104 protein-coding genes (1 of these 104 running past the window's edge) are annotated in these 115,343 nt (G+C 40.5%); 63 read left to right on the top strand and 41 right to left on the bottom strand.

The genetic code is table 11. The features are described 5' to 3' along the window. The 7 genes from U3A58_RS04785 to U3A58_RS04755 form a co-directional block, all read right to left on the bottom strand. Window positions 1–40, bottom strand: the 5' end (the start) of a protein-coding gene (locus U3A58_RS04785) for a short chain dehydrogenase (RefSeq protein WP_323822255.1). It extends 560 nt beyond the left edge of the window; the window shows 40 of its 600 coding nt (coding positions 1–40); its start codon is at window positions 38–40; its stop codon lies off the left edge, out of view. Between the two features lie 12 nt (window positions 41–52). Then, the gene (locus U3A58_RS04780) at window positions 53–601 is read right to left on the bottom strand and encodes a cupin domain-containing protein (protein WP_323822254.1); all 549 of its coding nucleotides are present in this window, start codon (window positions 599–601) and stop codon (window positions 53–55) included. A gap of 91 nt (window positions 602–692) precedes the next feature. Continuing rightward, window positions 693–1,493 (bottom strand): helix-turn-helix domain-containing protein, encoded by an 801-nt coding sequence (locus U3A58_RS04775; RefSeq protein WP_323822253.1) that lies wholly within the window; start codon window positions 1,491–1,493, stop codon window positions 693–695. A 1,228-nt stretch (window positions 1,494–2,721) separates the two neighbouring features. Continuing rightward, window positions 2,722–3,120 (bottom strand): type II toxin-antitoxin system VapC family toxin, encoded by a 399-nt coding sequence (locus U3A58_RS04770; RefSeq protein WP_323822252.1) that lies wholly within the window; start codon window positions 3,118–3,120, stop codon window positions 2,722–2,724. Beyond that, entirely contained in the window at window positions 3,117–3,359 is a 243-nt protein-coding gene (locus tag U3A58_RS04765) for a hypothetical protein (protein WP_323822251.1), read from the bottom strand. Before U3A58_RS04765 ends, U3A58_RS04770 begins: the two co-directional genes overlap by 4 nt. 84 nt (window positions 3,360–3,443) lie before the next feature. Next, entirely contained in the window at window positions 3,444–3,881 is a 438-nt protein-coding gene (locus U3A58_RS04760) for a hypothetical protein (protein WP_323822250.1), read from the bottom strand. A gap of 89 nt (window positions 3,882–3,970) precedes the next feature. Then, on the bottom strand, window positions 3,971–5,437 hold the full coding sequence (locus U3A58_RS04755) for an nSTAND3 domain-containing NTPase (protein ID WP_323822249.1): 1,467 nt from the start codon (window positions 5,435–5,437) through the stop codon (window positions 3,971–3,973). Between the two features lie 651 nt (window positions 5,438–6,088). On the opposite strand from U3A58_RS04755, the gene U3A58_RS04750 reads away from it, so the two are divergent. Further along, a complete protein-coding gene (locus U3A58_RS04750; protein ID WP_323822248.1) occupies window positions 6,089–6,928 on the top strand; it encodes a reverse transcriptase domain-containing protein in 840 nt (279 codons plus the stop codon). An 11-nt stretch (window positions 6,929–6,939) separates the two neighbouring features. Further along, window positions 6,940–7,182, top strand: a complete 243-nt coding sequence (locus U3A58_RS04745; RefSeq protein WP_323822247.1) for a group II intron maturase-specific domain-containing protein — start codon at window positions 6,940–6,942, stop codon at window positions 7,180–7,182. 372 nt (window positions 7,183–7,554) lie between these two features. Here the strand turns inward: U3A58_RS04745 and U3A58_RS04740 are convergent, their stop codons facing one another. Continuing rightward, window positions 7,555–8,016, bottom strand: a complete 462-nt coding sequence (locus U3A58_RS04740; RefSeq protein WP_323822246.1) for a hypothetical protein — start codon at window positions 8,014–8,016, stop codon at window positions 7,555–7,557. Between the two features lie 573 nt (window positions 8,017–8,589). Between U3A58_RS04740 and U3A58_RS04735 the strand changes: the two genes are divergently transcribed. Next, the gene (locus U3A58_RS04735; RefSeq protein ID WP_323822245.1) at window positions 8,590–9,465 is read left to right on the top strand and encodes a carbon-nitrogen hydrolase; all 876 of its coding nucleotides are present in this window, start codon (window positions 8,590–8,592) and stop codon (window positions 9,463–9,465) included. Between the two features lie 7 nt (window positions 9,466–9,472). Then, window positions 9,473–10,546, top strand: coding sequence for an agmatine deiminase family protein (locus U3A58_RS04730; protein ID WP_323822244.1), 1,074 nt, complete (start codon window positions 9,473–9,475; stop codon window positions 10,544–10,546). Window positions 10,547–10,991: 445 nt separating this feature from the next. Here U3A58_RS04730 and U3A58_RS04725 read toward each other — a convergent pair whose 3' ends face one another. The 3 genes from U3A58_RS04725 to U3A58_RS04715 are packed head-to-tail and all read right to left on the bottom strand — an operon-like array spanning window position 10,992 to window position 14,040. Then, entirely contained in the window at window positions 10,992–11,675 is a 684-nt protein-coding gene (locus tag U3A58_RS04725; protein ID WP_323822243.1) for an ABC transporter ATP-binding protein, read from the bottom strand. After that, a complete protein-coding gene (locus U3A58_RS04720) occupies window positions 11,672–12,928 on the bottom strand; it encodes an ABC transporter permease (RefSeq protein ID WP_323822242.1) in 1,257 nt (418 codons plus the stop codon). The genes U3A58_RS04725 and U3A58_RS04720 overlap by 4 nt, the downstream gene beginning before the upstream one ends. After that, window positions 12,925–14,040, bottom strand: a complete 1,116-nt coding sequence (locus U3A58_RS04715) for an efflux RND transporter periplasmic adaptor subunit (RefSeq protein ID WP_323822241.1) — start codon at window positions 14,038–14,040, stop codon at window positions 12,925–12,927. The genes U3A58_RS04720 and U3A58_RS04715 overlap by 4 nt, the downstream gene beginning before the upstream one ends. A 158-nt stretch (window positions 14,041–14,198) precedes the next feature. Between U3A58_RS04715 and U3A58_RS04710 the strand changes: the two genes are divergently transcribed. The 3 genes from U3A58_RS04710 to U3A58_RS04700 all read left to right on the top strand — a co-directional run bounded on the left by U3A58_RS04710 (window position 14,199) and on the right by U3A58_RS04700 (window position 15,858). Beyond that, complete coding sequence (locus tag U3A58_RS04710) at window positions 14,199–15,050, top strand: alpha/beta hydrolase (RefSeq protein WP_323822240.1); 852 nt, start codon at window positions 14,199–14,201, stop codon at window positions 15,048–15,050. 106 nt (window positions 15,051–15,156) lie between these two features. Continuing rightward, window positions 15,157–15,450, top strand: coding sequence for a type II toxin-antitoxin system HigB family toxin (locus tag U3A58_RS04705; protein WP_323822239.1), 294 nt, complete (start codon window positions 15,157–15,159; stop codon window positions 15,448–15,450). A gap of 12 nt (window positions 15,451–15,462) precedes the next feature. After that, entirely contained in the window at window positions 15,463–15,858 is a 396-nt protein-coding gene (locus tag U3A58_RS04700; protein WP_323822238.1) for a helix-turn-helix domain-containing protein, read from the top strand. 15 nt (window positions 15,859–15,873) lie between these two features. Here U3A58_RS04700 and U3A58_RS04695 read toward each other — a convergent pair whose 3' ends face one another. The 4 genes from U3A58_RS04695 to U3A58_RS04680 all read right to left on the bottom strand — a co-directional run bounded on the left by U3A58_RS04695 (window position 15,874) and on the right by U3A58_RS04680 (window position 22,012). Then, window positions 15,874–16,290, bottom strand: a complete 417-nt coding sequence (locus tag U3A58_RS04695) for a type II toxin-antitoxin system VapC family toxin (protein WP_323822237.1) — start codon at window positions 16,288–16,290, stop codon at window positions 15,874–15,876. Window positions 16,291–16,427: 137 nt separating this feature from the next. After that, window positions 16,428–18,947 (bottom strand): replication restart helicase PriA, encoded by a 2,520-nt coding sequence (priA, locus tag U3A58_RS04690; protein ID WP_323822236.1) that lies wholly within the window; start codon window positions 18,945–18,947, stop codon window positions 16,428–16,430. Window positions 18,948–18,950: 3 nt separating this feature from the next. Continuing rightward, window positions 18,951–20,987 (bottom strand): thioredoxin domain-containing protein, encoded by a 2,037-nt coding sequence (locus U3A58_RS04685; protein ID WP_323822235.1) that lies wholly within the window; start codon window positions 20,985–20,987, stop codon window positions 18,951–18,953. A 47-nt stretch (window positions 20,988–21,034) separates the two neighbouring features. Next, a complete protein-coding gene (locus tag U3A58_RS04680; RefSeq protein WP_323822234.1) occupies window positions 21,035–22,012 on the bottom strand; it encodes a GSCFA domain-containing protein in 978 nt (325 codons plus the stop codon). Window positions 22,013–22,322: 310 nt separating this feature from the next. On the opposite strand from U3A58_RS04680, the gene U3A58_RS04675 reads away from it, so the two are divergent. Both U3A58_RS04675 and U3A58_RS04670 read left to right on the top strand, forming a co-directional pair. Next, a complete protein-coding gene (locus tag U3A58_RS04675) occupies window positions 22,323–22,832 on the top strand; it encodes an RNA polymerase sigma factor (protein WP_323822233.1) in 510 nt (169 codons plus the stop codon). Beyond that, entirely contained in the window at window positions 22,819–23,412 is a 594-nt protein-coding gene (locus tag U3A58_RS04670; RefSeq protein ID WP_323822232.1) for a hypothetical protein, read from the top strand. The genes U3A58_RS04675 and U3A58_RS04670 overlap by 14 nt, the downstream gene beginning before the upstream one ends. A gap of 34 nt (window positions 23,413–23,446) precedes the next feature. Here U3A58_RS04670 and U3A58_RS04665 read toward each other — a convergent pair whose 3' ends face one another. The 8 genes from U3A58_RS04665 to U3A58_RS04630 form a co-directional block, all read right to left on the bottom strand. Next, entirely contained in the window at window positions 23,447–24,196 is a 750-nt protein-coding gene (locus U3A58_RS04665; protein ID WP_323822231.1) for a DUF1835 domain-containing protein, read from the bottom strand. A gap of 7 nt (window positions 24,197–24,203) precedes the next feature. Next, window positions 24,204–24,620 (bottom strand): DUF1801 domain-containing protein, encoded by a 417-nt coding sequence (locus tag U3A58_RS04660; RefSeq protein WP_323822230.1) that lies wholly within the window; start codon window positions 24,618–24,620, stop codon window positions 24,204–24,206. A gap of 13 nt (window positions 24,621–24,633) precedes the next feature. After that, the gene (gene gloA2 / locus U3A58_RS04655) at window positions 24,634–25,023 is read right to left on the bottom strand and encodes an SMU1112c/YaeR family gloxylase I-like metalloprotein (protein WP_323822229.1); all 390 of its coding nucleotides are present in this window, start codon (window positions 25,021–25,023) and stop codon (window positions 24,634–24,636) included. Between the two features lie 4 nt (window positions 25,024–25,027). Beyond that, window positions 25,028–27,142 (bottom strand): S9 family peptidase, encoded by a 2,115-nt coding sequence (locus U3A58_RS04650; RefSeq protein ID WP_323822228.1) that lies wholly within the window; start codon window positions 27,140–27,142, stop codon window positions 25,028–25,030. A gap of 151 nt (window positions 27,143–27,293) precedes the next feature. Next, a complete protein-coding gene (locus tag U3A58_RS04645) occupies window positions 27,294–28,601 on the bottom strand; it encodes a D-alanyl-D-alanine carboxypeptidase (protein ID WP_323822227.1) in 1,308 nt (435 codons plus the stop codon). 74 nt (window positions 28,602–28,675) lie between these two features. Then, on the bottom strand, window positions 28,676–30,088 hold the full coding sequence (locus tag U3A58_RS04640) for a SusD/RagB family nutrient-binding outer membrane lipoprotein (protein ID WP_323822226.1): 1,413 nt from the start codon (window positions 30,086–30,088) through the stop codon (window positions 28,676–28,678). 19 nt (window positions 30,089–30,107) lie between these two features. Next, window positions 30,108–33,194, bottom strand: coding sequence for a SusC/RagA family TonB-linked outer membrane protein (locus tag U3A58_RS04635; RefSeq protein ID WP_323822225.1), 3,087 nt, complete (start codon window positions 33,192–33,194; stop codon window positions 30,108–30,110). Window positions 33,195–33,645: 451 nt separating this feature from the next. Beyond that, complete coding sequence (locus tag U3A58_RS04630) at window positions 33,646–35,889, bottom strand: sodium-translocating pyrophosphatase (RefSeq protein ID WP_323822224.1); 2,244 nt, start codon at window positions 35,887–35,889, stop codon at window positions 33,646–33,648. 497 nt (window positions 35,890–36,386) lie between these two features. Between U3A58_RS04630 and U3A58_RS04625 the strand changes: the two genes are divergently transcribed. Next, complete coding sequence (locus tag U3A58_RS04625) at window positions 36,387–36,995, top strand: HD domain-containing protein (RefSeq protein ID WP_323822223.1); 609 nt, start codon at window positions 36,387–36,389, stop codon at window positions 36,993–36,995. Window positions 36,996–37,008: 13 nt separating this feature from the next. On the opposite strand, the gene U3A58_RS04620 is transcribed toward U3A58_RS04625, so the two are convergent. Then, window positions 37,009–37,944 carry a serine hydrolase gene (locus U3A58_RS04620; RefSeq protein ID WP_323822222.1) on the bottom strand — a complete coding sequence of 312 codons (936 nt, stop codon included), beginning with the start codon at window positions 37,942–37,944 and terminating at the stop codon, window positions 37,009–37,011. A 131-nt stretch (window positions 37,945–38,075) separates the two neighbouring features. On the opposite strand from U3A58_RS04620, the gene U3A58_RS04615 reads away from it, so the two are divergent. Together U3A58_RS04615 and U3A58_RS04610 are read left to right on the top strand one after the other, a co-directional pair. Then, on the top strand, window positions 38,076–38,369 hold the full coding sequence (locus U3A58_RS04615) for a hypothetical protein (protein WP_323822221.1): 294 nt from the start codon (window positions 38,076–38,078) through the stop codon (window positions 38,367–38,369). A gap of 191 nt (window positions 38,370–38,560) precedes the next feature. Beyond that, the gene (locus U3A58_RS04610) at window positions 38,561–38,788 is read left to right on the top strand and encodes a hypothetical protein (RefSeq protein WP_323822220.1); all 228 of its coding nucleotides are present in this window, start codon (window positions 38,561–38,563) and stop codon (window positions 38,786–38,788) included. Window positions 38,789–38,913: 125 nt separating this feature from the next. Here U3A58_RS04610 and U3A58_RS04605 read toward each other — a convergent pair whose 3' ends face one another. Next, window positions 38,914–39,372, bottom strand: a complete 459-nt coding sequence (locus U3A58_RS04605) for a GlcG/HbpS family heme-binding protein (RefSeq protein ID WP_323822219.1) — start codon at window positions 39,370–39,372, stop codon at window positions 38,914–38,916. 120 nt (window positions 39,373–39,492) lie between these two features. Between U3A58_RS04605 and U3A58_RS04600 the strand changes: the two genes are divergently transcribed. Beyond that, window positions 39,493–40,593, top strand: coding sequence for a Gfo/Idh/MocA family protein (locus U3A58_RS04600; RefSeq protein ID WP_323822218.1), 1,101 nt, complete (start codon window positions 39,493–39,495; stop codon window positions 40,591–40,593). Between the two features lie 246 nt (window positions 40,594–40,839). Continuing rightward, window positions 40,840–41,019 carry a histone H1 gene (locus tag U3A58_RS04595; protein ID WP_192350681.1) on the top strand — a complete coding sequence of 60 codons (180 nt, stop codon included), beginning with the start codon at window positions 40,840–40,842 and terminating at the stop codon, window positions 41,017–41,019. Between the two features lie 138 nt (window positions 41,020–41,157). Here U3A58_RS04595 and U3A58_RS04590 read toward each other — a convergent pair whose 3' ends face one another. From U3A58_RS04590 to tamL, 4 genes are all read right to left on the bottom strand, one after another. Beyond that, entirely contained in the window at window positions 41,158–42,303 is a 1,146-nt protein-coding gene (locus tag U3A58_RS04590) for a BamA/TamA family outer membrane protein (protein WP_323822217.1), read from the bottom strand. Between the two features lie 704 nt (window positions 42,304–43,007). Continuing rightward, the gene (locus U3A58_RS04585) at window positions 43,008–43,586 is read right to left on the bottom strand and encodes a phosphatase PAP2 family protein (protein WP_323822216.1); all 579 of its coding nucleotides are present in this window, start codon (window positions 43,584–43,586) and stop codon (window positions 43,008–43,010) included. Beyond that, on the bottom strand, window positions 43,583–44,494 hold the full coding sequence (gene hemF, locus U3A58_RS04580) for an oxygen-dependent coproporphyrinogen oxidase (protein WP_323822215.1): 912 nt from the start codon (window positions 44,492–44,494) through the stop codon (window positions 43,583–43,585). Before hemF ends, U3A58_RS04585 begins: the two co-directional genes overlap by 4 nt. Before the next feature lie 17 nt (window positions 44,495–44,511). Then, window positions 44,512–46,875, bottom strand: a complete 2,364-nt coding sequence (gene tamL / locus U3A58_RS04575; RefSeq protein WP_323822214.1) for a translocation and assembly module lipoprotein TamL — start codon at window positions 46,873–46,875, stop codon at window positions 44,512–44,514. Window positions 46,876–46,954: 79 nt separating this feature from the next. Between tamL and U3A58_RS04570 the strand changes: the two genes are divergently transcribed. Both U3A58_RS04570 and U3A58_RS04565 read left to right on the top strand, forming a co-directional pair. Beyond that, window positions 46,955–47,704: a TrmH family RNA methyltransferase gene (locus U3A58_RS04570; RefSeq protein WP_323822356.1), complete on the top strand. Its 750-nt coding sequence runs from the start codon at window positions 46,955–46,957 to the stop codon at window positions 47,702–47,704. Further along, window positions 47,701–48,687 (top strand): bile acid:sodium symporter family protein, encoded by a 987-nt coding sequence (locus U3A58_RS04565; protein ID WP_323822213.1) that lies wholly within the window; start codon window positions 47,701–47,703, stop codon window positions 48,685–48,687. Before U3A58_RS04570 ends, U3A58_RS04565 begins: the two co-directional genes overlap by 4 nt. Before the next feature lie 73 nt (window positions 48,688–48,760). Here U3A58_RS04565 and U3A58_RS04560 read toward each other — a convergent pair whose 3' ends face one another. From U3A58_RS04560 to U3A58_RS04515, 10 genes are all read right to left on the bottom strand, one after another. After that, window positions 48,761–49,021 carry an acyl-CoA-binding protein gene (locus U3A58_RS04560; RefSeq protein WP_323822212.1) on the bottom strand — a complete coding sequence of 87 codons (261 nt, stop codon included), beginning with the start codon at window positions 49,019–49,021 and terminating at the stop codon, window positions 48,761–48,763. A gap of 136 nt (window positions 49,022–49,157) precedes the next feature. Further along, the gene (locus U3A58_RS04555; RefSeq protein ID WP_323822211.1) at window positions 49,158–50,444 is read right to left on the bottom strand and encodes a citrate synthase; all 1,287 of its coding nucleotides are present in this window, start codon (window positions 50,442–50,444) and stop codon (window positions 49,158–49,160) included. A 240-nt stretch (window positions 50,445–50,684) separates the two neighbouring features. Then, window positions 50,685–51,107: a BrxA/BrxB family bacilliredoxin gene (locus U3A58_RS04550; RefSeq protein WP_323822210.1), complete on the bottom strand. Its 423-nt coding sequence runs from the start codon at window positions 51,105–51,107 to the stop codon at window positions 50,685–50,687. A gap of 27 nt (window positions 51,108–51,134) precedes the next feature. Continuing rightward, window positions 51,135–51,479: an iron-sulfur cluster assembly protein gene (locus U3A58_RS04545; RefSeq protein WP_416377282.1), complete on the bottom strand. Its 345-nt coding sequence runs from the start codon at window positions 51,477–51,479 to the stop codon at window positions 51,135–51,137. A gap of 4 nt (window positions 51,480–51,483) precedes the next feature. Next, window positions 51,484–51,915, bottom strand: a complete 432-nt coding sequence (locus U3A58_RS04540) for a SufE family protein (protein ID WP_323822208.1) — start codon at window positions 51,913–51,915, stop codon at window positions 51,484–51,486. Next, complete coding sequence (locus U3A58_RS04535) at window positions 51,912–53,135, bottom strand: cysteine desulfurase (protein ID WP_323822207.1); 1,224 nt, start codon at window positions 53,133–53,135, stop codon at window positions 51,912–51,914. The genes U3A58_RS04540 and U3A58_RS04535 overlap by 4 nt, the downstream gene beginning before the upstream one ends. Before the next feature lie 3 nt (window positions 53,136–53,138). After that, window positions 53,139–54,407: a Fe-S cluster assembly protein SufD gene (gene sufD / locus U3A58_RS04530; RefSeq protein ID WP_323822206.1), complete on the bottom strand. Its 1,269-nt coding sequence runs from the start codon at window positions 54,405–54,407 to the stop codon at window positions 53,139–53,141. Window positions 54,408–54,429: 22 nt separating this feature from the next. Beyond that, a complete protein-coding gene (gene sufC, locus U3A58_RS04525; protein WP_323822205.1) occupies window positions 54,430–55,194 on the bottom strand; it encodes a Fe-S cluster assembly ATPase SufC in 765 nt (254 codons plus the stop codon). Window positions 55,195–55,235: 41 nt separating this feature from the next. Further along, entirely contained in the window at window positions 55,236–56,681 is a 1,446-nt protein-coding gene (gene sufB, locus U3A58_RS04520) for a Fe-S cluster assembly protein SufB (RefSeq protein WP_323822204.1), read from the bottom strand. A 231-nt stretch (window positions 56,682–56,912) separates the two neighbouring features. Beyond that, entirely contained in the window at window positions 56,913–57,386 is a 474-nt protein-coding gene (locus tag U3A58_RS04515; protein ID WP_323822203.1) for an Lrp/AsnC ligand binding domain-containing protein, read from the bottom strand. A gap of 352 nt (window positions 57,387–57,738) precedes the next feature. Between U3A58_RS04515 and U3A58_RS04510 the strand changes: the two genes are divergently transcribed. Further along, window positions 57,739–58,290, top strand: a complete 552-nt coding sequence (locus U3A58_RS04510; protein WP_323822202.1) for a hypothetical protein — start codon at window positions 57,739–57,741, stop codon at window positions 58,288–58,290. Between the two features lie 214 nt (window positions 58,291–58,504). Here the strand turns inward: U3A58_RS04510 and U3A58_RS04505 are convergent, their stop codons facing one another. After that, window positions 58,505–59,299, bottom strand: coding sequence for a thymidylate synthase (locus tag U3A58_RS04505; protein ID WP_323822201.1), 795 nt, complete (start codon window positions 59,297–59,299; stop codon window positions 58,505–58,507). 94 nt (window positions 59,300–59,393) lie between these two features. After that, entirely contained in the window at window positions 59,394–60,437 is a 1,044-nt protein-coding gene (locus U3A58_RS04500; protein ID WP_323822200.1) for an endonuclease/exonuclease/phosphatase family protein, read from the bottom strand. Between the two features lie 455 nt (window positions 60,438–60,892). On the opposite strand from U3A58_RS04500, the gene U3A58_RS04495 reads away from it, so the two are divergent. From U3A58_RS04495 to U3A58_RS04270, 46 genes are all read left to right on the top strand, one after another. Continuing rightward, window positions 60,893–61,468: a DUF2911 domain-containing protein gene (locus U3A58_RS04495; RefSeq protein WP_323822199.1), complete on the top strand. Its 576-nt coding sequence runs from the start codon at window positions 60,893–60,895 to the stop codon at window positions 61,466–61,468. 134 nt (window positions 61,469–61,602) lie between these two features. Then, window positions 61,603–64,026 carry a penicillin acylase family protein gene (locus U3A58_RS04490; protein ID WP_323822198.1) on the top strand — a complete coding sequence of 808 codons (2,424 nt, stop codon included), beginning with the start codon at window positions 61,603–61,605 and terminating at the stop codon, window positions 64,024–64,026. Then, complete coding sequence (locus U3A58_RS04485; protein ID WP_323822197.1) at window positions 64,023–64,397, top strand: hypothetical protein; 375 nt, start codon at window positions 64,023–64,025, stop codon at window positions 64,395–64,397. Before U3A58_RS04490 ends, U3A58_RS04485 begins: the two co-directional genes overlap by 4 nt. 191 nt (window positions 64,398–64,588) lie before the next feature. Beyond that, entirely contained in the window at window positions 64,589–65,026 is a 438-nt protein-coding gene (locus U3A58_RS04480; RefSeq protein WP_323822196.1) for an ArsR family transcriptional regulator, read from the top strand. A 153-nt stretch (window positions 65,027–65,179) separates the two neighbouring features. Then, on the top strand, window positions 65,180–67,801 hold the full coding sequence (locus U3A58_RS04475; protein ID WP_323822195.1) for an SLBB domain-containing protein: 2,622 nt from the start codon (window positions 65,180–65,182) through the stop codon (window positions 67,799–67,801). A gap of 18 nt (window positions 67,802–67,819) precedes the next feature. Further along, window positions 67,820–69,139, top strand: a complete 1,320-nt coding sequence (locus U3A58_RS04470) for a UDP-glucose dehydrogenase family protein (protein ID WP_323822194.1) — start codon at window positions 67,820–67,822, stop codon at window positions 69,137–69,139. Between the two features lie 59 nt (window positions 69,140–69,198). After that, a complete protein-coding gene (locus tag U3A58_RS04465; RefSeq protein ID WP_323822193.1) occupies window positions 69,199–69,813 on the top strand; it encodes an acetyltransferase in 615 nt (204 codons plus the stop codon). 69 nt (window positions 69,814–69,882) lie between these two features. Continuing rightward, entirely contained in the window at window positions 69,883–70,956 is a 1,074-nt protein-coding gene (locus U3A58_RS04460) for a GNVR domain-containing protein (RefSeq protein ID WP_323822192.1), read from the top strand. Window positions 70,957–70,963: 7 nt separating this feature from the next. Then, a complete protein-coding gene (locus U3A58_RS04455; RefSeq protein WP_323822191.1) occupies window positions 70,964–72,091 on the top strand; it encodes a DegT/DnrJ/EryC1/StrS family aminotransferase in 1,128 nt (375 codons plus the stop codon). Then, complete coding sequence (locus U3A58_RS04450; RefSeq protein ID WP_323822190.1) at window positions 72,088–72,660, top strand: acyltransferase; 573 nt, start codon at window positions 72,088–72,090, stop codon at window positions 72,658–72,660. Before U3A58_RS04455 ends, U3A58_RS04450 begins: the two co-directional genes overlap by 4 nt. Before the next feature lie 2 nt (window positions 72,661–72,662). Then, window positions 72,663–73,631, top strand: a complete 969-nt coding sequence (locus tag U3A58_RS04445; protein WP_323822189.1) for a Gfo/Idh/MocA family protein — start codon at window positions 72,663–72,665, stop codon at window positions 73,629–73,631. Window positions 73,632–73,752: 121 nt separating this feature from the next. Then, window positions 73,753–74,904, top strand: coding sequence for a dTDP-4-amino-4,6-dideoxygalactose transaminase (gene rffA, locus U3A58_RS04440; RefSeq protein ID WP_323822188.1), 1,152 nt, complete (start codon window positions 73,753–73,755; stop codon window positions 74,902–74,904). Further along, window positions 74,894–76,036, top strand: a complete 1,143-nt coding sequence (locus U3A58_RS04435) for a TDP-N-acetylfucosamine:lipid II N-acetylfucosaminyltransferase family protein (RefSeq protein WP_323822187.1) — start codon at window positions 74,894–74,896, stop codon at window positions 76,034–76,036. The genes rffA and U3A58_RS04435 overlap by 11 nt, the downstream gene beginning before the upstream one ends. Next, the gene (locus U3A58_RS04430; protein WP_323822186.1) at window positions 76,036–77,502 is read left to right on the top strand and encodes a lipopolysaccharide biosynthesis protein; all 1,467 of its coding nucleotides are present in this window, start codon (window positions 76,036–76,038) and stop codon (window positions 77,500–77,502) included. The genes U3A58_RS04435 and U3A58_RS04430 overlap by 1 nt, the downstream gene beginning before the upstream one ends. Before the next feature lie 25 nt (window positions 77,503–77,527). Next, window positions 77,528–78,625 carry a glycosyltransferase gene (locus U3A58_RS04425; protein WP_323822185.1) on the top strand — a complete coding sequence of 366 codons (1,098 nt, stop codon included), beginning with the start codon at window positions 77,528–77,530 and terminating at the stop codon, window positions 78,623–78,625. Further along, window positions 78,622–79,869, top strand: coding sequence for a glycosyltransferase (locus U3A58_RS04420; RefSeq protein ID WP_323822184.1), 1,248 nt, complete (start codon window positions 78,622–78,624; stop codon window positions 79,867–79,869). Before U3A58_RS04425 ends, U3A58_RS04420 begins: the two co-directional genes overlap by 4 nt. Beyond that, window positions 79,866–81,149: a glycosyltransferase gene (locus U3A58_RS04415; RefSeq protein ID WP_323822183.1), complete on the top strand. Its 1,284-nt coding sequence runs from the start codon at window positions 79,866–79,868 to the stop codon at window positions 81,147–81,149. Before U3A58_RS04420 ends, U3A58_RS04415 begins: the two co-directional genes overlap by 4 nt. Continuing rightward, window positions 81,142–82,302, top strand: a complete 1,161-nt coding sequence (locus U3A58_RS04410) for a hypothetical protein (RefSeq protein WP_323822182.1) — start codon at window positions 81,142–81,144, stop codon at window positions 82,300–82,302. The genes U3A58_RS04415 and U3A58_RS04410 overlap by 8 nt, the downstream gene beginning before the upstream one ends. Before the next feature lie 31 nt (window positions 82,303–82,333). Further along, window positions 82,334–83,329, top strand: coding sequence for a glycosyltransferase family 4 protein (locus U3A58_RS04405; protein ID WP_323822181.1), 996 nt, complete (start codon window positions 82,334–82,336; stop codon window positions 83,327–83,329). Continuing rightward, entirely contained in the window at window positions 83,326–84,921 is a 1,596-nt protein-coding gene (locus U3A58_RS04400) for a glycoside hydrolase domain-containing protein (RefSeq protein ID WP_323822180.1), read from the top strand. Before U3A58_RS04405 ends, U3A58_RS04400 begins: the two co-directional genes overlap by 4 nt. After that, a complete protein-coding gene (locus tag U3A58_RS04395) occupies window positions 84,914–86,002 on the top strand; it encodes a DUF1972 domain-containing protein (protein WP_323822179.1) in 1,089 nt (362 codons plus the stop codon). The genes U3A58_RS04400 and U3A58_RS04395 overlap by 8 nt, the downstream gene beginning before the upstream one ends. 62 nt (window positions 86,003–86,064) lie before the next feature. Further along, complete coding sequence (locus U3A58_RS04390) at window positions 86,065–87,690, top strand: capsule assembly Wzi family protein (protein ID WP_323822178.1); 1,626 nt, start codon at window positions 86,065–86,067, stop codon at window positions 87,688–87,690. A gap of 265 nt (window positions 87,691–87,955) precedes the next feature. Next, window positions 87,956–89,260: a nucleotide sugar dehydrogenase gene (locus tag U3A58_RS04385; protein ID WP_323822177.1), complete on the top strand. Its 1,305-nt coding sequence runs from the start codon at window positions 87,956–87,958 to the stop codon at window positions 89,258–89,260. Between the two features lie 146 nt (window positions 89,261–89,406). Then, window positions 89,407–90,135 carry a polysaccharide biosynthesis/export family protein gene (locus U3A58_RS04380; RefSeq protein ID WP_323822176.1) on the top strand — a complete coding sequence of 243 codons (729 nt, stop codon included), beginning with the start codon at window positions 89,407–89,409 and terminating at the stop codon, window positions 90,133–90,135. A gap of 12 nt (window positions 90,136–90,147) precedes the next feature. Then, window positions 90,148–92,517 (top strand): GumC family protein, encoded by a 2,370-nt coding sequence (locus tag U3A58_RS04375; protein ID WP_323822175.1) that lies wholly within the window; start codon window positions 90,148–90,150, stop codon window positions 92,515–92,517. A 60-nt stretch (window positions 92,518–92,577) separates the two neighbouring features. Continuing rightward, entirely contained in the window at window positions 92,578–94,377 is a 1,800-nt protein-coding gene (locus tag U3A58_RS04370) for an ABC transporter ATP-binding protein (RefSeq protein ID WP_323822174.1), read from the top strand. Then, entirely contained in the window at window positions 94,374–95,471 is a 1,098-nt protein-coding gene (locus tag U3A58_RS04365) for a glycosyltransferase family 4 protein (RefSeq protein WP_323822173.1), read from the top strand. Before U3A58_RS04370 ends, U3A58_RS04365 begins: the two co-directional genes overlap by 4 nt. Before the next feature lie 7 nt (window positions 95,472–95,478). Continuing rightward, the gene (locus tag U3A58_RS04360; RefSeq protein ID WP_323822171.1) at window positions 95,479–96,486 is read left to right on the top strand and encodes a glycosyltransferase family A protein; all 1,008 of its coding nucleotides are present in this window, start codon (window positions 95,479–95,481) and stop codon (window positions 96,484–96,486) included. A gap of 3 nt (window positions 96,487–96,489) precedes the next feature. Then, window positions 96,490–97,155 (top strand): CatB-related O-acetyltransferase, encoded by a 666-nt coding sequence (locus U3A58_RS04355; protein WP_323822170.1) that lies wholly within the window; start codon window positions 96,490–96,492, stop codon window positions 97,153–97,155. 16 nt (window positions 97,156–97,171) lie between these two features. Beyond that, window positions 97,172–98,554 carry a hypothetical protein gene (locus tag U3A58_RS04350; protein ID WP_323822169.1) on the top strand — a complete coding sequence of 461 codons (1,383 nt, stop codon included), beginning with the start codon at window positions 97,172–97,174 and terminating at the stop codon, window positions 98,552–98,554. Window positions 98,555–98,563: 9 nt separating this feature from the next. Next, a complete protein-coding gene (locus U3A58_RS04345) occupies window positions 98,564–99,712 on the top strand; it encodes a glycosyltransferase family 4 protein (RefSeq protein ID WP_323822168.1) in 1,149 nt (382 codons plus the stop codon). Further along, a complete protein-coding gene (locus U3A58_RS04340; protein ID WP_323822167.1) occupies window positions 99,705–100,826 on the top strand; it encodes a glycosyltransferase family 4 protein in 1,122 nt (373 codons plus the stop codon). The genes U3A58_RS04345 and U3A58_RS04340 overlap by 8 nt, the downstream gene beginning before the upstream one ends. 5 nt (window positions 100,827–100,831) lie before the next feature. Next, entirely contained in the window at window positions 100,832–101,887 is a 1,056-nt protein-coding gene (locus tag U3A58_RS04335; protein WP_323822166.1) for a glycosyltransferase, read from the top strand. Window position 101,888: 1 nt separating this feature from the next. Continuing rightward, the gene (locus tag U3A58_RS04330; protein WP_323822165.1) at window positions 101,889–103,358 is read left to right on the top strand and encodes an O-antigen ligase family protein; all 1,470 of its coding nucleotides are present in this window, start codon (window positions 101,889–101,891) and stop codon (window positions 103,356–103,358) included. Between the two features lie 124 nt (window positions 103,359–103,482). Then, on the top strand, window positions 103,483–104,661 hold the full coding sequence (locus tag U3A58_RS04325; RefSeq protein WP_323822164.1) for a glycosyltransferase family 4 protein: 1,179 nt from the start codon (window positions 103,483–103,485) through the stop codon (window positions 104,659–104,661). Beyond that, window positions 104,642–105,454, top strand: coding sequence for a glycosyltransferase family 2 protein (locus tag U3A58_RS04320; RefSeq protein ID WP_323822163.1), 813 nt, complete (start codon window positions 104,642–104,644; stop codon window positions 105,452–105,454). Before U3A58_RS04325 ends, U3A58_RS04320 begins: the two co-directional genes overlap by 20 nt. 3 nt (window positions 105,455–105,457) lie before the next feature. After that, entirely contained in the window at window positions 105,458–106,537 is a 1,080-nt protein-coding gene (locus U3A58_RS04315) for a hypothetical protein (RefSeq protein ID WP_323822162.1), read from the top strand. Continuing rightward, window positions 106,537–107,457: a glycosyltransferase family 8 protein gene (locus tag U3A58_RS04310; protein ID WP_323822161.1), complete on the top strand. Its 921-nt coding sequence runs from the start codon at window positions 106,537–106,539 to the stop codon at window positions 107,455–107,457. The genes U3A58_RS04315 and U3A58_RS04310 overlap by 1 nt, the downstream gene beginning before the upstream one ends. Window positions 107,458–107,481: 24 nt before the next feature. Beyond that, on the top strand, window positions 107,482–108,474 hold the full coding sequence (locus tag U3A58_RS04305; protein WP_323822160.1) for a Gfo/Idh/MocA family protein: 993 nt from the start codon (window positions 107,482–107,484) through the stop codon (window positions 108,472–108,474). Continuing rightward, complete coding sequence (locus U3A58_RS04300) at window positions 108,471–109,166, top strand: acylneuraminate cytidylyltransferase family protein (protein ID WP_323822159.1); 696 nt, start codon at window positions 108,471–108,473, stop codon at window positions 109,164–109,166. Before U3A58_RS04305 ends, U3A58_RS04300 begins: the two co-directional genes overlap by 4 nt. Window positions 109,167–109,281: 115 nt before the next feature. Next, window positions 109,282–110,076 (top strand): SDR family oxidoreductase, encoded by a 795-nt coding sequence (locus U3A58_RS04295; protein ID WP_323822158.1) that lies wholly within the window; start codon window positions 109,282–109,284, stop codon window positions 110,074–110,076. A gap of 13 nt (window positions 110,077–110,089) precedes the next feature. Then, window positions 110,090–111,133, top strand: a complete 1,044-nt coding sequence (locus U3A58_RS04290) for an N-acetylneuraminate synthase family protein (protein ID WP_323822157.1) — start codon at window positions 110,090–110,092, stop codon at window positions 111,131–111,133. 25 nt (window positions 111,134–111,158) lie between these two features. Then, the gene (neuC, locus tag U3A58_RS04285; protein WP_323822156.1) at window positions 111,159–112,301 is read left to right on the top strand and encodes a UDP-N-acetylglucosamine 2-epimerase; all 1,143 of its coding nucleotides are present in this window, start codon (window positions 111,159–111,161) and stop codon (window positions 112,299–112,301) included. Next, a complete protein-coding gene (locus U3A58_RS04280; protein ID WP_323822155.1) occupies window positions 112,264–113,133 on the top strand; it encodes an NAD-dependent epimerase/dehydratase family protein in 870 nt (289 codons plus the stop codon). Before neuC ends, U3A58_RS04280 begins: the two co-directional genes overlap by 38 nt. A 1-nt stretch (window position 113,134) precedes the next feature. Further along, entirely contained in the window at window positions 113,135–114,208 is a 1,074-nt protein-coding gene (locus U3A58_RS04275; protein ID WP_323822154.1) for a nucleotidyltransferase family protein, read from the top strand. Then, entirely contained in the window at window positions 114,205–115,197 is a 993-nt protein-coding gene (locus U3A58_RS04270) for a GDP-mannose 4,6-dehydratase (RefSeq protein WP_323822153.1), read from the top strand. The genes U3A58_RS04275 and U3A58_RS04270 overlap by 4 nt, the downstream gene beginning before the upstream one ends. Window positions 115,198–115,343: the final 146 nt, after the last annotated feature.

Below are 115,343 nucleotides of genomic sequence, written 5' to 3'. Positions count from 1 at the left end.
CTATGGTGCCTGTGGCACCGATTATTACTGTTTTTTTCATACTTGTTTTTTATTATTTTAGAAATGAGATTCCGTGGTTTCCGCATATTTTTGCAACCTTTTCAAAATCGGGTGGTCCGGGAGGTAACTCTGCTAATTCGTTAAACATTACTTCAATCCCAGCAGGGAAAGCACTTGTAATCATTTTTGCTTTTTCTGTTCCTATCACTTTCCAAGAATGGGGAATATTTTTTGGGGCAAAGGCTGTATCTCCGGCTTCTAAAACGGTGGATTTGCCATCTACTATGATTTCAACTTGGCCTTTAATAACCCTGAAAATCTCGTCCTCCTTGGTGTGGATGTGAGGAGGAATACCAACTCCCGGTTCTACATCATCAACCCATTCCACGATTTGATTATTAGTTTCACTACCAACCAACTTGTGGGTCTGTACGTCACCAAGAACATTCAGGACTTTACCCTCTTTGTTCTTAATGATTTTAGGATTGAGATTGCCAACAGGTTCTATTTTTTCAAAAAGTTGCTTACTGTTCGCTATGCCAGGAACTAATGCGAGTCCCAGCCCTAACCCCGATGTTTGAATGAATTTTTTTCTGTCCATAACTTACTAGTTTTTGTTTGGACAAAGGTAGAGGTGGAGTAAGCTTCGGATGTTGCGAAAAATACAGTAAACTCTTAGAATTTCGGAGAAATCAACTCTTTCGTAGTTGCGAAGGGGTGGAACCTGTATGTTTTTTGACAAAATAACTGAAATAATCAGGAGAGGTAAAGCCCAACTCGTACCCCACTTCTTTGATGGTTTTGTCAGTGAATTTCAAGTTGTGGCGGGAACGCATAACCAGTTGTTCATCTATAAGGTGCTTGGCGTTTACACCCAAAACACCCTTTACACATTCATTTAAGTATTTGTCTGATACATTGAGGATGTTGGCATAATATCCTACCTCGTGATATTGAGTTATGTGCTGGTTAATGCTTTTTTTGAATTTATACACCAAAGCCGATTTTGAATTGTTGTCTGTGATGACAGATTTGATATTGCACTTCCCGTCGCAGTAAACAAAAAAAGTGTTCAGTAGGGCAAGTATAGCATCTTCTCGATGATTCAGCTTGGTGCTAAGCAGCTCGTCAATCATCTCAAGAATAGATTGTATGCGAGTTTCGATACCTGGAGAAAGGTTTATTTTGGGTATTTCATCGGCACTAAAAAAACGAACTTCGGTAATGTGAAGGTTTTTGAAAGTGGGATGATTTAAAATTTGTTTTGGGATTAATAGTACGTATCCTGAAGATGTAGATGTGTCTTTTTTTAAGATTTTCCAATTAAAAGTTGGGTTTAAGAAAAAGACTGCATTTGATACGTTCTTGTAGAGGGTTTTATTTATTTCTATTCCCCCCACTTCATTTTGAATCCAGAAAACTGCATAACAATTATCGTTTTGCCGAGATGTCGTTTTGCTGAGAATACGTGATATTTTTATTTCTTGTTCCATATTTCGCATGGAGTCATTTTTAGGCTGACCGCTATCGTCTCGTATAAAAACAGTGCAAGCTGGCGACTATGATTGTCCGCAGGTCAATCCGCTAAGCAAGCGAGCGCAGAGTTTCAATTCAAGACTGATTTGAGCATTGTTTTTATATGTTGTGTGTGCCTTGCATGGTGAATATAGGTCAAAACGATGACCGTTCCAACGGGTGAAATGCGAAGCATTTATGAACACTATTGAATGCAAATACTTCGTGAATAAAGTCCCTTAAGCGCGGGAGTTCCCGATAAAAATCGGGACAGGCTGTTACCCGAAGGTAAGCAAATGGCAAGGTGGTTTGCCGTGAGAGGATCGAGCGTAAAAAAAACTTTCTGTGAAAGTTTTTAGCGAGGGGCCGGCTTGCAGGGTGGATAAAGCCCTGAAGTCTCAGGATATTCTATAAGTCAACCCGTACTGCCTGTCTCGAGAATCGGGATACGGTGGTGTGAGACCTGTGCGCCGTGGCGTAGGCGCACCGTTGGCCTATGGCTCACGGCCGTCTACTCGATGTGTGCTGTGTAAGCTATGATAAAGATGAGGGCAGGCTCCTTGGTGAGGGTTTTCAGGGAAACTCACCAAACCACTTCTATGATGCATCTGCGGTGACAAGGATGTGTGAAGCGATAGAAGAAAAGGCTGTTTAAACAGTCAGGTAAGGATAGAAGAGATGAGCGAAAGCGAACCTTCCGATGAAGTGACGAAATGACCAGTCGTTGTCAAAATCCGGTCTATATCGAGAGATCGGTGATAAGTATGGAAGTCACCTAATTACTGTCTATGCGGCAACCGTCATAAAGGGGGCATGACTTCTATTCAGGCTTTATAGTGGAATCACAGGAAACCTATATGCTATGCCAAAAGGAAAACACAAGCAGGCAGTACCTGTGAGTTTTATTATTTGCATCATCGATTGATCAGGTGGATTCTGAACAAGTACCAGAGCTTCAAAGGAAGCAAGGTCAAAGCAGTTAAATGGCTTAGACAGGTTACTGTCTCTTATCCAAACCTGTACTATCACTGGGAACTGGGATACAAATTAGTCTAAGATAACGGACTATAACCGACTGCATAATAAGAGCCGTATGAATTGAGAGATTCACTGCCTGTCCCGATAGCAAAGCGTATCGGGATACGGTTCTGTGAGAGGTTTAGGGGTGGATTTCCCCTTTACCTACTCGACTAGCGAAAGTTTATCTTATCTCTTTACCCAGTTTTCTAGTTGGATTCCAGATAGTCTTTCAAATTCCTTTCGGTTTTCTGTCACCATGATCAGACCCTTATCCACTGCGGTACATCCGATTAATAGATCAAAATCGCTTATCATCTGTCCTATTGACCTTAATCGGGCTTTCTCTTTTCCATAAATGTATATGGCACTGAAAATCGGAAGGATAAGAATTTGATTGGTAAAAACTTCTATTAACTCAAGATTCTTTTTGGGATTAGTGCTGTTTTCTGCTCCAAATACTAGTTCAGCAAACGTAACTTCAGAAATAGCAAAATTTTCCGTTCCTATCTCCTGAAACTTTTCTATCATCCCAAACTTTCCTCTTAAAAAATGGATGCAGATATTTGTGTCTAAAAGGTATTTCATTCGAAACCAGGATTTTCTACTTTTTCTATTCTGGATTCTCTGATTTCTTTAATGATTTCATCGGAATCTTTATCATCTTCCCATGCTCCAAAAAGTGTTCGCAAATCTACCTTCTCTTCTTTTATATCAAGAGACTCGGTCAATTTAATGATCAGTTTTTTCTTGGAAAGATTATCCAAACCTTTCAATAGACCGAAATACTTTTCTAATGTCTTGTTGTTTAAAGTGAGGTTTGCCATAATATTTTTTCTTCAATTTACGAAATTAATGGTTTAGTGGTCAAAAGATTTGGATAATTAAATACCTAATTCTCTTTTCTTTTTCTAAATCAAGTCTCCCATTTCACTCAAATCTTTAATTAATCCAGATGCCCTGATAAATTTGTTTTCGGTGTTAAACCAATAGACTTTATTGTCTCCTTTAAATTTATATAAAGGAGGATAAATAAACTGCATTAGAGAAAGGGATTCCACTTCCATCCAATTTATTTTTTTCTCTCCACCCCCATTTTTTATGGTTAATGTTTGACCTCCCAATTTAACTGTCACAAATTTATCTTTGACAGCAATAAATATGGGAAAGGAAACAATTCCAATCAATCCAAAAACTAAGGTAGCTAAAATACTACGTTCCATTTGCTCACCATTAAACCAAAATAATTTTGGAAAGAACCAAGATACTATGGATGTAATAACCATTATTATTCCTAAACCAAGGAATAAATATTTAATAAAATAATGATTTAGTTTAATGCTTTCCATTGGTTATTTGATTTTTCGCTAACGGTTAGTATAACAAGCGTAGCATCCCGCAGGGTTCTATGATTTCATATACAGTGTTGGGTGCCGTTTTATTCTAGTTTTTCCCAAATTTTAAACACTATCTGATCCTGTGTTTCTTCTTGCCAACTTATATTTTCCTCATCCCATTCATATTTGATTCCAACGATATCATCAGGAATGCCCACAAAGATTGTATCATCCAAGTATATTGGAATAACATCCCCATTTGGAACTCTTTTTTTGAAGCAATCGCGCTCAAATGTTGGCCAGATTTTTTCTTTATGAAATGAGTCAAGTAAACAAACAACATATCTAGAATCTGTAAGAAAAATTCTTTCAAATTCTCTACTCCATGCTTTACCGAGATAATTTGACTCATATAGTTCATCATAAAAAACGGGAACATCAATTAGTTCGAATTGCTCAGCTATATATTTGGCTAATTTTCTATTCTCACCTGCAAATGAAATTGCAATTTCAAATTCCTTAGTTTCAATATCATCTCTAAAGCCACAGTCTTTTCTTATTTCTTCCCAATCAACATGCTTCATGTAATAAAACAAGGCGGGGTCTTCTATAGCAAAGTTTTTATTTTCAGAATTATAGAAAAAGTATCGACTACAAATTGGCTTAGACTCCAATAAAATATTCAATCTTCGTTCTTTAATCCCATTTATACTTGCTCTCATGTCTTCGTTGGCATTTGCCAACTCATTTAAGTCTACAATCGAACCTTTTTGAGACGATATTATTCTTAATAGTTTAAAGTATGGGTCATTACTAGGTCGAAACCTTCTTCCTCTTGAGAATTCTTTAACTGGCTCCTTGTAAGAATGAGAGAGTTTCCTTACCATGGATTGCCTTATTTCTTCTAATTGAAAGTCGATAATTTCAACCTCATCTTGGAAATTAAGTATGTCATTTTTGGTGCAAATAGTCTGACAAAGAGTTTGTGTTAGCCAATAATCTCCTTTGCTTTCTTCATAAATTCTTGCCGGATTATCAAATTGAATGTTGAGCTTTTCTGTACCAGAGTTTATAAGGTTTATAATAATTTCTTCACTACCCGGCTCAATTCTGTGAATTCCACATCTTTTTGCAATATCATGAACCATGTTTATTAATGATGCTCCTACTTGATTAATACCTATGATAATTAGCTTGGGGAGTTTTTCATCTTGGGTTTCAGCAGCTGTTTTGGCGATATTTGCTAACCCTTCTTGCAAATCATTTGAAAGGCGGTGAAAATCATCAATTATATAATAACCAGCCTCTTTTGTTTTAGTAATTTGTATGATTTTTTCTAAGTCAGTTGCTTGTCTTGCCGTTAAATAATTAACATCAATATCAGACGATAATTGGTTAATTATTCGCTTAGCTGTTGTTGTTTTGCCAGTTCCAGATTGACCTTCAATTATTACAGGTTTACCCTTTCGTCTTATGTCCAACAATATTTCATTGTAATTTGGAGGCTTCACAAAAGTATATTGTGGAATACCTTCGGTTACAAATATTTCTTCCAGTAATAATTTCATCCTTATTTTTTTTGATGGCACCTATCGGTCTCGGCTATGAGTAGTTGCGTGGTTTGGGACTTAACTCTGCAAGGACACACCAAACTGAAAATCCGTGAGGATTTTCAGAAGTAGGCGAGAACAAGCAATTACTTATAGCCATTGTGTGTGCCTTGAATGGTGAATATAGGTCAATTAGTTGACCGTTCCAACGGGTGAAAGTCCCTTAAGCGCGGGAGTCGTTACCCGAAGCTAAGCAAGTGGCAAGGTGGTTTACCGCGAGGTATGCACTGAAGTAAGCCAGACTGCGGTGTCTGTACTGATAGCCTGTCCCGCAAGGCGGGAAACAGGAACTCTATACGGAGGCTATGAGGCTGGATGAGGTAGCACATCATGCCGAAGTCCTAAACTCTGATTTCCGGAGATAAGCCAAAATAGTAGATAGAGCAGCGATAGGCACAAGGATATTCACCTTACCGAGGGAGGTCTCTGGACGTCTGGAACGTCCGAGAGAAGTCAGCAGAGGTCATAGTAGTTGTCGGGAACGAGCTGTAAATACTGCAGAGGTCTCACTGGATAATGAAGGACCGAACATTGAATTGCGTCCTAATTCGGATAGGAATCCCGCTCCTGCGGAATAGCCTACCCTAAGCGGACAAGGAGAACAAAGTAATGATAGAAAAAGTACTACAATCCAAAAACCTTTATAAAGCCTACCGCCAAGTGGTTGGCAACAAAGGCTCATCGGGAGTGGATGGAATGCAGGTGACCGAATTGAAGTCTTTTATAGACCAACACAGGACAGCTGTATTAACCGACATCCTGAAAAGGAGGTACGTACCTAAAGCTATCAGAGGGGTAGAAATCCCCAAGAGTAACGGAAAAACCAGATTACTCGGAGTCCCATGTGTAGTGGATAGATGGCTTCAACAGGCGGTTAGCCAGCAATTAGCCAGTCGATTCGAACTAACCTTCGAAGAAGAGAGCTATGGTTTCCGGCCTGGAAAGAACCTTCACGGAGCAGTAACACAAGCCCTGAAACACATCAATGATGGCTATCAGGATATTGTGGACATTGACCTGAAAGGATTCTTTGATGAGGTGCAACACTACAAGCTACTCCAGTTAATCTACAACAGGGTAAAATGTCCTACAACCCTGTGGCTGATCCGAAAGTGGCTGAGAGCACCGATCCAGATCAACGGAAAGCTGCACAAGCGCAGAAAAGGTGTGCCACAGGGAAGTCCCCTGAGCCCATTGCTGTCCAATATATTGTTGGATGGACTGGACAAGTATCTCAAAAGTAAAGGGATGAAATTCGTGCGCTATGCCGATGACTTCAGTATCTATACTAAGTCCAAAGCAGCCGCCCAAAAAGTAGGAAATGAAGTCTATCTGTTCCTGAAGAACAAACTGGACTTGCCTATCAACAGGGACGCCCGAGAACGGGAGTGCGAAGGGGGCGCACGCAGTGCTGCGGAATCCGAAGACCTTCCGACTTTGAGCTTTTAGGCCATGGCTTCGTGCCAACCTACAAAAAGGGGGAAAAGGGCAAATACCAACTGGTAGTGAAGAAGCAGAGCTGGGAAAACCTGAAACGTAAGCTCAAACAGCTTACCAAGAAGACCAAACCGTACAGTTTTGAGGAACGGCTACAAAAGCTTAGAGAGGTATGGATGGGATGGGTAAATAATTACCGACTGGCCAGTATTCAGGCCAAGCTCAAACAACTCGATGAATGGCTGAGAAATACGCAGTATTCATGAACACAATTGAAAATAAACTCAATGTGAATAAACCGACTCAGATATTGCATCTGGTCCGCCGCGGCGGAGAAGAAACCTGAGCGGAAACGTAAAAACCTTATCAGATTAGGAGTGGATCAAGACCATGCGTATGCATGGAGTAGAACAAGAAAAGGAGGATGGGCTGTAGCTCAAAGCCCGATTCTCATTACTACAATAACTCTATCACGACTTAGAAGAAAAGGATACGAATCGATGCTTTCCTATTACCTCAAATCGCAACCTACAATCCAGTGAACCGCCGTATACGAGACCCGTACGTACGGTGGTGTGAGAGGCGCACCTCGTCAACTTAACGGTTGGCGAGGCCGTCTACTCGATTGGCACACGTACTTATTTTATCTCAATTATTTCTTTCAAAAAATCATTCAAGTCTTCCGTTGTCTCAATATTCGTTTCTGTTCCGAGATTCAAAAGCAAAGGTTGATTATTCACGGAGCCGTATACAATAATTCTGTACGAAGTTTCCCCTTGGTTTTTCATTGTGAACTTGTACCCCGTCAATTCGGAGCCGAATGATTCAACTTTTATTTCTTTCTTTTTCTTAGTCGTCTTTTGATTCGTAAACTGTTCCATAAATTGATCTGGGACTGTCTTCAACATTTCTTCATTGAGATAAAGCCATTGTATAGAAATTCCGTCACATTCCAACAGCTCATATTCCGATTTTGTCTGACAGTTCTCTGGAACCGCGATTTTCATTTTAGCATAGCTCAGTGAATCAATTTTATTCTCCGTTTGTCCAAATGAGTTCATTGTCAAGGTAACGAACGCTGAAAAGATAATTTTTTTCATCTTAGATTCTGATTTTTTGTATGTGTGCCAACGTGTTATAACCGCAATTGCGGTTATTTTTTTTTATCTGATTTTTCAAATGCCCCTAGATATACTGATATAGGACTTTATCCGATGGTAGCCGTGTGTAATCGTTTTTCTCTCTACTCTCCCTGATCCATCAATTCTGGTCGAATTTTTTCGGTTTTACTCTCCAAAAATCTTGAATTGTACCCCTTTGAAAAATTTGATATCCCTAATAAAAGTATTTTGAACTATAAATTTATACTCTGTACAGAGTATTTTTGGAATTTGACTCCCATCCCTTCCAGAGGCAGGCACTCAGGATGGCATTTCGGGAGGCTCAGAAAAAGATAGTGTTTTATGATGACACAAACCACGGCGTTAGATTCCTTTTCCGACTCTGGCGGATCGGAATGACCGACCTTTTGAACTATCTGAATCTTTTCCAACAATCTTCCGTTACTCTGATCCCTCCTTTCAAAATATCCCAATGTGAATTTAAAAATCTTCATTTGGGTTTAGCGACGGGCGAAAGTATCTTTGTAACCAATTCATTAAAACCGATCTATTTTGGCAAATAAAACCGTAAAAGTTGGCTTAGTCCAGTTGAGTTGCTCTCCGGATGTGCCCGAAAATATGACCAAGACCATCGCGGGAATCCGTGATGCAGCTGCCAAAGGCGCGCAAGTGGTTGTCCTGCAGGAACTTTTTAGATCGCTTTACTTCTGCGATGTGGAAGATTACGAAAACTTCAAACTTGCCGAAGCGATTCCCGGTCCGTCCACAGATACACTTGGCGACTTGGCTAAAGAACTGGGTGTAGTGATCGTCGCTTCTCTTTTTGAGAAAAGAGCGGAGGGATTGTATCATAACACCACCGCAGTTTTGGATGCAGATGGAAGCTACTTAGGCAAATACAGAAAAATGCATATTCCGGATGATCCTGGATATTTTGAAAAATTCTACTTCACTCCGGGAGATTTGGGTTACAAAGTTTTCCCAACCAAATTCGGTAAAATTGGTGTGTTGATCTGTTGGGATCAGTGGTATCCGGAAGCAGCCAGAATTACTGCCTTGAAAGGTGCAGACTTCCTGGTTTATCCTACCGCCATCGGCTGGCACAAGGATCAAGCTTCCGATGTCAATGACGAGCAGTACGGCGCTTGGCAGACAATTCAGCGTTCTCACGCTGTGGCAAATGGGATTCCTGTGATATCTGTCAACCGTTGTGGTCACGAAGGGGATATGAAATTCTGGGGAGGTTCTTTTGTATCCAATCCGTTTGGCAGAGTTATCTTCAAAGCCAGCCACGATGAAGAGCAAATCCATGTGGAGGAACTTGATTTTGCCAAATCTGATCAGTATCGTACCCACTGGCCTTTCTTAAGAGACCGTAGAATTGACTCTTACCAACCCATTACCAAACGATTCCTTGACGAAGAATAGGGCCATCATGACAGATATCTTTGCATTAGCCAAATCGGGAGAAAAAACTCCTGCTGAGTTGGGATACTATTTTCCTGCTGAATTTGCGCCACATACTTCCACTTGGCTGAGTTGGCCACATAAAGAAGGTTCTTGGCCAGGGAAACTGGAAACAATCTTTGCTCCCTATTCCGAGTTTATCAAGTATGTAGCATTAGGTGAAATCGTCAATATCAACGTCTCTGATGAAGAGATGAAGGCTTTTGCTTTGGCACATTTAGAAAAAGCCGGGGTGAACTTGGCCAATATCCGATTTCACTTTTTTCCAACAAACGATGCCTGGTGCAGAGACCATGGGCCTGCATTTCTGATCAATCCGGATGCAGAGGTGAAGAAAGTCTTGGTTAAATGGAATTACAACGCATGGGGAGAGAAATATCCTCCTCACGATTTAGATAATCAGATTCCCATCAAGATCGCTGAGGAACTGAGGATTCCATGTTTCAATCCTGGGATGGTTATGGAGGGAGGTTCGGTGGAATTCAATGGAAAAGGAACGCTGTTGACCTCAGAGGCTTGTCTTTTGAATGAAAATAGGAACCCACACCTGAAGCAGGATAAAATCGAACGATACCTGCAGGATTATTATGGGGTAAATCACATCCTTTGGGTAGGAGATGGGATAGTGGGTGATGACACTGATGGACACATCGATGATATCACACGCTTTGTCAATGCTGATACAGTGGTGACCGTGGTGGAAGAAAATAGTGTAGATGAAAATTATCAGCTACTTCAGGAGAATTTGAAGCGCCTTCATAAAATGCGTTTGGAAAATGGTAAGCAATTGAATGTGGTTGAACTTCCTATGCCGGATCCGGTGATTTGGGATGATCAGCGGCTGCCGGCTTCCTATGCTAATTTTTATATAGCCAACCATGCTGTTGTCGTGCCGACATTCCGAGATAAAAAAGACCAGCAAGCGCTGGCTATTATTTCGGATTGTTTTCCTGATCGAAAGGTCGTTGGAGTTGATTCGACTGATATTATCTGGGGTTTAGGCAGTTTTCATTGCTTGAGTCAGCAGGAGCCAGCGGTTTAGCGTCATTGCAATCCGCCGCAGGAGGAGAAGTAAGCTCGTTTTAGTACAGCGTATTGTGATACCGTCATTGCGAGGCACGAAGCAATCTGGTTTTAGTACAGCGTATTGTGATATCGTCATTGCGAGGCACGAAGCAATCTGGTTTAGTACAGCGTATTGTGATATCGTCATTGCGAGGCACGAAGCAATCTCGTTTAAGTACAGCGTATTGTGATATCGTCATTGCGAGGCACGAAGCAATCTCGTTTAAGTACAGCATTTTGTGATACCGTCATTGCGAGGCACGAAGCAATCTGGTTAGAGTACAAGGTACTATTGTTCCGTACTGAGATTGCTTCGTTGTTCCTCCTCGCAAAGACGGTAGCCAGTCTGAGACTGCTTCTTTCCCGACTAAAGTGCGGGACAGGCAATTCTTCCTCAAAATGACGCAACAAACTGACTCGCATTAAATAATTCTTCCGTCTTCCATTTCAATAATCCTGTCAGTGCCTGCGGCAAATTCGGGGTCATGAGTGACGATGAGCATGGTTTGTCCAAACTCCTGTGCGAGTTCTTTAAACTTGTTGTAAACAATATCTGAGTTTTTCTTGTCCAAATTCCCAGTAGGTTCATCTCCCATAATCAGCAAGGGGTCATTGATCAAAGCTCTTGCAATCGCAACCCGTTGTTTTTCGCCTCCGGAAAGTTGGTTAGCTTTTTTCAGGGCATGTTCTTCCATCTCAAAGATCTTCAGTTTTTCCATGGCTTTGTGCTCCAATTCTTCTCTGGAAAACTTGCCCAATTTCAGTCCTGGGATCATGATGTTTTCGAGAACTGAAAATTCATTGAGAAGGTAATGGAACTGAAAAACAAAGCCGATTTTTTCATTTCGAAGCTTTGCCAAGTAATTCGCTGGTTTGCCCGTGATCATTTCCTGATCCAGCCAAAGTTCTCCTGAATAATCAGTATCCATAGTAGAAAGAATGTACAAAAGCGTAGATTTTCCACAACCACTTTTGCCGACCACTGAGACAAATTCACCTTTTGGGATAGTAAAAGTGATTTCTTTCAACACCTGAGTTTCCTTGGGATTATAAAAAAACTTATCAATGTTTCGGGCTTCCAAAACAGTGTTATTTTGTTGTTTCATTTCCCTCTGATTATATCCACCGGATCCACACTGCTGGCTTTTCTTGCCGGGAAAAATCCTGCCAGATAGGTTGTCACTAAACTGAAAATGCCACCAATTAGGTAATACTTAGAGCTGAAATCCACAGGAAATGTTTTTATAGTAGGAAGTGCTTCCGTCTCAAAGGGGATTTGTTCTATTCCTAAGCAGGCCAAATAGCCAAAGAGTAGCCCGACTCCTCCTCCTAAAACACCAATGGAAAGCGCAATTGTGATGAAAATCCGCTTGACATCTGAGCTGTTGAACCCAATTGCTTTCAAAATCGCAATGGTGTCTAATTTCTCATAGATCATCATATTAAGAATATTGTATATCCCGAAACCCGAGACCACTAATAGGGTAATTCCTACTGCATAACTTATAAGTGTCCGGATACTCGTTCCGGTTTCAAACTGAGCATTGACAGTCTGTATGTCATCAGCCTCTATTTCAAAAATGTCTCGATATTCATCAGCGAAAGCGGGGGCTTGATTGAAGTCAACCAGTTTTACCTGAATATCCGTCAAGTAGGAAGCTGGTTCTCCCATCATTTTTTGGACGGTATTGATTGAGGCGAAACTGTTCGCATTATCAAATTCAGCCAATCCCGATTGATAATAACCCACTACTTTAAGCTGTGCCCTATTGCCTTTGGCAGTGGTCACTTGGATCACATCACCAATGTCTGCCAGCATCCGCTCCGCCGCACCTTTTCCCAAAATAATGCTGTTTGTTTGAAGTAATTCGGCTGGATTTCCATCAGTGACATAATCTTGAAAGGCAAATAGTTCACTTTCCTTTACCGGATCTATTCCGTTTACCACTCCAGTGAGATCTATGCTTCCTATATTATAAAAGACCTGAGAGGCTATTTTTGCACTCACTCCTCTTACCCGAGGGTCCTTTTCCAGCGTTTTTAAAATTGGCTCAGAATTATAAATTGAAATTCTGGAATTATTGGGTTTGATGGATCGTATGATGTTGATCCCAGAGCCAAACTCCGGAGAAAGATCAATGGGTTGATTGGGATTAGGTTTGACTTGATTGTAGAATCTGATGTGGGGAGTCCTATTGAGCACTAAGCCATCCAGCATGGTGTTGAGGCCATTCATAAAGCCAAGCAAAGCAACGAACATCGTAATGCTAAAGGTCACACCGACAGCAGCAACAACTGTCTGCTTCACTCGTGCAAGCATTAAAGCTCTTGCCAACTCGATAATCAAGGACCATTTCATAAGCCTGGCTTGATGATTTTGGTATCGGTAGTGATTCCTTTTAGAATCTCAGCATATTGGTAATTCTTAATCCCGACTCTTACCGGTAGCGTATCCTCCTCTGTATTGATCACCAAAGAATCTGCTATCAAATAGGATCTTAGAATTACCAAGGCATTTTCCCGAACTTCCGTGATAATATTGGCTTCCAAACTCAGATTAGGATAGAGCTGAGGAGGGGATTTGGTGAACGTGGCTTCAACTTTAAAACTTTTGGTTTGCGTATTCATGAGAGGATAGATTTTTTTCACTACTGCCGCAAAAGCCTGTCCTTTGTAACTATCCATCGACACAGAGACTACTTGCCCGACTTTCACTTTAGATATATCATACTCATCCACTTGAAGTTCCAGGAGGAAATCATTGGCACTTCCTAAAACAGCCAAAGCCACTTGTGGCGTGACCATTTCACCTTTTTCTTTCAGCAAGGCATAAACCTTTCCATTGATTTTGCTTTTCAATACATAGTCACTTTCCAAGACGCGACTTATCGCTAGGTTTTTAGATGCGCTGCTAGAATTAAATTGGATCTCCCTTTTTAAATCATTGTATCGGATAACTGAGGATTCAAAAGCTGTTTTTGAATTTTCCAAATTCAGCCGTTTTTGCTCAAACTCCACTGTAGTCCCGATATTTTGGTCGTGCAAGTTCTTTTGGCGCAGATAAAGAAGAGAATCGTTTTGCATCTTACTTTTTGCAAGATCTATGGTGAGTTGGAGGTCTTTCAATTTGGATTGATTAGCCTGCAAGTCGGCATAGGCTTTTGTGATTTCTGCATTTTCACGGCTCAATTTTTCCCTTTCGCTGAAGACTGCCAATAAGGGAGTGCCGATGGAAACTGAGTCTCCTTCTTCTACAAAAATCTCCTGAATGGGTCCGCTGGCATTGGTGAAGGCATCGTATTGATCGACAGCCCTGATATTACCAGATGCATAGACAGATTCAGTAATCGTTTTTATTTCAGGTTGGATGTTTCCGTCATAATCAGATCCACAACTAAAAAAACTTATACCGAGGAGTGCAAAACCAAAAATTGATACATATTTTGGACACTCAAACATGAGCTTTTTCATAGGTATTCTTTGTGTGAAAGAATGAAAATGACTCTTCAAATTAAGGACAATATTCAGATAAGACCAGATAATTTAGGCAAAGGATCATTTTACTTCGTATTTAACCAAAGCTGGGTTCCTGACAACTCAAAATTTAAATTCTTTCTCCTTAATTCTACATGTTTAAAGCCTCTTCTTACACCTTTTCAATTTGCGTTTTTAGTTTCCTTTTGAGCTCTTGCGCTTTTCAAACCCTTCACAGAACCACGGACATTAACTACATTTCTTCCAATAATCAGGACAATTTACCTACCAAGAATCTGGATGTTTACGCACCGAAGAAGGCAGATAATCTTCCTGTTTTGGTGTTTTTCTATGGTGGGAGTTGGAAAAGTGGGAAAAAGGAGATGTATAATTTTATTGGAAATAGATTAGCTAGGAGGGATGTATTAGTGGTAATAGCTAATTACCCACTGGCATCTGAGTACAAGATTCCAGCAATGCAGAAATCTGCTTTGGCGGCTGTGAATTGGACGAAGGATAACATTATAAAATATGGCGGCAATCCAGATCGGATATTCGTTTCCGGGCATTCTGCAGGAGGACATTTGGCTACCTTAATTGCTGTGAAGGAAGATGAGTTACCACCTTCGGAAAATGGGAAAAAGCTTGCTGGTTCCATTTTGATCGATGCTGCGGGATTGGATATGTACGGCTATTTGAGTGAAACGAGTGAAGGCGAAGGCAAAAAGTATTTGAATGCATTTACTGATAATCCAGCCGTGTGGAAGGAATACTCACCAATGTATTTTCTTCCTGATCAATTGGCGCCAATGCTGATTCTCGAAGGAGAAAGAACCTACCCCAGCATTCGTTCAAGCCGCGAACGGTTTATAAAGAGAGTTGGTGAAATGGGAGTTGAAGGAGTGACGGTGAAAATTTATCCTAAGAAAAAGCATATTCCGATGATCACTCAGTTTCTATGGACTGGAGGAAGGGTTTATAAAGATGTGTTGGGGTTTATTGAATAAAAAATGGAAATGGTTGAGTAGCATTAGAATACTCAGAGTAAAATGGAAAAACAAAAAGTTGGTATTTTAACAACCTTTTGTTTCATTTGTTGTCTATAAGGCAGGTATGACGATCCTTTTTCTTACAAAAATAATTGCGTTTTCCCGTAAGCATTCTGATTCAGGCAAAAGTTTGACGACTTGGAAAAATATCGTCGAATTGGCTCAATGGAGAAAAAGTCAGGATATACTAGATAGCTTTCCCAAAGCTAAAATTATCAAAGGAAATCGAGCTCGATTTAAGATTGTAGGAAATAAATACAGATTAATCATTGAGGTGAATTATGAGGATGAAACGGTAGAGGTTCGCTTTGTAGGAACCCATGACGAATATGATAAAATTGATGCAACCACGATTTAATTAAATAGGACAATGGAGACTTTCAGAAACTGGTATTTACTTGAGTCGGAAAAGGACTATGAAAAAGCTGTAGCTCGTTATGAGGAGTTAAAATCTGCTAGTAAGGGAACAGAAGAGCATAAGGAAAAAATGCTTTTGGTGCATTTGATAGCAGATTATGAAAATAAACTGTGGGATTTGCCGGAGGTTGATCCAGTAGAAATGATCAAAATCAGGATGGAGGATTTCGGCTATAATGCGGTAACCTTAGCCAGGGAATACGGGGATAAAGGGACAGTTAGCAAAGTACTGAATTATAAACAGTCGCTATCCTTGACGATGATCAGGAAATTTAGCCATCTCCTCAAAATACCGGCGGAATGGCTGATCAAGGAATATCCTTTGAAAAAGGCAGTTAGAATTAAATAAGCTTTCTCTTGGCATTTACTTTAACATTCCCATCAACTCTTCTGGCGTAATCACAGGCAGGTATGATTTTGAAAGTTTAAGAAAATTCTTATCAGAAGTCAGAATTGCATCTAAATGGTGATCAAGACAAATGAAATAATGGATAGAGTCTTCTATATCTGTGTGGGTGGATTGAATTGCAGAAAGAATTGAATTTAGATCACCTTCAACTAAAGTGAATTTTTCACATATTACTCCAATTATTTCTTTGGATACAGTGAGTTCTTTGGCCTCTATGAGATAGTATGCACAAGTTTTAATAATGGAAATGGAAACATATCCTTGAATTTGGTTTTCATCTAATTTTTCAAAAATCGAATTTATCAATTCTTGCTTTGAGCTCCTTTCCAAGAAAAAGTCGAGTAGAATATTGACATCAAAGAAGATCTTCAAAGCCGTATTTTTTAGCGCGTTCCTTATAGATCTCCTTCTTATAATCAAAATTTTCAGGAAACTCTAATTTTGATTTAGGAAGGGATTTCATGTATTCGACCAAGCTCATTCCATTTTTGCAATTTTCCAACCCAGAATCAACTAGGATCCACATCTACCACAAATCGCACGGATCGAAACTCAGGTCTGGATTTCAGTTCTTCGGTAATTTTCCATAGGTGTTCTTTAAAGATCACAGGTGTATTTCCAGACCGGTCTAATTTGATCAAACTCTCAAACTGATACTGGTTTTTAATTCTGGCGATGATACCTTTCTCGGGGCCAAGCACGATCTTTTTAATGGGAATCTCAGCCATGCCGTGATGAAGGTTTAGCGCAGCTTTTTCGGCTACTTTATAGTCTGCGTGTCTGGTGGTGATCTTCACCAGTTTCACAAAAGGTGGGTAGTAAAACTTCTTTCTGTCATGAATTTCATGATTGAAAAATTCAAAGTAATCTCCTTTGATCACCTGAGCGTAAAGCTGAATTTCTGGATCTCTCGTTTGCACGATGACATGTCCCTGTGCTTCTCGCCTTCCTGCTCGTCCTGCCACTTGGGTGATTTGCTGAAAGGCTCTTTCTCCGGCACGGAAATCCGGGAAGTTCATAATGCGGTCTCCATCCCAAATGCCTACCACAGTCACTTTGCCAAAATCCAATCCCTTTGTAATCATCTGTGTGCCTATCAGAATATCCAGATTTCCAGACCCAAATTCGTCTAGCAATCGCTGATAACCATGCTTGCTTCTGGTGGTGTCAAGATCCATTCGGCCAATCCTAGCTTCAGGGAAAAGTAAACTCAAAGTTTCCTCAATTCGCTCCGTTCCCATTCCCATGGTAGTCAGTTGTGTGCTGCCACAGGCAGGGCAGGAGCTAGGGACTTTTTCTTTGTATCCGCAATAATGACAGCGAAGCTCTTCGGAGAATTGATGGTAAGTGAGGCTGACATCGCACTGCACACATTGACCTGTCCAGCCGCAGTCCTCGCATTGGATGTAAGGAGAATATCCTCTTCGGTTTTGGAAAATCAAAACTTGCTCTTGCTTTCCCAATGCCTCTTGTATTTTCTCTCTTAAAATGCGGGTTGTGTCAAGTTTGACTAAATTTTTTCTTTTATCTGTTGCCAGATTTGCCAAATGAAAATTGGGCATGCTGGCATCTCCAAATCGATGAGTCATTTCCACATAACCAAATTTCCCCTGACTCGCATTGAAATAAGACTCAAATGATGGAGTAGCTGAGCCAAGTAGTGTCCTGGCTTGGTGAAAATAAGCAAGCATAATCGCAGAATCTCTTGCCTGAAATCTCGGTGCAGGATCAAATTGCTTGTAGCTGGATTCATGCTCTTCGTCCACGATGATCAGTCCCAGGCTATCAAAAGGCAAAAAGATGGAAGAGCGAACGCCCACGACAAAGGAAAATCTGCCGCTTAAGACTCCATTCCAAACTTCTACGCGCTCATTATCCGAATATTTTGAGTGGTACACACCCATTTGGCTTCCAAATACTTTCTTCAGGCGAGTTACTATTTGTGTGGTAAGGGCGATTTCAGGTAAAAGAAGTAAAACCTGCGAACCGCTAGCCAGCACTTCCTGGATCATCTGGATGTAAATCTCAGTTTTCCCACTGCCAGTCACCCCATGTAGCAAGACAGATTGCTTGCTTTCAAATTGATGCCTTATTTCCTCAAAAGCAGCTTGCTGGCTGGTGGAAAGAAAGAATGGTTCGGATTCTGGCTCCTCTTCTGCAAGTCTATTGACGACAACTTTGAAGGATTCAAAAACCCCATTCTTGATCAGGGTATTCAGCGAGCTCTCCGAATCTCCCGCTTCCAGTAAGGTAGCCTTGTCCACCCCTTTTTCGTTTGAATTTGGCTTTTGGAGAAATGGAACGTCTCGCAAATATTTCAATAGAATAGATTCCTGCTTTGTTTTCTTTGATAAGCTTTCGAACACTTCCTGTAATGCACTTTTGCTTTCAGCAATCTTAGGTGTCAGTCGAATTCTCGTCTCCACCTTTGGTGTGTATTTCTCTTGAACTTTCTCAAAAATCAAAATTGCCTCTTTCTTCACAAGGCTCTTCAGGATGGGATGAATACTTTTGATCGAAAGTACCTTTTCGCAGTCATCATAGGAAAGCTCAGACTTGCTTTCTAAAGCATCTAAGATCATGATCTCACGATCATCCAGTGGATAGTTACTTTGCTCCCTATCGAAATTGGGATTGAGCTGAACTTTGCTTTCGCTACTTAATCGTAAGCCGGAAGGTAAAGCTGCATGCATTACTTCCCCGATATGGCAGAAGTAATATTCAGCCATCCAAACCCAAAATCGAATCTGAAGCGGATTCACGCTAGGTGTATCATCCAACACTTCCAGAATTGGCTTAGCCTGATATGCCTGCGGAGGCTTATTGTGCACCTTCCCAATAATTCCAGTGAGGACTTTTTTCTTCCCAAACTGCACAATCACACGAGCGCCAAGATTAATCTCCCGCTGCATGGAATGCGGAATATAATAAGTGAACATGCGCGGGATCGGAACGGGCAGAATGATGTCCGCGAAATTATTTCCGCTTTCGGGTGGGAACAAATCTTGATCTGCAAACAGGCTTTCCAAGGATCAGGCTAAATAGGGGAGTTGTGAAATCGCTTCTTCATACTTAGCCACCGGCTTGCGGCAGGCACGGTCGAAGCAGACATAAATTAAGGCATTTCCGTCCGGATCGGGAGTTTTATCAGCAAGAATTGCGGCATTATCTGTCGGACTTTCGGAGAAGGCCAAAATCATGTTGGGCAAATAGTTTTGCTGAAATCCCCATGCCTTGGCCGATGCCCCATTTCCTGTAATGGCAATTTCTGCCGTAGGAACTAGCTTTTCCAAAAATAGACTTGCCCAATTGCACAGGAATCCAGGTTCTTTAAGGAGAAGTTCTTTCATGCCTCCTAGCATTTTCGAGGCGATTTCCGTGTATTTTTCTTCGTAGGTGAACAGCGAAAGGCGATGAAGGTTTCTTGCCATTATTGAATTGGAAGCAGGGATCACGTTATCGAAAAGCTCCTTCTTATTTGCGATCAGTTTCTCCCCTTTTGGATTGTTGAAAAAGAAAAATCCGTCTGATTCATCGTAAAACTCTGCGATACAAAAGTCTGTCAGAGACCTCGCAAAATCTAGCCATCGAGTATCTCCACCTGCTTCAAACGCCATCATGGACGCTCTGATCACGGCAGCATAATCTTCCAAGAAACCTGGAGTATAAGCCTTTCCGTTTTTGTAGGCACGGTGTAGTACTCCATCTATTAGCAGTTTATTCTGAAGGAATTCGAGATTTCTGATCGCCAAATCCAGCATGCTTTTTTCGCCGGTAGCATAATATGCTTGAATTAATCCAGCACTCATCAGACCGTTCCAGCCGCTAAGAATTTTATCGTCTTTCCCAGGATAAATTCGTTGATTTCTAACTTCGAGAAGCTGGGCTTTCGCAGCCTTCAATTTGGCACGAAACTCTTCCATTCTCATTCTAAATTCTTCAGCAATTTCTTCCTCACGTGAAGTTTGAAATAAAATATTGACTCCATCCTCCCAGTTTCCTCCCGGCTTTAGATTGTACAATTTGCTTAGCCAAGGCATTTCATCCGGAATTAATTCTATCAATTCTTCGTAGGTCCAGACGTAGAATTTGCCTTCAACACCTTCCGAATCAGCATCTTGAGCAGCATGAAATCCCCCTTCTCCATTCCCCATTTCAGCTTCGAGCCACGCGACTGTTTCAGTGATTTTTTCTTTGAAGAAATCATCTTTGCTGACTTGGAAAGCTTTTGAATACAATTCTAGCAGCTGTCCATTGTCATAAAGCATTTTTTCGAAGTGCGGAGCAAACCACTCTCCATCCACGGAATAGCGCGCAAAACCGCCCCGCAACTGATCGTAGATTCCACCCATTCCGATTTTACGAAGAGTAAAGAGTACCTCTGTAAGAAGTTTGTCGTCCCGACGAAGCACTCCATAATCCAGTAGGAAACTCCAGATTGTGGGCATTGGGAACTTGGGCACACGGTTCATTCCACCCCATTCCCGATCAAGCTGCGAGGTTATTTTAGCGACGATTTCTGCGAGTTCATCTGGGTCGAGTTCTTGGTCACTAGCTGAAATTCCGTATTTCTCTGTTTCTTTTCTGTTTAGACTAGTGCCAAACCCCTCCGCACTCTCAGCCAGTTGATCTTCGTGTTTTTCAAATGCATCAGCAATGTTTGCCAACAGTCCTTTCCATTGCTGGTTTGGGAAATAGGTACCCCCGTAAAAAGGTTTCTGATTTGGCATCAGAAAGACATTCAATGGCCAACCTCCTTGTAATCCCATTGCCTGCACCGCGTCCATGTAAATATTGTCAATGTCTGGACGTTCTTCCCGGTCGATTTTGATACAGACAAAATGTGAATTCATCAGCTTGGCCGTGTCTTCGTCTTCAAAACTTTCATGCTCCATCACGTGACACCAGTGACAGGCCGAATAGCCTATGGAAACCAAAATGGGTTTGTTCTCGCTTTTTGATTTGTCCAAAGCTTCAGGCCCCCAAGGCATCCAGTCCACTGGATTGTGGGCATGTTGGAGTAGGTAAGGGGATTGGCTTTCAGAAAGTTTATTGGTGTATGGAGACATAGAAGAGTTTGAGCTTGTCACATTAAGTGAAGTCGACGTGTTAAAAGTTAAAGGTTGGAAAGTTGAGTCTTTGTGAATTCAATCTCCTTTAAAAAATCAAATTCAGTATTTAATCGTTCCAGCTTTTGGAGTAGATTCTGTAAAAATTTTCGATGAGCCTCACTTTTAGGATTGAGTGGATGATGGGAAAGTTCTAGTCGTATTTTTTGAATTTGGTCGACCTTTGCTTTCGTTTCTGAAGTGAAATGCGTGGCAATCCACTTCTCCCAAATGTAATTTTCTGCTACTTCCGAGGGATGGATTAAATCTGCCTTGTAGAATCGATAATCCCGTAGCTCATCCATCATGATTTCATATGCAGGAAAGTAACTGACTTCCGAAAATCTATTTTCAAGAGTTGCGCAAAGCACGCGTAGAAGACTTTTACTTAGTTGATTTTCGGGAATTCCATCTTTCGTATGGCGAACTGGACTGACTGTCAAAATGATTTTCAATTGAGGATAAGCTCTTGAGATATTGCCAAAAACATGGCCTAAATGTGAGACCATTTCTTCCAGTGGGACTAGTCTTTTCAGAAACAGCTTTTGGGGAAGTTTATGGCAATTTGCTACCCTGCCGAAGTCCTGGGTTTCGTAAATCCAGGACGTGCCAAAGGTCAGTATTAGATGCGTCCCTGTTTCCAGATATTTCTTGATCTCGGCGAGTTGGAGAGCATAGTTCTTTTTCAATTGCTCTATGGAATTTCCGTGGAGGTCGGAATGTGCTCCCAGATAAAAGTGCATTCCGTCCCACTCTATCAGACCATTTTCCTCCAACTTATCCTGGAAGATCGCATGATCTAGTAGATCACCCAAAATCATGGGATGAAAAATCGTCCCGAAAGGATTGACTAGGCAGTCAAATTTGGTATCAAACAACTTTTGCCCTATCGTCTGCGCAAAGCAGGATCCCAAACTTAGGATTTTACTTTGATGTGAAATAGGAAAGGGTGATTCAGGAATTGTAAAAGGCGTGGACCACTGCATAACACGAAAATAAGAAATTGTGATGGATTTCGGATTTCTACCGCAGAGTGCGCAGAGTGTCTTGCAGAGAGCTTACAGGATTATTTTGGCTTTTAGCTGTAGTAGTTGTCCTGCTTCTCCAGAAGCTGGACTTTATTTCTATTATCCTAATTTTGATCACATCAAAAACAGTTGGGAACCTATGATTTTATGCCAGTATTCGTGTCTCACGAACAATTCTTTGCAAACTATTTTATTATTTTCTGAAAATTTTTCAACAAGTCTGTGATTTTTCCCGAAGATCAGAGACTAATGGAGTAAATGAAATCAAATGAGTAAAGAGGAAGAGTTCGTCAATCTAATACAGCAAAATCAGGGACTGATCTATAAGATCGCGACGATTTATGCGAAGGAAAAAGCCGAGCAGGATGATTTGTATCAAGAGATCGTGTACCAGACGTGGAAGTCTTTTGATCATTTCAAAAAAGCTTCCAAACCGAGCACTTGGCTCTATAGAGTAGGAATGAACACGGCTATTACTCATTTGAATAAGTCCAAAAAGCAATTGAACACGCTGCCTTTTGATCAGGTGACTATTCAGTTTTCTGAATCAATCGATTCAGAGAAAGAGGAGAAAATCCAATTGCTCTATGCTCAAATTAGAAAATTGAACCTGCTTGACCGTGGAATTATCTTTCTGTTTTTGGAAGAAAAAACCTACGAGGAAATCGCCGAGATATCCGGAATCTCTGTGAGTAATGTGGGGACAAGAATGTCTAGAATAAGGCAAAAATTAAAATCAGAAATGAATCCTAAATCTACTACAGATGGAACTCGATGAAATGAAATCCCTTTGGGCTGACCTCAGCCTGCAGGTGGAAAAACAAGATAAAATTCAAAAAGAACTTCTTATGGAAATCACCAAGCAAAAATTCAGAAGCAGGCTTAATCGTGTCAGGATTCCTGAAATCCTAGGGTCTATCGTATGTGTGGGCTATGCCATGTACTTTCTGTCTCAGTTTTCGAATTTCAATCTTTGGTACAATCAGATTTTTGCCTTGCTTAATATTTTCATCATGATTGCACTTCCCGCAGCAAGTTTATCTGCAATAAAGGGAATGCGGAGTTTGAGATTAGACTCTGAATCCCAAGTTTCAATCTTGGATAAGTTTACAAAGAGCAAGATTCGATTTTGGAAGGTGCAGCGATATGGGATGGTTTTTGGAGGAGTAATAATGATTACTATTCTGCCTCCTTTAGCTGAATTGAATGGTTCAATAGAAAAGATTTCAAATCCTATGTTCTGGGTTATTTTCATTCCTGCCGGGCTTTTATTTATGTACTTGCTTAGCCGTTATGCATACAAAAAGTATAAGGGAGCTATTGATTCTTCAGAGAAAATGCTGCAAGAATTAACGTAAAAAAAAGAGGCTGTTTAGAGCAGCCCCTTTTATCTTAATTTTCCGATTCTTCTTTTTTCAATTCTTCCCAAAGTCGTTTGACTTGCAAATCTCCATAGCCATAAATGGCGTATTTGATATTAAATGCTCTGAAGATTTTACCGAAGTCGTCTGTGCCTAATTGAGCAGCTATTTCTTTAAGTGCAGCTTTTGGCTTGCCTGGATAGTCGCCGTGCGGTAAGGAATCTTTCCATGCTAGTACGGCAGGATATAGAAAAGGGAGTTCAGGACTGGTTTGCCTTGAAAGCGTGAGTGCCTCAGAAATATCAGGTTTTTGATAGAGTTCCCACATATCACTTAATATATGTCTTTCGTTTGCAGTCAGCAGTTTTGCATCTCGAAACGCCTGTTCCAGCCGCAACTCGTTCATCCCTCCAAATCCCTCGATTAGATCGGTGGTGGGTGCTACTAAGTAAACGGAGCCTTTGTGCTTTTTGAGCAGATTGGTGACAAACCAGAGATTCACCTGACAAAAAAGATCATGCTCAAACCAGAGATAGACTTTAGTTTCCGTTGAAGCAGTCAGGATTTTTTCAAATTCAGGGACTACTTTAGAGAAATAATCCTCTTCCGATGCTGCAGGGTAAGTTGTAGAGAGGTACTTATTTCTGATCACCCAGAGCTCTTCGATAGAATGTGCACTTACAGGGCCATCCACTAGGCATTCCCGCACAACTGCATATTCGCCAGGTATGCTGGCCGGAAGTGAAGATGCTAAAGAATCACCATTTAAAACATGAAGCATAATATTGTTATTGGTTTTTTGTTCGGATTAAATTTATGGAAGTATGGATCATTTCCCTAAAAACCTCTTCATTAACATCAGACATTTTATTGATATAAATGCATCCTTTGGCCTTTTTATGTTTACCCAGTTTCGCTAGAAAAGGTTCCAGATCTTCCTTTCCTAACATAATGTAGATAGATAAAGATTGTTTCCTAGGGGAATAGCCTACGGGAGGCCAGTCTATTTCTTTGCCTGAATTGTTTTTGTATTTGAAGCTGCCAAAGCCAATAATACTTGATCCCCACATTACGGGTTTTTCTCCGGTTTCCTCTTTAAAAAGTTGTAAAAGCTTCAGCCCGTCTGCCTTTCGAACAGGATGTTCTATTGCGTTAAGAAAGTCTTCAACTGATGCATCTGTTGCTTTGGTTTTTGGTTCTGACATGTTTTCTGTTTCCTTAAACCTCGTAAAATTCAATCGGTAAATCATCTGGATCAGCGATAAAAGCGAATCGCTTTCCTGTAAATTCATCTATTCTGATAGGTTCCACGACAACTTGATGCTCTTTTAGATGCACAACGCATTCATCTAAATTTTTCACTGCAAACGCCAAATGCCTTAATCCAGTTGCTTCTGGTCTGGATACTCGATCCGGGGGAAAAGGAAACGAAAATAGTTCAATGATATAATTACCATTGAGGCTAAGGTCCAGTTTGTATGAGTCTCTTTCCTTGCGATATACTTCTCTTACTATTTCAAGACCAAGAATTTCAGTGTAGAACTTTTTTGAGCGCTCATAGTCTTTGCATATGATAGCAATATGATGGATGTGTTTTAATTGTATCATTAATTTAGTCCATCAGGTGTTTTTTCAAGAAATCTGCTGTCGCCTGATCTACTCTGATCATATTTGACCACTTCATCCAGTGATGTGTGTCACCGGGAATTAGGATGGCTTTATAAGGCTTACCTAGCTCTTCAAATCTTCGGATCAAATCAGCGGTTTGACTCACGGGTACATTTCGGTCGTCGTCTGCATGAATAAAAAGCACTGGCGAAGTCCAGGTGGCTAAATCAGCCATTGGTGAAGATTCCCAGGCTATTTTCTTTGCCTTGTCTAAATCAGCGGCGACCTCATAAGTCTCTGGCAGATCATATCTCCCATCCAAATCGTGGACACCATGAATATCCACGCCGACTTTGAATAAATCAGAATCTCTCGCCAATGCCAAAGCAGTCAAATAGCCTCCATAGCTACCGCCATAAATCCCGATTTTATCACCATCGACTTGAGACAATGCAGCCAGAAACTCCCCACCCGCTTTGATGTCCTGATATTCTACTGCGCCTTGGTAGTACCCATTGGCAGGTCGATGGAATTCATAGCCATAACCTATGCCCAAACGATAATTCACCGATAAAACAACAAAACCGAGTTCGGCCAAATACTGATTAATAGCATAGGTGTTTGAGTAATAATCCATATAGCTCCATCCCAACAGCATTTGTCGCTGTGGACCACCATGAGCGAAAATAACTCCTGGTTTTTTGCCTCCAACACCTTCTTTTTCAAATAACTGTCCATAGACCATGGTGCCATCTGGTGCGGTAAACTTTACTTGTTTTGGAATAATAAGGGAGGACTGAGGGAAATCTACAGGAATGATTGATTCTTGTAAAAGTGTAGTAGATGTGCCGTCATTCAATGCGATCAAATGGGAGCGTTGCGCAGTTGCACTGAAATAAGCTTTTTTACCTGTGTTCCCAACCCAAACAGGATAGGCTTCTATGCCATCCCCACTTGTTTCCCAAGTTAATTCTGAACTGGAAATATCGATTGATCCGATATGCCTGCGATCTAAGTCTTCTGGTTCAGCACCCGTATTTCCTGAGAATATGAGCTTAGACTTATCAGAATTTATCTTGACCTGCTCTACCATGTAGTCGCCTGGAGTCAGTAAAGTAGTTTTACCGGACTCTACTTCAAGAGAATACAAATGCTGCCACCCGTCTTCATACGACTGGAAAATCAAATTGCCAGCTGCACTGAACGAGAAAAATGGATAGGAATAAGAACCTCTAAGTGTTTCCGGCGCTTTCAAAAGTTTTTTTGATTCTCCAGAAGATGCATCCGCAATCCAGATTTCCCAGGGCGTGTGCCTAGGTTCTAATAGATCTAAAATTGCCCCTTTTCCCCCTTGAAGTCTGATAAAAGCCAGTTTTTCACTATCAGGTGACCATTGGGGAAGTACATCGCGATGAAAGGAAGGCGACATCCATTGAATGGGCGTGGCATCATCCTGGTAGATACCTACCAATGAATGGGATCCTCGATTGGATACAAATGCCAGCTTTGTCCCATCGGGAGAATAGTGTGCGTAGTTGACGTTTCCTTTTACTTCAAAAAGTTGAGTTGGTTTAGAGGTTGTTTCCAAATCCATCGTCCAGACTTGCCCCCCTTGGAGGTAGGCCAAATGATGAGGAAATCCGACAAAAGGATCATCTGCTTCCGTAAGGGCTACCACTGTCCCATCTTCAAGGTTGATTTTCCAGATTTCCACTTTTGGAAGTTTAGGGAGATTCTGAGCATTGACAGTGGAGGAGGAATTGCCACCTCCGTGATCTCCTCCGCGCACAAAAATCACCCAATTGCCATCGGGAGTGAATTGCAAACTGCTGATTTCCTGTCCATCGTCCTCGTTGAATTCGGTCAGTTTTTTAGGATCAAAAGCTGGACCTTCCGCAAAATAGATATTCCGCTTTCCCTGCTCATTCATTGCCCAAGCTATTTTCTCACCAGTAGGAGAGGAAGTCAATTCAGAGGGAAAGCTGAATTTGCCAACTTGCTCCATGGAAAAGGACTGGGAGTAAAGCCTAGCAGGTAGGAAGTAAAAGGTAACGAGTAGAACTAGTAGTAGGTAAATTGGGAGGCGGGAGTGCGCCTTTTTTGGGTTGAAAAAGCTCATAGTTTATGATTTTCTTGATGAAGGCGGTTGTTTTGTTCGAATTGTTGCACTTGCTGGCTTAATTGGTAATTGGCTGTTGTTTAGGGAAAGGTGATTAGGGTCAGATAAGATGACTTGGGTTTTTTCAGATTTATTCTCTCTTAGTCTTAAGTTAATACTTGTCGTGAATGTAATACAGCACTTTTGTCAACTCGGTTTTTAGCTCAGAACCAGAGATCGTATAATTATTCATCAAGCAAGAAAAGTGGAGGATTTTTCCGCTTTTAGTAAGCAAGTAGCCACTGAGAGCATTACTCATAGATAACGTGCCAGTTTTGGCATAGATGTATGGCGGTTGACCTTCATCGGATGGATACCAATTTCTAATGGTACCCGATTCACCACCTGCCGGGAAATAGGCTTTGATTTTTTCTAACGGCACTTCCGTTCTGATCTTGCCCAGTAAAGCGATGATGCTTCTTGGTGTAAACATGTTTTTGGCAGAAAGACCCGAGCCGTCCACCCAAATTGGCTCATCAGGCAAGTCTGAAAGCAAGTTTTCTTTTGCATAAGCAATCGCATCGGAAGTACTGAGTTTGTTATCCAATTGATCGGACACCAATAGTAAAAGTTGCTCAGCGAGGAAATTGTCGGAGATTTTCATCATCTGGGAATAGATGCTGTCAGCTGCGGCAGTGAGTAGTTTTTTAGGTTGCTCAGTGAGGTATTTCTGGTTTCTTATAACTAGTATTTCTTTCCCAATTTCTGCTGATAGCATTTGGGAAGCAAAATCTGCTGATGTTATGAAAGGGATATCCGTTTCAAATTTTTTTTCAGTGGCTTCAGAGGTCACGAAATAGGTAAAGTTGTTTTCCAGATGATCTCTTCGAAAGCTGGAGCTCGCATTGCCTCGGGGTTCGGTAAGTTGCATAGATGATTCGAAGCTAGAGGGATAGATCGTGAAAGTCGAGTCTCCCTCATTTTTAGCAAAGCGCACTATGTCGCCATAGACCGGCAAAGCAGATCGCTCCGCCGCGTAGTAGGAATTATACCAATCCCATGACCAGCCAGGCCCGAAAGCATCTACTTGATCAAAATTATCGAGTAAATACAGCTTTTTATCCGTGCTTTTTAGAAACTCGATTGCCTTGGTATTTTTTAAATCGGGGTGCAGCAAACTCGGATCGCCTGTCCCCCAGAAAATAAGGGAATCGCCTTTTTCCAGGTAGTTTAGCCCATTCACCAAGCTATCACCTAAGACAGTATAAGAAGTATAAAAGGTAAATAGCTTAGTATTGGATGCAGGGATAAAGTATTTGTCTGAATTTATTTCCACCAGCACTTTGTCTTTCACTGGATCTACCAACATAAAACCTAAATGGCCCTTGTCGAAGACATCTGATTTGGTGAGGGATTTGTTGATATGCTGAACGGTGCAGGAACTTAAGGCAATTATGCAGGCTAAAAGAATTTTTTTCATAGTGGTTGTTTTACTCAATTTAAACAAAAAAAGTCTCCTGCTTCTAACAGGAGACTTTCTTACGGAGGGTTAGTCTATTGATCCCACCAGATTCTGTCAAGCAGTGAGACATTTGGCACATTTGTGCCGTTCCTACTGGTTTCACTATCAGGATAGGCAAGTCTTCTAATATATTCTCCACCAAGATTTGGATTGAGATTATCAGGTAAGGTCATGTTCTTGTAAGCGTAATCATATCTTCTGGCATCATTCCAAGTTTCAGGATGCAAAAACATTGCAACATATTTCTCTTTGAAAATATCATCAATTGTAAGAGCTGCTGCTCCCATGCTGACACTTGGATGGGATAAATAAGCCTCTTTATCATCAGGCTCCACTTCAAGCATGTCCATATGGGCTTCGATTCCGTCAAGATATGCTTCATAAGCACGGGATTTGTCGGTGTCAAATGCTGCCTCTGCTTCGATAAATTTTAATTCAGCATACGTAGCAACTAATAAAGGGGCTTGTCTCTCGGTATAGAATAAACCTTCTACCAGAGTAGATCTAGCTCCCTGTTCAGGCGCATTTCCACGTCCAGCTCCATTGACAGTTCCAATAAATTCGCCATCGTCTGTAGTTCCTACCATCAAGGCAAGTCTTGGATCTACTGTAGGATATGAAGTTCCATCCAAGGCTTCGATAAACTGTTCTGAGATCCAGCCAGTCAGCAATAAGTTGGCATTGTTGATAGCATCCTGAGCCCAAGGGTTAAATCGCTGCTCAAAGAAAAATACCTGAGCATTTTCATTATTGGATGTGAAGCCTTGATCAGCTGTTGCCAACACATCTGCTGCGCTATATCCTGCGCCGCCTTTCATGTGTATCATATAGCGAGCTTTGAGCGTATAGGCAAACTTCATCCAAGAGTCAATATCTCCACCATAGATGAAGTCATCATCACCAATGGAAGATGTTGAGGTAGCTTGAAGGTTGGAAATCCCCTGATCCAAGAGACTCATTACGTTACTATATAGTACTTGATCATCATCATACGCAGGTGTTACTGTACTGAAGTTGAAGCTTTCAGAAAACGGTACATCTCCAAATAAATCAACTGTCATCCCAAGATTGAGTGCCATCAAAACTTGGCCTGCTCCAAGATATTGGAGTGCTCCCTCAGCTTCTGCTTTTTCATTCATGGTGTATAGGTCAGTCATTACATTGTAGAGGCTGAACCAAAGTGAGCTGAAATTAAGTGGATCCATCGTATCTGAGCCACTTGCAGGATTGGGAGATGCTAAATACTGTACGTAATTACTTACTGCACTTCCTTCACGGTACACATTCAAGCTAGTCTCATAGGTAATGTTGGTCATTAGCCCTGAGATAGGTGCATCTTGAGGATTGTTTGGGTTCTCATTTACATCTAAATAAGACTCACAGGCAGATGCCGAAAGAACTATAGATGCGCCCAATATTGCTTTTATTTTATTTTTCAATTTCATCTTTCAAGTCTTTTAGTAGTTAGAGTCCTAAGTTCAACGTAACGAAATAGCTTTGTACGCCAGGGAAACCTAACCCTGTGAATCCAACGGCATTACCGCCTGCACCCGCTGAGAAGGACTCAGGGTCAAATCCATCCCAAGGAGTTGAAAGGATGATGTTGTTTGCTGCCAATGATATTCTAGCAGTCCTAAATGGCGTTCTTTCAAGCAAAGATGGCTGCAAGCTGTAAGCCAAGGTGATATTTCGCAGCTTTATGAAGCTAGCATCATTCACGAAGTTTTCTGACACTCCCCTGTAGTGGTTTCTCCAATACCCGGCACCATAATTCACTCCGTCTGGGCCAACTCCTTGGCCAAGCCAGACTGCTTTAGTATTCTGAGAACCATCAGCAATTACACCTGGAAATACTATAGTTTCATTTCTTCTTTCTGAATCTTCTTGCTTCCCAAACGCTGAAAGAAAGTTGCCAAACTGGTCATATTGTTCCAAGCCAGATCTAAAGTCTATAAGAAATGAAAATTCCAGTCCATTGTAAGTGAATTGGTTTTTTAACCCACCAAATAGTTTTGGAACGGCATTACCGAGGATAATTTGATTTCCTGTTCTAACTGGAAAACCATTTGCTCCTATTAATTGTGGTAAGTCTCTATTCAAGGCATTTTCACCTTCTACCATATCTGGACGTACATAATGACTACCTGAAATGTTTCCATAAGCTTCACCTTCTCTTAGAATCATTGTAACTGTAGAGCCAACATAGCCAAATTGAGAACCAACTACGATCTGATCAATTCCTTCCCGGATTGATTTAACTTCATTTTTATTGGTAGTCAGGTTTGCGGATACATCCCAGCGGAAATTGCCTTTTTCGATTGGCGTTCCACCAAGTACGAATTCAAATCCTTTGTTTTCTATCTCACCAGCATTAGTGATGTATGAAGAAAACCCCGTAGCGTCGGAAATTGGTACTGGGATGATTTGATCTTTTGAATTGGACTTATAGTAAGTAATATCCATATTCAATTTATTATTAAAGAAGGCCAGTTGAGTACCAAATTCTACGGATGTCGTTGCCTCTGGCTTAAGAGCTGGATCACCAAAGGTTGAGTTTTTAGAGAAACCAACCTGACCGTTCAACGGGAATACCGAAGGTGAGACGAAAGTTGCTCCTAGAATATGCGGATTAGTATCCTTACCTACCTGTGCCCAGGAGGCTCTTAGTTTTCCAAAGGTAAACCAGGATGGCATTTCAAAATTTTCAGTAAAAACATAGCCCAGATTTACAGAAGGGTAAAAAAATGAGTTGTTTTCCTTAGGTAGAGTCGAGGAAATATCATTTCTACCTGTAATGTTTAAGAACAGGAAGTTTTTATAATCAACCATCAGATCACCATAGATTCCCACCAGCCTTCTGATACTTTTACCCTGACTGCCGAAAACCTGAGTGGTATTGCTGACATTATAAAATCCAGGGATTACGAAATCACTTCCTGAAAGTGAGATTCTATCGTACTTTCTTTCGAAGACATCATTTCCCACTCTTAACTGGGTATTCCAGCTTTCATTCCATTGTTTCTTCAAGGTTATATAAAAGTTGGAATTAAGGTCTTTACTGGTAATTCTAGTTTCTTCAATAAATCCAGTAGAACTTAACGCTTGCTCACCATCTATTCCCATTGGGCCAGGAGTTATCCCTGTACGGCTATCACTATAGAAGTCAGTTCCTAGACGATATGAAAACATTAACCAATTAGTCGGACTATAATTGAAATTAATGTTACCAATAATTCTGTTAACATCATCTTCATAGGTGGCAAATCTGGCGTCATAGATAGGGTTTGTGTTGCCATAGGTTTTCATTGTCCCATCTTCATTGATGTAATCAGTGACATCCGTAGACTCAGACCAATACATCATTCTTTCAAGAAATCTATCGTGAGGCACTCTGTTCCCACCAGAATTACTAAAGTTGATTGATCCTGAAAAGTTGAATTTTTCGCTTGCAGTAACAGTACCTGAAAGTTTTGCTGTAGTTCTTTCCCAGTTAGAGAAAGGGATAATTCCCTCTTGATCTAATCTACCAAATGAGCCATAAAAAGTTGCTTTATCATTGCCACCCGACACACTTAAGCTATTGTCAAAAGTTTTTCCAGTATTAAATGCATTATTCCAATTGTCCTGATAAACATAGGAAGGGTCATTTTCTTCCGCAATGTTAGCACCCCAAGACGGCCAGAAGCTACTGTCATTTCTTTCACCACTGAAACCCTGACCATACTCATCTTGTAAAGCAGGCATTTTGACAAGTTTGTCTATACCAAATGAACTTGAGAAATTCACTTGGACTTGCCCTGCCTTTCCTTTTTTAGTAGTGATGATGACTGCGCCGTTTGCTGCGCGTACTCCATAGAGTGCAGTCGCTGCAGCACCTTTCAAAACAGACATCGATTCAATATCATTTGGATTGATATCTGCAATTCTGTTAGTCATTCCTCTAGGGGTGCCAGAAGATTCCACTGTGGAGTTGTCCACTGGTACACCATCTACTACGAATAGCGGCTGATTGTCAGCACTAGGATCGAGAGAGTTGATCCCTCGTATAATGATTCGTGCAGATTGCCCGGGAGCACCTCCTGAATTTGTCACTTGGACACCTGCTACCTGACCTTGCAGTGCATTTACTATGTTTGGCTGACGAGAAGTAGTGATGGCCTCCGAATCTATACTTTGAGCCGCATATCCCAGAGATTTTTTCTCCTGAGATATACCAAATGCTGTTACGATAAATTCATCTAGATCAGATGCAGCGGTAGCCAAAACCACATCTAGTGTGATTGCAGACCCTACAGCTAGACTTTTAGAATCAAAGCCTATAAAAGAGAAAACCAACACTGCATCTGCATTTGGTACATCGATGGTATAAAAGCCATCAATATCTGTGACAGTGCCGGTATTGGTACCTTGGATCAGAACACTTGCCCCAGGAAGTGGTCCTCCATCTTCTTGGGCAGTTACTTTTCCTTGGACAGTCTGCTGGGCGTAGAGTGGTACACTAGCCAGAAACCCCAAGAGAAAAAGCAATGTCATTGCGTAGTTTTTCTTCATGTGTCTGTTGTTTTTAGATTTTTAAATTGGTTTTAAGTTTTTTCTTGCAATTCCTTGCATGAATCTCTGCAAGATGGTAAAGCAAGAAGTTCGATGGTAAAAAGATACGATTCATTTTAAGTAGTTGAAATAAAGCTTATTATAGATTTTACTGGTGTAGGTCTTAGTTTATACCTTTTTTATCAAAATGTGCCGAAATCAAACAGATTAAGATATTTAATATTGCCATCGATTGATAAATTAAGGATTAATGATCATTTATTTTAATTTTACAGACTTGATTTTTAACAAAATGGCAATATTTTATTTCAATTCAAATAATATTTGTTCTTGCGTGTTTTTGCAGTATTATATTTTGGATACATGCAAGAGTTAGCTAAAAGACTATAGATCAGATAAAAAAAAAGACTGCCTAGCATGAGGCAGTCTATTAATAAGAGGAGTATTTCTGTTAATTCACTTTCTTAATTTCTGTGATTGTTTCAGTCACTACTTTTTTCCCGTCTTCGTATATTATTTCCTTTTTGATCTCTACTTTCTCTGACATTGCAGCTGTTTGAGACCTTTGGCTGATGTGGGGCGCGATAATCAACGCTACGATAGACATCAATTTGATCAGTATATTCATAGAAGGCCCTGAAGTGTCTTTGAAAGGATCACCTACCGTATCACCGGTCACTGAAGCTTTGTGCGGCTCAGATTTCTTATAATACATCTCACCATCGATCTCTACACCTTTTTCAAAAGACTTCTTTGCATTATCCCATGCTCCACCAGCATTAGACTGGAACATGCCCATTAATACGCCAGATACAGTCACGCCTGCCAATAATCCGCCTAGCATTTCTGCAGAAGAAACTTGCTCAAATACACCTTGGAAACCAAAACCTACCAAAAGAGGAGTGATCAAGGCAATAGCCCCTGGAAGTAGCATCTCTCGAAGAGAAGCTTTCGTAGAGATCTCCACGCACTTATCGTACTCAGGCTTGGCTTTATATTCCATGATACCTGGGATTTCTCTGAATTGGCGCCTCACTTCATTTACCATATCCATGGCCGCTCTTCCTACTGCTGCTATAGCTAGGGAAGAGAAAATATATGGAATCATACCACCGACAAATAAAGCGGCTAGCACGGGTGCTTTGAAAATATCAATTGCATCTATTCCAGCTACGCCCACAAAAGCAGCAAATAGTGCCAAAGATGTCAATGCCGCTGAGGCAATAGCGAAACCTTTACCAGAAGCAGCGGTAGTATTACCCACTGCATCCAAAATATCAGTACGATCTCTTACCTCCACAGGAAGCTGGCTCATCTCCGCGATCCCACCGGCATTATCTGCGATAGGACCAAAAGCATCAATAGCAAGCTGCATAGCAGTCGTCGCCATCATGCCAGCTGCCGCTATAGCTACTCCGTAAAGCCCTGCCAATGCATAAGATCCCATGATACCACCTGCCAAAACAAGAATTGGGAGGACTGTGGATTCCATTCCTACAGCCAGGCCGGCAATAATGTTTGTAGCATGCCCAGTTGCTGACTGTTTGATAATTGATTGTACTGGGCGTTTGCCCATAGCTGTATAATATTCCGTGATGATACTCATCAGCGTTCCTACTACTAGACCAAGAATAATGGCATAGAACACATCCATATTAGTGAAGTCATAACCTCGTATCGACAAGGTCTCTGGTAGCATGTATTTCACTACAAAGAATGAAGCGATGCCTGTGAATACAATGGAAGACCAGTTACCCATATTCAAGGCGTGCTGTACGTCACCTTTATCATTTTTGATGGTTACGAAGAACATTCCCATAATAGAGAATACGATCCCTAATCCTGCTAGTACCATTGGAAGTAGGATAGGGGCGATCCCTCCGAAATTATCTACTGAAACAATCTCTCGTCCCAACACCATCGTAGCAAGGATAGTGGCTACATAAGAACCAAATAAATCAGCACCCATTCCTGCTACATCGCCTACGTTGTCGCCCACGTTATCTGCAATTGTTGCGGGATTTCTTACATCATCTTCAGGAATTCCAGCCTCTACTTTGCCTACCAAATCAGCTCCCACATCGGCAGCTTTAGTATAGATTCCTCCGCCTACACGTGCGAAAAGCGCTATAGACTCTGCTCCAAGGGAGAATCCTGCAAGTACTTCTAGCGCTTTTTCCATCTCCACTCCATTCACTCCGGCTCCGACAACACGCTGCACATATATATGGTAGAAAAGAATAAACAAGGAACCTAATCCCAATACTGCCAAGCCTGCTACTCCAAGCCCCATTACGGAGCCACCGGTAAAGGATACTTTAAGGGCATGTTTCAAGCTAGTTCTGGCTGCCTGGGTGGTCCGGACATTCGCTTTAGTAGCGATATTCATACCTATATATCCAGCGAAAGCGGAAAATACCGCTCCTATCAGAAAGGAAATAGCGATAACAGGGCTGGAGGTCTCTACAGCCATTCCTGACCATGCTAACAATATGACAGCAATGACAGCAAAATAAGAAAGCACTTTCCATTCAGCTTTTAAGAATGCCATGGCACCGTCGGCTATATAGCCGGCCAGTTCCATCATGTTTTTGTCACCGGTTTCCTGCTTGGTTACCCAGGCAGATTTAATGGCCATCACGATCAGGCCCACCAGTCCCAACGCGGGGACTACATAAATTATAGCTTGTTCCATAAAGTATATCTTACAGTTATTTTTGAAATTGTTAATTGAGCAAATATATAACTTCTCCATTACCGACCAATTGCAGATTATTATGGTTTAAATCGCTGTTTTTTCAAAATTTATTAATAATTGTGCAATGAAACACTCATTTGATTTCAGTCTCTAAGTAAAATGGCTAGAATTTATAGAAATTTAGTAAAAGCAAGAAATGTCTGAGTTGTCCAAATTTTTTAAGTTTTTGGTGATTAATATCGGGGTGCAAGCGTAGTGTTTCATCTGTTTATAATTTGTCTTTTAAAGGCCATATGGAATCTCGCATGGTAGATAATTATCTCAGTATGTGTCGCTTGAGTCATGCTCGATTTCAAGCGAAAAATCTGGAAGATTATATTTGTCTCTCCGTGTAAAAAATTTAAATGACTACGATTCAAGTGTTTAAAGCTGGAATAGTGAATATAAATAGTAAATTAGTTTTCTTTTAATCAGTAAAAACCATCATTTAGCCTGTGGATAGACATCTTGAGAGTTTTGAGTGCAGTATTAGAAAAATGTTTGCCAAACGATTAAATCCTGACGTTTGCTACCACAATTTAGATCACACCTTATCGATTGTAGCTAAGGTGGAAGAAATCGGAACATATTTTCAAATGGATCAAACTGATTTGGAAGATTTGTTTTTATCTGGTTGGTTGCACGATGTGGGCTATTGGGAAGGAGTTGCGCTGGACCATGAGCGTAGGGGAGCAGACTTTGCTCGAGTATTTTTGAAGCAGTTTGAGGTGAGTCAAGATAGAATAGATAGGATTTGTGCTGCTATACTGGCTACAAAAGTCCCCCAGCAACCCCAGAATCTAATGGACTCCATAATCTGCGATGCAGATCTTTATCATTTGAGTTCAGATCAGTTCTACGCTCAGACTTTACTTTTGAAAAAAGAAAATGAGCAGCTGAATGGCAGACCTGTTGAGTTATTGGGCTGGTTGAGAAACAGTGAAAGCTTTATGATAGATCACCACTATCATACGGATTACGCCTTCAATTTTTTTCAGTCTGGCAAGGAGGAAAACCTGAAATTTCTTCGTACAAAAATAGAAGAATTGGCGAAGACAGGTTGAAAGACATTTCGCCTCAATAGGATAGTCCTTCCAAATATCTTTTGAATCCCGTAGGCTGTTCGTAGGGTTGATTTGGGTTGAAATGATTCCAAACTAGATTAGAGATCTTTCTAGTTAGTACCCATGCCTCATTGTCATAATCCCAACTTTGATCCTCATTGTTTTCGGTAAAAATAGCGCAGACATAATCACCATGTGGGGAATTCACCAAAAACACCTCAGATCGCGAGGCATCCACCATACCTTGTTTGCTCGCTACATTTATGCCAGCGGGGATTCCTGATACAGCATAGTCGGTATAAAAAGTGTTGGAAAGCAAACGATACATCTGTTCCGATGCAGCAGGACTAATTATTTCTCGTTTGTTTAAACGTACAAAGATATCTGCCATCTCCCTTGGCGTAGTTTGTCCCCAGCCATATTTCTCCCAGATGCTTTCTCTTCCAGGTGTGCGGCTGTTTACCCGTGTGTTTTTGTATCCTAATTGTTCCATTAATAAATTTATTTCTAATCCTCCTCCAGCGAGTGCTTGATTCCAAAGTGAAGTAGTATTGTCGGAATAACTAAGCATCAGTGCAATCAAAGTACTTAGATCTGTCTGAGTAGAATCTTTGAAAAACTGCATAATTCCAGAACCACCGTATTTGATAGAGTCCCGATAAAGCAATGGCACTCTATACTGCAGTTCTCCCTGTTCTATTTTGTCGAAGACGCCCAGAAGAATGGGGATTTTGACAATACTTGCGGTAGGAAATATGGTGTCCGAATTGATTTCTACTGAAGTACCAGTTCGCAGGTTTTTGATATATATGCCGATATCTCCGCAAAATGAATCCGTTATCTGCTTAATAAAGGTCTCTAATTGCTGATCAGTTTTTGTCTGAGCTTTTACGTTAAGCGAACAGGCTAATGTGAAAATCAATAAAATCAGTGGTTTTTTTATTGTCATGATCGTGGCGGGTTGAGGTTATAAATATGTCAAATTCCCGAAGATTAGTTCTACAACTTCGATTTCACGTTCTTTAATGGTATAGAAAGAATACTTGAGGTTTTTTACTTTAGCGGAAAAATACAATTGCTATGACATTTGATGATAAAATAATTTCTGATTTTCTGAAATCAGAAGATAAGATCAACCATTATAACCCCATCCTAAAAGCACTGTGGTACGATGGGAATGGTGATTGGGAACGAGCACATGATCAAGTAGATAGCCTAGATGGAAAGGACGCTGCCAGAATCCATGCTTATCTGCACAGAAAGGAAGGAGATCAATGGAATGCTGATTATTGGTACAGAAGAGCAGGTGAAACCAGACCGGATTTAACATTGGTAGAAGAATGGGCTGATTTGCTCGGTCGATTTATGAAATAAGTAAAGAAAGTTATAACCAAATGGAGTACTAATCGACCAAATGCCTATGCGGCAATCAGAAATAAACCAAGAAAAGAGGAGTGGAAAGCGTTAATTTTTAGTTTTTTATGGAATAAATACCCTGTATAGGGTATGTTTTCATTAAGTAATGCATAGTAATTTTGGGTAGTTAATAATTCATCTACTGACCTATGAAATTCTTTTATCTTTCTTCCCAGCCAAACGACAGCGGACTACATGAAGTGCACGATCGTGAATGTGAATATATTCCCAGTTCCTATGACAGGGATTACCTAGGCCCTTACAATACCGGCAAAGAAGCCATGAGAAAAGCTATGACACTTAAGAAAAAAGTAGGTTTATGTGAGAATTGCTGCAACACAAAGTCGCATTCTATTATTTCTAATCTGAAAGATTGATTTGCCTGGATTTATTTGCAGTAAATTCATTACCATTCTCTACAGTCAGTCTAGATATAATCACCTCCGGTTCTATCACTTTTCTATAGACTGGAGGTGATTATTAGTTCGCCGTGAGACCTTTATCAATATACAGCCAAAGCAGCGGCCGCTACCATTCCATCTTGCGCCGAGCTGGCTCCAGAAATCCCAATTGCCCCTACGATTACCCCATCTTTGAAAATAGGAAGGCCTCCTTCAATAGCCACTGCATTAGGTAAGGTGGCTATTCTAGTTCCTCCTTCACCTTTCATCATATCTTCAAAGACTTTAGTGGGACGTTTGAAATAAACAGCAGTTTTAGCTTTGCCTAGCGCTACATCTATGCTCCCTATCTGCACGCCATCCATTCTGCGCAGTGCGATTATATGTCCTCCGGCATCCAGCACCACGATCACCATATTCCAGCCTTCAGCTTTGGATTTGTCTTGTGCAGCATCTGATATGCGAGTAGCATCTTCCAGACTGAGATAGGGTTGCATCTGCGTTTGTGCTTGAGTGAACAACGGTGCAATGAAAAGGATGAGGATCACTAGATTTTTCATGATGATGAAGGGTTAAAGTGGATTATTATACAATGATTGAAGATAATAATTTTTTGGAGGGTAAAATGAAAGCATTATCTTGATAAGTAAAGTATTTTTCAAACCCTCAACCAAAAACCTATGGATTTTATCTCAAGAAGAACCACATTGAAATCTCTTGCACTTGGAGCAGGAGTAAGTTTGGTCTCACCTTTTACTGTTTTCGCTTCATCTGCATCACGCAAGGACAAACTCGGAGTAGCCTTAGTTGGATTGGGTTATTATAGTACGGATTTACTTGCTCCAGCTCTGGAAAAGACGGAAAAGTGCTATCTCGCAGGCATAGTTACCGGTACACCTTCCAAAGCTGGTGTTTGGAAAACCAAGTATAAGATTCCTGAAAAGAATATTTATAATTACGATACCTTCGATTCTATAGCAGAGAATCCGGATATAGATGTGATCTATATTGTATTACCTCCTTCCATGCATAAGGAATATGTGATTCGAGCGGCCAAAGCTGGCAAGCATGTATGGTGTGAGAAACCTATGGCTATGACAGTGGAGGAGTGCCAGGCTATGATAGATGCGTGTAAGCAAGCTAATGTTTCCCTGTCAATTGGTTATAGGTGCCAGCACGAGCCTAATACAAAGGCCTTTCAGAAAATTGTAAAAGATCAGAGTCTAGGGAAAGTACTGGGCTTGGATTGTGCGGCTGGATATCGTGAAAACCGTACAGATCATTGGAAGCAAAAGCGAGAAATGGGAGGTGGCGTGATTTACGATATGGGTGTCTATTCAATTCAGGGAGCTAGACTGGGATCAGGAATGGAACCTATTGCTGTAAATTCGGCGAAAGTATGGACAGAGCGACCTGACATATACAAAGATGGATTAGGAGAGATAGTGGAAGCCGAGCTGGAATTCCCGGGAGGTGTGATCGGGACAATCAAAACTTCCTTTGCCGAAAATATGAATTTTTTAAATATCAGCTGTGAAAAGGGCATGATAGAGATGGCACCGTTCTCAGCTTATGCTGGAAACAAAGGGAAAAGTCCGTTAGGCGAAATTAATTTCCCATTTCAGCAGCCTATGGAACAAGTGTGGCAGATGGATGATGATGCGCAGACTATCATGGATGGAAAACCACAGTCTGTACCTGGTGAAGAAGGACTTAGGGATATTCGCATCGTACAAGCCATACTTGAATCTGCTGAAAAGGGTAGAAAAGTGTTGATTTAGGTCTAGTTAAATCCATTTTGGGTAACGAATAAGTCATTATGAGTAGAGCGGATACATTTTTGTCAGAATATTTAACTCAATTTTTGGCACGAAATGTTGCAGAAAATTGAATAAAATGAAGGTTTTAATGAAAACACCATTTTTCTGCACTAAAAATTAAAAATAAACGACAAAAGACTTCTAATGGCATTATAAATGATGTTTATTGTATTCAAGTATATTTTATAACCAACCAATAAAATGATTATGAGCAGACACCAAGAAGTTAAAGATTTGGTCGATTCTTTGGAAGCAGACTTTGCGAAATTCTACGAAAATGGCAACAAAGCAGCCGGAACTAGAGTGAGAACAGGGATGCAGGCGATCAAAAATCTTGCACAAGAAATCAGAGCTGAAGTAACAGCGAAGAAAAACGAGGCTAAGTAATTTATTTATTCCCTCAACACAAAAGCCCTGAAAAACTAGTTTTTCAGGGCTTTTTATGGTAGTGTTATAATACTGACTTATTGGAGCCAAAGCTCTAGATCAAGTAGGTTATTTATCCATTAAAATCAATTTTGGAAGTTAGAAGGATTCATTTATATTCAGGTAAAAGCCTGAATTACCTTTTTGTCCAAAGCCATAATCCGCCGAAATAGTAGTTCGATTTTCTTTATTGATCATCACCCTAAGCCCAAGACCATAGCCAGGATTGATTTTTGTAAATAGGTTTTCCTGAGTCAATTTACTTCCAAAACTAGCTGCATTCACAAAAACAGTCCCTCCAAAAGTTTCCTTATTTTTCTGCAAAGGAAAGCGATATTCTGCTTCTGAATACACCATGCTTTCCCCTCTGAATCGACCTTGAGAATATCCTCTACCCGAACGCCCAAACATGTCATAGCCAATTGAAGGTAATGCCATGTATGGCACAGCGCCAGATACGAGGAAATTGGCATAACCCCATAGTGCCAATATATGACGTTTCCGATTTTCACTTAAGGGGAAATAATGGCGGTAGTCGAGTAGGAGTGTGGACGAAGATTGTTTCGAACCTAAAAATTCCGGATTGATTTTAAAAGAGATTAAAGCAAAGTTGGTTTCATAAGGAGAAACAGCCAAATCACGATTTTCCATCATCGCATTCACTGTAATTCCAGAAATTGTGTTTTTATCGACCTTAAACCCTTTGGTCTGATTGTAAAAATCATTGGAGAAAGTAAGCTCCTGAGTGATTTTATCCTCCATAAAATTTTCAATTTTGGAATAAATATCAAGATGGTAGCCTATACCTAAGTAAAACTTAGAGGAAGAGATTCGCTTGAGTACGGTCTCGTAGAATCGCACCCAATTATAATCCATTTGCTGTTCACCCCACCAGACACCTGATTGGTTTGGGTTTTCTATGGGCACATTTGGACTAGTGCTTCCTAACCCAAAAGTGGGCTGAGATGTAATGAAAAAACGCCAATCTCCTACTAAAATCCAGCTGTCATCTGCAAGAAAAATAGTACTTCGGGAGCTGATCAGCCATTGTTTTTTGGTAGTGTATAGTAGGTTTCCCACTAGGTTAGACAAGTGGGTAAGGTTGGGGGCTCCCATCCTCCAGGTAGCTGATGGGGCAATGCCAAATAGCCAACCATTTGCAGGATTTGAAGCAATTGCAGGCAAAGGAATCAATTTAAAATCTCGAATCTGATTTGGTTTGTAAACTACGGAGTCTTGTGCCATGGCAGGGAATGTGATCCAAAAAAGCAGTAGAAAAATCGAAATGCGAGCCATTAAAAAGAGAGGTCTAGTTGTAAGCGAAAACGCAATTCACTGTTTTGAAGTAGTCCTTTATCATCAAAAGTAAATCGAGTCGATTCAGTTGCCAATTTATTTTATGTTTAGCAAAAAACAAATGGGAAGATAAGGCTAATTCTCGTTCTTTGTTGCTTTCAATATCGAAGCCCTGGAGCATTATAGCAGATCTTGTAGCTATTTCCGATGGTTCAGGCCAAAAGCCTAAAACTTGTAGTGGGAATTACCCTGTGTTTAGATATAAACCACCTAAATTGGTGCTGATTTCATCAAAGGTGTCATAGACTGCATATAGCGATCAGATTGGCCCCTGTCAGCGCTGCATACTTGTCCCAAAATCGGGGTTGGCCCCAGAGATAAGTGTAGCCTACTTTTTCTGTTTTCTTCGCTTGGTAAATAAGGAGCTTTACCATCTCTATTCTATCAGGAATAGCACTCCTGATATAAAATTCTCCGCTGCTGGAAGAAGGGGCATTCCGCCATTGGGCTGCCCAGTGACAAGGTCTAAGTTAACTGTAGTTACTTCTGCTAGGAGCCCAACTGAACAAAACATAAAAACCCATACAATTTAACTGCTTTTCTAAAGGAAATTTATTGATTTATTTTAAATATCCCCTGAGAAACATAGCAAGTTAGTCCTTTAGGATTAGTTTTAGAATTTCTCGTCTTACAACGACAATCACAAACCAACTGAGGAATCCAGCCAGTGCTCCCACCAAAGCTCCTGCCAAAACATCCAAGGGATAGTGTACACCAAGATATATTCTAGTGTAAGATATCACCGCAGCCCACAAATAAAGCCAAGGAAGGAAGCGAAGTTTGCCTTTCATTTTTAAATTAATAAAAACAGCAAAACTAAAAGTGTTGGCGGCGTGGGAAGAAGCAAAGCCATACAGGCCACCACATCTTTCATAATTGTAGATTACTTCATCCCATCGAGGATCATGACAGGGTCTGAGTCTTTCGAAGAAGGGTTTCATCAGCCCAGAAGTTACCTGGTCTGCAATCAGTATAGCCAATGCAACACCGCCAAGTACCCACCAACTATTTTTGCGATCCACCCTAAAAATAAAGTAGATCAGAATCGCATAAAAAGGGAACCACGTCACAGTCTGTGTGAACTGAAAGAAAACTACATCCAACCAGTCTGTGTGAAAGGTGTTTAACCTGAGGAATAATTCCTCATCCCAAGCCTTGATTTGTTCGATCATGGTAGATAAGATATCCAGTCTATTCCTTTTTTAAGGTGATTTTGGGTGAACTCTTCCTTCGATCCTATCTCTGCTTCGTGCATATATTCCCACTTAGCCATCGGAGGCATACTCATCAGAATACTCTCCGTACGGCCGTTAGTATCTAGTCCGAATTTGGTTCCTGCATCCCATACTAAGTTGAATTCTACATAGCGCCCCCTTCGAAGACTTTGCCAAGACTTTTCGTTTTCGCCAAAAGGGATTTGAGAGTTTTTCTTCATGAAATGCCCGTAAATTTCTGGAAATAAGCGACCTAGAGATAGGCTGAATTGCAGTAATTTTTCGAACTCTTCCTCGTCATTTCCTTGCAATCTGTCATAAAAAATACCTCCAATACCACGGGTTTCATTTCTATGCTTGATGTAGAAGTACTCATCAGCCCAATTCTTAAATTTCGAATAACAAGCTGCATCGTATTGGTCGCAGACTTTCTTTATTTCCTGGTGAAAATACCCGGCATCGGCTACATCTACATAATGCGGAGTCAGATCTATCCCTCCTCCAAACCAATGCACCCCATTATCCATCTCAAAGTATCGGATGTTCATGTGGATGATGGGCACTAGGGGGCTTTTGGGATGTAAGACTATTGACACACCTGTGGCAAAAAAGTCAGCTTTATCTAGTTTTAGTTTATGGAGAATTTTATCAGGTGTTGGGCCATGCACGGCTGAGAAAGCTACTCCACCTTTTTCTATGATTTTACCATCTTTAAAAACACGAGTTCTGCCACCACCACCGGCAGGCCTATCCCATTGGTCTTCTATAAATTGGCCTGAGCCATCCGCTAACTCTAGCTCTTTGCAGATATGATCCTGCATTTGCCTATAGATTTCAGCTATTTCTTCTTTACTCTTTCGTGACATTTTTGTTTTTTTTCGCTTTAGAATGGGTATCCTATTCCAAAGTTAAGAACTGTTTGGCCTTTTAGACCAAAAAGACGATTGAATGAGATATTGTCCAGCACCCATCTTTCTCCTTCTGGCATCGATGGATCCACAGCTTTGGTTGCTAAATCAAGCCGGACTACCAAGAAATTGAAGTCCATTCGCAATCCTATTCCAGTACCCAGGGCTATTTCTTTATAAAACCGGTCAAATCTGAAATCTGCTCCTGGTCGGGAATTATCTACGCCGATCACCCAGGCATTTCCAGCATCTACAAAAACAGCCATATCAAAATAGCCTGCAAGATTTCTACGGTATTCCAGCATAGTTTCTACGATCATCTCTGCTGGTTGCTCAAAGGCATAATCATACCGTCCTCTGTCTCCAATTGGGGGTGTAAAACTGCCTGGACCTAATCGTCTTGCTTGCCATGCTCTTATGCTGGTGCCTCCTCCGGCAAAAAAATATTTTTCGTAAGGAAGAATCCCTGTACTCACACCATAAGGATTAGCAATGCCGAAATTAGCTCTGTAGGCAAGCGTTGATTTTTGGTTGAGTGGATGATATCTTCTATAATCTGCCTGAAGTTTTAGCCATTGAAATCTAGCAAAATCAGTGGTTTCATTGTTGCTAGCGGCATTCACAAAATTTAAAGTAGTTCCACCGCTTTCCACAAATAACTTGAGTAGAGAGGCTTTATTCGATGAACTGTAATTGCCGTAATTATTGAAATTAATAATGGACTGTGCAGATACACTGCTGATGAGTGAGGGTAGGAAAGACCAAATCAAATTATTACCCTGGTTTTCCAGATCCTTTAATACTTGGCCAAAATCATTTGAAATATTGGGCGTTCGTATGTAATTAATATCTGCTGCATTAATAGTGAATTGTTGCCTATTGCCACGTGTGGCCCAAGTATAGGCAAGAAGGGCATTTATACCTGATCTAGTATATTCTGGGCGGTTTGTATAATTGAATCCGAGCTGAGTACGGGTATTGGGATTGTATCGGCCATATTTTTGTAGGCTATTACTATAAAATGGGATGAGAAACCTAGGGAAAATAACGGAAGCCGAAGCACCGAATTCTTTGCTTTGATAGACCCCTTGATCTGTGGCAGAAGCCACTCCTTCATAGCCAACCCTAGTATTGAACTCTAAGATTTCACCCGCTCTAAAAAAATTTCTATTCCTCAACACTATACTAAAGAATGGTCCCGGCAACTGCTCTGTGATACTTATTCCGAGTTGATTTGTGAGCTGATATTTTTGGTTGGGTTGAGTTAAAATCTTTGCGGTAAGACTCGTTCCCACCGTGTCAAATGAAATATTGATATACCTGAAAAGATCCAGGTTACTGAGCTGCTTTTGAGTTTCTATGATGTTTATCCTTTTGTATTCTTCACCTTCATTGAATAAAATCCTTGAGCTAAACAATTTGGATGAAAATCGATCTCTGTAAAATGTGAAATCAATGGTACGATAGTTTCTTTGAATCTTTTCATCTATAAAATCGTCACTGGGCGGGCTGACTTTGAATGTGATCGAATCAATTCTATATACTTGATGTTTTTCAGCAAATGAAGGTTTAAGTATTCTTTGTTCTACATTGATTTTCTTGGAGGTGGTATCGTAATACAAATTGTAATCAATAAAACTCTTAGTGAACATGTAGTATCCATTGTTTTTGAAGAGTTCCTCCAGTCGATTTCTTTCTTTGGTGAAATTGCTTTGGTCGTAGCTTTCACCTTTTTTGATCAGAGATTCATTCTTGGTACGATTTATCAAATCCAGTATCCCTTCATTCACAGAGTTTGTATATATGGAATCCAACAGATAGGGTTTTTTTTCTTGAATTGTGTACACTACACTGGCCTTTTTCTTCTTGGTTTCTACTTCATAGGATACTTCTGAATCTAAAAAACCCTTGTTATAAAGGTAGTTATCTATTTCTGTTACGGTTTTCTTCGTGAGAGCACTATCCAGAATAGTAACTGGATTTCCGGTACGCATCAGGAAATTCCCGTACTCCTCCAGTTTTTCTAAGTCTTTTATTTTTGTCTGGATTTTATCCCTTTTTTTGAGAAGTTTTCGGCCATCCGGTGTATCATTAAGGCTAGCTTTTACTTCTTGGAGTTCTGACTTTTTTGCATCCAGTCTATCGCTCACCCTGGCACTGTCATAGAATAACTTACCAAACCTATAGATAGTGACACCTAGTGAGGCATTCGTGAGGGGGATCTTGGTATTGGGTTCTTGGAAATATAAATCTTCAATTTCGAGGTGATTGGCCTTATCCACACCTTTAAGTATATTACGCTCAAGGACATAGTCGCCTTCAGGTATGTTTTTGCTCAAAGAACAAGCATACATGGCCCAGAGGGCACAGATAAAAAGTATATATTTGGTGAATTTCAAAATGGCAGAGTCGATCCGAATGCTTAGCAAAAATACAGTTAAGTTTATTAAATCCTTACATCAAAAAAAATTCCGAAATCAGGAGCAAAAGTTCTTTGTGGAAGGTGAAAAGAGTGTAGTAGAGACACTTAACTCTGATTTTGAGGTAGAGATACTGGTGGCTACAGAATCTTTTTTAGACAGGTATGGCAGCTCAATAAATAAGTCGGGTGCTCAAGTGATTCTGGCTACTCAAAACCAACTCGAAAACCTCGGTCAATACCAAAGCAATGATAGTGCCCTCACAGTAGTGAAAATGAAGTTGAATAGCCCTTTTGATTTTCCTGAGCATAATTTTGTAATAGGTTTAGATGATGTACGAGATCCAGGTAACCTCGGCACTATTGTTAGAATAGCGGATTGGTACGGGATCAAAAACCTAGTGTTTTCAGTGCAAACCGCGGATTTTTATAATCCTAAAGTTATTCAGTCCAGCATGGGATCATTTACTCGAGTCAAGTTTTTCTATGACGATCTGGCAAAGGTTTTCAAAGAGTGGAATGTGCCCATCTATGGGGCATTTCTGGATGGGAAAAATATCCACGAAATAAAGCAAATCTCTAGCGGGGTACTCTTGATGGGAAATGAGTCAAATGGTATCTCTGAGATCCTAGCCAAGTTGGTGACAGATAAGGTCACCATTCCAGGTTTTGGTCAGGCAGAGTCACTGAATGTGGCCATAGCGACCGCTATTCTTTGTGATAATTTTAAGCGATTGACTAAGGAATGATTCAGAAATTAGGCAAAACACTCAATAAGGTTGGCATTAATGGATTTTTATTGGGCTTGCTTGCAGCAATATTGTTGGCTTGGCTGTTTCCTTTTGCAGGGTCAAATCAGTCCCCAGTCCCTTGGAAGCCCATAATAAATGTAGGAATTGGGTTGGTGTTTTTTCTTTACGGAGTAAAACTCGATCCGGTTCAACTAAAGTCCGGCTTGAGAAATTGGAAGCTGCACGTGCTGATTCAGCTCACTACTTTCGTGATATTTCCATTGCTAGTGCTGGCGCTTTTGCCTTATTTGAGCTGGATCGGCAAGGATTTTCAGCTCGGTATTACATACCTCTCAGTACTGCCGTCCACCGTGAGTGCTTCTGTGGTCATGGTTTCTATTTCACAGGGCAATATCCCCGGCGCTATATTCAATGCGAGTATTTCTTCTCTTCTTGGGGTGGTGATTACCCCGGCTTGGATGGGGATCTTGGCGAAATCATCGGATATTGAACTGGATTTTTTACCTACTTTGGGAGAACTATCTCTCAAGGTGCTGATGCCTGTCATCTTAGGGATTCTCGCTCATAAATGGCTTTTTCCAAAAATTGAAAAGCATCTCTCCACGCTCAAAAATGTAGATCAAGCAGTAATCATGATCATTGTATTTACATCTTTTGCCCAGTCGTTTTCTCAAGATGTATTTTCGCCTTATAAGTCTAGTGTTTTACTTGAAGTGGGAGCTACGATGCTTGGACTATTTTTCTTGGTTTGGTTAGTTGTTGAGATTTTATGCCGTTTGCTTGGCTTTAGTTGGGAGGATCGCGTCACTGCGTTGTTTTGCGGTTCCAAGAAATCTCTCGTCCAAGGCGTGGTAATAGGGAAAGTGATTTTTCCTGATCCTGCTACACTCGGTTTGGTGTTGCTTCCTTTGATGTTATATCACATTCAGCAACTCATCGCGGGAAGTATCATTGCTTCTCGATTTTCAAAAAAGATTTGACTTGCTTATAGTTGGGAAGAAGTATCTGAGCAGCGTATAAAACAAAAAGCCTGATCGTTCAGGCTTTTTGTAGTTATATGTGTGTCTTTGATAGCTGATCAACCAATTGGATGTATTGTTCAGCCGCCTCTTCTTTGGATTTACCTTTCAAATTCACCCAGGCATTGTATTTTGCAGCGGCTTTGAAGTCAAATCCTTCAGGACGCTCGGTTTCATTGTCACCCTCAGTGGCTTGCTTATACAGCCCATAAAGTTTGAGTAGATCTTCATTGCTGGGTTTTTCGGTAAATTTTTTTGTTAATGCTACTGCATCTTCAAAAGTTTTGAGCGACATTTTTTAGCTGTTTGATTGGCAGGTGAAAGTTCAAATTTAATACCAGATAAGAAATCTCTTTTAATAGTGACCTTAAATAGAATAACCAGCTGAATTTAGCTGGCTGTCTATACAACATGGGGAATCTGCTCTACGATTATCGCTTGTTCATGGATACGTAGTCGCGCTCGTTTGCGCCTGTATATACTTGTCTTGGACGTCCGATAGGCTCTCCGTTTTCTCTCATTTCTTTCCACTGAGCGATCCAGCCAGGCAGTCTTCCTAGTGCAAACATCACAGTGAACATATCTGTAGGAATACCTAATGCTCTGTAGATGATTCCAGAGTAGAAATCTACGTTTGGATACAATTGACGATCAATGAAGTATTGATCATTTAGAGCTGCTTGCTCCAGTTCTTTGGCGATGTCCAATACTGGATCATTTACGCCTAATTTAGCGAGCACATCATCCGCTGCTTTTTTGATTATTTTTGCTCTAGGGTCGAAGTTTTTGTAAACTCTGTGTCCAAATCCCATTAATCTGAAGGGATCGTTTTTATCTTTTGCTTTGTCCAGGTATTTTTTTGCATCGCCTCCATCTGCTTTGATTGCTTCCAGCATCTCAATTACAGATTGGTTGGCCCCACCATGAAGTGGTCCCCAAAGTGCATTGATACCGGCTGAAATAGAAGCGTATATGCTTGCTTGAGAAGAACCAACGATTCTTACCGTAGAAGTAGAGCAATTCTGCTCATGATCGGCATGAAGAATCAATAATTTATCCAGAGCAGAAGCCACGACAGGATCTACGTCATATTTTTCTGCTGGGAGCGCAAACATCATTTTCAGGAAGTTTGAGCAATAATCCAATGAGTTATCAGGATAATTTACCGGATGCCCCATTTCGTTTTTATATGCCCAAGTAGCGAATGTTGGCATTTTAGCAATCAAACGAATGATGCTTAAATGTACTTCTTCCTTGTTTCTATTTGGGTTTAAAGAATCTGGATAGAATGCTGTCAAAGCGCATATCATAGAAGATAATACACCCATCGGGTGCGCGTTAGAAGGAAAACCTTCTAAGATCTTCTTAATATCCTCATGAACCAATGTATGGTGTGTAATTTCTTTGGAGAAGTTTTCATACTCGGCTTGAGTAGGGAGCTCACCGTAAATCAATAAGTAAGAAACTTCAAGAAAGGTGGATTTCTCAGCCAGGTCTTCGATTCTATATCCTCTGTAGCGAAGAATTCCTTCTTCACCATCCAAAAAAGTAATGGCGCTTTTAGTAGCTCCGGTGTTTTTGTATCCTGGATCTAGGGTAATAAGTCCCGAGGATGCTCTAAGTTTTGCGATGTCAATCGCGGATTCATTTTCTGTGCCGGTGATCACCGGGAATTCATAGTCTTGTCCTTTGAAAGAAAGCTTAGCTGATTCAGACATATAAGTATTGTTTGGATTGCGTATGTTAAAAAACCTCGTAATTGGCCCTTAAGTTAATAAAATCAGGTTGTTTATTGGCTTTACAATGTGTCTAATGGAATAATAATCTTGCGAAATATGATTTTTTCCAAAATAAACTTTTCTCTACTCCATGGTTTTTGCTCAGAAACCAAAGTACATCTTTACATAAACACCTGACTGACTGTTTTTTGTAATAAAAAAAGCCCCATAGGGCTAGTTTTATGCGCAGAAATGCTCGAAAACTTCCACTAAGTGGTCTCCGATCATTTTTGCAGTTCTTCCTTCTATGTGGTGTCGCTCAATGAAATGGACCAATTCTCCATCTTTGAATAGTGCCATAGCTGGGGAGGAAGGAGGATAAGGTAGGCAAAGCTCCCTTATTTTATCTACTGCTTCTCTATCGTTGCCGGCAAATACAGTGGCGAGTGTGGTTGGCTTTACTGTCGCATTTTCTACCGCGTAAGTTACTCCCGGTCTGGCAGCTCCTGCTGCGCATCCACACACTGAATTTACTACGACGAGGGTGGTGCCCTTATGGTCTGAACCAAGATGAGTGGCAACTTGCTCAGCAGTTCTGAACTCTTCAAATCCCACGCTGGAAAGTTCCGCTCTCATTGGAGCGATCAATTCTTCTGGATACATAATCTTACTAGTTTTTAAAGTTCTTAATTAGAGAAAACCCAATTCAAGTTTTGCTGCTTCAGACATCATATCCTGAGAATACGGTGGATCAAATGTCAGTTCAATTTCCACATTGTTGATTCCTTGAATCTGCTGGATTTTATCCTTGATCTCTGATGGGATAAACTCTGCTGAAGGGCAATTTGGAGAAGTCAAGGTCATCAAGACATACACGTTGTTTACTGGGTAAACTGTGATTTCATAGATCAAACCCAAATCATATACATCCACGGGGATCTCCGGATCATATACTAACTTGATGGCTTGTACTACTTTTTCCTTCAAGTTTTCTACTTGTCCTACGGATGCTTCTGTTTTACTTTCTGTTGACATACTTTCAGACATTTTGTTTGCTTTGGATGGCCAATGCATATAATTTGATTTGCTTGATCATAGAGGCAAAGCCATTCGAGCGCTGGCTTCCGATGATGGAACCCATTCCGATTCTTTCTACGAAATCAAGCTTCGCACTTATAATCTCTTCTGGGCTTCGATAGTTCAATACTCTCAGCAAAAGTGAGATTAATCCTTTGGTGATATCTGTGTTGGAATCAGCCTGAAAATGAACATTGCCGTCTTTTTCCTGAGCGATTAACCATACTTTGGATTGACAACCTTTGATGGTGTTCTCCTCTATTCTTTCATGTGCAGGAAAATCTTCTAAGCCTCCGCCTAATTCCATGATGTAATAAATTGTGGATTCTTTGTCATCCCCAAGGATGTCAAATTCCGAAACTATCTCATCTTGAACTTCCTGAATACTGCTCATTTATTTTTTATTCTGGCAATTCGGCTTACGCCTTCTGCCAATTTATCTAGTTCTGATTTCGTGTTATAAACCGAGAATGAAGCCCTCACAGTTCCTTCCAGACCCAACCTTTTCATCAATGGCTGTGTGCAATGATGGCCTGTTCTGACCGCAATACCATTGGCATCGAGCATCATACCTACATCGTAGGGATGCATTTCATTTATATTGAATGAAATAACACTGACTTTTTCTTTGGCCGTACCGACAGGAATGAAGCCTTTGATCTGCATTAGCTGCTCATTGGCATAGGCAAGCAATTCATCTTCATGGGCTTTGATTGCCTCTTTTCCTATCTCACTGATAAAATCAATCGCAGCTTTGAAGGCAATTACATCAGCGATATTTGGAGTGCCTGCTTCAAATTTGAAAGGTATTTCATTGTAAATCGTTTTTTCAAACGTAACCTCCTTGATCATCTCTCCACCACCTTGATAAGGAGGCATGGATTCAAAAACTTCCCGCTTTCCATATAGCACTCCAAGACCTGTTGGTCCGTAAAGCTTGTGGGCTGAGAAAGCGAAGAAATCACAATCCAACTCCTGCACATCAATATGCAAATGACTTGAACTTTGTGCTCCGTCTAGCAGCACTTTTGCCCCGACAGTGTGGGCAGCTTCTATTATTTGTTTGACGGGGTTGATAGTCCCTAAAGCGTTTGAAGCATGAACAATGCTGACCAATTTGGTTTTTGGAGAAAGTAATTTTTCGAATTCCTCGAAATTTATTTCTCCAGCCTCATTGATCGGAATTACTTTTAGAATTGCACCTTTTTCCTCACAGAGCATTTGCCAAGGAACAATATTGGAGTGATGCTCCAGCGTGGAAATGATGATCTCGTCACCTTTTTCTACATATTTTCTCCCAAAAGTAGCAGCGACCAGATTGATTCCTTCTGTAGTTCCCTTGGTAAAAATCACCTCAGCAGCTTCGCGAGCATGGATAAAATGCTGAATAGCTTCACGGGTTTCTTCGAAATACCTAGTGGCACGATCTGCCAAAGCATGTGCACCTCGGTGAATATTTGAATTATCGTTAGAATAGTAATTTGTCAAGGCATCCAGTACGGACTGAGGTTTTTGAGTCGTCGCAGCATTATCAAAATACACCAAAGGCTTGCCATGTACTTCCTGATGGAGTACTGGAAATAAGCTTCTGATATTTGCTAGGTCTAGTCCCATTTCTTAGAAATTACTTCCTAACCGTTCCTGAACGTGTGCGATACAATACGCTTTGAAACTTGCATCAGTGATGTGCTCTAAGACTTCACCGGCAAATGCATAGAGCAATAAGCCTTTGGCTTGATCTTTTGCAATACCTCTAGCCCGCAGATAGAACAAGGCTTCCTCATCCAGCTGACCTGTAGTACAACCGTGAGAACATTTTACATCATCTGCCCAGATTTCAAGTTGAGGTTTGGTGTTGACCACAGCATCTTCGGACAGTAGGATGTTATTGTTTTGTTGGAAGGCATTGGTTTTCTGTGCGTCCTGTCTTACGAAGATTTTCCCGTTGAAAACTCCTCTTGAGCTGTCCGTAAGAATTCCTTTATACAGCTCGTTTGATTCAGCGTGGGGCACGGTATGGTCCACATTCGTATGGTTATCCACGTGCGATTTACCATTAAGTAAATACAAACCATACATATTTCCTTCAGAATTACTTCCGCGGATATTAAGGCTCAAGTTGTTTCTGACCAATTCCCCAGACAAAGAAATATTCACTGAAGTGAATCTGCCGTCTTTCTGAATATCTGTTTCTATGGTACTGGCTTCGATGGCATTTTTGCCATCATTCTGAAGATTGTAGTAGCGAATTTGAGTATTGAATCCACCCTTTACTTCCACTACTTTATTAAGGAAATAAGTTGATTCGCTAAGGTTTACACTGTGATTGATAAAGGTCACTTCTGCAAAGTCTCCCACTTCAATCCATACTCTTGGTTGGATCACTTGTCCGGCAGCAGCCTTGAAGAAATTCAACAGAAGAATCGGTTTCTGGATTTGAGCCTTTTTAGGAACGGAAATAAAAATTCCTGCATCAAACGAACTCTGGTTCAATGCGCAGAAAGGATCTTTTTCAGGCTTTGCAATACTTCCAAGCGCCGTGTCAACTTTTTCTGAAAGAAGAGCAACTTCCACACCTTCAATAGTAGAAGAGAGTGCTGGCTGAAAATGTCCGTTGGCAAATACCAAAACGTCACCTGCGTAACCTTCAAATAAATTTGACTTTACCTGATCAGCTGTTACTTCGAAATCTCCTGCCGGTGCAAAGTTTTGGATGCTTTGCTCGATCTTCTTGGTGATTGTGGTGAATTTGTACTCTTCTGATTTATTGGTAGGGAATCCTTGGGCTTGGAAAGCTTCCTTTCCTGTAGTGCGGGCTTGGTCGAAACCTAGACCTGCATTACCCAACAAATCCACAAGTATATCTTGCTTGATAAGCGAACTCATGCGTGATGTTTTAGGATGAAAATCAAACGGTAGTGTTAGAATCAACTTCTTCTTTGATCCAGTCGTAACCTTTTTCTTCTAGCTCTAGTGCAAGCTCTTTCGTTCCTGACTTCACAATTTGTCCGTTATATAATACGTGTACGAAATCAGGAATAATGTAATCTAGCAATCTCTGGTAGTGAGTGACCACGATGGTTGCATTGTCTTTGGATTTCAACTGATTCACGCCGTTTGACACGATTCGAAGTGCATCAATATCCAACCCTGAATCCGTTTCATCCAATATAGCGAGGGTAGGAGCCAGCATCGCCATTTGGAAGATCTCGTTTCGTTTCTTTTCTCCGCCGGAGAAACCTTCGTTCAATGCTCTGCTCAAAAGCTTCTGATCCATCTCCACCAGTTTCATTTTCTCTTTCATCAAAGTCAAGAACTTCACCGCATCAAGAGGATCTTCACCCCGGTATTCTCTTACTTGATTCACAGCTGTTCTCAGAAAGTTAGTAGAGCTGACTCCTGGTATTTCCACAGGATATTGGAATGCAAGAAATAAACCCTCTCGTGCTCTATCTTCCGGTGATAGGTCAAGGAGGTCTTTCCCTTTAAAGGAAACTTCACCTGCAGTGACTTCATATTCTTCTCTTCCTGCCAAAACTGAGGCAAGGGTAGATTTACCTGAGCCATTTGGTCCCATGATCGCATGGACTTCTCCTGCTTTCACTTCTAGGTTGATGCCTCGTAGGATCGGAGTTCCTTCGATGGAGGCGTGCAAATTCTTTATATAAAGCATAATTCTTTCTAATCTTTCAATATTCTAATCTTTCAATTGGCTTATCCTACAGATCCTTCGAGGGTCAAGGCTAACAACTTCTGTGCTTCCACAGCAAATTCCATCGGCAATTGATTCAACACCTCTTTTGCGTACCCATTTACAATCAGTGCTACGGCATCTTCTGTCGCAATACCACGTTGGTTGCAATAGAATAGCTGGTCTTCACCGATCTTCGAAGTGGTAGCCTCATGCTCCACTTGGGCAGTAGGATTATTGATGTCGATGTATGGAAAAGTATGTGCTCCACAGCGATCCCCCATAAGTAGGGAATCACACTGGGAGAAATTACGTGCATTAGTAGCTCGCTTCATCACTTGTACTTGACCTCTGTAAGAGTTTTGTGACTTTCCTGCAGAAATACCTTTGGATACGATTCTTGACTTGGTGTTTTTGCCAATGTGAATCATTTTCGTTCCTGTATCTGCTTGCTGATAATTATTTGTTACTGCTACAGAATAGAACTCTCCGATGGAGTTGTCTCCTTTTAGAATACAAGAAGGATATTTCCATGTCACGGCGGATCCTGTTTCTACTTGAGTCCAAGAAATCTTGGAAAAGTCACCCGCGCAGATTCCACGCTTAGTCACGAAATTGTAAATCCCGCCTTTTCCGTTTTTATCTCCTGGGAACCAGTTTTGAACGGTAGAATACTTCACTTCTGCATGCGCACCTGCGTAGATTTCTACTACTGCCGCATGCAATTGATTTTCATCACGTTGCGGTGCAGTACATCCTTCTAGGTAAGAAACATAGGATGCATCTTCAGCTACGATCAATGTTCTTTCAAACTGACCTGTATTTGCAGCATTGATTCGGAAGTAAGTAGAAAGTTCCATTGGGCAACGAACGCCTTTTGGGATATAACAAAATGATCCGTCAGAAAATACAGCTGAGTTAAGCGCTGCATAGTAGTTGTCGGTCATGGGTACGACAGAACCCAGATATTTCTTTATCAACTCAGGATGTTCTTTGACAGCTTCGCTAAAAGAGCAGAATACAATTCCAAGTTTGGATAGTGTTCCCTTGAAAGTGGTAGCTACAGAAACCGAATCGAGGACCGCATCTACTGCAATTCCCTGTAGTCTCTTTTGCTCATTCAAATTAATCCCTAATCGCTTATAGATATCTAATAATTCAGGATCTACTTCATCCAAATTCTTAGGCTTGCTCGATTGCTTAGGTGCAGAATAATATTTTAAAGACTGCAAATCGATTTTTGGATAATGAACATTGGCCCATTTAGGCTCAGACATGGCTTGCCATGTCTTGAACGCTTTCAATCTCCAATCAAGAAGCCATTGAGGTTCCTCTTTCTTGGTAGATATCCATCGAATGGTATCTTCAGTTAGGCCTATGGGCGCCTCATCGGCTTCATAGTCCACTGACCATCCGTGTTCGTATTCTTTTGACGTTAGTTCTTCTAAAATTTGATTGTCTTTGCTCATTTGGGTGAGTTATTTAGACTAATTACATTTTACCTGCAAAGGTATAAGATATAATGAAAATATTGTGTTTGAGACCATTTGATAATTCTATGGGGCATTTAAAACTTCAATCAAAAACAGCTTTTTTATCTATTCTATACCGTCTTTACAAAAAAAAAGTATTGAAGGTTCAATACTTTTGATTTTTGTAGTCTAGAAAAAATTCTTTATTTAGATTTAATCTTAATTGGCTTATTTCTCTTTGTCGAAAAATTGTATGGGACGGTTTATTGATTCTTCCAATACGATTAATGTTTCCGTTCGGTCAATGCCCTCTACTTTCTGAATATTGTCCAAGACAAATCTCAAATGGTTAGTGTCTCTACAAATGATCTTAGCGAAAATTGAATAATTACCTGTTGTATAATAGGCACTGACCACTTCTGAAATTGTCTTCAGCTTTTCGATAACAGTATCGTAAAGAGAGCTTTTCTCTAGGTAAATCCCCAAAAACGCGGATATGTCATAGCCAAGTTTTGAAAAATCAATGTTGAGGGTGGCACTTTTGACTATACCCATATCCTCTAATTTCTTCATGCGTACATGAACGGTACCTGAAGAAACAAAGACTTTTTTGGCGATTTCGGTGTAGGGAGTCTTGGCATCTTCATTGAGAAGGGAGATGATCTTCAAGTCTACGTTATCGATATCTAAAATTTTGTCCATTTTTATCGAGTGATTTTGGATGATTGTTAATGAATCTGCCTGTAAATTAGAGATTGTTCAAAATATAGCAAAATTTTTTTTTCAATTTGTAATTAAAAGTAAAATCAACTTACTTTGGACTCGATATAAATGTTCAATTGAATATTTTGTTCACGGAGTAAAAAGTCAAATTAAAATTTGAAATCATTTGTATTTCCAGATTTTAGTTTAAATAGAACTGAAACTTTTAATCTCTAAAGTTATATTTGGGTTTATATTCTGAAAAGGGTCTTGCTTCTGGCGAGACTTTTTTGTTTTCTTCTTGGAATTTATAATGCAAAAAATTGTATTTGAAAATTTAAATACTGTATTTTTGCTTTCATACCTCGATCCTATCAAGATGTTCACACCGCGAGCTTTTACTTATTTGATTTTCCTCCTGTTTCTTTTCATGCCTCTTGCTGGTAAATCAGTCGTTGCTCAGGTGTCCGTTGGAAAAGCATTGGTAGAAGAGCATTTTGTGGAATACCATAACTTAAAAATAAGGAGTGTAGAAAATTTTTCTTTCTCTAGTAGTATTTCTAAACCTTCGGATTTGATTATTACCCCACTTTCTCCTGTTGAAGATAACTTGGCCAAACATCTCAATTCACATTGGATATGGTCAGAAAGCACGCTTGATATTATCGATAGCTATTCTCCATTTTTGTTTCGAACCAAAAAATCTTCTAAGATTAGCGAGGTCAAAGTACTACTTCAAGTGAATTCAATGGGTAGATTGAGTGGTTTTGAAGTGCTGAGCGAGGGTGACAAAGGCTTGCTAGAGCGGATTGATCATGTGCTAAGGAAGTTGCCTGATTGTAAACCAGTTCCTGGTTTTGATCGATATGGAATAGAAACTTTCGAGTTAATTATCAGAAAGTAGTACACCTGTTTTCTCTGCCTTTTCTAAAGGTCCCCTACAAAGCCTCCTTGAGTACTTCACTTTCCACAGTGGGTTCGTCGAAGGTCAGATTGCGCCGCAAGCCTTGGGCAAATGTTATTTCTTCATTCCTATTTGTGAAGTTCCACTGAAAAAGCCCTGAATCGGTTCGACTCTGGGATTTTTCATGTGCTATGGAAACTTAGCATGTCATTCGTCAAACTGCCACTGCTGCCTTGATATGGGGGTGAGGATCGTAATTGATCAATTCGAAGTCCTCGTAAGTGAATTCAAAAATATCGGTCACTTGAGGATTGATTTTCATGGTTGGTAATTCTTTGAGTTCACGGCTCAGTTGCAGCTCGGCTTGCTCCAAGTGATTAGCATACAAATGAGCATCTCCCAAGGTGTGAATGAAGTTGCCTGCCTCCAATCCGCAGACTTGAGCTACCATCATAGTGAACAATGCGTAGGATGCGATATTAAAAGGAACGCCAAGAAAAACATCGGCGCTTCGCTGGTAGAGCTGGCAGCTTAATTTACCATCGGCTACATAGAATTGGAAGATGGTGTGACATGGAGGCAAAGCCATATTGTCCACATCGGCTACGTTCCAGGCACTTACGATATGTCGGCGACTGTCTGGTTTGGTTTTGATCTGGTGAATAAGCTTCTTGATCTGGTCGATTTCCCCACCTTTGCCATCAGGCCAATGTCTCCACTGATAGCCATAGACTGGCCCCAAATCTCCATTCTCATCAGCCCATTCATTCCAGATAGATACTTTGTTATCCTTGAGATAGTTGATGTTGGAATCGCCTTTTAGAAACCACAAAAGTTCAATTATGATCGATCGAAGGTGTAGTTTTTTGGTTGTCACGACAGGAAACCCTTTCGATAAATCAAAACGCATTTGATGGCCGAAAATACTTCGGGTTCCTGTGCCTGTTCTATCTCCTTTTACCGCTCCTTCATTCAGGATTTTCTGCATCAAATCGTGGTATTGCTTCATCTTTTCTGTTTGATTTTCAAGTTTCGGCAAGTTAATCAGTTCAGAGAATAAATGGAATTGATTTTACCTAAAGCAATTCCATTTAAGTGAAAAGTTACTCGCCAAATCCCTCCCAGGTAAATGTAGCTGAGACGGGATAATGATCCGAATAATCTACCTCTCTGTGAGTTTTGAACTGGACTGCCCTGAGCTTTTCACTGGAAAAAATATGATCAATCCTAAGGAAGAAAAGAATACGGTTGTAAGTGAAACCAAAGCCTCTGCCGGCCGTTTCAAAGGCATTTTCATGATTTTCCCCTAATTTAAAATAGGTGTAGGAATAAGGGATTTCATTCAAGTCGCCCAATAAGATCAATGGATGAGGGCTATTATTCATGTGTTCCAGGAGCACTTTGAGTTGCTTGCTGCGCGCCAGGCTTCCACGTTGTAGCTTTCCTAAGGTTTGCCTATAATTTTCTTTGACACCTTCCAGATTTTCCAGCCCATCAGAGTCAATCCTCATGGATTCCAAGTGGGCATTATAAATACGAATCGTATCATTTTTTACCACAATATCTGCGAAAATAGCGCCGTTAGTTCCCTGTGCGTCAAATACCTTCCCGTCATTGATGATGAGGTATTTGGAGAAAATAGCTAGTCCATTTGATCTTTTGCTAGGATTTCCGTCTGTGATATGATAGGAGACTTTGTAATTCGAATTTTGTCCGAGAATTTTTACAGCATCCCGTGAGGGGGTCGTGTTGTCTTGGTAAAATTCCTGAAATACTTTCACATCAGCTGGCTGATTCTGTAGCCAGGAGAGCACATTTGATTCTGGAGTCCCCTTGCTTTTAGGGTTATAATAAAACATGTGGGCATTATATGTGAGCACTTTGAGACCTTCAGCAGTTTCATTTTTAGGGTGAATCTGAAAGGTGGCCAAGAAAAACTTATAGCCTAGCAGTAGAGCGATCAGAGGCAAAAGGGATAGTTTTCTCCATGATAATATAAGTATCACCAGCAGGAGTAGATTCAGGAGTAAAATCACAGGGATGAAAAATGGCAACAAACCCACATATTGAAAATACTCTGGAGAGATATATACGCTGGCAAACAATACTATTGTGACGGTAAAAATGAACCAAGTAATGACTTTCATGAATTGAAATTAATCTGGCAATAAAGTAAGCAATAAATCATGATTCTAGTGAAGCATTTGGTCTTTTAACCTTCACGGCAATCTTCGATCCAATTAGAAATTGATTTCCAAAAATCATTGTACTAATTTGAAATGCTGGAATGTTTGATATTCATGCAAATGATTGTGAGGCAAATGGTGAAAGAGAGGCTTGAATTTTGCTGATTTACCAAATATTAGTTATTTCGATAGAAAATTAGCCACTATGAAATCGAGCAAGTCATAACCGAAACACTGAAGGATGATTACTAATCATGCGAGACAGGCTATTCGACCAATTAAAAAACAAATTATACACACATGAAATCGAGCATGACGCAAGCGACACACAGAGGGATGATTATAGCTTGCGAGATTCCATCCCGTTTCCTTCGTCACGGGACAGGTTATGACCTTAAATAAAAAATTATAAACACATGAAAACGTACCATACTATTTTAGCAACAGCCCTGACTGCTGTGGTTTTTGCTTCCTGCGGTGATTCAAAGACTTCTGAATCCTCAGAGTCTGAGGTAGCTGCTGAGACCATGGAGGCTGCTCAGGAAGCAGAATCCAGACCTAGTCCCTTGATGTTAAAGGACGGCCAGATTTCGGGTAAGACAATTAAAGTACAATATGGTTCGCCTGCAGTCAAAGGCCGGGAATTATGGGGTGACTTAGTTCCCTATAATGTGGTGTGGAGAACTGGGGCAAATGAAGCTACTTATATAGAACTATCCGAAGAAATGACCGTGGAAGGCACAAAACTAGCTGCCGGTAAGTATTCTTTGTTTACTATTCCAAAAGAATCCGGATCGTGGACCGTGATTTTCAATTCGGAATGGGATTTAGAGCACGGGCATTTTCAATACGATGAAAAAAATGATGTCCTGAGGGTGGAAGTGGATCCAGTTTGGGAGACAAGCAACCAAGAGGCACTTTCAATCGAAATAGAAAATCCCGGGCTAGTCATACACTGGGAAAAACTCAAGCTTCCTATCAGCATCAAGTAGAAATACCTCTTCCATTTCAAGCCCTCAAGACATAATTGAGGGTTTTTTTTCGCCTAGATTTCAAAAGCATCAGTTCATTTGCCTAATAATTATCAGATTGGGCTAAATTCGTCACGATACCTAAAATTGATGCAATGAAGTATGTAGGATTTTTAATTGTTTTAGCCCTGACTATCGCGCTTGCGGTGGCAGTTTCCACGCCTTTTGGAGCTGTACCACCCTTGGCTCCTTTGTTGGATCCTTTTCATGGGTTTTGGCAAAACAGCATCTCGGAGGATGAGTTGGCTGAGGAAGAGCTGGAGCTCAATAAGCTGGGCAGTGAGGTAAAGGTTATTTATGATGAAAATCTTATCCCCCACATTTTTGCAAGTACTGAGGCGGACTTATACAGAGCACAGGGATACATTACGGCGAAGCATAGACTTTGGCAAATGGAATTCCAGACGATAGCGGCAGCTGGTAGAATCTCCGAAATTGTTGGCCCAATAGCTGTCGATTTAGACAGAATGACCCGTAGAAAAGGCTTGGCTTATGGAGCTGAAAAGGGAATGGAATTTATCCAAGAGAATGATCCGGATTCATTTCAGTTGCTAGAAGCCTATGCGGATGGAGTGAATCAATACATTGACCAGCTCACTGATGCCCGCTTACCAGTAGAATATAAGATCCTAAACTATAGACCAGAGCATTGGTCGGCTTTCAAATCCATCCTCTTGCTAAAATACATGACCGATATGCTGGTAGGAGATCGGGATTTGGAATATTCGAATTTGCGGAAAATAATAGGGGAAACCATGCTAAATAAACTCTACCCGGAATACCCTAAGGGAGTAGAGCCAATCATTGAACCAGGCCATAAATGGGGCTTCGTGCCACTTTCAGTATCCCGCCCTGATAGCATCAATTATCCTAATGATCAATTGGTAATAGATCCCTTGCCCCAACCCGAAGAGGGGACGGGCTCAAATAACTGGGCAGTATCTGGCTCAAAGACAAAAAATGGCAATCCGATTTTGGCCAATGATCCCCATTTGAGTTTAAATCTCCCTTCTCTTTGGTATGCCATGCAATTGACCACACCTGAGCATTCTGTCAAAGGAGCCACCCTACCTGGCGCATTGGGGGTGATCTCCGGATTTAATAAAAATATAGCTTGGGGCGTCACCAATGCTACCAGAGATACTAGGGATTGGTACAAAATCACATTTCAGGATAAATCCAGAAAAGCCTATCGCTATGGAGACAAATGGAAGCAGACCACCTTTCGCGTAGAAGAAATCAAAGTGAAAGGTGAAGAGGTGTTTCTGGATACCGTGGTCTATACGCATTATGGGCCTGTGGTTTATGACAAGACCTTTAATTCAAAACGTCAGGACATCAATTTTGCATTGAAATGGAACGTCCATGAAGGATCTAATGAACAGAAAACCTTCATTTTGCTGAATACTGCTAAAAACTACGAGGACTATACTAGCGCGTTGGACAATTACACTGCTCCGGCACAGAACTTTGTCTTTGCCTCTAAGAGCGGAGATATAGCCATGCGAATTCAGGGTAAATTCCCCCTGAAATGGAAAGGTCAAGGCAAGTTTTTTATGGATGGGGCAGATCCCAGAATGGAATGGCAGGGATATATACCGAATGAGCAAAATGCCAGTACGCTGAACCCATCACGTGGCTTTGTCAGCTCAGCTAATCAGCATCCTACAGACTCGACCTATCCTTATTATGTCTTCGACAATAGCTATGAGTTCTATAGAAATCGCAGACTGAACAGCAGGTTGAGCAAAATGAGTAATATCACAATTGAGGATATGCAACTGCTGCAATTTGACGATTACTATTTGCATGCCGCGGAAGCTTTACCAATGATGTTGGAACTGCTCGGAAGTGGAGCTGACAATGATGCCGCTGCAAAAAAATATATTTCATTAATGAAAGAATGGGATTACTACGCAGACCCAAATCAGAAGGGGCCTACCATATTTTACATCTGGTGGAGAAAAACCTACCGCCAGATCTGGAAGGACTTGTCAGACAATTCAGCGCCAATTGTACTTCCTAGTTACTATCAGACTGTGCTTTTCATGAAGAATGAACCCAAAGGAGCCGTGTTTGATCTGAAAAATACCACAGAAATGGAAACTGCCGCCACGCATGTAATGCAAGGTTTTACAGATATGCTTGCAGAGATGAAGAAATGGGAGGAAGATGAAGGCGATTTTACTTGGGCTAATTATAAAAAGACTACCATTAGGCACCTTGTTCCCCAATTTAAGTCATTTTCTGCGGAGAATGTGTACACTGGTGGAGGTGCAGGGATTGTGAATGCTACCAGTGGTACGCACGGGGCAAGTTGGAGAATGGTCGTGGAATTGGGTCCGGAAGTCAAAGCTTTTGGCATTTACCCTGGAGGGCAATCGGGAAATCCGGGTAGTAAGTACTACAGTAACTTCATCGCGAAGTGGGCAAATGGGGAATATCTTAATTTCGACCTGAGAACAAAGGATCAACTTACTGGTGTATTATTTCAAACAATTTTAAACACGAAGCAATGAAGTTTATTTTCTTTACTATTCTCACAGCTTTGATTGTTGCCGTTTTTAATCCCTTCCTGCCTTATTGGGGAGTGATGATACTCATTGCGCTTCTTGCTGCAATTCTCCGACAGAGAGGAGCTGGCGCATTTTTCGCGGGCGGTGTAGGGATGAGCCTGGCATGGTTGGGTCAAAGTATCTACATCAGCACTGTTTCGGGAAGCTCTTTGACTTATCAGATGGGTGAATTGATGGGGTTCGAAAATGAGATTGTCTTGTTTGCAATCACTGGAATTGTTGGTTTTTTGCTGGGGGCTTTCAGCGCTTTATGTGGGAGTTTATTTAGAAAGCTCTTAAAAAGAAAGCCGGATAATATCTACCGGAGTTATTGAAATAATAGGGGAATAGTTGCAAACCTCTAATCTTCATCAAAAACACATAATTTATTTTTCCAATTCAATGCAATGAGTACCTTTGTTACTCACTATTTTGGTGAATTTTTATGCTTGAATCCTTAATTACCTCAAAGACAAGGTTGAGATTACTTGTTAAGTTTTTTGTTAACTCCAAAACGCAGAGCCATTTGAGAGGATTGGCAGATGAGTTTGGGGAATCTACAAATGCCATCCGTAAGGAATTGAACAATTTAACGCAGGCAGGTTTTTTGGTGAAAGAATCGGATAAAAATAAAATTGCCTACAAGGCAAATGTGAAGCATCCATTTTTTTCTAACATACAAGAAATCATCCGAAAATACCTGGGATTGGATCAGTTACTTGAGCAGATACTTGAGCGGATGGGGGAGGTAAGTCAAGTGATTCTTGTTGGCGATCTTTCTAAGGGTATCGATTCGGGTAAGATCGACGTAGTGGTAACCGGTGACAACTTGAATGAGAACTATATATTAAATCTATCGATTAGGATAGAAGAGCTGATAGATCGGAAAGTGGTATTGACATTGCTGCCTGAGAGGATGGTCTCCACAGGGCTGGTTTTGTATGATAAGGAAGTGGGAGCTTAGGTAGCTCGGCTTAAGGACGTAGGGAAATTGGTGATAGGCACTCTTGTGACTGAAAGGGCGAAGCTTTGAATAATAGTTTGAGAATCGATTAAAAATCAGAAATTAGCAGATGGATTACTAGTTGAAATTGAATTGGACACGAAAATTATTGATTTGAAAAAATACACTTGCTTGCTTGATTCTAAAAACTACCTGTTACTGGTGATATTTTTATTGCTGGCCTTTGCTGTGCAAAGTCAGAGTCTTTCAGATATACAAAACCTTAAAGTGGATAATTTGTCCGATGCTCAAATAGAACAATTGATCAAGCGGGCAGAATCAAGTGGCCTTACCACCAATCAGTTGACAGCTTTGGCAAGAGAGCGAGGTATGCCGGCATTGGAAGCGGCCAAATTGAGCAAGCGTATCAGTGAGCTTCAGATGTCCGTCATGTCACCAAGCGAAGGTCTAAATGGAGCCAATTCCAGATCTGTCAATGGATTTCAAGAACCTGATATGTTTGACTCCATTCGCAGGTCTGACCCCTACTATGACTTGACTGTAAAGCAGAAGAAGATTTTCGGATACAAACTGTTTCATAATCGGGAGCTGAACTTTAGCCCGAGCTTAAGCATCCCCACGCCACAGTCCTATGTGATAGGTTCAGGAGATCAATTGCTACTGGATGTATACGGGGCGTCACAGCAATCCTATGATTTGAGTGTTACTCCGGAAGGAAGAGTTTTTATACCCAATGTAGGCCCGGTACAAGTAGCAGGATCCAGTATTGAAGCAGCCACCGTGAGAATCAAAACATCCCTCGGTAGAATATACTCTGGATTGAATGGTGCTAACGCTAATACTTTTATTCAATTAAGGCTGGGAAATATTCGCTCGATCAAAGTTTCAATGGTAGGAGAGTTGACCAAACCTGGTACCTACACCTTGCCATCTTTTGCGACAGTTTTTAATGGACTATATGCAGCTGGAGGGCCCAATGAAAATGGTGCTTTTAGAAAGATTCAAGTGTATAGGGACAGTAGACTAGTGGCGACGGTGGATATTTATGAATTTCTCTCCAAAGGGGATCAAAATTCAAATATCACCCTTCAAGACAATGATGTAGTGATAGTCCCTCCGGTAGAAACCCGCATTGAAATCATAGGCCCAGTACGAAGGGAAGGTCTTTTTGAAGTGAAGCCTAGCGAGTCCCTGGCAGACTTATTTATCTATACGGGTGGATTCACTAGTGTGGCCTACCGCGATAGAGTCACTGTGCGTCGAATAGAAAACAATCAGCGTAAGGTAGTGGATGTTCCTTCCGGGGAGTTTGATTCTTTTTCACTAAAGGACGGAGATGAAATATTAATTGGAGAGGCATTAGAGAGGTTTTCTAATCGAGTTCAAGTAACTGGATCTGTCACACGTCCCGGTGAATATTCATTGGATGAAAGTGGATTGACTGTCAAAGGACTCATTGAAAAGGCTCAGGGGCTAAAACCGGAAGCATTTTCTACCAGAGCTACTTTGTACAGAACTAGTGCTGATTTGACTTTGGCAGCAGAGCCGCTTGATCTGAAAGGTATATTGAATGGAACTGCTCAGGATGTGCCTTTGAAGAATGAGGATCTTTTGTTTGTGCCTAGTAGATATGATATTCAAGAAGAGTACTATGTGAAAATATCCGGGGAGATTAATTATCCGGGCACCTACCCTTTCGCATCTGATATGACCGTAGGAGATCTTATTTTAAGGTCAGGGGGAATGTTAGAATCGGCTACAAATTCTTCCATAGAAATAGCTCGACGAGTTAGGGATGCTTCTTCAAGTAAAATTGCGGAGATCAAGACCATAGCCATTGACCCAAACTTAGAATTGACAGCCGAAGAGAGAAATCAACCTCTCCAGCCTTTCGACCATGTTTTTATCAGAAGAAGTCCGGGATTTGAAAGGGAGCAATTGATAAGTATCCAAGGTGAAGTAATTTATCCAGGAGATTTTGCGATAGCAGCTGTAAACGAACGAATCTCGGATGTAATCAAACGTGCTGGCGGAATTACTCAATACGCCTATCCCAAAGGGGCAAGTTTGATCAGGAGAACTGTCTATTACAAAGGTCCAACGGAAGAAGAGATACGCCAAAAAACACTTAAAGAAATCCGATCAAGTTTGGATCCTGAAACAACAAGGAATACGAACGAAGCAGAAGAACTTTTGTATGAAAGGATAGACAAAAAGCTAGCTCAAAATGAACTTGAGAAGTATAAAAGAGAGCAAGCTGAGCAAAAGCGAAAACTTTTTGAAATCAGTCCTGTCTATGATACGCTAAGACAAGACTCTGCAATCACTTCTATGCGGTTGAAGGAACAGGATTTTGTAGGGATAGATTTGGGGTATATTTTGGATCATCCCGGATCAGATGAGGACTTGATCCTCCTGGAAGGAGATATACTTCAAATCCCCAAAGAACTGCAAACTGTACGAATGGTAGGGGAGGTCTTATTGCCTACGACCACCAGATTTAGCAGGAATAATAGCCTTAGAAATTATATATCAAAAGCCGGGGGTTTTACCGAGGAAGCTAGACGAGGAAAGACCTATGTAGTCTATGCAAATGGAGATGCCAAGAGAACCTATAGTTTCATAGGATTAAAGTTTTATCCTGAAATAGAGCCGGGAGCAGAAATCGTGGTGCCCAAAAAACCACAACGAACAAGGCTTAGTGCAGCAGGATGGATAGGACTAGCATCAAGTTTAGCGACTTTAGGTATTCTAGTTGATAGATTGTTACCATAATTTTATCACCAATATTTCATGAAAATCACAGTAGTAGGCACCGGCTATGTAGGCTTGGTATCAGGAGCATGTTTTGCAGATGTAGGAATAGAAGTCACCTGTGTTGACATCGATCAAAATAAAATAAATAAGCTTAAAAATGGCATCATGCCAATTTACGAGCCTGGGCTGGAGGAGCTCGTAATTCGGAATTATAAGAGCGGAAGGCTTAAGTTCAGTACCGATTTGGGTGAAGCCATTCAAGGCGCATCAGTTGCTTTTATAGCGGTGGGTACGCCTCCTGGTGAAGATGGATCTGCGGATCTAAAGTATGTCCTTGCCGTGGCAGATGAGATCGGCACTAAAATGACCGATTATATAGTAGTTGCGACCAAAAGCACAGTTCCTGTGACTACTGGCGAGAAAGTTCGTGCCTCAATCAAAAATGCGTTGAACAAAAGAGGTTCTGATCTACCGTATGCAGTAGCTTCAAATCCTGAATTCTTGAAAGAAGGCGCGGCAGTCGAAGACTTTTTGAAGCCGGATAGAATTGTGATTGGTGTAGATGATGCCCGTGCAGAGGAGATTATGAAGCGTCTGTATAAGCCCTTCCAGCTTAGCGGCGAGCGTATCATCTACATGGATATTCCATCCGCGGAGATGACCAAATATGCTGCGAATGCCATGCTGGCTACCAAGATTTCATTTATGAATGATGTAGCAAACCTATGTGAGCTGGTAGGAGCTGATGCGAATATGGTGAGAAAAGGAATTGGGTCCGATCCGAGAATCGGGAATAAGTTTATCTATCCAGGTGTAGGCTACGGTGGATCTTGCTTTCCTAAAGATGTAAAAGCGATCATCAAAACAGCAAAGCAGTATGGCTATGACCTGAGAGTACTACAGGCCGTGGAAGATGTAAATGACGATCAGAAGCATATTCTTGCCAATAAAGTAAAAGCTCGCTTTGGAGAAGATTTGACAGGTATGACCTTTGCAATGTGGGGTTTGAGTTTCAAGCCAAATACCGATGACATGCGTGAGGCACCAGCAGGAGTGATTATTGATGAGTTGAGAGCAGCGGGAGCTGCAGTGAAAGCCTACGATCCTGTGGCAATGGATGAAGCTAGAGAACATTACATTTTCGATAAGGTGACTTATTGCAAGGATGCCTACGAAGCCTTGGTGGATTGTGATGCCTTACTTTTGGTCACAGAATGGTCTGAGTTTCGAATACCCAGCTGGGATGTAGTAGGTAAACTTTTGAAAAACAAAGTAATATTCGATGGTAGAAATATATATGATAAAAAGTACCTGAAAACTTTGGGTTTTGAAGCTCAGGGGATCGGATCTAAGTAATAATAATTGCCTTTGGGTTTTGCTCAAGGGCAATACTATGTTTTGACGAATAGAAATCAATGATCGTAGCGGGTGCCGGTGGACATGGATTAGAAGTAGCTTTTCTCCTCCAAGAATTGGGCTTTACTTCCTCTGAAATATATTATTTTGATGAAGATGTATCCAAAGCAGAATATTCATCAGAAAAAGATTCTTTGATTTTGGAAGGGGATGCGTTGAACAGCAAATTGAAGCAAGATCCGAGATTTGTGCTTGGTGTAGGGAATCCTAGCTTTAGAGAAAAGTTGTTTCACTTCCTCACCAAGCTGGGAGGAACCCTGTATGGCATGAGTTGCGTTGCTAAACCAGCATCCGGTAATTCAACTATTGTTTTTGATGCAATGCCTTACAGCTTCATTGGCCCGGATACTAAAATTGGTTTGGGCGTTTTAGTCAATACCAGAGCTCATGTACATCATGAATGCGTTATTGGAGATTTTAGTGAAATCGGCCCCGGAGCGATGCTTTTGGGAGGGTGTAAAATCGGTAAGAAATGTAGAATCGGAGCCGGAGCTGTAGTATTACCGGGAGTAGAATTAGGTAATGAGGTGATTGTAGGAGCTGGAGCAGTGGTGACTAGATCAGTTTTACACCAAAGTGTGTTAGTTGGAATACCAGCACAGCCAGTCACATGATTTTCAGTAGATTTATTTTTTATTTCCATTCTATACAAGTTACTCATGCCCTCAAATGATCAGTCACAAATGGAACTAAACTATCTGGAGTTGATCCGGAAAATATTCTCTTATAAAAGAAGATTGCTTGCATTTACTTTGGCAGGACTTCTATTGGGAATCCTCATTGCTTTTACCAGTCCCAAAGAATATACTTCTTCTTCTTTAGTAATCCTGGAAGAGTCTGAAAGTACAGGGCAGTTTGGGCAAATGGGAGCTTTGGCAGGTTTGGCAGGAATCTCTATTCCTCAAATGCAAGGGGATCAGACTAGATTAAGTGCTGAATTGTTTCCAGACGTGATCCATAGCAGGGATTTTTTGCTGGATATCATGAAGGAAGGATTCTATTTTCAATCCAAAAATATGGAGATGACTTTGGAGGAATATTATGCGGAGGAGAGGCCCGGTAATATTGTAAAGAAAACTATTGACTTTATTTTTAGTATTCCAGCCCGTGTAATTGGTGTTTTTTCATCCAATGATCTAAACTCAACCCTAGCTGAAACTAGCGATTCAGAATCAGTAGAACTCGGGTATGTGGCGGTGACCTCACAGGAAAATTATGTTTTGAGGCAGCTCAAAGAGCGGATAACCATTGACGATCAAATGAAATTGATTGAACTCAATGTCTCTATGCCTGAACCTAAAATCTCCGCCCAAGTAAATGCTTTGGTATTGGCAAGACTGATCGATTACGTGACAAATTATAAGACTGTAAAACAGAAAATAAACCTTGAGTTTGTGGAAGAGAGAGTTGAGGAAGCTCAAGTTAAGTTTCAGGAATCTCAGTTAAAGCTTGCTTCTTTTAGAGATTCCAACCAAGGTATTATTTCGAGACGGGCGATGACCAAAGAAGAACAATTGCAGTTTGAGTTTAATATCTCTTTTAATATTTACAATACATTGAAGCAGGAACTTGAGCAAGCGACTATTCAACTCAAAAGAGAAACTCCTGTATTTACGGTCATGGAGAAAGCAAGTATTCCACTAGGACCAAGTAAACCCAACAAGCCTTTGATTATTATTTTCAGTATGTTTCTTGGGATTTTTATAGGTGTATTGTTTGCTATCTATCAGATCCTTCTTTCTCAAATAAGTAAGTAATCCAAGTATGAGTTCTATACAAATGGTGGACTTGAAGTCCCAATATGAAGTAATTAAAACTGAAATAGATCAGGCCATTCAAGGGGTTATTGATACTACCGCTTTTATTAATGGATCTCAGATAAAGGAATTTTCTAATGCGCTGTCTATTTATACTGGAGCGAAGTATGTAATTACTTGCGGCAATGGAACCGATGCCCTTCAGATTGCGATGATGGGCTTGGATTTTCAGCCTGGGCAAGAGGTGATTGTTCCTGCTTTTACCTATGTTGCGACTGCAGAAGTTATTGCATTATTAGGATTGAAGCCGGTTTTTATCGATGTGATTGGGGATACATATGAGCTCGATATCAGTCAATTAGAGTCCAAATTATCTTCTAAAACTGTAGGGATAGTGCCGGTGCACCTCTATGGCCAATGCTCCAATATGGAAGAGATTTTGGCTTTTGCCAGAAATCACAAACTCAAAGTGATTGAAGATACTGCCCAGGCAATAGGTGCGGAATACACCTTTTCGGACGGCCGAGTGATGCAGGCAGGCACTATGGGAGATGTGGGGACTACTTCATTTTTCCCATCCAAAAACCTAGGATGCTATGGAGATGGAGGTGCTATGTTCACCAATGACGCGGACCTGGCAGAGAAACTCCGTATGATTGCCAATCACGGCCAAAAAAAGAAATACCATCATCACATAGTCGGCGTTAATTCCCGCCTTGATACTTTGCAAGCTGCTATTTTGAATGTAAAACTAAAGCACTTGGATAGGTATTCAGTATCCAGAAATCAGGTGGCAGATACTTATGATGCAGCTTTTTTGGGACACCCTAATGTGAAAATCCCTGTTAGAGTACCCAATTCTACGCATGCTTTTCACCAGTACACCGTACAAATCGAAGGCGTAAGCCGTGATGAATTAAAAGCATACTTAGCTGAGAATGGAGTGCCATCCATGGTTTATTATCCTCTTTCTTTGCATCAACAGGAGGCATATAGGGATTTGGGATTCAAAAACGGGGATTTTCCTGTATCTGAATCACTTTGTCTCAAGGTGCTATCCCTTCCGATTCATACAGAGATGAACACTGAAGATCAGGCTTATATTATTGAAACGATAAAAGGGTTTTTTAAATGAAGGAATATTTTGCACATGAAAGTGCTTACATAGATGAAGGCTGCGAAATCGGTGCCGATACAAAAATCTGGCATTTTTCACACATTATGCCAAATTGTAAGATTGGACAGCGATGCAACATAGGCCAAAATGTAGTGGTTTCGCCGCAAGTGGTACTTGGGGACAATGTGAAGGTTCAAAACAATGTGTCCATTTACACCGGAGTAACTTGCGGTGATGATGTGTTTTTAGGCCCTTCCATGGTTTTCACCAATGTAATCAATCCAAGAAGTGCAGTCAATCGCAAGTCTGAGTATGCCAAAACCTATGTGGGAAATGGCGCAAGTATCGGAGCTAATGCCACTATAGTCTGCGGGCACGATATTGGATCTTTCGCCTTTATCGGTGCAGGGTCAGTGATTACGAAGAATGTGCCTGCCTATGCATTGATGGTGGGGAATCCGGCCAAACAAATTGGGTGGATGAGTGAATTTGGAAATAGATTAGAATTTGATGAGCAGGGTCATGCGGAATGCAAGGAGACAGGGGACCGCTATTTGCTTATCAATAATGAGGTAATAAAGCGTTGAGTATGAAAAATTTTGCCTTGATAGGTGCAGCGGGCTATATCGCCCCTAGACATATGAAAGCTGTTAAAGACACTGGAAATGTGCTGCTGGCAGCTTATGATAAATTTGATAGCGTGGGAGTGATGGATAGTCATTTTCCGGATGCTGATTTTTTTACTGAATTTGAGCGATTCGATAGGCATGTAGAGAAGCTGAAACGCACCCATAAACCAATTGATTTTGTGAGTATTTGCTCGCCAAATTACTTGCATGATTCCCATATCCGCTTTGGATTGCGCGTGGGAGCAGATGTCATTTGTGAAAAGCCGCTGGTATTAAACCCTTGGAATATTGATGCATTGTCTGACGTGGAAAAGGTGCATGGCACTAGGGTTTATAATATCCTTCAGCTTAGGCTGCACCCTTCTATCATAGCGCTAAAGAAAAAGATAGAAGAAGGCCCTAAGGATAAAATCTATGACATTGATCTAGCGTATATTACCTCTAGGGGGCATTGGTATTATACTTCCTGGAAAGGGGATGTGAGTAAGTCCGGTGGGATTGCAACCAATATAGGTGTTCACTTTTATGACATGTTAACCTGGGTTTTTGGAGCTGTCAAGAAAAATGTGGTGCATGTGCATACTCATGATCGGGCTTCCGGATATTTCGAACTGGAGAAAGCTCGTGTGCGCTGGTTCCTGAGTATCAATGCGGAGACTTTGCCCGATTCTGTAAAGGCAAAAGGAGGCAGAACCTATCGCTCGCTGACGATGGAAGGTCAGGAGATAGAGTTCTCTGATGGGTTTACCGAATTACATACGCATAGTTACCAGCATATTTTGGACGGCCATGGATTCGGATTAGAAGAAGCCAGACCTAGTATCGAGATAGTTCACGATATCAGGCATATGGAGCCAATTGGACTAAAAGGAGATTATCACCCCTTGGCCAGAAGCCCTTTGTCGAAGCATCCTTTTTCGCCTTCTTAAAAAAGGTGGATTTTAAAATCAAGGAGTAAAAAAGTGCTTCACACAAAGAACCCCAAAAGTCTTTGGTAGCCTAATACAAGTATTGAATTCAAAATCACAGGTTTAATTCCCCTACTATTTAATGATTCCATTTAACAAGCCATTTATAACAGGGAAGGAACTGGCTTATATTGAAGATGCAGTAGCATCAGGTAAACTTTCTGGAAACGGGAAATATACCCGATTGGCTCAAACTTTTTTTGAAGAAAAGTATCAAATCAAGAAAACACTACTGACCACTTCTTGCACCGATGCTTTGGAGATGGCGGCTATCCTGATAGGGATAGAACCAGGGGATGAAGTGATTATCCCGAGTTACACTTTTGTGTCCACTGCGAATGCTTTTGTGCTCAGAGGGGCTAAAATCGTATTTGCAGATAGTAGATCCGATCATCCTGGCGTAGATGAGGAGAGCTTAAAGTCTCTAATCACACCGAAAACAAAGGCTATCGTACCCGTTCATTATGCTGGTGTGGCTTGTGATATGGATATGATTATGGACTTGGCTGCAGCGCATAATTTGTACGTGATAGAAGATGCCGCACAAGCGATAGATTCATGCTACACATCCCGGACTGGCAAGAAATCACCACTGGGTTCTATTGGTCATCTAGCCACCTTTTCCTTTCACGAAACAAAGAATATTTCATCTGGAGAAGGTGGTTTGCTGGCTATTAACGAGGAGCAATTTATAGATCGCGCTGAGATTATTTGGGAAAAAGGCACGAATAGAGCCTCCTTTTTCAGGGGTGAAATTAATAAATATGGCTGGGTGGACATTGGTTCTTCCTTCTTGCCATCAGAGATCACGGCGGCCTTCCTATGGGCACAGCTTGAGCATTTATCCGATATTCAAGCCAAGCGAATTCAAATCTGGAAAAGGTACAATTCTCATTTCAATCCCAAACTTGGATCATTTGGAATTAAGACACCTTCGATCCCTAGCTTTGCAGACAATAATGCGCATATGTATTATATCCTGGCAAAAAATGGCCGACAGCGCGATTTTATCCTAAAAAAGATGAAGGAAGCTGGAGTTTTGGCTGTCTTTCATTACCTCAGCCTGCACAAGAGTGAGTTTTTTAAGAATTGTCACGATAGCAGAATTTTGCCATTTTCGGATTTATATTCGGAGCGGCTGATCAGAATGCCTTTTTTCTTTGAATTGACTATGGAGCAGATAGATCAGATTAGTCAGACTTTACTCGGTATTTTGGAAGAATATGAGTATTGAAAATCTCGTCTTTCTTCCCGATTCCCCATATACTGAATGGATAATCAACAGGTCGGAAGAATTATTTCCAGGACTCAATAAATATTTGGTAGTAGTAGAAGATGTTACCAAACCGACCAGATTCACTAATCCTGAGATTTTGGTGATTGAAAATGGAAACTTGGAAAACAACCCTGTTGTCTCTGAGTTAGCTAGTTTCAAACGTGTAATCGTAAATTACCACACCCCCTTTATAGGCCATTTTTTAAATCGGCGAAAGTCCGAATTAAGTCACGCTAAATTGATATGGATTATTTGGAGTGGAGATTTGTATAAGCATCCTAGTTTCCTCTCAAAGGCCTATACCCGCAGGACAATGGAAGTATTGCCTCCGGAGAAGATCGTCCAAGCTTGGAAAAAATCCCTTCATCATCGCATTTTGCAGGCTTTAGGCAAGCCCAATAAATACAGTTTCAATAAGTCATTTTCCAACTTTGACTTTGTCGCTTCCATTTTCGAAAAAGACGTCATGGAAGCTGAGTCCGTATTGGGGGTAAAAGCCAAATGGATCCGATTTGCTTTCTTGTCTTTACAAGAGATGTTTTCGGAAGAATATCTGAAAAATAAACCAGTATTAGGAAGTAAAATAATGGTGGGTCACTCAGGTTCTCCTGAAAACAATCACTTGGATGTGTATCATCAAATCCATAGTCTTCTGCCCGAAAATAAGGTGACCATACTTAGTCCTTTGTCCTATGGCAACCAGACTTACATAGCAGCAGTAAAGGCTATGGGAGAAAATTATTTTGGAGATAAATATGAGACATTAGACGATTTTATTCCCCGCGAAATCTATTACCACAAGCTAGCTGAGGCATCTGTTGCTATTTTCAACCATAAAATACAGCAGGCTTTTGGTAATATACTAGGTCTGATTTTTATGGGGGTCAAAGTTTTTCTTAACCCGGAAAACCCGGTTTTTATTGAATTGAATAGCCATAACATTAAGGTGTTTGATTACGCTAAGATGACTCAGGATGACTTGTTGAATCCCTTGTCCGCTGAGGATGTAGATACCAATAGAGCAATTATAGGTTTGCTGTTTAAAGAAGAAAAGATCCGCGATTATTACCGTGATCTGTACATCGTCTGATGACGGTAATCAAAAACATCAAAAATCTGGCTTCGGACAGCATGATCTACGGACTTGCTGGGATAGCCACTAGGGTAATGGGAGTGATACTGACTCCACTCTATACGAGGGTATATTCTCCTGAGGATTATGGGGTTTTTGGGTTGGTAAATAATGCGTATTCTCTGATTGCCTTACTTTTAATATTGAGTTTGGACAATTCCACGGCGCGCTGGTTTTACGACACTGATGACTATGCATACCGGAAAAAGATCATAAGCACCTGGTTTTGGTTTTATTTGCTGATATCCATTGTCTTAGCTGGTTTTTTCTTTTTTACAGCCTCTTATTGGTCTCAGTTTATCTCCTACAATTCTGAGGAGGCCATACAATACATTCAAATTCTTTCTTTTTCTCTTCCTGTCTCCGTAGCGACAGTGGTGGCTACCAAAGTGCTGAGATTTGAAAAGAAGCCCAAAAGCACGGTGTTGCTTACTTTTTTGCAAGCCTTATTTTTGATCCTTGCCAATGTGATTTTTGTTTTAATTCTTGACCAGGGATTACAAGGTGCCTTCACGGCGAGGTTAGTAGCATTTGTGTTGATGGTTCCCTTGTCCATGTACTACCTGAAGCGCTGGCTGGAGAACGTGAAACTGTCTGATTTCCGCCTGTTGAGGAAAATGATTGCCTATAGCCTTCCATTTCTACCGGCAAGTCTTTCTATTTGGGTGATCAATTTATCCGCAGTGTTCTTCTTAAATGGAAAGGTTTCTGATGAAGACTTGGGACTGTTCCAGATAGCTTTTGCCATCGCCGGATTCAGCGGTATTGCTGTCAATGCCTTTCAGCAAGCTTGGTCGCCTTTTGCATTTTCCATAATTCACCAAGAAAATGCTAAGGAAACTTACGGGAAAATCCTCCTTGCATATCTCTTACTGATAGGTTCTCTTACGCTGCTGGCATCCTTATTTGCGCTAGAGGCACTGATGATTATTGCCACTCCGGCTTATTATGGTGCTGCTGCCATTGCCAGTATTTTGGTCTTTAGTAGCTTGTTTGCAGGCCTTACTACTATTGCGGATTTAGGATCCGCTATTTGTAAAAAAACAGCACCGCTTGGGATTGTTTACTCTGTTTCCTCGGTCATTTTAGTCTTGCTCAATATTTATTTTATACCCATCTATGGCGTATATGGAGCTGCACTTGCAGTTTGTGTTTCTCAATTTTTAACACCCGTTTTTGTGTTTTATGTCTCGCAGAAATCTTACCCAATTCCCTATGACTTCCTAAGGGCTGTATGCTTTATGCTTCTATTATTTACAGTAGCATTTCTGGGATATTACTTGTCCGGAGATGTATCTGTGATCCTAGCACTACTGATTAAGATTGGCAGTTTTGGCTTCTTTTCGATGGTTTCTATTTTGTTATTTAAGCGAGAGTTTTTGTTTTTGAAAAGATTAGTGAGTAACCGATTGGGCAAATCATAATTTTGTCTAAAAGCTTTTCGTTCCAATGACGACAGTTACCCGAATAAAAAAAATAGTTTACCTGGCTTCCTTGGACAAGCGTCAAAGTCCGGGTGTATTCAAAAAGATTTTGGGCACGGTGGCAGGTGCACAGCAAGCTGGCTATAACGCTAGTTTAAAACTACTGGATACCAAACCGGGATTTTTAAAGAAATTTGTAGAGGAAATCGACCAAGCCGATGCGGATATCTTAATTATCAGAAGTCTCTGTCAATACAATTTTTATTTAATTCCAGCCTTTCGGCGCGCCAAAGCCCAAGGCAAAAAGATAATTCTGGATGTGCCGACTCCAAATACTGTCGCAGTAAGTGAATTGGCAGATGGGAATGCAGGCTGGAAAAGAAAGGCAAAAGACCTGGCGTATCTGATCCTATCGGGGCCAGTGCCATTTTGGTTCGTTTCCCAAATATTGCAATATGCCGAAGAAGGAAGGTGGTTTTCTTTAGGAAACAGAGGAAGAACTTCCCTAATAGGCAATGGAATACAAGTAGCGTCAGTACCTGTACGGTCGAAGATCCCGCTTTTTGATGGTTCTTCATTGAAGTTGATCTGTGTAGCCTCTTTGAATTACTGGCACGGAATAGATCGCTTGATTCAAGCTATCGCCACTTTCAATGCGGAGGAAAATAGCATGAAGGTTCATCTGAAAATCATAGGTAATGGAGCCTCCTTGTCCAGTTTGCAAGAGTTGACAGAAGCCTTGGAAGTGCAGGAATACGTTTATTTTTCGGGTTTTTTGGAAGGTGAGGAGCTGTATAGAGAATATGAGACTGCACACCTGGCGGTAGGGTCTTTGGCTCTGTTCCGTAAGAAATTACAAGCAGCCTCGGAGCTGAAATCCAGAGAATATTGTGCCGTGGGCATTCCATTTGTAGTAGTGGGTGATGATCCTGATTTCCCCCGGGGTACGCTGTTTAGGACACAGCTGCCTAATCGGGAAAACTTGAGCGATCTCACTGATTTTTTCAGAAGTTTTAATTCGAATTACTTAGTATTTACACCAAATGAACTCAGGAAATATGCCTGCGAGAATTTGGATTTTTCTGTAAAAATCAAAGAAATACTAAAATCCGTAAAAGATTGAGTCAGCATAGAACCTTGATCCTTTTGACCCAAAAATTCCCTTTTGAATCTGGGGAGGAATTCTTGGCCACTGAACTTACTCACCTTGAACAAGCTTTTGATCGTGTAATAATCATACCCACAGCTGTGAGAGATTTCTCGCATCAACGAGCTACTGGGAAAAACACTCAAATCAGGATTGTAAAAAACCCTGATTCAGTCCATGCAATAGCAACGGCTTTTATAAGCAGACTTTTTCTAACGCTTCGCTTACTCAGCTCCGAACTGAATAAATCTGGTTGGAATCTCAAGCTTTTGAAGTATTACATCTATCATATTCCTTTTGCCCTTCAGATCAAGTCAATAATTTCTAAAGAACTCGATTCAACTGGAGAGTTTGTCCTTTATTCTTATTGGATGGACACCAATGCATTCGCTTCTTCTTTATTTAAAAAAGATTCTCCGGAAATAAAGTTAGTAGTCAAAAGCCATGGAGGTGATCTCTATAATGAGCGGCAGCCATCCGGAGCAGTGGCTTTTAGGGAAACGGTATATGCAGCAGCAGATTCACTTATTTTCATCTCCGAACATGGATACAACTATGCTTCAACTCACTATCCAAAGTACGCTTCGAAAATGAAGGTGTTTAGGTTGGGAGTAGAGGATAATGCTACAACTCCAACTTTTGACTTTTCCAAATCCTTTCACATCGTATCCTGCTCTAGCTTAATTCCTCTCAAAAGAGTGAATCTCATAGCAGAGGTGTTGAATAACTGTAGTGTACCTATTAACTGGACTCACTTTGGCGGAGAAGAATCAGCCATCACGGCGTTGAAGAATAGCCTGCCAAAACTCAGGAATGATATGGAAATAACCTGGAAGGGTAAAGTGAAAAATGAGAATGTCCAATCCTATTATGCTAGCCAACCCATAGATCTACTAATTAATTTAAGTTCCTCCGAAGGTATTCCAGTATCAATGATGGAAGCTCTATCTTTTGGGATTCCTGTATTTGCCAATGCAGTAGGAGGTATATCCGAAGTAGTTCAAACCGACACAGGTATGCTTATACCAGATGGATTATCTGCCAAAGAAATCGCTTCTCGTTTGGATCAATTTCTCCTAAGTGGAAAAACCAGAAATGAAGAATTCAGAATTGGAGTAAGACGATTTTGGTACCAGAACTATTCGGCGGAACAAAATCATCAAAAGTTGATCACGCATTTAAATACACAGACCTTCACTAGGTCATTCCCTACGGAATGAAGAACATACTTCTCATCTCCAATTACTTTACCCCATGTACGCTGACTCCTTCTCAGCGTATTACTTTTTGGGCTCAAAACATGCATCGTCTTGGATATTTGCCGACGGTCATTACTAGAGACTGGACTTCCGAAACCCGATCCCATCAAGACACCAAACGTCCACTTGGGGATAAGGTAAGACATGAAGTGTTTGATACGCATGAGGTTTATTATCTTCCGTTTCGACCAGGGATATTGGATAGAGCTTACTTAACTTTTGGGGAATCAGCCTTACGCCCTTTGTTTTTAGTGGCTAAGCTATTAGATGTGTTCTTAGCACGTTTTACACTGAATTTCACCTCTTTCGCCAATTTCCTTCCTTTTATTAAAGAGCTTCTAAAGAAGAAGAATTTTGATGCAGGCATTATATCTGGCGAACCTTTTTATCTATACAGAATAGGATATTCCCTAAAAAAGGATTTCGAATTAAAATGGATAGCAGATTATAGAGACGATTGGAGTACGAATGAGCTTCAGATGGAAAAGTCTGGGGGAGCAGTTCGAAAATGGATAGCAAAAGTAGAGTCTGACTATGAGAAGCAATGGGTAGGTACTGCCGATTCAGTGATCTCAGTAAGTCAAGTTTATACTGATCGATTAGCTATGTTTCTCGACAAAAAAGGGCACACCATAGAAAATGGCTTCGAGGAAGAACTTCTTTCGATCAAATCCCAGCCTTTGTTCCAAGAGTTTACCGTCATCTATAGTGGCGTTCTTTATCCTTCTCAGGATTTATCACAAATATTTGGTGCCCTACAGTTGGCTAAAAATGCTACTGAACCTTTTCGTCTTATATTTCTCGGGGCAGGATATGATGTAAAGGAGAGAAGAAGGATAGAAGAAATGGTTCCTATGGAACTGAAGCAATATGTGGAAGTTACTGATCGGTTACCTAGGGAAGATGCCTTAGTGGAACTTCAAAAGTCCCATGCTTTTTTGGCGATGGCTTATGGGAACATGAAGGGCATACCCAGCAGTAAGCTATATGAATATATGGCTTTGGGTAAACCTGTAATTCTTTGTCCATCTGATGGAGATATAATGGCGAAAATGCTAGGTGAAGCTGGATTAGGTTTCACTGCAAATTCAGCTGAAGAGTGCTTTGAGCAAATAGAGCATATTAGAGGCATTTACAGGAATGGTCAAATTGAAGAATTAAAAGAGCTTTCTAAGTCCAAAATTGCCAAGTATTCTCGGTTTAGTCAGTTGCAGCAAATCAAGGAGGTGCTAGGTGACTAGTTCAGTACTAGCAATCCAATCGACAAGAGCGATCGGCAAAACTAGTTTGATCCTATTTGTCTTTCTGATCTCCTGTTCCAAGCTGATCAGTTTGCCTTTGGATAAAGCTGCGATGTTAGGAGTGTTGGCTTTGCTGCTATTCAATCAGATTTTTCTAAGAAAAACTTTTTCCGCCAGATTGCTTTTTCCGATTATCGGCCTGGCATCCTACTGCTTGCTACCTTATTTGTTAAATCTACCAGATTCCTCATTAATCATCTTTTTTCCAGTCTTAGGGCTGTTTTTTGCCGGGCTAGCAGCGGAAGAGGAAGAGTTTCTGGATATCCTCTATTGGGGGCTATTTCTACATATCTGTGTAGGAATTCTGTTTGTGTTTAGCAGTTATTTGATAGGGTTAAACTCTCATGTCCACCCAATGTATGACAAGGGATTGCCTTTCCTACATGCTGCTAAAGGATTCACTACAACTGTGCAGTCCTACGGTACTTTATTGATCAGCTGGTTTTTAATTTATTATTGGAAGAAGGAAAAAGGGCAAACAGGAAAACTAGAATCCCTGGCTTTTTGGGTGGCTATTTTGGGATTGATTCTCACGTTCAATAGAAATACCTTCGTTATTTTCTACCTCATACTTTTTTTCAAGCATAGAAAAATATTCATTCTGACTGTGGTATTAGCAGTGCTGTTTTATAGCTATTATTTCGAATTTATCAATAAACTAGTATTCAACGTGAATACCTTGAACTCTAGGGCCGACCTACTTCAGGCATTTAGGATATCATTCTTTGAGCAATCTGGTTGGAAAGACTACCTCATTGGCCATGGCAATAATATGGTGGATGATGTGATCGCCCGAACGACTATGTACCGCACCGGCTATATAGAAAATGGAACTTCTATGCTTCTTTATACCTATGGATTTATAGGATATTTAGCCTACTTGATGGCTGTGATGCTCATGTCAGTTTTGTTTTTCATTCGGGACAAAGTCTTTTATGCTGCTATGTTCTTCTACATTTTCATCATTGCGCAGCAATTTACCCATGAGTTTTATGCCACGACACTCTATCTGATGATCAGTGTCTTTCTTATCATTTTAAATTCAAAAACCACTAGTGCCTCAAAGGATCGTATTTTTTCACTTGCTGAATAATTATACGGGTAGCCCCCAGATCTTGTCAAGCGTGATTAGTATTGCGCAAAACATGGGTGATCAGGTGAAGCTTTATACTAGTAGCTCCGAAGGGTTTTTGTCAGGATTTAAAAGCAATAACAATTTCTACAAGAGATCAGAATACAGAATCCTTACCCTCTTTTCATTCTTTATTAGCCAGTTTTTATTAGCTATAAAGTTGTTATTTGAAAATAGGAAAGATGAAATCTATTATGTGAATACCATTCTGCCCTTTGGAGCAATACTCATGGGAAGATTGCTGGGGAAAAGAGTAATCACGCACGTGCATGAGTATGAAATTAGTCCCAAACTCCTGAGTGATTTCTTGTTTTGGGTGGTTCGCACATTTTCTTCTGAAGTAATAATAGTCTCGAAGTTTCTACAAACCAACCCTAACTTGGAAGGCGCCAATATTATTGTGATTTATAATTGTGTCACTAGTGAATTTGAGACGAAATCAAAAGGCTTTGTTAAGACTTCGCTAGCTTTTGAGGTATTGATGCTGGCTTCTCTCCGCCCATATAAGGGCTTAAGTGAGTTTATTGAGCTTGCTAGGAGTGTTCCTAAAGTGATTTTTACCTTAGTTCTCAGTGATGATAAAAGAGAAGTGGATCAATTTCTTGCTAAGGAATCCCTGCCTTCAAATATTCAGATTTACCCAGTTACCAAGGACGTACATACTTTCTATAGCAAAGCATCCCTAATCTTAAATCTTGCCCATCCAGACAAATGGGTAGAGACCTTTGGGATGACAGTGTTAGAGGGAATGTATTATGAACTTCCTGCCATCGTTCCAAATGTTGGAGGGATTACAGAACTAGTAGAACCTGGAGTGAATGGTTTTCAAATCAATTATGACGAGTTGGACTTGATCGCCACGGAAATAAATAAGATGGTAAATCACCCTGAATATTGGGAGAGATTAAGCAAAGGCTCCATACAAAAGAGGTCAGATTTTTCACGGGATGTTTTTTCATCGAAAATATCTAAACTGCTACACCAGTGAAGAAAATCACCTTGCTCTTTGTTGTTTGGTTATTTTCGGGGTACCAAGCCCAAGCTCAGCTGAGTGCTTATTTTACAGCATTTGAAGATTTTGGTTCTGAACTTCCGAATAGAAGTGAATTTAAGGTCTGGCGAAATGAAACGCTCATCTTGCCGTTTTTAATCAATACAGATTCCACTAAAGACCTGGATTTTCAATTGAAGGTAAATGGAAAAAACGTTAAGACGGAGGTATTTCAATTACACTTGGTAGAAGGAGATATTTCTGCGGGTAACTGTGGTATTACCAAAAAGAACGGAACCTTTGTCAAGCAAATGTTTCCGGATCGGGCTGAATCAATAGTAGGAAATTCCTTTAAAGTGGAAAGTTCAATTACGTATGGTTTGGTTAAAATTAGCATTTCAGAAAAGCTAAAGCCTGGGAAATATCCTCTGAGGCTGACATTTGAACAAAATGGAAGTACCCAAAAAGTAGAAGCAACCATTCATGTCATTGCTCGTAAGTTGCCCGACTTTGATGAGCTTAATTACGACATGGATTTTTGGCAATTCCCGCTATCGATTTCTACCTATTATGATTTTAAACCCTACTCTGAAGAGCATTGGGAGCAGATAGCTCTCATGTTTGAGCAGCTAAAAGGCTTTAACCAAACTGTAGTAACCACTTCGGTGTTTTATGACCTGTACAATACTTCCATCAAGCCAGTCGAGCAAATGATGATTCAGGTTCGTAAAAAGATGGACGGAAGCTATTCGTATGATTATTCCACCTTTGAAAAATACGTTGAACTCGCTGAGTCCAAAGGTATATCTGAGGAGATAGCTGTTCATAATCTTTTCCCTTGGAACCTTACTTATTTTTATTGTGACGAAGCATCGGCTAGTGTGAAGACATTTAAATCTGAACCCGGTACAGCAGCTTATAATGATTTTTGGAAGCCGTTTTTACTCGACTTCGCCTCTTTTCTCAAGTCCAAAAACTGGATGGACAAGACCGTCTTCTGGGTAGATGAACGTGATATTACTAAGACCGCTTTGTTAGTTAAATACGTGAAGCAACTAGATCCGGCATTTAAGTTTGGATATTCTGGTAGGTTCAGTCCTGGTTTGTCAGAATTAGTTTACGACTATTCACTATCTAGTAATATTGTACTTGATTCGGAAAAGCTGGCACTTAGGAAATCCAAGGGATATAAGACTACTTTTTATACTTCATGCTATGAAGTCCAGCCAAATATGTTGATGGCATCAAATTATGCTGATATTTACTTTTTGGTGATGCTTTCTAAAGCTAGGGGATACGATGGTATGTTGCGCTGGGCGTTTAACCTGTGGTCACCTCAGATTATGGAATCAGCAATATTTTCGGATTTACCTTCTGGCGATAGTCATTTTGTGTATCCTGAAGGGCAGGTTTCCTTGAGGTACTTGATCCTAAAAGATGCCTTAGAAGAAGTGCAAAAAGTAGAGACCAAGGCGAATTCAGCCAAAACTAAAGAACTCTTGACCTCTTATACCCGTTACTTTCTGTTGAATATTGAAAAGGATAGGCTAAATATGGTGAGTGCCATGAAGAATTATTTGAATGATTAAGAAAAAACTTGCGATTGTAGGTATAGTGGGCGTTCCGGCTAACTACGGAGGATTTGAGACTTTAGTAGAATATCTGCTGGATCTACTTCCTAAATTTTATGATATCACCATCTACTGCCAAAGCCAGAGCTACCCTGAAAAGGTGGCTACATATAAAGGGGCAAAGCTGAAATACTTGAATCTGAAAGCAAACGGAGTTCAAAGTGTAATCTATGATTCTGTGTCACTTTGGAAATCCATTAAGGGATTTGACTACATCTTGATTTTGGGCGTTTCGGGCGCCATTACCATTCCCTTTATTAAGCCTTTCACCCGTGCCAAGGTAATTACCCACATTGATGGATTGGAATGGAAGCGAGATAAATGGGGAGCTTTTGCCAAACGTTTTTTGAAGTTTTCCGAAGCAGTGGCGGTGAAGTTTTCGGATGCTATTATTTCAGACAATAAACACATCTATGAATACGTACATCAGGAATATGGCAAAGATTCTCATTTGATTGCTTATGGTGCTAATCATGCCACCACGGTAGATCCTGCTTTATACCAAAAGAAATACTCTTTTATCCATAAGCCTTACATTTTCACGGTCTGTAGAATCGAGCCTGAAAATAATATAGAAATGCAGCTCAAGGTTTTTTCTGAGAATGACTTGGATATCCCCTATGTAATTGTAGGCAACTGGAATTCCAGTGACTATGGCATGCGGCTATATAAGGAGTATTCTACCAAGAAGAATGTCATACTATACAATCCAATCTACACCAGCGAAGAGCTGAATGTATTACGATCAAATTGCCATTATTACCTCCATGGGCATAGCGCAGGGGGAACTAATCCGTCCTTAGTGGAAGCGATGTACCTAGGTCTTCCTATCATAGCGTTTGGCGTGAATTATAACAGAGAGACTACATTCAATCAGGCAATCTATTTCAGCGATTCGAAGGAATTGCTTCAGAAATTATCACGCTTGAAAGAATTTGACAGAGAAGCCATCTCCAGAGATATGTATAAACTTGCCCGTAAAAATTACTCTTGGAAGGCCATAAATAAGAAGTACGTCAATATGTTGAAATCAATTTAGAATTGAGGTATTACTGCTTACTGTGTAGTTGCGCTTTGTGGCTACTCTTTTTTACTTCAGTCTTGTCTCAGACTATTCCGGCTGGTTTCCCAGTCTTGGAAGAAAGTCTCAGAAGGCAACAGCTATTAGGAGCTGAAGAGTTAAAAGAATTCTCTTTTGGGCTAAGACCTATTGTGAGTTTAAAACAGAATCGCTTTGAAGCCTTGGATGATTCCCTGCCAATAAGGAGAAAAAAGGTTCGTCTTGAGCTCTTACCCATCTTGAGCACTACAGTTTTTAACTCCAATAGACCATACGGCTGGGGTAACTTTAGTATGATGAATAGCACTGGAATTCAGTCGCTACTATCACCTGGCGTATATGGGCAAGTACTCTTTTTGAAATTGCAGTTCAGACCGGAGTTTGTTGCAAGTCAAAATAGACCCTATCAGGGATTTGGAGAGAATTATTCGGATAATATCCTTTTCGCCAGATTCAGGTATTGGAATTTTGGAGATCATCCTGAGCGATTTTCAAAGGAGTATAACTCCTTTGCTTGGTGGGGACAGTCCTACGTCAGTTTAAATGTTGGCCCGATAGAACTTGGAGCATCTACCCAGAATATTTGGTGGGGACCCGGACAGTTTAACTCCTTGATTTTCAGTAATAATGCGCGGGGTATGAAACACTTATATCTTCGTACTAGTCGTCCAGCTAATATATTTATAGGAAAAGTAGAGGCCGAGCTGATTATTGGCCGAGCAGAGGATACAGGCATTCTACCTTCCCAAAATGAACGCCTTAATAGTATCTTTGCCAGACCATTTAGGAGTGATTGGCGCTACGTGAGTGGGATCACATTTACGTATCAGCCGGTGTTTTTGCCCAATTTTTTCGCAGGATTTAACAGGACATTCCAGCAATACAATGAAGACGTACCGAATACCTTCCGAGGTAGAATTCCGGTGCTTGAACCCTTTCAAAAAGTTAAGCTTTTCAGCAATAACAATTCAGTAGTCTATGATTCCAAGGGACAAGATCAGCAAATATCATTTTTCTTGAGATATTTCAGCTCAAAAGGTAATTTTGAGGCATACGTGGAATACGGTAAGCAGGATCATAGTTACGATTGGAGAGATTTTATTTTGAGTCCAGAGCATGCCAGAGCCTATCTTTTGGGTTTCTCTAAGCTATTCAATACTGGCAAGAAAGGCGAATTTTATCAGGTAAGGGGAGAAATCGTGCAGCAGGCTGAATCAGTGAACAGGTACATACGGTACCCTGATCTCAACTCCGGAAATACCAGTTGGCATACACATTACCAAGTACGGGGATTTACCAATGAGGGGCAATCTATGGGGGTCGGAATAGGAGTGGGTGGCAATGCTCAGATTCTGGAAGTTTCTAAAGTTTCGAACCTAAATAAAATAGGCTTCCTGATACAACGACTGGAAAATCATCAAGACTTTTATTACAGGTCATTTGGTACTAATCCAAATAAGCGGCCTTGGATAGATTTTAGTATGGGAATACTTTGGGATCATCAGTGGGATAGACTCCTGCTCAGTAGCAAAGCACAGGTCATTAAGGGGGTAAATTACCAATGGGAGAATGCGGCGGGATCTACTGCCGATTTCCCCAAGGGACAAAACCTTTGGACTTTCTCCGGAACTTTAAATTTAATCTATCAGATACATCACAACAAATAAAAGTAGAGGGTAGAATCGCTCAAATTCTGTTAGTTTTACTCTTTATTTGAAATGAGTAACTTTGGTACTCGTTTTAAGGAAAAATTGAGATTTGAGAGTTTCTGGGGTGTTATTTTGAAATTGAATCACGCCACGAAGTAGGGAGAAAGGCTTTCTCGGAAATAGAGCTAAGTTTTGGGACTGAAAGGGCGAAGCTGTATAAAATTCGAATAAAAAGGATTGGGAGTCAGGTTTTTAACAGATTTCTATTGAAAGTAAATTGAATATGAATTTAGATTTGAAAGACGCCAAAATTGCCATCATTGGCCTAGGTTATGTGGGACTTCCATTAGCCGTAGAGTTTGCTAAGAAATATCCTACGGTGGGATTTGACATAGACACCAAGCGAATAGATGAGATCAATGCCGGCAAGGACAACACCCTGGAAGTGGATGATGACTTACTTCAGTATGTATTGGTCAAAGATTTTGCGGAAGAAGGTTCAAATGGCTTATTTCCGACAAATCAATCCGCAGCGCTAGCAGACTGCACGGTTTATATTGTAACAGTGCCTACACCCACAGATAGACATAACCGTCCAGTATTGACTCCTATGCTTAAAGCATCCGAAAATATCGGTCATTACTTGAAGAAAGGAGATGTAGTCATTTATGAATCCACCGTTTATCCAGGAGTGACAGAGGATGAATGTGTTCCTGTTTTGGAAAAATTATCGGGAATGAAATTCAATGAGGACTTTTTTGCAGGCTACTCTCCGGAGCGAATCAACCCGGGAGACAAGGAGCATACAGTCGCTAATATTTTGAAAGTCACCTCAGGTTCTACGCCTGAGATTGCCGAGTTTGTGGATCAGTTATACCGCAGCGTAATTACAGCAGGTACTTATAAAGCATCTTCCATCAAAGTGGCTGAGGCTGCCAAAGTAATTGAGAATTCACAGCGAGATATCAACATCGCTTTTGTCAATGAATTATCGAAGATCTTCAACCTATTAGGAATAGACACCAATGAAGTTCTGGAAGCAGCCGGTACAAAATGGAATTTCTTAAAATTCAAACCGGGGTTAGTAGGAGGACATTGCATAGGAGTAGATCCTTTTTATTTGGCACAAAAGGCTCAGGAGATGGGCTATCATCCAGAAATCATCTTGGCAGGACGCAGGTTGAATGACAGCATGGGCAAGCATGTAGCTACCGAGGTGGTCAAATTGATGATGCGAAAAGATCTCAAAGTAATCGATGCCAAAGTAATGATCCTTGGTTTTACATTTAAAGAGGACTGCCCTGACGTACGAAATACGCGTGTGATTGATATCTATCAGGAGCTCAGGACTTATGATATCAATGTGGATGTGTATGATCCTTGGGCAAATCCAGTAGTAGTAAGCCACGAATATGGAATCGACCTTAAGTCTGGTTCAGTAGCTCCGGATCTCACTCCATATTCTGCAATCATACTTGCAGTATCTCATAAAGAGTTTGCTAGCCTAACAATACAGAAATCTAAAACTCAGGTAGTTTATGATGTGAAAGGATATCTTGATAAAAGTCTAATAGACGCAAGATTATAACAGCCCAGAACTTTATTGATAAAAATTTATACTAATTTAGCCGAAATTTTAAAAAAGCCATGTTAATGAATTCAATGAGAATCCTTAATTTTTTTGTTCTAATTTTCATTTTTTCCTCTTGTGTGTCCAACAAAAAATTGGTCTATATGCAGGAGCTAGAAAATAGCACTCCGAACGTTTATTCAAGCCAGAAATATGGGTACAATGAAGAAAAATATAGATTTCAAAGCTATGATATAGTTGAAATTAACATCAAAACGACTAGTCCGGAGCTTAATGAGATATTTAGCATTATATCAGGAGAGCAGGGGAGTACCTCCATGCAAATGGGGCAGAATGGGGGTGATGTCTTTTTTATGAATGGCTACACTTTGGACGAAGAAGGTAGAGTTGAGCTCCCTTTACTGGGTGAAATGAAGCTAATTGGATTGACTACAGAAGAGGCTAAGACACTAATTGAGGAGAAAGTGCAGGTCTATGTGCCTGATGACGGGTTTTTTGTTAGAATTAGATTAGGAGGGATCAGATTTAGTGCATTGGGTGAATTTAATGCTCCAGGCAAGCAAACTATCTTACAAAGTAGAGTAACAATTTTTGAGGCGCTAGCTGCCGCAGGAGATTTGACTACCATTGCCAAACGAGATGAGATAGTCTTGCTCCGACAGTATCCAGATGGAAGCCAAATTCACAAGATCAACCTAAATGACAGAAATCTCCTAGGTTCGGAATTTTATTTTTTGAGGACAAATGATGTCTTGTATGCAGAGCCATTAAAAGTGAGAGAGCTGGGAGCCGGCACGAATTTCATCCAGACTTTAGCCTTAATTACCTCTACAGTATCCACAATTGCACTTATTTTGACTATAGTCAGATAATTTCCACTCATTATGAATTTTGAAAGTAACGAAAATGACTTTGTAGTCGAAGATTCAGGGTTTGAACTGAATGCTATTTTTAACAAGCTCAAGCAGAGATGGTTAATAATCCTGATTTCTATCATAGTTTGTTTGGCAATAGGGGTTTTATACACCAAGACTTCCTTACCACTTTTTAAAGTGGAGTCTATGTTCTTCATTAAAGAAAAGGAAAGTCCGCTTGCCTTTTTTGGTTCTCCTTCTATCATTGAGAGCTCCAGTATGGGCCTTCAAAATGAAACTATAATACTGAAATCTAAGCCCGTCGCACTTGAAGTGCTAAAAGAGCTCGATTTCCAGGTTGAATATTTTCATGAGGGGACTTTTGTAGATGTGGAAATTTATCAAAGCAACCCTGTACTTATAGAGGTCAATTGGAAAAGTCCTCAAACAATTGATGGGTATTTGAAAATAGAATGGGTAAATGAAACTGAATATACCCTTTCATTCGTCGATGAAGGATATAACAAATTGCTTCCAGACGGAAGTAAGGTGCCTTTCCTTCTTAAGCCAGAACCCTTAAAGTTTAAATTTAATGAGCAACTCACAAACAATGAGTTGGACATAAATGTCTTAAAGGTTTCTTCTGACAAGACGGGAAGTATTTTAGTCAAACTGAGAGATCTAAATTCTTTAGCAAATACCTACTCTGGATCTTTAAATATTGAACCCGTGGAGAGAGGGGCCTCCATTATGCTGATGTCGGTAACTAGTCCAAACTTGCAAAAAGGAGAAGTATATCTCAATACGTTGATGAGGATATTCCTTGAAATGGAGTTGGATCAAAAGAATCAATCCGCAAGTAAAACAGTCAATTTTATTGATTCCCAAGTAGCTGGCGTAGCTGATTCATTGCGCTATTTTGAGAATCAATTAGAAAATTTTAGATCATCCAACAAAATCTATAATTTAAGCTCTGAGAGCTCCTCTGTTTATGAGCGATTGATCGATTATGAAAATCAATTAGCTCAGGAGGAGTTTAAAAGAACCTATTACCAGAGTCTTAAAGATTATCTGGCAAACGAAAGTTATCAGGATGTGATAGTGCCTTCTGGTCTAGGTATTGAAGATCCTTTTTTAAATGGCTTGATCAAAAACTTACTAGAGCTTCAAGCTGAAAAATCTAGAATGCTAGCTAGCCAGACAGATGCTTCTCCAGCAGTAATTGAAGCTAATAGGAAAATAGCTGATCTTAATAGGTCAATCCGTGAGAATCTTTCCAATGTAGATCTTAATTCTATAGCGCTTATACAAGACTTGAAAAGCAGGATTGCTGAAATTGATAGGTCATTTGCAAATCTTCCTAAGACTGAGCAGAATTTGATTAGAATCCAGCGCGAGTTTACCCTGAGTGAGAATATCTACAATTACTTAATGGAAAGAAGGGCTGAGGCTGCGATTTCAAAAGCCTCCAATGAGGCAAACAATAAAATAGTGGAGCCTGCCAAGGGTGGATACCAAATAAGTCCTACGCCTCTTAAAAATTATTTGATTGCCTTCTTGGTTGGTTTATTCTTGCCTGTAGCATTTGTAGTGGTAAGAGAACTATTCAGAACTAAGATCGAAGATGTTCATTTCTTGGAAAATAAGCTTAAAATACCTCTTTTGGGCACCGTGTTACTGAACAAGAAAACCTTAAGTAATTTGGTGGTATTTGATCAAAAGAAGTCAGGTATATCTGAATCCTTTAGATCGTTAAGAGCCAATATGAAATTTGTCCTTCCTAAGGATAAGCAACTCACTTTTTTGGTCACCTCTACCATTTCAGGCGAGGGAAAAACCTTTTGCGCCATGAACCTGGCAGCTGCATATAGCTTGACCGGTAAAAAGACTGTTCTGGTCGGTTGTGACATGAGAAAGCCTAAAATATTCGGGAATTTTGAATTGAAGAATGATGTAGGACTTTCCACTTTTTTGAGTGGTCAGCTAGAAGATTTTCATCAGATAATTTCTACAACTAAGTACACTAATCTCGACGTGATAGTAGCAGGCCCGACACCTCCCAATCCAGCCGAGTTATTGTTCAATTCCAGATTTGAAATATTGCTCAAATACTTGAAGGAGAACTACGATGTGGTAGTACTGGATACTCCTCCTGTAGGATTAGTCAGTGAGACCTTAGATTTACTTTCCCTGGTAGATTGTAGTTTGTTTGTATTTCGACAGAATTACAGTCAGAGAACATTTATTGACGCAGTCAATGGGCTCAAAACAAATAAAGGAGTCAAAAATATTTTTGGAATCTTCAATGGCGTGGCTGATTCTAAAAAAGTTGCCTATGGCTATGGTTACTCGTATGGCTACGGATATGGCTACTACGAAGATGATAAAAAGTCAAAATAAAATTATTGAAAGAAGGGTTAGAATTTCAAACCCTTCTTTTTTTATAGTTCAACCTTAGTAATGAATCTCAAAAGTATCATTCAAAAGAATTTTAAGTACTTCTTTTTTTTCTTCTCGTATTTAAGATTTAAGATATTCGTATTAATTCTTCTTAGTTTGCTGGTAGGCCTGCTCGATGGTTTTGGACTAGCTTTATTCATTCCACTATTTCAAGTGGCAGTAGATGATTCAGGTTCTAAGGCTAATCCCGAATTAGGACAAATGGATTTTCTGTTGGATTTTATGAATTCAATAGGTTTTAATCTTACCATTGGCAGCATACTGCTTTTTATGACCTTTTTATTTATTTCAAAAGGTTTTTTTAAATTTTTGGACAGTTACTACAAGGTCTCTCTGCAAATTTATTTTGTTAAAAAACTACGCTTTCAGATGTTGCGTGGTTTGGAAAATGTAAGCTATCAGAATTTTGTGGGCATGGATGCGGGACGTATCCAAAACACCTTGTCAGCAGAGGTGTACAAAGTGACGGCCTCTTTTATAAGCTACTTTAACACCCTACAGTATGCCGTGCTGCTGGTAGTATATATGGGACTGGCATTCTTTTCCAATTGGCAGTTTGCAATCTTGGTCAGTATTGGCGGCTTCATCTCAAATCTCTTTTTTAAGATGTTGTTTCGAAGAACTGAAGCTGCTTCCATTAGCATATCGAGTAAAGGGCATCATTTCCAATCATTCTTAATTCAAGCGGTTCAGCATTTTAAATACCTTAAAGCAACGTCTTACTTTAAGAAATACAAGCAAAAATTAGTTGATCAAATAGATGATATTGAAAATCTTCAGCACAGAATTGGCTTGTACAATTCGCTATTAAATGGTCTTCGAGAGCCTATTGTCCTAGTCATCGTTATTTTAGTCATACTGATCCAGGTTAATTTGCTTGGAGGAGCTTTGGCAAGTATCCTGATGAGTTTGATGTTCTTTTACCGTGCCTTGAATTATGTCATCAGCGTACAATCCAGTTGGCAGTCGTTTATATCACAATTTGGAGGTATTGTATCTTCCACTGAGATTATTGAACTGTTTGAAAAAGGCGAAGAGGAAATCAAGGGTGCTAATAATTTTGGGGAGCTTGATTCTATTGTGCTTACTGATGTTGCTTTTGCTTTTAAAGATGGTGGTGAAGTTTTGTCCAATATAGATCTTACGATCAATAAGAATGAAACCATAGCATTTGTAGGTCCAAGTGGAAGTGGTAAAACTACTTTGGTCAATCTGATAGTCGGCTTATTTGACCAAGTCGGTGGCGAAATACTAGTTAATGGCTTGTCTAGATCTACCATAAATATGCTAGAGCTTCGCTCTAGAGTAGGATATATCACGCAGGAGCCAGTCATTTTCAATGATTCCATCTTTAATAATGTGACATTCTGGGCTGCCAAAACGCCCGAAAACTTAGCCCAATTCTGGAAAGCGATAGAAATGGCTAATTTATCAGATTTTGTAAATGATCTTCCCGAAGGTGAGGAAATGATCCTTGGAGATAATGGCGTAAAAGCCAGCGGAGGGCAAAAGCAACGCATATCCATTGCAAGAGAGTTGTACAAGGAAGTCGAAATTATCGTATTCGATGAAGCCACATCAGCTTTGGATAGTGACTCTGAGAAAATTATCCAGGAGAATATCAACTCCCTCCAGGGTAAATACACGATCATACTTATTGCGCATAGACTGAGTACGATCAAAAATGTAAACAAAATATACCTTATAGATAAGGGTAGAATCAAATCTTCCGGGGACTTCGAAGAGTTGTTCAGTTCGGATGTCAATTTTAGAAGAATGGTTCAGTTACAGGAATTTTGAGCGAGGGTAAGAAAATTCTTCTAGTAGGTCCATTGAATGCCGACGGTGTAGGAGGTAGATTGGAGGAAATGAAAGTTTGGGCGAATGCCTTAAGACACGCTTCCTGTGAGGTAAGTGTTTTTACGATGTTCAATGCACAAGCTTATTTTGGCTCTATCCCCGTTTACGAGTCTATAGATGTCCTAGCACGGATTTCCTCAAACTCACCCCTAAGAAAATTTGCGCTGCGGATATGGGCATCAAAGCCATTCAAAAAACAAAGAGACAAGTTTTATTTATCCAAGGAGTGGGAGATATTTTCAAACCATTTTGATCACATCATACTTTTTATCACCGATAGCTCCAGAGAAAGATTGATTTTTGAATCCTCTTCTCAGACGAGCATATTGTTAAGATTTACTGGTACCATATTCGATTTCACCAATCTTAAGCGAGATGCAGGTCTGATCTCTTTACCCTTTAGGAAATATGTTTTCCATGATCCTGCATTGCTATTTGGCTATAAACCTGATATCCCAACCTGTTTTGTAGACCAAACAGCTATAGAAGAAAAGAAATTGCTACAGATCCCAATTGCATCTTCCGTAACTACTTTTGCTATGATAGGCTTGTTTATGGAGGTGAAGCAGGTACAGGAAGTCATTTTGAAATTTGTACAATTCCCAGAGCTTAAGCTGTTGATTTTTGGGAAGGGAGAGTTGGAGTCAGTCTATGAAAAATTGATTACTCAGAATAAGTTGGCCAATGTAGAAATCAGAGGTTTTTATCCTTCTTCTCAAATGGATCAAATGTATTCACAGTTCGATGCCCTGATCATTAATTCAACGGAAGAAACCGGGCCAATGACCGGGGTAGAGGCTATGGCGGCTGGGAAGATTGTCCTCTCTAAGCGAATAGGTGCAATGCCGGGACGACTTGCAGATGAACAGCTGCTTATTGATGCTAATAATTCACTCGAAAATGCTATCGAATCATTATTAAAAGCTGATATGGAAACGATTACAGAAATAAGGACAAGATTGAGGAATCGATACATTGAAAGTTATTCCAATGAGTCTATTTCTCACAAAATCGCACAGGTAACTCTTAATTAAGGTTTTAATGAGAAAAGGAACGAATCCTTCCAAGGCTGATAATAAATTGGAGATCTCTTCTACACATAGAGTTATTCTCGCAGTTTATATACCCGACCTTACTTCAGAATATTTTAAAGACGCTAAAACCATATTCAGGTATTGCATTGAATCGTTGTTGAAAACCGTACATGCCAAAACCAGAATTTCCATTATTATCAATGGTAGCTGTGAAGAAGTTTCTCAATTGATTTACGACTACCAGAAATCCAATTCCCTTATTGATCAGGTGTTTTATACCAGAGAAAATTTAGGTAAAATAAACGCGATTTATTCTATAGTTAAGAGTAATCTTGAACCTTTGATTACGATTTCTGATTCGGATGTGATGTTTTTGCCCGGATGGCAGAGACAAGTAGAGCAGGTATTTGTTGATTTTCCGGAGGCGGGAATGGTTTCCCCTGTACCGAGTAGCAAAGGGTTTTTATTCAGCACTGCTTCCACACTTTACTATGGGCTTTTTAAGGGTAAAATAAAATTCCAGAAGGTGAAAGACCCTGAAGGCTTGATGAACTTTCAAAAGAGTGTTGGGTCTAATTTGTACCAAAAAATACATCTAGAGAAATATCTGGTTGTGTCAAATGGCGTAAATGAAGCGGTGGTAGGCTGTGGCCATTTTGTTGCAACATTAAGAAAAGAGGCTTTCGAGTCAGCTCCTAATAAAGTCTGTGAATTTCGAATACTAGGAAATAGTGATGAAGACTACGTGGATGAGCCTAATGACTTAGCGGGCTTTTTGAGGTTGGCTACTCTTGGTAACTATGCATACCATCTAGGCAATAGTCCTCAGCCATGGATGGACGAAAAGTTGCAGTATATTATGAACAGTTCACCAGCCCCTAACTCTTTGGAAATTCCTGCCCCCAAATCGTTTTCTAGGACTCAGTATAAAATAGGGAAGTTTTTAACCAGGTTATTGTTCAACAAATTCAGAAAGCAATATTTTAGCTATTTGGGTGTCAATGAACCTTATTAAGAGATGAGTTTTAAAAGTAAACTTTTTCAGAAAGTACAATATTGGATTAGACCATACCTCAAGTATAAAGACAATGTACAGGTGTCTTTTTGGGCTACCGGACTGCATCATGTTACTTTCGGAGGAAGCAATATAGTGCCTGAATATTGTGCGTTTTCAGACTGCACCGACATTGGGTTTAGAACTACCCTTGGAACGAATAATTTTTTTGGCGGTAAAGTGTCCATTGGTAAGTATTGTCAACTTGGAAGAGACCTAGCGTTTCATCCTACTAATCACCCCATGAGCTACCTGACTACTTATGTCAACAACCATCTATATAAGGGTGAGCTCAAATCATTCAAAACCGAAAAGCCTATCAAAATTGGAAATGATGTATGGATAGGACATGGGGTAATTGTAATGGCAGGTGTAAACGTGGGGAACGGAGCTATTCTAGCTGCTGGTTCTATAGTGACCCGCGACGTGGAACCTTACACCATCGTAGCTGGTAATCCCGCTAAGCCAATCCGAAAACGTTTTTCTGAACAGCTCATTGAAGAATTACAGAGCCTGAAATGGTGGGATAAATCAGATGAAGAACTTGATTTGTTAAAACCACTGTTTTTTACTGATCTTAAAGAGTTTAGTTCCCTTCACCCTATTTTATCACAAATTCAAAAATCTTAATTTTCCCACCCACAAAATGAAAGTCTGTTTATTGATTCCTGACGGAATTGGTATCAGGAATTATTTATATTCTGATATTATACCTTTACTTACTAATGAAACTGGGAATACAGTTGCTGTTTGGCATTCATTAGACACAGTAGTTCTTAATGAGGCAGAAAAACTTCATCCAGGAGTACACTTTGAAAGTCATCAGTTTAATTTCTATAAGGAATCTCCCTTTCCCCGCTTTTTAAGAGACTGTGTGAGTTATGCTAGATTAAAAGTCAATGCTTTAGCTAATAATAACCCTACTATTCTGGACAACTGGCTACCCAAAAAATATCTCAAAGGCAGGGTTTCCAATTTCCTAGCCAAGCAATTGGGACGGACCTTCACTTCGCTGGAAAATATTGCGGCTGTGGAATCAATTATCAGAGAGCAGCAGCGAAAATCACCTGCATACAAAAAGTACAGGGATGATTTGCTAAAAATTATGCCCGATGTGCTTTTTTGTACGCACCAGAGAGAACCCAATGCTGGAATAGCCATGCTTGCAGCGCAAGATCTGCGAATCAAGACAATTACTGCGATATTTTCTTGGGACAATTTACCCAAAGGACGATTGCCTATGCGTACGGACCACTACCTAGTTTGGTCGCAGTACATGGAAGAAGAGTTATTGAATTACTTTCCGGATATCAGCAAGGAATCAATTCAAATTGTAGGTACGCCACAATTCGACTTCTATCAGGATCCTAATCTCTTGATGGATAGAGCCGAATTTGCAGCTCAAAATGGATTGGATTCCAGCAAACGTTGGTTATGCTTCTCAGGAGATGATTCGCTCACCTCGCCTCATGATGACACCTATTTATTTGATCTGGCAGATCAGTTAAAAGGCGAAAATGACCTGCAGATTTTATTCAGACCTGTACCCGTGGAAGCTTATGACCGGTATCAAAGTGTACTTGATGAATTTCCATTTATAAAACTTATGGTTCCCAAATGGAGAAAGGGGGAGCTTTGGAGTAAATATTTTCCCTATCCAGCTGATATAGCTGTCCTGGTTAACCTAGCTTATCACAGCGAAACGGTAGTGAATGTAGGTTCTACCATGGCGCTGGACTTTGCTCAGTTTAATAAACCAGGACTGTATGTGAACTATGAAGTGGATGTCAACCATCCCTGGTCGATTGAGCGTGTCTATAAATTCCAACATTTCCGGACTTTTGCAGACCTGGACGCAGTCGCATGGATTAATAGCAAGGGCCAAATTCTGCCTCAAGTGAGAAAAGCAATTGATGATCCGTCTAGTCTGGCACAGGATAGAAGTATCTGGAAAGATCGGATTGTATTCCAGGAAGATCATACAAGTGCCGCTCAGCGCATTGTCCAATTTATCTTAAGCTTACAGTAATTTCCTACTATGCATATTTGCTTTTTGACACATGAGTATCCAAAGCCGGGGTTGAATCCCGGCGGGGTAGGCGTGTTTTTACAGACCTTTTGTAATGCTTTAGTGAATGCAGGACACCAGGTTACTGTTTTAGGAGTAAATAACATTTCTCAAACAGAAGATTCTACATACAATAACCTGCGCGTGATTCGTTTTGCACAGCCCTCAGTTAAAGGCTTGAATTGGTTTTTGATTGGTAAAAAGCTAAATGCCTATTTAAAAGAAATCCACGTCCAGCATCCACTCCATATTGTTGAGGGATCTGAACTGGCCTTGGCGTTTATTTCTAAAAAACCCGGGATCAACTATGTGATCCGCATGCATGGAGGACATCATTTTTTTGCTGAATCTGAGAATAGAGGTGTAAATCCATGGAAAGCCTTCCAGGAAAAACGTTCCTTTGCCAAAGCGGATGCGTTTATCGCGGTTTCTGATTATGTGAGAAACCATACGGCAAAGTTTCTGTCCATCAAAAGTAAACCAATACAGACGATCAGGTATTTAATAGATCACGAAAAATTCCCTTATCAGGCTTATTATTCTGAAGCAGAAGAATTTTCATTGGTTTTTGTGGGGACGATATGTGAGAAAAAAGGAGTTGGGAATCTTGTCGAAGCCATGAAAAAGGTCATAAAGGTTTTTCCGAAAACCAGCTTATCCATATATGGTAAAGAATGGTTTTTCCCCGATGGAACTAGCTACACCACTTACCTTAAATCCAAAATCAGCGCAGAAATTAAAGATCGGATTCATATCAATCCTCCGGTGGCTCATGAGGAAATCCCCGGTATTTATGCCAAAGCTGAAGTCTGTGTGTTCCCATCTTTTATGGAAACTCAGGGGTTGGTCGCTCCTGAGGCGATGTTCATGGGTAAGGTGGTAATATTTACCGATAAAGGGCCCGGTCCAGAGACGATTGATCATTTAGTAAATGGCTTCCTGTGCAATCCACTGTCCGTTGACCACATTGCAGATACTATCATTCTCGCGCTGGAGAACAGGGATAAATTCCAGCAAATAGGAGAAAAAGCGCTTGAAAAGTCGCATAAGATGTTTCATATCTCTTCCGTGTTAGAGAAGAACCTACAATTCTATCACTCATTGGCTCTACATGAATGATTTTCTAATCATTACCTGTGTACAGCACAGTACAGCTAACGGGAAATATTTTGCCTATGGACCCTATGTCCGTGAGATGAATCTTTGGATTGAAAATGAACAATCCGTCAGGGTGGTAGCTCCAATGAAGGAGAGTGCGACTCCTGACAAAATAGATACGGCTTACGTACATCCTGAATTTACCTTTCGGGAGGTACCTGCCTACCATGTACAGAATACCCAGGCAATCATTCAAGCCATAAAAGACCTTCCTGGTATTATAGGAGAAATTTACCGAGCCATGAAGGTGGCAAAGCATATTCATATCCGTATCCCTGGCAATATGGGTTTATTGGCCATGTTTATACAGATTTTGTTTCCAGATAAACCTAAAACCATCAAGTATGCGGGAAATTGGGACGTTGATTCCAAGCAGCCGCTTACCTATAAAATTCAACGATTTATTGCAAATTCCACCTTTCTGACCAAGAACGCAAAGGTTCTGGTTTATGGGAAATGGCCTGATAGTACCAGCAATGTGTTGCCGTTTTTTACTGCTAGCTATCGGGAAAATGAAAAGGAACAAGTGATCAAGCCTGCTGCAGATGAGAAGATACGTCTTGTTTTTGTAGGGGCATTATATGATGGGAAAAACCCGGAAATCGGTCTGCAGCTTTCAAACTTGATGAGTCAGGCTGGTCTTAATTTCGAGTTTGTGTATTGTGGTGATGGAGTGATGAGGAAAGAACTGGAAACTTTATCCCTTGAATTAGGCTTGCATGACAAGGTAATATTCAAGGGGAATGTGGATGCCGACACAGTAAAGGATATACTTAAAAAGTCACACTTCCTGATATTCGTTTCCGAAACTGAAGGTTGGCCCAAAGCAGTGGCAGAAGCGATGTTTTGGGGCTGCATTCCATTTACATCCAGAGTTAGTTGTGTGCCTCAGATGGTTGGAGAAGAGAGGGAAAGAGGCGTATTGGTAAATAAACATCCCCAAGAGATATTTGAGCAACTGAAAACTTTATTGGAAGATAAAAAGGAATTCCAAAGGATGAGTACAGCTGCTATGGACTGGGCCAGAAATTATACCTTGGAGACTTTTCAGTCAGAAATTGAAGGATTGAAATGAGAATCATGCAAGTGATAGATTCCATGGCAGTCGGCGGCGCCGAGCGGATGGCTGTAAATATTGCCAATCTCTTTGCCAAAATGAATATTCCAAATATTCTTGTCGCCAGCAGGTCGAGCGGCCCCATGAATGACTTTCTACTGGATAAGGCGAGTTATCTTTGTCTTCACAAACAGTCTTTTTTTGATTTTAGGGCTTTTAAAAACTTGGTTTCCACAGCACGTAAATTCAAACCCACCCATATTCATGTGCATGATTCTTCCGTTTTCTGGGGAGTAATGTTGAGGAAATTTGTCCCAGGGAGTAAGTTGATTTGGCATGCGCATTACGGAGGTTTCTCTGGTGATGATCAACGATTTGGTAATAAAATTAAGTTCATTGAAAGCTCCATAGATGCAGTCATTACCGTGAACGAAGAGCTGAAATACTGGATCGAAAAGGAATTGACCAAAATCAGGAACGTTGCCTATATTCAGAATTTTCCGGATCTGCCGGGAGAAGTCTCCAGACAAAGTCCGTCGGCAGTGATTCTTTGTTTGGCAAATTTAAAACCACCCAAAAACCATCACATACTGGTCAATACTTTTTTGGAATTTGTAGCTTCACATCCTTCTTACAAATTGAAACTCGTCGGTGCGACAGAAAACCCTTCTTATCTTGCAGAAATTGAAGAGCTGATTCGCAGCAACGCCATGGAGAACAGTATTTTGATTGAAGGAATCCAGCTTGATTTAACACCTTATATGGAGGAAGCTCAATTTGCCGTCTTGAGTTCTGATGTAGAGGGTTTACCGGTTTCACTGTTGGAGCTGGGATTAGGCAATGTACCGATAGTGACCACGGCGGTTGGACAATGCGAAGCGTTACTAGAACAAGGTAAATTTGGGTACTTGGTGGAAAAAGGAAGTAAAGATGCGCTGCTAGGAGCCATGCTACATGTGGCAGCAAATATTTCGGAGGCAGACGCGAAAGCAGAGTTGTTTGCCAGTCATGTCTCAGCTAACTTTGGCAATATGAATTTTTTAGAAAAATATAATAATTTATTAAAGGGCCTGAGCTAAGATGTTTATATTTTTCAATTCATTAAAGCAACAAAATAAAGCCTTTTTTTGGTTTATAGTCCATGTATTGCTGGGTGCATCTGCAACGATCTCTGCATCCCCGATGATCATTTATTTCTATGTGCTTCTTGGGTACAGTTTTATCAATCTATTTAATGTCAATGCTGTCGATAGGCCCCGTTTGATTGCAGAGATTATCATATATTTTGCATCCTTCGAAGCTCTTGGGAGATTAGCAGGTTCTGACCCATTTATTCCTTATGAATTGGGAAAGTATATTATACTTTTTCTTTGTCCACTAGGTCTTTTGCTCAACAGAAATCAGTCTGCCAAAGGCATGATCGGACTAGTGATCGTTATTCTATCCATTCCCGCCGTCATGTTTGACGAAAGTAATCAGGTAACATTTAATGATATCAAATTCAACCTATTGGGACTTTTAAATATAGGCGTCGCAATTTGGTTTTTTTCAACACTGAATTTGAATCTTAAGACGCTGATCAACTGGTCTAAACCTTTGGTTTATCCTATTGTTTCAGTGTTGATTTTCACTATCATCCGTACCCCGAATCTGGATGAAGTAGAGTTCACCTTGGGTGCGAATTTTGCTACTGCCGGAGGGTTTGGATCTAATCAAGTATCCACTATTTTGGGGCTGGGGGTTTTTGTGATTTCGGTGGCTATTCTCTTGAATTATAAGATCTCCGGCTTCAGATGGTTAGATGGGATAATGTTAGGACTCTTTACAATTCAAGGACTACTGACTTTTTCCCGCGGAGGTATGATCGGCGGGTTTTTTGGGGTGTTCGTAGTGATGTTCTATCTGACCAAGCTGAGTGCCAAAGAACGTAGCATACTAAGAATTCCTAATTTCAAAAAATTCATTCTCCCTGTCGGTATCCTCCTATTTATTGTGATGTTTGCCGCAAATTTAATCACTGGAGGAATGCTATTACTCCGCTACATGGGAGAGACGCAGGGAACTCTAGCTGGATCAGCTGAAAAAAACCTCAATAAAATAACCACAAATAGATCTGATATATTTATGGAAGATGTGGATTTGTTTTTGGATCATAGTCTGCTGGGAGTAGGCGTGGGGGCTTCTACTTACATGCGTAATGAGTACAAAGGATATGCCCCACATGTGGAATTGTCCAGGTTGATAGCGGAGCATGGTGCCTTAGGATTAATAATATTCTCTTTATTTATACTGGTGTTCTTTTTAAATAAAGGCTATGCCCCTGAGTCCATCAGTAAGGGGATATTGATTGCGCTGTTTTTATTGGGATTTCTGGCGACCTTCCATTCTGCCACGCGTACCTACATCACACCTTTGTTGATGGGTATTTCCTGCGTTAATATGCGATCTATTTCCAAAAGAAATAAAAAAGGACGAAGAGTAGTCAATGCAAAAACCGTCAATAGATTTAAACTCCAACCTGCTGATTCGGAACAAAACGTACCTGTTTAGTTCTTATCTTCAGCTTGATTCCAAATCATTTGGTCAGTCTAGAAATCTCTTTTTTTGAAGGTAAAGGTTCAGCTACTTTAGCCTTTTTCTCATTCCAAACCATTCCTAAAAGCTAGTTCAGCCATTGAAGATTTTTGCATATAACGACTTTATTTTAAAGAAAAACAAGGGTAAAATATATGCGGATGATTCGCATATATTATTTATTAAAGCTACCTGCAAAACGTATTTTGATGAATCCCAATTAGGGTCCAGATGCATTGAAACCGAGGAGTCAGGACATTATTTTTTCACTGAGAAGAGGGAAGAAGTTCTGGTATTCCCATTTTATTCCAGTGTGTCAGAGTTTCTCAAAAAACCTAGTTTATTCAGTAGGTCAAAAGAGTTGTTGCAGTCAGCGGTCACTCACTTTGATGTATTTTGGGTTACCTGGCCTCACCCGATTAGCTTCCTGATTTTGCTGCTGATAGGAAGGAAGAAACCTGTAGTGCTTTTTATGCGCCAAAACCTAGAAGCGCTAATACAAGTACGGTACTCAGGCATTCAGAAGTGGGCCGGACTCAGTTTTACAAAATTCCTGTATTGGTATGCGGAGAAATTTCATGCTAATGCCCTCTTGATTACCGTGGGGGATGAGATGTATGAGCGTTTCAACGGGAAGTTTATCCATTCATCTTATATCAGCGATTCCATAGTTTCCGAACAGGTTCGTATGTCTTCCCGGGAGATGGATTTCGAGAAGATCAAACTACTTTTTGTCGGAAGATTGGAACCTGAGAAGGGACTTCCTGATCTGTTCCGAGCGGTTCAATTGTTAAACAAAACCAATAATACGGAACTCACAATTGTAGGAGAGGGTGATCAGAAGGATCAGCTCATCAACCTGAGGGAAGAGCTGAATTTGCATTCGAAAATCAAATTCACAGGCTATAAGCCATTTGGAGAGGAGCTTTTCGAGTTGTACAGAAACCATCACTTCTTGATGATATCTTCTTATAGTGAAGGCTTGCCTAAGATTATCAATGAAGCCAGAGCATTTGCCCTGCCGGTGATCTCTACCAAAGTTGGAGGTATAGCAAAGGCTTTACAGCATGAGAAAACATGCCTTTTTGTGTCTCCGGGCAAGCCGGAGGAATTGAGTAGGGCAGTGGTAAGATTAATAGGGGACCCTACCCTCTATCACTCTATCAGTGCCAATTTGAGTGACGAGTTTTCCGGAAATTCATTAGAGTATTGGAGTAAAATATTCGCAGATTTAGTACATGATTATTGCAACTTAGAATATGCAGAAAGCAGAAAATAGTGCTGATTTTCTAGTGTCGGTGATCGTGCCTGTATATAATACAGCCCAGTTTATCCTCGACTGTATCAAATCCGTCCAACGCCAAACTTACCCTCACTGGGAGCTAGTACTCGTAGATGATCGATCTACTGATCGCTCATGGGATATTTGTACCGCTGCAGCTGCTGAGGACTCGAGGATTAAGGTGTTTATTCAGGAAAAAAACAGTGGAGCACTAGCCTCCCGAAACAAAGGGATAGAAGAAGCTAAAGGTAGATTTATTTGTTTTTTGGATTCCGATGACACCTATGAGCCTTCTAAGATCGAGACCCAATTGTCATTTATGCTCAAAGAAAAGCATGCGGTTTCCTTCACTATGTTTCAGCGGATTACCGAATCTGGAGAATATATGGGTAAAGGTAATGTCGGTTTTACTTCAGAAATCTCCTATCAGCAACTTCTGGGCAATCCCCAGTTCTCCATCATAACTCTTATGCTAGACTCAGCGCAGGTGTCTATTCCGCTTTTGAAACTGGATCTCTTGAAAGCGGAGGATTATGTGTTTCATTTAGCCATTTTGAAACAAGGTTTTAAGGCCTATGGGATAAATAAAGCCCTGTCCAATTATAGATACCGCATCGGATCCCAGAGCACTTCATTTATGGGAAATGCAGCTGATCTATGGAAGGTGCTGTATTCCATTGAAAAGCTTGGCCTCCTGTCGGCCACATACTACTTTTCCAGGTACATCACTAAGGGACTGAAAAAGAAAATGATCTTAATGAGCCAGATTAAACAAGTTAGTGGGAACTGAATTATGACTATTTCCCAAAAAATCAGCAATAAAATCGAAACCTATCAAGTCAAGATCATGACTTATTTTTTCAGGGTAATTGACAAGTTGTATCCAAAGTATTATAGGCTGGAAAATTCGTCTGATTTCATCTTTCCTTTGGGGTATTGCATTCCAGATGAATTGATCTTAGATGAAGTTCCTGAGAAAACCTCCCTCTGGGCAGAAGTGGTTCCCGGTTTGAGAGAAACCTATAGGTTTTCTAATGAGCAGGATTATTATGCTATGTATGCGGATGCCCAATTTGCTTATACCTGGAAAAAAGGAGGCTGGGATTGCCTGAGACATTATGAGATCCTGGCCAATGGTGCCATTCCAGTTTTCCCGGATTTGACATCTTGTCCAAAGGATACGCTTTCCCATCTACCCAAAGAGCTGATCATTCAAGCAAACAAGGAGTTGTTGCCATGGAAAGACAATTCAGATTACCAAAGCATCTATACAAAATACGCGGCAGATATTCTCAAACATTTTAAGGCGAATGCTACTTGCTCTGCTGTTGCAAATAATTTCCTGAAAAATCTAGGAGCTAAGGCCAACCAAAAAATTCTCTTCCTAAATTGTGATGCAAATATTAATTATTCAAGAGAGCTGCTTTTTATTGGGCTAAGTCGAGTTCTAGAGTCTGAGAAGGGGCTATGCTTTGCCTATCCAAAGCTAGATTACCTATACAAAGACTTTCCGGTAGATAAAGCCAAGCAGTGCTACGGAAGAGGATTTGGATATACTAGGAGACTAACCACTTCGGCAGAGTTAGAAGCTATTCCTGCCACAGATGATGCCGTAGAAAACTCCATTAAAAGAGGGCACTGGGATTTTATTATCTATGGCAAAATGGGTTCGGATGAAGGGGTATTAGGTACAGCCCCTACCTGCCCATTTTGGAAAACTGTTTCTGAAATCTATAGCAAAGAGAGGATAGCATTTGTGTATGGTGGTGACCATCTCCAAAATTTGAAAGATATGGGAAGTACACATTCCCGGCATTTGGCTAAGCATGCACGAGTAGGTAAATGCTTTGTCCGTGAACTACAGCTGAGCTGATGACAACCAAAACACCATATGAAATCCCTATAGTATTCTGCTCAGATGGAAAGTTTATTTCCCATGTGATGACTACGATGCTTTCTGTAATCAAAGCAAACCCGAATATATATTTTCAATTTTACTTGCTAGGTACAGAACTTACAGAGCCCAAAAAATCAGCTATTTCCAACAAGGTGAAATCTCTGGGTTCGAAATTTGATTTTATCAAGCTCGATGATGATGTATTTGAAAATTTCCCCATTCCTCATCATTTCTCAAGAGCTAATTACTACAGACTTCTAATTCCTGAACTAATCCCATATACTAAAAAAGCAATCTATTTAGACGCTGATATTATTGTGGTTTCTTCACTGACTGAATTCCTGAAGTTTGATCTGAAAAACAAGGTTCTTGCAGCTGTTGTTGATCCTATCTACCAATGGAAAACGGAGCTAGGGATGAGTGATTCAGCCACTTATTTTAATTCTGGTGTCATGCTGATCAATCTTGACCTTTGGAAAGAACGAGATATTACCAACAAAGCATTTGAATTTATCCATAACTATCCTGACAAAATCAGATTTGTTGATCAGTGTGCTTTGAACGGAGTCATCGATGGAGAATATTTGGAATTGACTCCCAGATTCAACCAACAGGCGATTTTGTACAGAGAAGGGTTTGATTTTGGAGAAACGACCTGGACTAGTGATCAAATAAAGGAAGCGGTGGATTCTCCTATCCTTATCCACTATACAGGCTCAAGCAAACCTTGGCAGTATAACAGTAATCACCCAAGGAAGTCCGAGTATTGGAAGATTCAAAAGGATTCACCTTTACGGTTAAAACGTCCCGAAGGAATGGTCTGGTCAGACCATATTAAATCTCTTTTTCCTAATTCGTTGAAAAATATGCTCAGGTCGCTATTCAAATTTGCTTGATTCAGCTTGCAAGAACTGACATTTATGCAATCAAAAAGAATACTAATTATTGCCCTTGGATCTATAGGGACGAGACATTTCAATAATCTGAAGATCCTGGGATTTCAAGATATTGTGCTGGTCAGCTCCAAGTTGATCAAACCCAAAGAGTGGGATGGTCATGATGTTTTTCCAAAATTGGAACTTGCATTGGAAGCTTATCAATTTACCCACGCTTTTGTATGTTCGCCTACTGCTTTTCATGTAGATCAATTAAAGACTCTGGTTCAGGCAAGAGTCTCTAAAATCTATTTGGAGAAGCCTATCAGTCATACCTTGGATGATTTGGAGCAATTCAAAACTGCTGCAGAACTTGGAGTTCAGATACTAGTAGGCTATGACCTTCACTATGATCCGGGGTTGACTAGAGTCAGAAAATTACTGCATGATAAAGTAATAGGTAAAGTATATTCTGCAAATGCCTTTGTAGGACAATATCTACCCGATTGGAGGCCTTACGAAGACCACAGAAAAGGTATGAGTGCTTCTCTCGAACGAGGGGGAGGTGTGATGCTGGATTTAATCCATGAGTTTGACTACCTCATATGGTTGATGGGAAAAGCAGCATCTGTGACTGCCATTTACCAGAAAAATAGAGAACTGGAAATTGAGACTGAGGATGTTGCAGATGTGTTGATCAGGTTCGAATCTGGAGCCTCCGGAACAATCCACTTAGATTATCACCAGCGTGTACTGATCCGCAATTGTGTGCTTACAGGCGCCCTTGGAACTATTAAATGGGATTTGGCTGCACGCACAGTGACGCTCACTCAAGCAGATAAAAAGGAAGAAGTATTTGATTTTTCTAATTTCGAGCGAAATGACCGATATTTAGAAATTGCTAAAGCTTTCATGGAAGAAGAATCAGATGATAGAATTTGTACCTTTGAGCAGGGGGTAGAAAGCCTCCAACTTGTCATGGCCTCAAAAATTTCCAGTCAATCCAATTCACTTATAAAATTCCCGTTATTTAAATGATTTTAGCTACCATCTGCTGCCGCGGAGGATCCAAAGGTGTTCCGAACAAAAATCTACGGCTCATGCATGGCATACCATTAATTGGTCATACCATTCGTCAAGCTCAGCAAAGTGAATTGATCGCAGACTTAATTATCTCCACAGATACCCAACAAATTGCTGATATAGCTAGAGAGTATGGAGCCAAAGTGCCTTTCATGAGACCTGGCGATTTGGCTTCTGATTCTGCTAGCAAATGGCCTGTATTTATACATGCACTTGAATTTTACGAAAAAGAATATGGTCAGGAAGTCGAGTATTTGGTAGATCTGGATGTCACAGTTCCCTTGAAAACTCCTCAGGATATAGACGGGGCAATTCAACTTGCTCTGGATAATCCTACCACAGAAGTAGTGATTACAGGCTATGAGCCGGAGAGAAACCCTTACTTCAACATGATGGAGATACGGGAAGATGGATTAGCTGAAATCGTAAAAAAGTCTGATAAACCTATTGTAAGAAGACAAGATGCTCCTGATGTCTATAGTCTCTCACCTGCTGCATTTGTGATCAAAAAATCTGCTTTATATAACTATCCACATTGGAGCAAAGCTCCTTGTAGGATTTTCCCTATTCCCAGAGAAAGGGCTATAGATATTGATTCACTCTTAGATTTTGAACTAGTAGAATTTTTAATGGGTAAGCAACAATGAAATTCCCATGAGAAGTGCGTCTCCCACAGTGGGATGATTTTCTACCATGCGAGATTCCATCCCGTTTCCTTCGTCACGGGACAGGTTATGACCTTTTAAAAACAATTATAAACAGATGAACGATATTTTCGATTTAAGTGATAAAATAGTTTTAATCACAGGTGGAGCAGGATTATTAGGTCCTGAAATGGCTTCTGCATTACTTGAAAAAGGAGCAACAGTGATTTTGGCCGATTTGGATAAAAGCAAGTGTGATGCGATCATCCTTGAAAAATCCTGGCAAGATCTACCTGTCATAGGGATTGGACTAGATGTATCTTCCTCCCAGTCTTGGAAAGATGCCTTGAAACTCATCTTGGATAAACACGGCAAAATCGATGTATTAATCAATGGTGCCGCCAGCACAAATCAGTCTAAGACAGCTAATTTTGAAGCAGGCTTTGAAGACTTTCCAGAGGAAGATTGGGATAGGATAATGGACATTAATTTGAAAGGAGTTTTTTTGGGATGTCAGGTAATCGGAAAGCAAATGCTCACGCAGGGTAAGGGTAATATTATTAATATTGCGAGTCTTTATGGAGTGGTCAGTCCCAATCATCGGATTTATCCAGGTACTGGTATATTCCAGCCTGTTGCCTATAGCGTTAGCAAGCAAGGTGTTATTGCCCTCACCAAGTACTTAGCCACTTTATGGGCTGACAAGCAAATCCGTGTGAATTCCCTTACTCCAGGTGGCGTATGGAATGGGCATGAAGGCCTGTTTTATGAGCGCTATAAGCAGCTAAACCCCTCTGGGGATATGGCTCATAAGTCTGATATGAATGGTGGTATAGTGTTTTTGGCATCAGAGGCCTCCAAACATATAGTGGGACATAACTTAATTATTGACGGAGGTTACTCCGTATGGTAAAATCTACAAGCAAATGAATAAACCTTACATAGAAATAGCCGGACGAAAAATAGGCTATGATTTTCCGCCATTAGTGATTGCCGAAATTGGAATAAACCATGGTGGCTCTCTTGAAGTAGCAAAGGAACTGGTAGATTCTGCTAAGCGTGCAGGAGTAGAAATGGTGAAGCATCAGACCCATATTGTAGATGATGAAATGAGCCGGGAAGCAAAAAACACCATTCCTTCTCACACCAAAGAAAGTATTTACGAAATCATGCAAACCTGCGCTCTTTCTGAGCAAGAGGAGCTGGAGTTTAAAGAATATGTGGAGACACAAGGAATGATTTTCATATCAACTCCTTTTTCTCGTGCGGCGGCTGATAGACTGATTTCTTGGGATGTACCTGGATTTAAAATAGGCTCAGGTGAATGCAATAACCATCCCTTGCTGGAGCACATAGCGTCCTTTGGGAAGCCTATGATATTAAGTACTGGAATGAATGATTTGGTGAGTGTAGCAAAGTCAGTTGCTATATTGGTAAAGCACCATGTGCCTTTTGCTTTGCTTCATACTACCAATTTGTACCCTACGCCAAACCACCTGGTTAGATTAGGAGCTATGGCTCAGCTTCAGGAAGCTTTTCCTCAGGCTGTAGTCGGACTGAGTGATCATACGATTACCAATCATGCCTGCTTTGGAGCGGTGGCTCTGGGAGCTTCCATTTTGGAAAGGCACTTCACCGATCACATGCAAAGGAAAGGGCCAGACATCGTTTGCTCTATGGATGAGCAAGCCTGCGCTGAACTGATTGAGGGTTCGCATATCATCCAGTTGCAAAGAGGCGGAGACAAGAAGGCAGTGGCGGAAGAGCAAGCTACGATAGACTTCGCTTTTGCTACGGTATGTACCATCAGACCAATAGCTTCAGGAGAAGTATTTACAAGAGAAAATATCTGGGTGAAAAGGCCTGGGAAAGGCGGTATTCTAGCCGAACACTTTGAGTCTATCTTGGGCAAATCAGCTGCAGAAGACCTGGAAGTGGATATTCAGGTGCAGTGGAATAGTATTAAATAAATCACATCAATAAGTAGGTTAAATAATGAAAGTATTTGTACTCATAGAAAGAAGAGCTGATTATAGTAGATATAAGCCAATCTTAGAAAGAATGAAAGCTGATTCATTCTTTGAAATTTACCTGGTAGTGACGGGCATTTGTCTGTTGGATCTTCATGGTAAAGATGTCAACTACATAGAAGATGACGGATTTACTATCGACGCCAAAATTCCGATGTTTGACTCAAATGCGCCTGATTCAGGAGCTGAAATGGTTCGATCCATGGCTAGAGTCTTGACAGGAGTGACCTATGAATTAGAAAAATCAAAACCTGATTTGGTTCTATCTGGCTTTGATATCGGTGGAAACTTTGCCGTGACTGTGGCTGCTGCACATATGAACATCCCTGTTGCACATATTCAAGGTGGAGAGGTAACGGGAAGCATAGATGAATCTATCAGACATGCGATGACTAAGTTCTCCCATATTCACTTTCCTGCCACTGAAGATGCAGAAAAGAGATTGATTCGACTTGGCGAAAACCCGAAAGATATTCATGTAGTCGGTTGCCCGTCTATCGATGTATTGGTCAATACTCCAACCATGGACGCTTCCGAATTGGAAAAAGAGTTTGGGTTGGACTTTTCAAAACCCTTTGTTTTGGTGATTCAGCATCCAGTTACTACCGAGGCTATGTCTTCTATTGATCAAATCAGGGAGACCCTTAAGGCTTTGAAAAACATAGATGCTCAAGTGGTGTTCCTTCTGCCAAATAACGATGCAGGACATTCTAAAATCATTGAGGAAATCAAAGCTTCAGGATTCAAGTGGATACCTTCTCTTCCAACGCTTAAATTCGTCAATCTGTACAGAAACGCATGGGCTTTGGTGGGGAACTCTAGTTCTGGAATTCATGAAACCCCAACTTTGAAAATTCCTGCTGTTAATATAGGAAATAGGCAAATGGGAAGGGAACGTGCTAACAATGTGCTAGATGTGCCTAATGATGCTTCGCAAATAGAGAAAGCAATTCATAAAGCATTATTTGACGAAGAGTTTAGAAAAGAGGTCTCTGAAATAAAGAATCCATATGGAGAGGGAAATTCTGCTAAACAGATCGTAGACATTCTCAAAAACTTAGACCTGTCAAGTGTCAGCATCCAAAAAATATTTTACGAAGGAAAGTAAAATCTTACTTCTCGGTGGAAATGGCTATTTAGGTAGCCATTTTTCCGCTGTTTTAGAAAAGGTTGGCTTTTCGAATATCCTTATAGGTTCCAGAAAAGGAGAAGGTGCGCGTCATCTGAAGTTGGACATATGCTCACCCGACTCAGTGCTGTTGATTAGGGAAGAGAAATTTGACTTTATCTTCAATTTCACCGGCCAGATAAGCAGGCCCATACAAGCTTGCCTACTTCAAAACACCTTGGGGATCCAACACTTGATTCAGGCATGTGCAGAGCATACCAAGCTGATTCAACTCTCAAGCGTAGGAGTGTATGGCTCAGGAGATTTTGTGGATGAATCTCACACCTGTCAACCAGAGACTCCTTACTCCACGCTCAAATTAGCAGCTGAAGAGTTTATTTTGGCAGGCTTGGAACCTGAAAACAGATTGATCCTTAGGCTTTCCAATATTTATGGTTCTACCCAGCCCAAAGGTGTTTTCGCTTATTTGCTGAGAGCTGGTCTCTCTGATCAGGTGCTTGATTTCAATAATGACGGAAGTCTATTCCGCTTTTTTCTTCACGTAGAGGATTTGTCGCAGGCAATTTTAATGGTGATGGAAAGCATGGACTGGGGAAAGACACCGATTTTGAATATGGTGGGCAGAGATCATTTCAACGTTCATCAGTTGATTGACTTGTTCGAGAAAAACCTAGGCTTCCACTACCAAAGGAATTTTGAGCCTATCAGACCCTATGATAATATGATGAAAATATCAGATAAAGTTTTTAGAGACTTAACTGAATTTGAAGAAAGGTTTACCTTAGAAGCATACATAAAGGAATTAGTTTAATATGTTTATTGATAAAGATAAAATCAACCTTTTCACAGCTGCCCAAAATATCTCAGTCCGTGAAGCAATGCGACTGATAGAGACAAATAAGAGGGGACTCATTTTTGTGTTGAATAGCGATGATAAGTTAGTTGGTTCCGTAAGTGACGGTGACATCCGAAGAGGGATATTAAATGGCTGCCAACTCGATGATAGTCTTTCTGCAGTTATGAATTCCAATCCTTTTACTGTTTCCATACAGGAGCAGAAAACTTTGGATATGAAGCAGATTACCGAGCGGGGAATTAAGCTCGTCCCTGTGATAGATGCTCAGGGGAAAATACATCATTTTCTTTCCTCAGAACCAGAAAAAGCCAGCCCAACGATTGAAAATCCGGTTGTTTTGATGGTAGGAGGGAGAGGAATCCGATTAGAACCACTGACTCAAAATATACCAAAACCACTGCTCAAGGTAGGCAATAAGCCGATTTTGCAAACCATCCTAGAGAGGCTTCATCTATTTGGGTTTCGAAACGTGTACCTTTGCACCAATTATTTATCAGAACACATTGAAGAGTTTTGTGGTGATGGTTCTACTTTTGGACTATCCATTCGCTATTTCAAAGAAGATAAAAAGCTAGGGACTATTGGTGCGGTCAAATACCTCGAAGATCAGCTTAAACTTCCCTTCCTAGTGATGAATGGAGATCTGTTGACCTCTTTGAATTATAAGTCCGTACTTGATTTTCACATAGAGAATAACGCCAAACTGACCATTGGTAGCGCCTCTTATGAAGCAAAAGTGCCCTATGGAGTATTGCAGACGGAAGGCTGTCAAGTGACCTCTGTTTTGGAAAAACCAACCTATTCATTCCGAATCAGCGGGGGAATCTATGCACTCAGTCCAGATACCTTGAGTCACATCCCAAAAGGTAATTTTTTCGACATTACAGATCTGATGGATGTGCTTTTGAGAGAAAAGCAGTCTATTGTCGCCTTCCCAATTGAAGAATACTGGCTCGATATAGGTCAACATCAAGACTACGAAAAAGCCAATCTTGACTATAAAAATCTATTTAATAAATCAAATCCATGAATTACACCGGAAAAAAAGTCCTGGTAACTGGAGCAGCGGGCTTTATAGGAAGCCATCTAACTGAGGAATTGGTTAAAGCTGGTGCCGAAGTTACCGCCTTGGTTCATTACAATTCCAACTCCAATACGAACAATCTACGCTTTCTTCCTAAGGAAATTCTCAGTCAGGTTGAAATTGTTTTTGGAGATATTCAAGATGGATTTCTTATGAATTCCTTGTCCGAAGGAAGAGAAATCGTATTTCACCTCGCTGCACTGATCGGAATTCCTTATTCATACGTGGCTCCGGCTGCGTATGTATCTACCAACATTACCGGAACATTGAACATGTTGGAAGCTGCAAGAAGTCAAGGGGTTCAGAAACTTCTCGTAACCTCAACCTCCGAGACTTACGGTACAGCTTTATATGCTCCTATTGACGAGAAGCATCCCCTGCAAGGGCAATCTCCTTATTCAGCTACAAAAATTGGAGCTGATAAGCTTGCGGAGAGTTATTTCTTATCCTTCCACTTGCCTGTCTGTGTGTTTAGGCCTTTCAATACCTTTGGCCCAAGACAATCTACCCGTGCGGTAATTCCTACTATAGTATCTCAAGTCCTTTCGGATTCGAATGAAATCCGCCTCGGTTCTTTGGATCCGGTGAGAGATATGCTTTATGTAAAAGACACGGCCAGAGGCTTTATGCTGGCCGCGTTGGCTGAGTCCACTGTTGGTGAGGTAGTAAGTGTTGGTACAGGAAGAGGAGATACGATTGGAGAAATAGTAGATATGGTTCAAAAGATTTGTGGTACGAACAAAGAAGTTATTGCAGAAAATCAACGAATAAGACCAGAGAAAAGTGAGGTAATGAAATTGATTTGCGATTCTACTAAAGCTAAAACCCTTTTTGATTGGGAGCCTCAATATTCCTTGGAACAAGGATTGTCGGAGGTAGTAGAATTTATGAAAAATAATAAGACAGAAATAGATCCTTCTAAATACGCGATCTAACTTTCTGAAGTTAAGTGATAAAAAAGTGGCTGTCTCAAAAGTAGATAGTTTAAAAGGCTAGTCGATTACTCGGCTAGCCTTTCTTGTTTTACTCAAAATATGTACTTTGAGGTGTGGAAAAACAAGACTTAAATGTAGTCTTTAAA

Source organism: Algoriphagus persicinus (assembly GCF_035156415.1).
In the GTDB taxonomy this organism is placed as follows: domain Bacteria; phylum Bacteroidota; class Bacteroidia; order Cytophagales; family Cyclobacteriaceae; genus Algoriphagus; species Algoriphagus persicinus.
This window is presented reverse-complemented; position numbering and strand designations above follow the sequence as displayed.

Excerpts from the sequence above, each read along its gene's own strand:
- U3A58_RS04780 (WP_323822254.1), bottom strand. The coding sequence starts at position 601 with ATGGACAGAAAAAAATTCATTCAAACATCGGGGTTAGGGCTGGGACTC.
- U3A58_RS04775 (WP_323822253.1), bottom strand. The coding sequence starts at position 1,493 with ATGGAACAAGAAATAAAAATATCACGTATTCTCAGCAAAACGACATCT.
- U3A58_RS04770 (WP_323822252.1), bottom strand. The coding sequence starts at position 3,120 with ATGAAATACCTTTTAGACACAAATATCTGCATCCATTTTTTAAGAGGA.
- U3A58_RS04765 (WP_323822251.1), bottom strand. The coding sequence starts at position 3,359 with ATGGCAAACCTCACTTTAAACAACAAGACATTAGAAAAGTATTTCGGT.
- U3A58_RS04760 (WP_323822250.1), bottom strand. The coding sequence starts at position 3,881 with ATGGAAAGCATTAAACTAAATCATTATTTTATTAAATATTTATTCCTT.
- U3A58_RS04755 (WP_323822249.1), bottom strand. The coding sequence starts at position 5,437 with ATGAAATTATTACTGGAAGAAATATTTGTAACCGAAGGTATTCCACAA.
- U3A58_RS04750 (WP_323822248.1), top strand. The coding sequence starts at position 6,089 with ATGATAGAAAAAGTACTACAATCCAAAAACCTTTATAAAGCCTACCGC.
- U3A58_RS04740 (WP_323822246.1), bottom strand. The coding sequence starts at position 8,016 with ATGAAAAAAATTATCTTTTCAGCGTTCGTTACCTTGACAATGAACTCA.
- U3A58_RS04730 (WP_323822244.1), top strand. The coding sequence starts at position 9,473 with ATGACAGATATCTTTGCATTAGCCAAATCGGGAGAAAAAACTCCTGCT.
- U3A58_RS04725 (WP_323822243.1), bottom strand. The coding sequence starts at position 11,675 with ATGAAACAACAAAATAACACTGTTTTGGAAGCCCGAAACATTGATAAG.
- U3A58_RS04720 (WP_323822242.1), bottom strand. The coding sequence starts at position 12,928 with ATGAAATGGTCCTTGATTATCGAGTTGGCAAGAGCTTTAATGCTTGCA.
- U3A58_RS04715 (WP_323822241.1), bottom strand. The coding sequence starts at position 14,040 with ATGAAAAAGCTCATGTTTGAGTGTCCAAAATATGTATCAATTTTTGGT.
- U3A58_RS04710 (WP_323822240.1), top strand. The coding sequence starts at position 14,199 with ATGTTTAAAGCCTCTTCTTACACCTTTTCAATTTGCGTTTTTAGTTTC.
- U3A58_RS04705 (WP_323822239.1), top strand. The coding sequence starts at position 15,157 with ATGACGATCCTTTTTCTTACAAAAATAATTGCGTTTTCCCGTAAGCAT.
- U3A58_RS04700 (WP_323822238.1), top strand. The coding sequence starts at position 15,463 with ATGGAGACTTTCAGAAACTGGTATTTACTTGAGTCGGAAAAGGACTAT.
- U3A58_RS04685 (WP_323822235.1), bottom strand. The coding sequence starts at position 20,987 with ATGTCTCCATACACCAATAAACTTTCTGAAAGCCAATCCCCTTACCTA.
- U3A58_RS04680 (WP_323822234.1), bottom strand. The coding sequence starts at position 22,012 with ATGCAGTGGTCCACGCCTTTTACAATTCCTGAATCACCCTTTCCTATT.
- U3A58_RS04675 (WP_323822233.1), top strand. The coding sequence starts at position 22,323 with ATGAGTAAAGAGGAAGAGTTCGTCAATCTAATACAGCAAAATCAGGGA.
- U3A58_RS04670 (WP_323822232.1), top strand. The coding sequence starts at position 22,819 with ATGGAACTCGATGAAATGAAATCCCTTTGGGCTGACCTCAGCCTGCAG.
- U3A58_RS04665 (WP_323822231.1), bottom strand. The coding sequence starts at position 24,196 with ATGCTTCATGTTTTAAATGGTGATTCTTTAGCATCTTCACTTCCGGCC.
- U3A58_RS04660 (WP_323822230.1), bottom strand. The coding sequence starts at position 24,620 with ATGTCAGAACCAAAAACCAAAGCAACAGATGCATCAGTTGAAGACTTT.
- gloA2 (WP_323822229.1), bottom strand. The coding sequence starts at position 25,023 with ATGATACAATTAAAACACATCCATCATATTGCTATCATATGCAAAGAC.
- U3A58_RS04650 (WP_323822228.1), bottom strand. The coding sequence starts at position 27,142 with ATGAGCTTTTTCAACCCAAAAAAGGCGCACTCCCGCCTCCCAATTTAC.
- U3A58_RS04645 (WP_323822227.1), bottom strand. The coding sequence starts at position 28,601 with ATGAAAAAAATTCTTTTAGCCTGCATAATTGCCTTAAGTTCCTGCACC.
- U3A58_RS04640 (WP_323822226.1), bottom strand. The coding sequence starts at position 30,088 with ATGAAATTGAAAAATAAAATAAAAGCAATATTGGGCGCATCTATAGTT.
- U3A58_RS04635 (WP_323822225.1), bottom strand. The coding sequence starts at position 33,194 with ATGAAGAAAAACTACGCAATGACATTGCTTTTTCTCTTGGGGTTTCTG.
- U3A58_RS04630 (WP_323822224.1), bottom strand. The coding sequence starts at position 35,889 with ATGGAACAAGCTATAATTTATGTAGTCCCCGCGTTGGGACTGGTGGGC.
- U3A58_RS04620 (WP_323822222.1), bottom strand. The coding sequence starts at position 37,944 with ATGACAATAAAAAAACCACTGATTTTATTGATTTTCACATTAGCCTGT.
- U3A58_RS04615 (WP_323822221.1), top strand. The coding sequence starts at position 38,076 with ATGACATTTGATGATAAAATAATTTCTGATTTTCTGAAATCAGAAGAT.
- U3A58_RS04610 (WP_323822220.1), top strand. The coding sequence starts at position 38,561 with ATGAAATTCTTTTATCTTTCTTCCCAGCCAAACGACAGCGGACTACAT.
- U3A58_RS04605 (WP_323822219.1), bottom strand. The coding sequence starts at position 39,372 with ATGAAAAATCTAGTGATCCTCATCCTTTTCATTGCACCGTTGTTCACT.
- U3A58_RS04600 (WP_323822218.1), top strand. The coding sequence starts at position 39,493 with ATGGATTTTATCTCAAGAAGAACCACATTGAAATCTCTTGCACTTGGA.
- U3A58_RS04595 (WP_192350681.1), top strand. The coding sequence starts at position 40,840 with ATGAGCAGACACCAAGAAGTTAAAGATTTGGTCGATTCTTTGGAAGCA.
- U3A58_RS04590 (WP_323822217.1), bottom strand. The coding sequence starts at position 42,303 with ATGGCACAAGACTCCGTAGTTTACAAACCAAATCAGATTCGAGATTTT.
- U3A58_RS04585 (WP_323822216.1), bottom strand. The coding sequence starts at position 43,586 with ATGATCGAACAAATCAAGGCTTGGGATGAGGAATTATTCCTCAGGTTA.
- hemF (WP_323822215.1), bottom strand. The coding sequence starts at position 44,494 with ATGTCACGAAAGAGTAAAGAAGAAATAGCTGAAATCTATAGGCAAATG.
- U3A58_RS04570 (WP_323822356.1), top strand. The coding sequence starts at position 46,955 with ATGCTTAGCAAAAATACAGTTAAGTTTATTAAATCCTTACATCAAAAA.
- U3A58_RS04565 (WP_323822213.1), top strand. The coding sequence starts at position 47,701 with ATGATTCAGAAATTAGGCAAAACACTCAATAAGGTTGGCATTAATGGA.
- U3A58_RS04560 (WP_323822212.1), bottom strand. The coding sequence starts at position 49,021 with ATGTCGCTCAAAACTTTTGAAGATGCAGTAGCATTAACAAAAAAATTT.
- U3A58_RS04555 (WP_323822211.1), bottom strand. The coding sequence starts at position 50,444 with ATGTCTGAATCAGCTAAGCTTTCTTTCAAAGGACAAGACTATGAATTC.
- U3A58_RS04550 (WP_323822210.1), bottom strand. The coding sequence starts at position 51,107 with ATGTATCCAGAAGAATTGATCGCTCCAATGAGAGCGGAACTTTCCAGC.
- U3A58_RS04545 (WP_416377282.1), bottom strand. The coding sequence starts at position 51,479 with ATGTCAACAGAAAGTAAAACAGAAGCATCCGTAGGACAAGTAGAAAAC.
- U3A58_RS04540 (WP_323822208.1), bottom strand. The coding sequence starts at position 51,915 with ATGAGCAGTATTCAGGAAGTTCAAGATGAGATAGTTTCGGAATTTGAC.
- U3A58_RS04535 (WP_323822207.1), bottom strand. The coding sequence starts at position 53,135 with ATGGGACTAGACCTAGCAAATATCAGAAGCTTATTTCCAGTACTCCAT.
- sufD (WP_323822206.1), bottom strand. The coding sequence starts at position 54,407 with ATGAGTTCGCTTATCAAGCAAGATATACTTGTGGATTTGTTGGGTAAT.
- sufC (WP_323822205.1), bottom strand. The coding sequence starts at position 55,194 with ATGCTTTATATAAAGAATTTGCACGCCTCCATCGAAGGAACTCCGATC.
- sufB (WP_323822204.1), bottom strand. The coding sequence starts at position 56,681 with ATGAGCAAAGACAATCAAATTTTAGAAGAACTAACGTCAAAAGAATAC.
- U3A58_RS04515 (WP_323822203.1), bottom strand. The coding sequence starts at position 57,386 with ATGGACAAAATTTTAGATATCGATAACGTAGACTTGAAGATCATCTCC.
- U3A58_RS04505 (WP_323822201.1), bottom strand. The coding sequence starts at position 59,299 with ATGAAGCAATACCACGATTTGATGCAGAAAATCCTGAATGAAGGAGCG.
- U3A58_RS04500 (WP_323822200.1), bottom strand. The coding sequence starts at position 60,437 with ATGAAAGTCATTACTTGGTTCATTTTTACCGTCACAATAGTATTGTTT.
- U3A58_RS04495 (WP_323822199.1), top strand. The coding sequence starts at position 60,893 with ATGAAAACGTACCATACTATTTTAGCAACAGCCCTGACTGCTGTGGTT.
- U3A58_RS04490 (WP_323822198.1), top strand. The coding sequence starts at position 61,603 with ATGAAGTATGTAGGATTTTTAATTGTTTTAGCCCTGACTATCGCGCTT.
- U3A58_RS04485 (WP_323822197.1), top strand. The coding sequence starts at position 64,023 with ATGAAGTTTATTTTCTTTACTATTCTCACAGCTTTGATTGTTGCCGTT.
- U3A58_RS04470 (WP_323822194.1), top strand. The coding sequence starts at position 67,820 with ATGAAAATCACAGTAGTAGGCACCGGCTATGTAGGCTTGGTATCAGGA.
- U3A58_RS04465 (WP_323822193.1), top strand. The coding sequence starts at position 69,199 with ATGATCGTAGCGGGTGCCGGTGGACATGGATTAGAAGTAGCTTTTCTC.
- U3A58_RS04460 (WP_323822192.1), top strand. The coding sequence starts at position 69,883 with ATGGAACTAAACTATCTGGAGTTGATCCGGAAAATATTCTCTTATAAA.
- U3A58_RS04455 (WP_323822191.1), top strand. The coding sequence starts at position 70,964 with ATGAGTTCTATACAAATGGTGGACTTGAAGTCCCAATATGAAGTAATT.
- U3A58_RS04450 (WP_323822190.1), top strand. The coding sequence starts at position 72,088 with ATGAAGGAATATTTTGCACATGAAAGTGCTTACATAGATGAAGGCTGC.
- U3A58_RS04445 (WP_323822189.1), top strand. The coding sequence starts at position 72,663 with ATGAAAAATTTTGCCTTGATAGGTGCAGCGGGCTATATCGCCCCTAGA.
- rffA (WP_323822188.1), top strand. The coding sequence starts at position 73,753 with ATGATTCCATTTAACAAGCCATTTATAACAGGGAAGGAACTGGCTTAT.
- U3A58_RS04435 (WP_323822187.1), top strand. The coding sequence starts at position 74,894 with ATGAGTATTGAAAATCTCGTCTTTCTTCCCGATTCCCCATATACTGAA.
- U3A58_RS04430 (WP_323822186.1), top strand. The coding sequence starts at position 76,036 with ATGACGGTAATCAAAAACATCAAAAATCTGGCTTCGGACAGCATGATC.
- U3A58_RS04425 (WP_323822185.1), top strand. The coding sequence starts at position 77,528 with ATGACGACAGTTACCCGAATAAAAAAAATAGTTTACCTGGCTTCCTTG.
- U3A58_RS04415 (WP_323822183.1), top strand. The coding sequence starts at position 79,866 with ATGAAGAACATACTTCTCATCTCCAATTACTTTACCCCATGTACGCTG.
- U3A58_RS04395 (WP_323822179.1), top strand. The coding sequence starts at position 84,914 with ATGATTAAGAAAAAACTTGCGATTGTAGGTATAGTGGGCGTTCCGGCT.
- U3A58_RS04385 (WP_323822177.1), top strand. The coding sequence starts at position 87,956 with ATGAATTTAGATTTGAAAGACGCCAAAATTGCCATCATTGGCCTAGGT.
- U3A58_RS04380 (WP_323822176.1), top strand. The coding sequence starts at position 89,407 with ATGCAGGAGCTAGAAAATAGCACTCCGAACGTTTATTCAAGCCAGAAA.
- U3A58_RS04375 (WP_323822175.1), top strand. The coding sequence starts at position 90,148 with ATGAATTTTGAAAGTAACGAAAATGACTTTGTAGTCGAAGATTCAGGG.
- U3A58_RS04370 (WP_323822174.1), top strand. The coding sequence starts at position 92,578 with ATGAATCTCAAAAGTATCATTCAAAAGAATTTTAAGTACTTCTTTTTT.
- U3A58_RS04360 (WP_323822171.1), top strand. The coding sequence starts at position 95,479 with ATGAGAAAAGGAACGAATCCTTCCAAGGCTGATAATAAATTGGAGATC.
- U3A58_RS04355 (WP_323822170.1), top strand. The coding sequence starts at position 96,490 with ATGAGTTTTAAAAGTAAACTTTTTCAGAAAGTACAATATTGGATTAGA.
- U3A58_RS04350 (WP_323822169.1), top strand. The coding sequence starts at position 97,172 with ATGAAAGTCTGTTTATTGATTCCTGACGGAATTGGTATCAGGAATTAT.
- U3A58_RS04345 (WP_323822168.1), top strand. The coding sequence starts at position 98,564 with ATGCATATTTGCTTTTTGACACATGAGTATCCAAAGCCGGGGTTGAAT.
- U3A58_RS04340 (WP_323822167.1), top strand. The coding sequence starts at position 99,705 with ATGAATGATTTTCTAATCATTACCTGTGTACAGCACAGTACAGCTAAC.
- U3A58_RS04335 (WP_323822166.1), top strand. The coding sequence starts at position 100,832 with ATGCAAGTGATAGATTCCATGGCAGTCGGCGGCGCCGAGCGGATGGCT.
- U3A58_RS04330 (WP_323822165.1), top strand. The coding sequence starts at position 101,889 with ATGTTTATATTTTTCAATTCATTAAAGCAACAAAATAAAGCCTTTTTT.
- U3A58_RS04320 (WP_323822163.1), top strand. The coding sequence starts at position 104,642 with ATGCAGAAAGCAGAAAATAGTGCTGATTTTCTAGTGTCGGTGATCGTG.
- U3A58_RS04315 (WP_323822162.1), top strand. The coding sequence starts at position 105,458 with ATGACTATTTCCCAAAAAATCAGCAATAAAATCGAAACCTATCAAGTC.
- U3A58_RS04310 (WP_323822161.1), top strand. The coding sequence starts at position 106,537 with ATGACAACCAAAACACCATATGAAATCCCTATAGTATTCTGCTCAGAT.
- U3A58_RS04305 (WP_323822160.1), top strand. The coding sequence starts at position 107,482 with ATGCAATCAAAAAGAATACTAATTATTGCCCTTGGATCTATAGGGACG.
- U3A58_RS04300 (WP_323822159.1), top strand. The coding sequence starts at position 108,471 with ATGATTTTAGCTACCATCTGCTGCCGCGGAGGATCCAAAGGTGTTCCG.
- U3A58_RS04295 (WP_323822158.1), top strand. The coding sequence starts at position 109,282 with ATGAACGATATTTTCGATTTAAGTGATAAAATAGTTTTAATCACAGGT.
- U3A58_RS04290 (WP_323822157.1), top strand. The coding sequence starts at position 110,090 with ATGAATAAACCTTACATAGAAATAGCCGGACGAAAAATAGGCTATGAT.
- neuC (WP_323822156.1), top strand. The coding sequence starts at position 111,159 with ATGAAAGTATTTGTACTCATAGAAAGAAGAGCTGATTATAGTAGATAT.
- U3A58_RS04275 (WP_323822154.1), top strand. The coding sequence starts at position 113,135 with ATGTTTATTGATAAAGATAAAATCAACCTTTTCACAGCTGCCCAAAAT.
- U3A58_RS04270 (WP_323822153.1), top strand. The coding sequence starts at position 114,205 with ATGAATTACACCGGAAAAAAAGTCCTGGTAACTGGAGCAGCGGGCTTT.